Source organism: Tenacibaculum jejuense (genome assembly GCF_900198195.1).
Lineage (GTDB): Bacteria > Bacteroidota > Bacteroidia > Flavobacteriales > Flavobacteriaceae > Polaribacter > Polaribacter jejuensis.
In genome coordinates this window covers 3983015-4098357 of the sequence record NZ_LT899436.1, presented here as the reverse complement: position 1 = coordinate 4098357, position 115343 = coordinate 3983015, and the positions used below count along the sequence as shown (strand labels likewise).

Here is a 115343-nt window from a genome sequence, read left to right as displayed (position 1 = left end):
AATAAATACAATTGGTTTTGACTTTTATGAGAAAATTCCTGTTGAGGAACGAAAAAATTACACCATATCTTATGATTTTCATTTAAAGAACAACGAAGGGAAAGTTATTTTAATCAATCAAAAGTTAACTCCTTTGTTTTTAACTAATGATGGTAAGATTTGGAAAGCTCTCTGTATTATTTCGTTATCAGCAGAACAGAGTTCAGGGAATATTAAAGTTTATAAAAAAGGAGATAATAAAATATTTAAGTACGATTTAGAAGGTGACTTTTGGAAAACAACTGAGAAAATTAAACTGACTAGTAGGGAAAGTGAAATTCTGAGGTTTTCAATACGAGGTTATACAATTAATGAAATTGCAGAAGCTATTTTTGTGTCTCCTGATACTGTAAAATTTCACAGGAGAAAATTATTTGATAAGTTAGAAGTCGTAAATATATCTGAAGCAATCGCGTACGCAACAAATAACAGGCTTATTTAATTATTCATTATTGTTGATAAATAGAATTCAGGGAATTCTTTATACTCTTTTTTAGTGGCTATATTATATAATAAATGTGTGCAAATTGCAGCAACAAACCAAGACGCAATAGAAAGTTGAGGTGGAGGTAAAATTTCTTTTTCATTTACGTATTTGTCTAAAATTTCTTCTATCCAATCGTGAGGATTTCCCCAAAATTTTAAATAACTAGTAGCGTATTTTACAACATTTACTTCATTAAATTCTTCGTTGTTTCTCTTCAGTGTTTTTAAAGATAAACCTTTTGGGTTTATAACGGTTACTAAACCGCCCCAGCCTAAATTGTAAGGATGAAGTACTGGGATTTTATTTTCTTGGCAAATTTCATCAAAGAGTAATGGAATCTCTGAAGAGAAATCTAATGCGTTAATGGCTATTTCATGACCTTCTATACATCCTTTAATATTATCTTCAGTAATAAACTCATTGAAAACATTAATCTCTGCATTAGAATTTATTGAAAGTAATCTATTTTTAATAGCTTCTACTTTATCAATGTTGATATCATCTTCTGTATAATTCTGACGATTAAGATTAGATAATTCTACTTGATCTCCATCTATAATAGTAATTTTTTCAAACCCTAAACGTAAAGCACATTCGGCAATAGTACTGCCAATACCAGAACCTCCAAGGATTATTGAGCAATTTTTAATCATTTCTTGTTCCTGATCATTTAAATAGAGTCTATTCCTTATATATCTTTCATTCATTTTTTGGGATTTTATACAAAGATATTATCTGTTAGGAAGGAAAGAACTACACAAAAGTATAGTTATTTAAAAGAGTAGTGGGAAATTATAAGAATAAAAAAAGCTTCTCAATTGAGAAGCTTTTGCGGTCTGGACGGGACTCGAACCCGCGACCCCATGCGTGACAGGCATGTATTCTAACCAGCTGAACTACCAGACCGTTGCGCTATTGCGGGTGCAAACTTACTGTTTTTTTTTAAATAGATAAAGAATTATTGAAAAAAAATGGTGAAGTTAGGTTTTAAGTGTAAAATGTAAGAATAAAAAAAGCTTCTCGATTGAGAAGCTTTTCTGCGGTCTGGACGGGACTCGAACCCGCGACCCCATGCGTGACAGGCATGTATTCTAACCAGCTGAACTACCAGACCGTTGCAGTATTGCGGGTGCAAATATATAATCTTTTTCTATTTATGCAAAAAAATAATTTAAAAAAATTATACTTTTCTTCTACTCACTAAGTAACTTGTTAAGATTGAGTCATATCCTTCATGTATATTAACCGGAACATAATTAATCTTATACTGTAAACATTCATTTTTTAAATTATTAAAGAATGATTCAGTATTTTTTTTGTATGTATCCTTCACACTATCAGGATAAAGGTTTATTTCTTGATTGGTTTCGATATCTATAAACTTCTTAGGTCCATCTTCGAAATCAAAATCCAATTCTAACCTTTTATCATAAGTGTGAAACAGAACAACTTCGTGTTTGTTGTACTTTAAGTGTCGCAGTGCATTAAATAATTCCTCTTGATTCTTATTGGTTTGAAACATGTCTGTAAACACAAAAATTAAAGATCTACGGTGAATTTTTTCTGCAATTTCATGAAGATATTTATATGTTTCTGTAGATTTAGAACTAGCTTGAGATATTAATGTCTTTTCTAGTTCATTAATAATAAGTTTTCGATGACGTTCACTTCCTTTTTCAGGAGCATAAAACTCATATGTGTCAGAATAAATACTTAAACCAACAGCATCTCTTTGTTTTTTTAAGATTTCTATTAAAGATGCAGCAGCTACACAAGAAAATCCTATTTTATTAAGATCACCAAACTTTTGTTTTTGCTTAACAGGATAATGCATTGATGAAGAATTATCAATAATGATGTGACATCTCAAATTGGTTTCTTCTTCATATTTCTTGGTGTATAATTTTTCAGTCTTAGCAAAAAGTTTCCAATCAATATGTCTTGTGTTTTCTCCTTTATTATATAATTTATGCTCAGAAAACTCAACAGAAAACCCATGAAACGGACTTTTATGCATTCCAGTTATAAAACCTTCTACAACTTGTTTGGCAAGAAGTTCTAAATTTTTTATTTCTGAAGATTGAAGAGATGAAAGTTGTATATTCATAAGTTTTTAAAAATAAAAAAGGTTTGACATTCGTCAAACCTTTTTTATTTAATTTTTCTATAAAATTTATAGTGCAGCGTCAATCTTGTCAGTATATGCTTTTTTAGGAGCAGCACCAACTTGCTTAGCTACAACTTCACCGTTTTTAAAAACTAATACAGTAGGAATATTACGAACTCCATATTTAGCTGCAAATTCTTGGTTAGCATCAACATCTACTTTACCAACAATAGCTTTACCTTCATACTCGCTACTAATCTCATCAATAATAGGTCCAACCATTCTACATGGCCCACACCAAGTAGCCCAAAAATCAACTAAAACCGGTTTGTCTGATTTTAATACTACTTCTTCAAATGATGTATCTGTAATTTCTAATGCCATTCTTTTGTCTTTTATGTATTTAATGTCTACAAATGTAATAATTTATTTCACTTTTTTCAATAGTGTTTAAATTGGTTTTTCTTATGTGTCAATTGATTTTGTTAATAAGAAATTTAGTTAAAGTAAAGTCTGTATATCTTCGATGTATGTTTTTTTAGGAACAACTCCGACGCTTCTAACAAATAGTTTTCCATTTTTAAAGATTAAAACAGCAGGAATATTTTTAATGCCATATTTACTTGCCTGCTCTTTATTCTCGTCAATATTTATACAGCCAAAGACGGTTTTACTGTCATATTCAATACTAATTTCTTCAATAATTGATCGCGTTATTGTAGATGGTTTACTTTTGGTACTCCAAAAACAAACTACTGCAGTTTTTTTTGAGTCTAATACCTGTACTTCAAATGATGAGTCTGTTATTTCTAATATCATTTTAATATAGCTTTATTTATAGAGTGAAAATTATAAGCTTGTAAGTTTAGAAAACGTTTTCCTGATCGGAAAGATATAGTACATTTTAAGTTTCTTTTGTCTTAATTAGAGAAATGTTTGTTTTACTTTTTGTTGGTTATTGAGTTTTCTTGCTGAATTTATTAATTTTATAAAGATAAACGCTGATAAATTTTAATAATGATATAATATACATTAAATTTGACGCTGATTTTTTTGAGGAAATATTTGTTCTGATTGCGACCTCGTAAAAAAATGCTAAAACAGTAATGTTTGCTACATTTTACGACAACTTCCTCAGAAAAAGTTTATTAATCCAAAACGAAAAAAAAATAACATGTCATATTTTTTCACATCAGAAAGTGTATCTGAAGGACATCCAGATAAAGTTGCAGATCAAATTAGTGATGCTTTAATTGATAATTTTTTAGCCTTCGATCCAGAATCTAAAGTTGCTTGTGAGACTTTAGTTACTACAGGTCAGGTTGTTTTAGCAGGTGAGGTGAAGTCTAATATTTATTTAGATGTTCAAAAGATTGCTAGAAATGTAATTAACAAAATAGGTTACACTAAGAGTGAGTATATGTTCGATGGAAATTCTTGTGGAGTATTTTCTGCAATTCACGAACAGTCAGATGACATTAATAGAGGAGTAGATAGAGCTAAAAAAGAAGAGCAAGGAGCTGGTGATCAAGGTATGATGTTTGGTTACGCTACTAGTGAAACTGAAAACTATATGCCTTTGGCTTTAGATTTATCTCATTTAATCTTAAAAGAATTAGCTGAGTTAAGAAGAGAAGGTAAAGAAATTTCATATTTAAGACCAGATGCAAAAAGTCAGGTTACTATTGAATATTCTGATAACAATGTACCTCAAAGAATTGAAGCGATTGTGGTTTCTACACAGCATGATGATTTTGGTGACGATGCTACAATGTTAGGTAAGATTAGAGAAGATATTAAAAATATTTTAATTCCTAGAGTAATAGCGAAGTTACCAGAGAATATCCAAAAGTTATTTAATGAAGATATTAAATATCATATCAACCCTACAGGGAAGTTTGTTATTGGTGGACCTCATGGAGATACAGGCTTAACTGGTAGAAAAATTATAGTTGATACTTACGGAGGAAAAGGAGCTCACGGTGGAGGAGCTTTTTCAGGAAAAGATCCAAGTAAAGTAGATAGAAGTGCTGCATATGCAACACGTCATATTGCTAAAAACTTAGTTGCTGCTGGTGTAGCGGACGAGGTTTTAGTTCAAGTTTCTTATGCTATTGGAGTTGTTGAGCCAATGGGTATTTTTGTTGATACTTACGGAACTTCAAAAGTTGATTTAAATGATGGTGAAATCGCAAGTAAAGTTTCTGAGATTTTTGACATGAGACCTCATGCAATTGAATCTAGATTAAAACTTAGAGCTCCAATGTATAGTGAAACAGCTGCTTATGGACATATGGGAAGAGTAAATGAAGTAGTGTCTAAAACATTTATTCAGCCAAATGGAGAAGAAAAAACATTGGATGTAGAGCTATTTACATGGGAGAAATTAGACTATGTAGATCAAGTAAAATCAGCTTTTAGTTTATAAAAATTATTTGACATTACTATAATGTTAATAAGTCTAGAAAATAACTTTTTTCTAGACTTTTTTCGTTTATTTGCATCTTTAATTATAAAATTTGTTAACTATGAAAAAAATCAATTATTTCTTATCAGCACTAACCATCTCTTTATGTACTATTAGTTGTAGTAACTCAGTATCTGATGATTTTGATGATATGAATAATGATGCTGTAAAAAAGCGTTTGAAAAAGATAAGTACAAACCAGAATGGAGAAAGTTTAACGACTTCTTTCAGTTATGACGGTAATAGTAAATTGACAGGAGTATCTTCTGATTTTGATGGAGAAGCTACGTCAATTCAATATACAAATACGGGAGATTTATTGAACATTTCTGGACAAGGATTGAGTGAAACTTTAAATCTTGAAGAATTATTTCAATCGCCTTACAATGCTTATCAGTTAGGTCAGGTTGTAAGTTATGACGACAACAGAAACCCATCAAAAATTTCTTTTCAAGAGGAAGTATATAATTACAATTCAGGGCAATACGAAACTATAGAATTAACTGCCGACATTATTTATGATGAAGCTCCAAATATGTATTTTTCTACTTTAGAAGCTGCTGGTGTGATTGCAGTTTTAGATAAAGTGCAATTAGATTTTAGTATGAATCCTCAGGCATCAGAATTAGTTAAAGCTAGTGAGTTATTACCAATGAATAATCCGATTAAGTTTATTTATAAAGACGAAAATGGTAATGTATCAGCTACTATAGATATTAGTTATACTTACGATCAAGATAATTATCCAATTAATGCAATTGCAGTTCTAAATTCAGGTTCTTCTTCAGAAACTTCTGCAGTAAATTTTTCTTATAACTAATAATAATATTTAGTATTTAATAACTTCAAAAGAGTGAGATAATAATCTCGCTCTTTTTTTGATTAAAACTTAAATAGTAATCTTTAAAGATGTTACAATTGTAAGTCCGGAAACATCTAATATTTTGTTTATCAGGTTTTTGTGTTTTTATATTCTGTTACAAATTTTAAATTTTATTTAGAAGAAGTAGTGTAATTTTGTATTTGAATTAATCATAGGGGATTATTAAAACAGAACTATTATGGGGAAAATCTTACTTATTAAAGTTAGAATACTTTTAAGAAAAGCAATAAAAGTATTAATTGAATCAGCAAAAGCGGCAAGTTATGCAATTCATCACTAAGATATTTTGATGAAGAGAGAGAAAGAAAAAGGCTACATTTTTTAAATGTGGTCTTTTTTAATATTAAAAAACAAGGTTTTGATTTAAAAACCTTGTTTATGAATTTAGATTTACTTTGGTTGAAGTAATCTTTTCAGTTTATCTTTTTCAAGCAATTTTTTTGGTGTGATATAAATAAATTTTTTCCCCCATTTCATAGCGCTTTTAAAACATAGTGTGATTTTCCCACTTATTAATAAAAATAAATGTTAATCCAAAAGTATATTAATAATTGTTTTATTGAATGTTTTTTGAGGTGATAAAAAGTGTCAAAGAAATAAAGTGCTGGAAAACATGTTTTTAAATTCTAGATTAAAGCTCTTTTTGTATAGGTGCTTTTTCTTTTAAAAAGAAAAAAGCAGTGATTTCACTGCTTTTTATCTGTAGTTTTTACTAAATATGACTTATATAATTCAATTAAAATTACTTAATTTCTAAAATATATGGCATTCTAGCTTGTATACCTTTTAAGTTCTTTAATTCATTAATTTGATTAAATAAACGATAATTTTCATCTCCTAAAGCTTCTCTTAAAATTTCATTTTTATCGACTTTTCCAAAAGGAGAAAACTTCAACATTTCTTTAATATCAGTTTTATAATTAGGATAGTTTTTAATTTTATAATCACTTTTTAACTCAGCAAGTTGTGCAGCTGCATTTATTGCATGATCTAAACCTCCTAGTTCATCAACTAATCCTTTTGATATTGCTTCTTTACCAGACCAAACTCTACCTTGGGCAACAGCATCTACTTGTTCAAAAGTCATTTTTCTTCCTTCAGCTACCCTGTTAACAAATGTTTTATAGATTTGTTCTACACCTTCTTTAGTAACATCATAAAATTTCTTATTCATAGGTTCAAAAACACTGTATTGTGCGCTTTCGTTTGTAGAAACTTGTTCAGCATTAATCCCCATTCTTTTTGAAAGTTCATAAGCATTTGGAATAGCGCCAAACACACCAATAGAACCAGTAATTGTGGTAGGTTCTGCTACAATTAAATTAGCATTACAAGCAATATAATAACCTCCAGAAGCTGCTAAGTTACCCATAGATACTACTAACGGTTTTTCTTTTTTTGCTAATTCTAACTCTCTCCAGATTAAATCAGAAGCTAGAGCACTTCCTCCTGGAGAATTTACTCTAAGAACAATAGCTTTAACATTTTTATCTTTAACTGCTTTCTTTATTGCTTTGTTTATTAAGCCTTGTCCAATAATTTCTTCATTACCTTCTCCATACATTATTTGGCCTTGTGCATAAATTACAGCGATTTTATCTTTTGCTAAAGAAGTTTTTCTCCCTTTTCCTGATTTAATATAATCTTGTAGTGATATAGTCGAATACTTTCCGTTAGCTGCTTTTTTTAATTTTTCATCATATTCATCTTGATAAATAGAGTAATCAATTAATTTGTTGGCTTGAGCTAATTCAGCATTTCTACCTTTAGATTCATCAGCAATATTATTTACCTCTCTCTCTGTTATGTTTCTTGATTTGGCTATTTCAGAAGTAATTTCAGACCAAATAGACTTTAAAAAAGAAGTGGTTTGCTCACGGTTGGCATCACTCATTTTGTTTTCTAAATAAGGTTCAACAGCACTTTTATATTTACCATGTCTTATAACTTCCATTTTTACACCATATTTATCTTCAAAGTCTTTATAGTATAAAATCTCAGACGATAAGCCTGTAAAATCAATTTGTCCTACTGGATTTAAAAAAATACTATCAGCAACAGAACTCAAATAATAATTTTTTTGAGTATAAACATCGTTATAAGCATATATGAATTTCCCCGATTCTTTAAATTCTTCAAGTTTTTTTCGTAATGCTTGTGTTTGTGCAAAACCTGCATTTACAAGTGTAGAATTTAGACTTATTCCTTTAATATTGTCATCTAGTTGAGCATTATCTAAGGCATTAAAAATTTTATTTAAAGCTAATCTAGTTTCATCAAGCTCTAAAGCTTCTAAGATTGGATTTTTTTCATCTGGAGCATAATCTTTTATAGCTGAGCTTAAATCCAACTCTAAAATTGAATTTGGTTTTACAACAATAGGTTCTTGTTTTCCTGCTAAAGAAGCAATTCCAACAAATAATATAAAAATTAAAAATAGGCTGATAAAAAAACCTAAAATTGCGGCTAATAAGTTTCGTAAAAAATTCATTTTAAGTAATAATAATTGCGTACAAATATACGCTTTTTTAAGGGGTTAATTATCTCAGAGACATGCGGTACTTTCGTTGAGCAAACTGAAAATAATGAAATAGTTTATAATTTACATCATATCCATAATTGATATGAGGATCATAGTCTATGATTGTTTGATAAATATTTGGATTGAATCGAGTAGGGTTAGAAACTCTCGCATTCCATATCGGTACTAAAAAACGATTTCTATTTTCTAAATATGCTTGAGTATAATAACCAACAGGTTGCGCTACATTAATTAAATATTGATTAAAACCAATATCTAAAATTATAATTTCATACTCTAAGCTATCGTTTTTTATCACAACAGGCTCTTCTTTAGTGTCAGTTTTGCGAATAGACTTAGTTGTTGTGCAGTTCGAAACTACAAAAATAACCGTAAAGCTTAAAAAAATATAATAAAGTAACTTCTTCATATAGAATACATTTACTATAAGATACATAATTTAAGAGTATGCCTATAGATTTTGTATTGTTAATGTTTTGTTATTTAATTAAATTCTACTTGATTAAATAAATTATTAAGTGTGTTTTTCGACTTTTCTTTACCGTCTTGTAACCAATTTAAATATTCATCTTCATTAGGAGTATAACCTACAGGTGTATTTAAAATTTGTTTTCCATCGGAACTTAATAAAACATAGTAGGGTTGTGTGTTGGTCTTAAAGAAAACAGTTTGAAAGTGCGACCATTTATGTCCGTAATTAAAAAGTTGTCTAGTACCTCCGTTTACTCTATTCACTACAATTTGTTCTTCTTTTGGAAGCTCTTTTTTATCGTCAACATAAAGAGATATTAAAACATAATCGTTTCGCAATACATTATCTATTTTTTCTGTAGGCCATACATGTTCCTCCATTTTTCTACAGTTTACACAAGCATAACCTGTAAAGTCTAACATGATTGGTTTATTTGTTTTTTTAGCGTAAGCTAAACCTTCTTTTAAATCTTTGAAACAAGTTAAATTATTAGGACATTTGTTAGGGTATATATAACTATAACCCACAGGTGGAGCTAAACCACTTAAAAGAGATAAAGATGAAAAAGTTTTTGTCTCTTTGTTAACCATAAATCCTGAAGCTAAATAAACTGTAAAAGCAGCTACTAAAATTCCGAAAGTTATTCTAGAGAAACCAATTTTTTGTAAAGGAGAATCATGCGGAAATTTGATTAACCCAAATAAATATAAAGCTAAACCAGCAAAAATTAAGATCCATAAAATTAAGAAAGGTTCAATTTTTAAAATATTCCAGTGTGCTACTAAATCTGCATTAGATAAAAATTTAAATGCTAAGGCTAATTCTAAGAAACCTAAAACAACTTTAACGGTTGTCATCCAACCACCAGATTTAGGTAGTGATTTTAACATGTTTGGGAACATAGCAAAAAGAGTAAAAGGAAGTCCTAATGCAACTCCAAAACCTGCCATTCCTGAAGTTAATTGCCAAGCACCACCATCAGAAGATAAGGAACCTGCAAGTAAAGAACCTAAAATCGGTCCAGTACATGAAAATGAAACTATAGCTAAAGTTAAAGCCATAAAAAATACACCAATTATCCCTCCAGAATTTTCTCCTTCAGTAGTTTTATTAGTCCAGCTACTAGGTAATGTAAGTTCATAAAAACCAAAAAATGATCCAGCAAAGAAAACAAATACAATAAAGAAGATTACGTTTAGCCAAACATTAGTTGAAATTTCATTTAAAATATCAGGATTAATAGAATCTAACAAATGAAATGGTATGCTCAGTAATAAGTACACAGCCAAAATAAAGAATCCATATAAAAGTGCTTTAGAAATTCCAGAGCCTTTAGAACTATCTTTTTTAGTAAAGAAACTAACAGTAAGTGGAATCATAGGAAAAACACAAGGGGTTAACAATGCAAGTAAACCTCCTAAAAAACCTAAACCAAAAATACTCCACAAAGAAGCATTATCATTTTTTTTCTCAATTGAAGTATTGTTGTTTGTTGTACCTAAAGTATTTAAGTCTACAGAAGGTTCTCTAATATCGCTGCTAGATAATCCATATAACATTCCGTTAGCTTCGTCATCACTTAAATCAGCCACTTTAGCTACTTTTTTAACAGCTGAGGCTTTACTCTTTTCAGAAGTGAAAAACGTTAAGTCTTCAGATCGAGGAGGTAAACAACGAGTGTCATTACATACCATAAACTGAACATTAGCTTCAATTTTAGCATCTTCTTTAAGTAAACGTATTTTTTGTTTGAATGTAGCTTTGTTAGCAAAGTATTTGATTTGCATTTTAAATACTTTGTCATCCTCAGTAATCCCTTCTTCTTCAGAAGTTTTTCCTATAAGTTCGTAGCTGTCATTAGGAGTAAAAGAAAAAATAGTAGGTCTTGGTCCTCCTTTAGGAATATCTTGTGCATATAAATGCCATCCCCCATCAATTGTGGCAGTAGAAATTAAATAATATTCGTTGTCAGATATTTTTTCAGTTTTTGTTTTCCATTTTACTGGATCTAAGATTTGTGAAAAACCAACATAACTGATTAATATAGCGAATAGAAAAAAAGCTTTTTTCATTGTGTTTTAAATTTGTAGCTACGATTTGTAAAAATAACTTTTTTCAAATAATAGACTTGTCCCTGTTTTTGTTAAATTTAAAACAAATTTTAACAATGAAAAAACGTTGCTTTTGGGTTAGCAATGATCCACTATATATTGAATATCATGATAAAGAATGGGGAGTTCCTGTTTACGATGATGAAACATTATTCGAGTTTTTACTTTTAGAATCTTTTCAGGCAGGTTTAAGTTGGATTACCATTTTGAAAAAAAGAGAGAATTTTAGACAGGCTTTTGATGGTTTTGATTACAAGAAGATTGCTAATTACAATGAAGATAAATTCAATGAATTAGTCGTAAATGAAGGAATTATAAGGAATAAATTAAAAATTAAAGCAGCTATAACCAATGCTAAAGCTTTTATTGAAATTCAAAAAGAGTATGGTTCTTTTTCTAAATATATTTGGGACTTCTTTAATGGAAAACCAATAAAGAATAATTTTAAAACTAGAGAAGAAGTTCCAGCAACTACACCTTTATCTGATGAAATATCAAAAGCACTTAAAAAAAGAGGTTTTAAATTTGTAGGATCGACAATTATTTATGCTTTTATGCAAGCTACAGGTATGGTAAATGATCATACAACAGATTGTTTTAGGTATAATGAAGTTTAAGGTAATCATATGTTAAAAATTATGGCTAAAAAAACTAAAGATCCAGGATTTGGTTATAAATCAGCTAAAAATGTAAAAGGAACTATCAATAAAGATGGAAGTTCTAATATTATTCACATCAATCGTAAGTTTGGTGTCGATGATTTATATAGTTTTTTTATCAGCTTAACTTGGTTTCAGTTTTTTGTTATAGTTGTTCTTAGTTATACCGTATTAAATATTTTCTTCGGAATTATATATATACTCATCGGAATAGAACAAATAACACCATCTACAGGAGATACTTTTAGAGATTTTCTAAATGGTTTTTTCTTTAGTGCTCAAACCTTAACAACTGTTGGTTACGGAGGAATTGCGCCAAAAGGATTAACAGCGAATATTATTGCGGCCTTCGAAGCTTTAATTGGTTTGGTGAGTTTTGCTTTTGTAACTGGATTACTTTATGGTCGATTTTCTAGACCTAAAGCAGCCATTCGTTTTAGTAAGAATTTAATCGTTAGAGAATTTAATGGAGGAAGAGCTTTAATGTTTCGATTAATGAATAGCCGAAAAACAATAATGATTGAGCCGAAAGTAACGGTAACGCTATCCTTAAATCAGAAAGATGAAAACGGTCAGTATAAAAGGAGTTTTTTCGCTTTAGATTTAGAGCGTAATAAGATTATGTATTTACCTACAGTATGGACGGTCGTTCATATTATAGATGAAAAAAGTCCGTTATATGATTTATCTAACAAAGAAATTAAAAACTTAGATGCTGGTTTGTATATATTAATTCAATATCACGAAGAATCATTTGGGCAAACAGTATATCAAGCAACATCTTACAAATTTTCACAAGTAGAAACGGATGTAAAATATGCTCCGTCTTCTGGGTTTGACGAAGAAGGATACACGGTTCTAGATCACGACAAGCTTAGTGATGTAGAAAAACTTTAACCTCTCACTAAATACTTCGAAAGGAATAAAAGTCCTATCGTAACAATAATACCAAGAGCAACATAAAGAGCTGCGTTTTGGTAATATTTTTTATTGTTTTTAGCATCTTTTTTATAACTAAATATCATTAGAGCAGTAAAAGCAATAATAAAGAATGCGGCAAAAACTATTCTACCTGTAGTAAACATTTTAGAAGCTATAATTAGCATAAAATCGTGTGTTAAATATATTAGAGTGTGTACATTCTTTGTACATTTAACAAAAGTACTAAATAAATGAAAAAAGCAGTAATTTTTGGCGCAACTTCGGGTATTGGTAAAGCTTTAGTGAATTTATTTGTTGAAGATGGATATAAAGTTGCAATTACTGGACGAAGATTAGAAAAACTAAAAGAACTTAAAGCAACCTATCCAGAGAAAATCATAATTAAACAAAATGATATTCAGCAAGTAAGTGAAGTTGAAAAAGTATTTCATGAAATTGTAGAGGAGTTTGAAACTATTGATGTTGTTATCCAATCTTCTGGAACAGGACATGTGAATTCAGAATTATCTTGGGATAAAGAAGAAGAAACAATTTTAACCAATGTATTAGGTGTTACTAAACTATATGATTTAGCTTATAATTTATTTAGAATACAAGGTTTTGGACATTTAGTAGGAATTTCTTCTATCGCTTCTCTAAGAGGAAATCGAGCAGCTCCGGCTTATTTTGCATCTAAAGCATATCAAAAATCTTACTTAGAAAGTCTGTATATAAAAACAAAAACAATAAAAAGTAATCAAGTGTTTGTTACAGATATACGTCCTGGTTTTGTAGATACGGCAATGGCTTTAGGAGATGGGATATTTTGGATGGTTAGTTTAGAAAAAGCAACAAAGCAAATATTTAAAGCTATAAAAAGAAAGAAAAGAGTGGCTTATATTTCTAAACGTTGGTGTATTATTGCTTTCGCTTTAAAATTAATACCAAGTTGGTTACTTAAAAAAGTAATTTAAAAATGAAAAAAAAGAATTTAATTGTTTTTGATATCGATGATACTTTAACAAGTAGTGAAAAAAAGCATACAGATTCATTGCTTTTTGCTATGGATAATATGGGAATTAAAAATGTAGATACAGATTGGAGAAACTATGCGAATGCTACGGATAGTTATATAGTTAAAACTAATTTTGAAAGAGTTTTTCAAAAAGACTTTTCTTTAGAATTACTTAAAGATTTCGAAAAAGTTATGACAGATCATTTTGTTACTTATCCCGATTCAAAAGAGGTTTTAGGAGCAAAAAAGATTGTAGATTTTTTTGAGAAAGAAACCAACTACGGAGTTTGTTTTGCTACAGGCTCATTATTTCAGCCTGCATTATTAAAGTTAGAACAAGCTGGCATAATATTTTCTGAAGAAGTTTTAGAAACCTCAAATCAAATTTATACAAGAGAAGGAATTGTTTCTTCTGCAATAGATAAAGCAAAGAAATATTATAATGTAACAGATTTCGATCATATTATATCTTTTGGCGATGGTTTGTGGGATGTTACTACAGCAGAGAATTTAGGGTTACATTTTGTTGGAGTAAATAAAAGAAATGTTGAGGATTTTAAAAAACAAAAGGTATTATATCATATTGAAGATTGGACAAGCTTTGATTTGAATAAAGCAGAAGAAATATTTAAAATAAACTAAAAAACAAGAATCAAATTAGATGAAAGATAAAATTCAAGCAGTAAAGGAGTTTCATACAGCTTTTGGTTTAGGAATGAATGAAAGTCCTAAAGTCGATATAGGAGATGATAGAAAATTACTTCGTTTTAATTTAATGAAAGAAGAAAATGAAGAATATTTAGAAGCTGTTCAAAATAATGATTTAGTTGAAACAGCAGATGCCTTAGGAGATATGTTATATATTTTATGTGGGACAATAATAGAGCATGGAATGCAATATAAAATCGAGGAGGTTTTTAATGAAATTCAACGAAGCAATATGAGTAAATTAGGTGAAGATGGAAAACCTATTTACAGAGAAGACGGCAAAGTACTGAAAGGACCAAATTATTTTAAGCCAGATATTAAAGCTATTTTAGGCAAATAAACAATAGTATAGAGCTTACTGATCCATTTCTTCACTAAGGTCTGGTGCAGACATTTTATTTAATGTTTCTTTAAGCTCTTCAACACTACTTACCATTTTTTCAATGTAACCTTCTTCATCGATAATTAAGTGCGTAGGAAAATGATCAACTTCCATTTGATTTTCAATAAAATCTTTTTGATTAGGAATTACAGGATATCTAAATTCATTTTTAATTAAGAATTTTTTTAACTTATTAGAGTTGTCAAAAGCTAAGCTTAAAAATATTACATCTTCATAAGCTTCATACTCGTCATATAAACTATTAAGTTCTTTAAATTCTTTAATACTTGCTTCATCGTCTATATACCAACACTTCATGATCACAATCTTTTCCTGAGTATTTTCAGTAGTAAATTTTGTTCCGTTTAAATCGGTAAAATTAAACTCAGGCATTTTTGTTCCTTCCTTGTTATAGTAAGAAAAAAGAATAGTAGATATATCTTTAATTGATTTTCCAATTTCGTTTTGAGAATCATTCAAATTGTATAATTGATACATTTCTTCACCTGTTAAAAGCTTAATAGGCGCATAGCTTCCAGACGATAAGTTAGAAAGAAAATCTCCTTTGTCAATTTCTTCACCTTTAGTGTTTAAAGCAATGAAATTACTAGATAAATCTATGTTTTCATTATAATAGTTATTCCAGCTGTCTACAGATGCCAAATGTTTGTCAATACCTTGCGGTAACATCTCGTTGTCAATCTCATTACTTTCTTCAGAAGTATTTACTTCGCTTTCAGAAGTATTTTCAATTTCAGGGCTAACATCAGGAGTGCTATTAACAACAGCAACGTTAGTGTTTGTTTGAGAAACAAAAACATTATCTAGAACGTAATAAGTAATTCCAAAACCTGCTGCAATTGTAACTATTGTTATGATTAAATTTTTCATAATAAAATTCCTAATGCTTTATAACAAATATATGAAAAGCGGTGGAAATGTTAAAAAATTGTTACTTAATAATCAGTGATTAACTGATTTTTAATCTCCAGTTATGAGGATCGTCAGCAAGGTTGTATTGAATGTTAGTTAGCTTTTCTTTAAAAAGTGAAGCATAAGAATTTTCAATTTTAGGCAAATCGTAAGATGCTCCTTTATGGCTAAAACCAATAATCGGGTTTATTACCGTTGCAGTACCAGTTCCAAAAATTTCTAATAAAGTGTTGTTGTTAGCTGCTTCTTTAATTTCAGCTACAGAAACTCTTCGAACTTCAACTTCTATATTATTATCTTGAGCTAGCTGAATTACAGATTTACGTGTAATTCCGTCTAAAATACGGTCATTGTTAGGCGCGGTAACTAGTTTATCATTAATTCTAAAGAAAACATTCATAGTTCCTGCTTCTTCTAAATATTCATGAGTATTTGCGTCTGTCCAAATAATTTGCTGGAATCCTTTTTCGTGAGCTAATTTTGTTGGGTAAAACTGAGCCGCATAATTTCCAGCAGCTTTAGCAAAACCAACTCCACCATCAGCAGCTCTACTATATTCTTCAGCAATTAAAACACGAACTTCACCTGCATAATACGCTTGAGCAGGAGAAAGTATAATCATAAATTTATATTCATTAGCTGGAGAAGCAGAAATAGCTGGCTGTGTTGCAATTACAAAAGGACGAATATACATAGAGTTCCCTTTTCCTTTTTTAATCCAATCTTTTTCTAAGTTTAATAACTGAGCTAAGCCATCCATGAAATATTCTTTTGGGAATTCTGGAATAGCTAAACGGCTAGAAGACTTATTAATTCGTTTGAAATTTTCCTCTGGTCTAAATAAAAAGATATCATCATTTTCATCTTTGTAGGCTTTCATACCTTCAAAAACAGCTTGCCCATAATGAAATACTCTCGCAGATGGAGCAACAGAAATATTACCATAAGGTTTTATTTCTGGAGTTTGCCATTCTCCGTCTTTATATTCGCATTCAAACATATAGTCTGTAAAGACAGTACCAAAAGATAAATTATTAAAATCTACACTATCAATTTTAGAATTTTGTATTGGGGTAACTTTAATGTTTGAAGAAGAGCTCATAAAATAAATTTTTAGGTACGCTAAATTACAAAATAGAGCGCACTTAAATTCTAATTCAGGAAAGGAAAAAATACTCAAAATTGTATCTTTGCATTAAACTATGTTCAAATTATTGTAAATGAGAAACTTAATTATTGCTTTTTTTAGCGCGACTTTATTGTTAACATCTTGTAAAACAGAAAAAAAAGAAACTTCTAAAGAAGTTGAAAAAGAAGTAACTGTTGAAAAGAAGAAAAGTGAATATGCTTCATTTGGTGAAAAAATTTCATCAGAAGGAGCTTCAACTTCAGAAGAAGCTTTAAAAAAATATCAAGATTTAAAAGTAGGAGATACAGTAACTATCAAGTTTGCTTCTAAGATCAATGAAGTATGTTCTAAAAAAGGATGTTGGATGAAATTACCATTATCTCAGGAAGAAGAGATTATGGTACGTTTTAAAGATTATGGATTTTTTATGCCTTCAGATAGTCAAGGTAAAGATGTGATTGTTGAAGGAAAAGCATTTGTAAAAATTACACCAGTAGATGAATTACGTCACTATGCAGAAGATGCTGGAAAATCTAAAGAAGAGATTGAAAAAATTACAGAACCTAAGCAAGAAATGGCATTCTTAGCCCACGGTGTATTATTAAAGTAAACTTGAAGAGAGAAATTATTATTACTTCGGATGGTTCAACAACCATCCATTTACCTGATTGGAATGAACAATACCATTCAAAGCATGGTGCTATACAAGAAGCGTATCATGTGTTTGTAAAGAATGGATTAGAATTATTCAAGGCAAAGCCAATTTCTATTTTAGAAATTGGCTTTGGTACAGGTTTAAATTGCTTTATTACTTATTTAGAACACACAGCAAAGATCAATTATGTTGGAGTAGAAGCTTATCCTGTAGCTAAAGAAGAGGTGAGTAAATTGAATTATGTAAAAGAGCTGAAAGCAGAAGAAAAAACAGAAAAGTTTCAATTAATTCATGAGCTAGCTTGGGAAGTAAAAAATGAAATCGATTCAGATTTCTCACTAACCAAACGCGAACAGTTTTTTCAAGATATTGATGATGAAAATGCTTTTGATTTAGTTTATTTTGATGCTTTTGGAGCAAGAGTTCAGCCTGAATTATGGTCTGAAACTATCTTTGAAAAAATGTATAAAGCAACAAAAAAAGAAGGAGTTTTAGTAACTTATTCTGCAAAAGGAAGTGTAAGAAGAGCTATGGAATCTGTTGGTTTTACTGTAGAACGATTACCTGGTCCTCCAGGAAAAAGAGAAATGTTAAGAGCAATAAAGAAATAATTTTTGTGGCTAAGACAAAGTTCAACATAAAGATGATAGTTCTTTATGTAGCGATTTCATTTTTCTTTTTTAGTATCGGAGTATTTTTACTCAAAGACTTCAATGTAGATGATATTCTAGGAGTAGTGTTTTTATTTGCTACAGCTATCATGATTTTGATATTTGCGGTCAGAAAACACTTCAATTATATCTATGCAGATCATAACAGATTAATTTTAGTCAAACGCTCTAAAAAAGAAATGTATTGGGTAAAAGATATTCAAAAAATCCACTTAAATTCTATTGAAGGAAATGGAGTTATGAAAGTTGATTTTGTAACTAAAGAATCACTTTTTCTTGATGAAAATATTTATGTAGATCTTTGGAAAATTAAAAAGATTTTAGAGAAAAAAATAAGGACTAAAGATAGAAAAAGTAAGATTTTTAAAAATCCAAGTAATAGAAGAGTTTTAGGATCTATTGTCAATCATTTTAGTCTTGTAGTTGCTTTGATCGTATTCTATGGTCTTTTGTTGGTAATTAAATCAAATAGTTTTCAAGGGCAATTTATAGGTGTAATTTGTCTTGTTTGTTTCTGTTTTACAGGTGTATTCTTTTTTTACTTTTCAATTGAAAATAATTGTTTGATCGTTCAAAATCATATGTATTTCTGGTATAAGAAAAAATACAGTTTAACTAATATTCTAAATTTAAGCCTTGAACATTATCAAAGTGATGTTTATGCAGAAAAGTTAGTAATTACAACTAAAGAATATAAAACAATAAAGTATCTTGCAGCTTCCTACAGAAGAAAAGATTGGAGATTATTTTTTAAAGATTTAATAAGATAAAATGAAGTTTCAAAAACGATTTGGTAATAGAAAAAGAACAAATTCCAAAAGAGGGTTGTTTTTAGTAGTACTTTTAGCTTTAGCATTATACTTGTTTTTTAATGCAGATAAAATCTTATCTCGAATTCTATAATGAAACCATTCAAATTTAAAGAGTTTACAGTTCATCAAGATAAAGCAGCGATGAAAATTGGTACAGATGCTGTGTTATTAGGTGCGTGGAGCGATATTAATTTTTATCCAGATTCAATTTTAGATGTTGGTTCTGGTACAGGAGTAATCGCGCTGATGTTAGCACAAAGAACAGATGCAATGACTATAGATGCTATCGAGATTGATGAAGCTGCTTACGAACAATCTGTAGAAAATTTTGAACGCTCAGATTGGGGAGATCGTTTGTTTTGTTACCATGCATCTTTTCAGGAGTTTGCAGATGAAATGCAAGAAGATGAAGAAACTTATGATGTAATCATTTCTAATCCTCCTTTTTATAATGCTGAGTTTCTTTCTGAAGATGAATCAAGAAATAAGGCTAGGTTTACAAATACGGCATTATCTTTTGAAGAATTAATCAAAGGGGTTTCAGTATTATTAAGTGAAACAGGAGAATTTAATGTAATAATTCCATTTGAAGAAGAAAAGAGTTTTGTTGATTTGGCAAAAGAACACAAACTTTTGGTAAATAGAATTTGTAGGGTGAGAGGTAACGTTAATTCTGAATTGAAAAGAAGTTTATTAGCATTTTCGTTTGAAGATAAAGAATTAGTTGAAGAAGAACTTGTAATAGAAAAAGAAAGGCACCAGTATACTGATGCCTATATTGATCTAACTAAAGATTTTTATTTAAAAATGTAGTTCACATTTTTTTAAATAATTTGATCTAGTATCTTTTCTGTTGTAGAAAGTAACGATTCTATTTTTACACTTTCATAAGCATCTGGATGTGCGTTTGCAAAATTTCCACTATCATTATCAAAATAAGAACCAGATTTATTTTTAAATTCTTCTGAAGTAGCTAATTCGTAAAGAATAGATGCACCTTTATTTGCAGAAGACCAATGATTTCCATATGCTTCTTTTACCATTTTCGTATTTAATAAAGAACCTGGGTTTACTGCAATTGTAATAATTTCTTTATTCGCTTTCGCAAAAGCAAAACTCCACATTGTTAAAGCTAATTTACTTTGAGCGTATACTTGTTGAGCTGTTAAATCTACTTTTCCTTCTAATGCATTTAAATCTACAGACGACTGAGCTGCAGAACTTAAATTAATAACTCTAGGATAACTACTTTTTTTAAGAAGAGGAATTAATTGTTGTGTAAAAACATACGGAGCAAAATAATTTACTGCAAATCTAACGTCTAAACCAGTATCATTTTTTTGAACAGGACTTTTAAATACACCTGCATTATTAATTAAAACATCAATGTGGTCTATTTCTTTTAGTAATTTTTTACTAAGATCTATAACATCATTTAAAGCTGAAAAATCAGCAGTATAGCCAAAAATATTCTTATTGTTAGTTGTTTGTTTTAATTCTTCAACTGTATTTAAAACTTTAGTAGAATTTCTACCATGAATGTAAATAATATGTCCTTCATTAGCTAGTTTTTCAGCAGTAAGTTTACCAATACCATCTGTACTTCCAGTAATAAATATATTTTTTTTCATTGTACTTTAGTTAGATAATAGACCTTAACAAACTAAGATCTGTTGTGATTTTATAATTAAGCTAAAATCATCTTTTTCTTCAATAAGATAATGATGACTTACAGGTGTTATCTTATTTCCAGGTTACAATTTCATCAAAATCTCTTCTCGATTTTGGATGTGCTGGTTCTTGTTTTCTATATCCAAAAGCAACCATATACGATAAACCATATTTTTCGGTATCTACATCAAATTTTTCTTGTAAAAGTTTCTCTACTTTTTCTTGATGAAACCCTTCTATTGGACAACTATCTATTCCCACTAAAGCAGCTGAAGTCATCATATTTCCTAAAGCGATGTAGGTTTGTTTAGAAGCCCAATCAAATAACTTCTTATCGGTATCTAAATTGAAATCTCTTTCTTGAAATTCTCTGTAAAATTTAGAATACATTTCAACAACATCCTCAGGGAATTGTTTTACATCTTTCATCATTCTCATAATGTAATCACTATCCCATTTTGTCATAGGAGCTTTCATGCTAAGTCCTAATACAAAGTGACTAGCAGTATCAAGTTTTAATGGAGCTCCCCAAGCAACAGGTTTAAGCAGTTCTCTTAATTCTTGGTCTTGTACTACAATAAAATGCCAAGGTTCGAAACCAAAAGAACTTGGAGACAAGTTAGCTGTTTGAAGAATGAAATTGATTTCTTCTTCTGTTAGTTCTTTCTCAGGATCAAACTCTTTGGTTGCGTGTCTGTATTTAAAAGCGTTTATAATGTCTTCTTTAGATATGTTATTGATACTCATAATTATTTTTTACTATAAAAATTATAGTTACAAAAATATTTATAGTTTTGCATTCAAACAATAACGGTCAAAAAGTATAGTTTAATTTTTTATATATGTATTCAATAAAAGGAAAGAAATACCCATGTTGTACAAGTGTTACCATGGGAATAATAGGAGGGAAATGGAAAACTGTAATCTTATTTTATTTAATTGAAGGAAAGTTAAGATATAGTGAATTACGAAAGAAAATGGGAACAGTAACAGAAAGAACATTAAGCTTACAGTTACAGCAATTACAAGACGATGGTGTAATTAAGAGAGAAGTTTTTTCTACAAAACCACCATTAAAAGTTGAATATTCGCTAACGGAATTTGGAAAAACATTAATTCCAATTTTAGAGTCAATAGCGCAATGGGGAGATTTTGTCGTAGAAAATTATGCAGACAAAGAGCAAACTGCTTAAAACTAATTTTAAACAGTTTGACTTTAAATTTAATATATTTTCGATTGAATATTCTCTGGAATAGCTTCTTTGTGAACTAATACAGAAATAGTTTTTAGTAACAATGCTTTTTTCGACATGTACATGTAACCGCCTTGTTCGTTATTACCTTCTGAGTTTTTTAATATGTAGTATATTTTTCCTGAAGTATCAGTAGCTTTTCCAATTAAATGCATGTTATGATCATCAGTTGTCGATTTATCTTCAAAAGTTTGTTGTCTTAAATCCTGAGTAATTTTTAAGGATTCTTGTTCTTTGGTTAATTCAGCAACTCCTTTCTCAAAATTAAAATTAGGTTCAGAAGCATCACCATCCCATGCTAAAGAATAACCTTTTTTTAATGCATTTTCAATTACAGATTCAAAGTCTTGAATAGGTAAATTCAAATATTTATTATCTCCCCAGTTCGCAGGAATTTTTAACGTTGAATTTGTATAGTATTTTAGGTGGTTATAACTTGTAATTTCTACATAATCTTTAGGATTAATTCCTAAATAGAAATCAGCAAATGATTTAGGAGTAAATTCTTTCCCATTATATTTAAATTTTTCTGGAGCCTTTCCTAGGTAAGCATTTAAAACACCTTCTAATGATTGTTTCCAACTATTCGGTTTTATTCTTCCATAACCACTCGTTGCAACAGAACTTATCATGGTTTTTATTAAGTTATCCATTTCAACATGATCGTGTTGCCAATCTCCTTTAATGATTCCGTTATAAACGGATTCAGGAACAGCTCCATAAGTCTCATATCCTTTAAGTACACTAAAAGTTAAATCTCCAGCATCTAGCCAACTTTTACCTTTAGTTTCAATAAACTTTTTAGATTTCCCTAAATAGGCAGGATGCACATAAAACATTGGCGATAAAGAAATGGATGGCTTTCCCTTACGGATAGCTTCTGTCTCTAGAAAAGAAGTAGTTGCAAAACTCCAACAAGTTCCTGATGATTGTTGATCTTTAAGTGGACTGGATTTTACTTTATAAATGACTTTAAATTTCTTTCCCTGTTGTGAATATGATAAAAAATTCACGAATAAAATACCTGATAGTAATAGAAGTTTTTTCATTTGATTTTTAATCTTTTGGTAAAGACTATGTAGATTTAATTTTGTGACTCTTTTTTGAAAAGGGTAGGAGTTTTTATTGATAAAATGTTTAATACATATAAAATTAAACTTAACCTCAATGAGAAAAATGAATCGCAACATTATATACACTCTTTTTGTATCTGTTGCTTTGTTTTTAATGTCTTGTCAAGAGACAGGTGATACTAGTGTAGTAACTACACCAACAAATTTAAATGCAAATCTATCTGAATGTTTATGGGCGCCTTTTAGCCAAGGAGCAAATTTTACTTTATCTATTGATTTTTCAAATAATAACGTAATCGTTTACAACTCGAATAATGAAACTGTAGATGAAGGTAGTTGGGCTTTTACAGATGGAAAGTTTGTGTTGACAAATCTATCTGGTGTTTTAGCAAATTATAACGGTGCTTGGGAAATTATTGAAGATAGAAATGTGTTTTTTGAATTACAGAAAGAAGGAGTAAAGATAAATTTCGAGCAAGATTGTAATTTAAACTAAAGAAAAAAAGTTATTAGACTATCTAATTGAAATTAAATAATCTAATAACATTTAAAAGAGAAACTTTTTTAAACCAAGGAGAGTGTATATTACCCCCTTACACTTTCTGGATTGTATCCTAAATAGGGTACATCTTTTTCAACGAAAATTACGCCATAGTCTTCGAGTTCCTTTAAAATAGGCTCATACACTTCTTTGTTTATCGGTAACTGAACGCCTGTGGTTGTAATTTTCTTGTTTAATATTTGTAAAGTAGCAATAGCTACAGGAAGTCCAACAGTTTTTGCCATGGCAGTATAAGTTTGATCGTCTCCTTTTATAATCATACTACTTTCTATCTGATGTTTTCCTTTTTCATTTTCATAACCAAATTTATGATGCATGACAATCATATCTTTATCTTCAGATTGTAAAGTCCATGAATCCATTAATATTTTCTGAAGAATTTGAGCTGGACTGGCATTTACTAAACCTACTTTCTTGTTCGGATTAAAAAGATCTAATTCAACAAATTTATCCCACATCACATCATCTTGATCAATCTTTAAATACGATCGAAACTTTAATTCAACAGAATCTGAAGGTGAATAAGCTAAGAATAAGTTGGTGAAATCACGATAACTCATATGTTCAGAATTCTCTATAGTATATGTGTCATCTGTCATTCCTAATTGAACAAAACTATTCCAAGCTCTCGAAAAACCAACTTTTCTTATTGTTCCTCTGTACATGGTTGGAATATCATCCAAACCATAAATACTTCTATATTTTAGAGAATCTCTATTAGCATAAGCCTCAAACTTACCACTTCCGTTAATAGTTAAGAATTCTGTTCTTCTAAACAATTTGTGATAAGGAATGTATTTATAAGTGCCTTCTTGTATAAACATTGAAGCACCACCTTGTCCAGCTAAAACCACATTTCTAGGATTCCAAGTAAACTTGTAATTCCATAAGTTATCATCACTCTCTGGAGCTACTAAACCACCACAGAAAGATTCAAAAAGTAACATTTTAGCTCCACTTTCTCTGATTTTATGAATCACTTGCATTGCACTCATATGATCTATACCAGGATCCAAACCAATTTCATTCATAAAAATTAAACCATTAGCTTTGGCTTGTTCGTCTAAAGCTTTCATCTCTTTGGAGATATATGAAGCAGTTACCATATGTTTTTTAAACTCTAAACAGTTTTTAGCAACTTCTATATGTAAGTGGGCAGGAAGCATAGAAATAACAATATCTGAATTCTTTATAGCTGCTACACGTTGTTCTTTGTTAAAGACATCTAAAATGATCGCCTTTCCATTAGGATGATTATTAATCTTTTGCTGAGCATTTTCAATAGAAATATCTCCAATGGTTATTTGTAAATTCTCCGAATTAGATTTATCTAATAAGTATTTTATTAAAGAAGAGCTAGATCTTCCGGCTCCGATAATTAATATTTTTCTCATAAAATAATGCAGTACTTTTGTAAAAAAGACTAAGGTTTTAGTTGTTTAAAGTTTGAAATTTAACAAATATACTAAATATGTATAAAAATTTAACATTAACAGCATTTATAGGAGCACTTGCTGTCATATTGGGAGCCTTTGGCGCACATGCATTAAAGGAAACATTAAGTGCAGCAGAGTTAAATAGCTTTGAAACTGCAGTACGATATCAGTTATATCACGTGATTATTTTATTAATAATTAACTTAAATCAGGCTTTTTCCCTAAAGGAAAAAAGAATAATGTCGTATCTTTTTTGGATAGGAATCTTATTTTTTTCAGGTTCAATTTACGCAATGTACTTGGCTAAAGTTCCAGCTAAAAGTATTTGGTTTATAACTCCTTTAGGTGGATTATTATTGATTTTAGGATGGTTTTATTTGGGAGTAACTTTCTTCAGAAAATCGGCTAAAAAGTAAAAAATCAATAAAAAAATAAATACAGTAATCTGTTTAAACAAAAAGGTTTATTTTTGTCACATATTAAACACAACTTAAAATTATAGAGATGAATAATCTTGATACGAAAACGATTTCGTTAGAGCACCTTGGAATCAAGAGCGACACGGTTCGTTATCAATTAACTTCTGACGAGTTACATAATTTAACTATAGAGAAAGGACAAGGAAAAGAAACTGTGTTTGGAGCTATTGCTGTCAATACAGGAGAATTTACAGGTAGATCTCCGATGGACAGATTTATAGTAAAAGATGATATCACAAAAGATGAAATTTGGTGGGGAGATATCAATATTCCTTTTGAGTCAGGTAAATTCGACCAATTATACGACAAGGTAACTGCATATCTTTCAGATAAAGAAATCTTTGTAAGAGATAGTTATGCTTGTGCAGACGAAAACTATAAATTAAACATTAGAGTAGTAAACGAATATCCTTGGAGTAACATGTTTGCTTACAATATGTTTTTACGTCCGACAGAAGAAGAATTAAAAGATTTTTCTCCAGAGTGGACTGTAATTAATGCACCAGGTTTTATGGCTGACGCTGCTATTGATGGTACTCGTCAACATAACTTTGCAATCTTAAACTTTTCTAGAAAAGTAGCTTTAATTGGTGGAACTGGTTATACAGGAGAAATTAAGAAAGGAATTTTCTCTGCATTGAACTTTATTTTACCAGTATACAAGAACACATTACCAATGCACTGTTCTGCAAATGTTGGTAAGGATGGCGATACTGCAATTTTCTTTGGATTATCTGGAACAGGTAAAACGACTTTATCTACAGATCCAAACAGAAGTTTAATTGGAGATGATGAGCATGGATGGACTGCTGAAAACACAGTGTTTAATTTTGAAGGAGGTTGTTACGCTAAAGTAATTGATCTTTCTCAAGAAAAAGAACCAGAAATTTACGGAGCTATTAAGAAAGGAGCAATTCTTGAAAATATTATCATGAATGATAAAGGTGAAGTAGATTTTGCAGATACTTCTATTACACAAAATACACGTGTAAGTTATCCAATTCACCATATTGAAAATATTAGAGTACCATCTACAGGAAAGAATCCAAAGAATATCTTTTTCTTAACTGCAGATGCATTTGGAGTGTTACCTCCAATATCTAAATTAACTCCAGCTCAAGCTGCTTACCACTTTATTTCTGGTTATACAGCTAAAGTTGCAGGAACAGAAGCAGGTGTTACAGAACCTGTGCCAAGTTTCTCTGCATGCTTCGGAGCGCCTTTTATGCCATTACACCCAACACGTTACGCTGAAATGTTAAGTAAAAAAATGACTGAAGCAAACGTAAATGTTTGGTTAGTAAACACAGGATGGTCTGGAGGTCAATACGGAGTTGGTTCAAGAATCGCTTTAAAATATACTAGAGCTATGATTAGCGCTGTATTAAACGGTGATTTAGGAAACTATACTTACGAAGATTATCATATCCATTCAGTATTTGGAGTAGCTCAACCTAGAACTTGTCCTGGTGTACCAGATAAGATTTTAAGTCCGAGAGCAACTTGGAATAATGATAAATTATACTATGATACTGCATTTAAATTATCAAATGCGTTCAGAGAAAACTTTAAAAAGTTCGAAGAATATGCTAATGAAGAAATCAGACGTGGAGGACCTCAACGTTATGGTTACTAACATATTTAGTAGTTGTTAAATATAAAAGCGGTTGTAGTCATACAATCGCTTTTGTTTTTTACAATTTTATGTAGCAAAAAACTCATTTACTATTGTAATGATTAACGTATAATTATTACTTACTTTTATATTAAAATTCAATCAAATGGTTATTCAAGGGAATATTGTAGATATTTTAAATAAAAAGATTTTTAAAGGAGAAATTGTAGTTGAAGAAGGAAAGATAAAATCGATAACAGAAAGTAATCATAACGTAGAGAATTATATTTTACCTGGTTTTGTAGATGCACATATTCATATTGAAAGTTCAATGTTAGTGCCTTCAGAATTTGCAAAAATTGCAGTAACTCATGGAACAGTAGCAACAGTTTCTGATCCGCATGAAATTGCCAATGTTTTGGGTGTTGCAGGAGTTGATTTTATGATTGAAAACGGAAAAAAAGTTCCTTTGAAATTTAATTTCGGAGCACCATCTTGTGTGCCAGCGACTTCTTTTGAAAGTGCAGGAGCAGTTATAGATTCTGATGATATTAAAAAACTTTTAGAAAATCCTGACATTAAATATTTAGCTGAAATGATGAATTACCCAGGAGTAATTTATGAAGATGCTGAAGTCATGAAAAAAATAGAATGGGCGAAGCATTATAACAAACCTGTTGATGGTCATGCACCAGGATTAAGAGGTGAAGATTTAACGAAATACATCTCAGCAGGAATTTATACAGATCACGAATGTTTTACTTATGATGAAGCTTTAGAAAAACTGCAAAAAGGAATGAAAGTAATTGTTCGTGAAGGTAGTGCGGCTAAAAACTTTGAAGCTTTAATTGATCTTTTACCAGAGCATTATGAAAACATGATGTTTTGTTCAGATGATAAACACCCAGATGATTTATTATTAGGTCATATCAATCAATTGTGTGAAAGAGCAGTAGCGAAAGGAATTGATGTGTTTAAAGTTTTACAAGCTGCTTGTATAAATCCGGTATCGCATTATAATTTAGATGTAGGTTTATTAAAAGAAGGAGATGAAGCTGATTTTATTGTAGTTGAGGATTTAGAGAAATTTAAAGTGCTGCAAACTTATCTTGATGGAGAATTAATTGCTGCAAACGGAAAATCAAATATTACATCTGTTGAATTCGAAATCTTAAATAACTTCGACACTGATAAAAAACAAGTTGCAGATTTCGAACTTAATTCTGCTTCAGAAAAAATAAGAGTTATTGAAGCCTTAGATGGAGAATTGGTAACAAATGAAATTGAAGCGAATTCTTTAATCAAGAATGGAAATCTAGTTTCAGATGTAGAAAATGATGTTTTGAAAATGACGGTTGTAAATCGTTATCAAAACTCAGAACCAGCTATTGCATTTATCAAAAACTTCGGATTAAAAGAAGGTGCGATTGCAAGTTCAGTAGGACACGATTCTCACAATATTATTGCTGTAGGAGTGTCAGACGAAGCGATCTGCAAAGCTGTGAATTTAATCATTGAAAATAGAGGAGGAGTTTGTGCGGTTTCAAATACTGAAGAAAAAATAGTATCGCTTCCTGTGGCAGGAATTATGAGTGATTTATCTGCTGAAGAAATCGGGAAATCTTATGCTGAATTAGATCAAATGGCTAAAGATTTAGGAAGTAAACTAAGAGCGCCTTATATGACTTTGTCTTTTATGGCATTATTGGTAATTCCTGCTTTAAAATTATCAGACAAAGGTTTATTTGATGGAAATACATTTAAGTTTACTTCATTAGAAGTTAAATAAAAAGCACTATTACTTTTTTAAAACAGCACATCGACTTTACATGAATCAATGTGCTGTTTTGTTATAACAATTTAATTAAAATTAAGTAGATGAATTTATATTAAATTTAATATCCAAGTTTCCTAAATTCCATATAGAACCAACTAAATTACCTCCAGAACCGTCCAATAATTCATATAATTTATCATTAAATGTAAATTGAAAATTATAAGGACCTCCCCAGTTTATTCCTGAATATATTAAAGAATAATCTCCTGAAGGAACTTTTATAGTGTATGTACCTGATAAATCTTGTTCAAGTCCATTCAATTTTATAGGTTCTGGTATGTTATTACTTCCACTATCTTCAATTTTTATATTAACATTAACCTTATTAAAGTTGCCACTTTTAATGTTACAAATTTCTACGGTTTCATTTTCGTTACTGTTATTTACAGCTATGATAATTAATTGGTTGTCGCACTTACTTACATTAATAATGTTATCCATAATTTCTAATTATTTTAATTAGAGACTTTGATAAAAGGATCCCATTGAAAGAAACCTAAATTATTACCGTGTTCATCTAAAAGTTGGAAAGCAACATAATATTGCACATCTCCTTTTTTAGTAAGCATTCCTGCGTAGCAATAATTTTGAAATTCAACTCCAGATGGAGCTACTGTAGCACTACCAACGTATAAGTCAATATCTAAATCTAAAGAAATTGGACTGATAATGTCTCCTCCAGAACCTGCTGTCCAGTTCATTAAAACAACATTACTAGAAGTACCACCTCCTGGACAAGTGATCATCCAGCGTACTGTGTCACCAATATTGGCTTGAATTGTTAATTCAGATTTTGCTTGGTCATTAACAACATAATCATTTGCAGTTATCATATAAATATACGCATCAGAAGCCGAATATGAACCCAAAGATGTTGGGTTAGATTTTGTACCTGCTGTTAATTTTCCACTTGTTATTGCTTCTCTTAAAGAAACAGTATCAACTACTGTTAAAATATCTATAGTATTAGACATGTTTTTTGTTTTTATACTCCTACTCTTGGGCTTTTCGGAATCCGCCACGTTTTTTTAAGTGAGGTCTGCTTCACTATAAGTTTGGTTGTCTTTTTATTGGAGGTAACTTTAAATTAATGTATCAGAACTTGATAGAGTTTTACATCCAACTTTTGATTTGACTTGAGTTGAAATACATTTTGCTAGCGTTTGATTTCTGAAGTGAAATTACTTGTAATGAGTGTAGTAAAGCTTTAAAATGGAATGAAGAGGAGTTTTATTTCCACGAAAAAGGGAAACAATGGTATAAAAATAAAATCTAATTTAAAGAATAGGAGTTATTAGCTTGTAAATATGTAAATAAGCGTAACTGTTTTATTTTAGGGTACGGAATTTCTTAATAATTTGTTTATAACGTTCACTTAATGTAATATGATGTTTCCCTTGTAAAATGATCAAATTATCCGAAGGAATAATTTCAATAATTTTATTGCTATTTACAATGTAGTTTCTGTGTGTTCTATAAAAAAAGTTAGTATCTAAAAGGTTTAAAATTTTAGTCAAAGAAATAAGGATTACAAACTTTTCTTTTTCCGTAATAATATTACAATATTTCTCTTCTACTTCAATATAAATAATATCAGAGAGTAATACTTTTTTGAGCGATTTTCCTTTTTTTATAAATAGACTGTCGTTACTAATAATAGTATCTTCTTCATCTGAAAAAAATACATCCGATTGCTTATAAAATTTTTCAATAGCCATTTCAATAGCATACAATACTTCCAACTCATTAAAAGGCTTTAATAGAAAGCTATAAGGTTTAGTGAGTTTTGCACGCTCAAAGATTTGTCTGTCTTTTGAACTCGTTAAGAAAACAAAAGGTTTAGCAGATTCTGGTATAGTTGTAATTGTTTCTGCAAATGTTATACCTTCAGGAATACCATTTAAAAAAATATCTACAATTAAAATGTCTACTTCTACTTTATAAAACAAAGCCAAAGCTTCTCGGAAAGTTGAGGCAACACCACTAATTTTATAATTGTTATCTTCTAAAAGCTTTACAAGCTTATTACTTTCGTCAACGGTATCTTCTACAATTAATACATTTATACGATCCATTAGTCATAATTTTTAGGTAATGATACTATGATTTTTGTTCCTTTTTCAAGAGTGCTTTCTATATTGAATTTCCCATTATTTTTTTGAATCATTGATTTTACCAGACTTAACCCTAATCCTGTACCAATAATATTTTTATGAACTTTTTTATTTAGTATTGTAGTTTCTTGTAGTAGTTCTAATCTAGTATGTTCACTCATCCCTAAACCAGTGTCTTCTACAATTAAACACCAATAGTTATTAGATTCTTTAGTGTAAAGAGATATTGATCCTTTAGGTCTTGAAAATTTAATAGCATTATCTAATAAGTTTCGCAGAATTAGTTTTAACGATTCTTGATCAACTGTAACTGTAGCTTTTTTAGATGTTTTGTTTTCAAAATGAATTTTTTTTTCACGAAATAAGCCTTTGTAATTATATGCCACATGTTCTACAATAAAAAATAAACGATGAGATTCTATATGAAAGTATCCACCATCTGTTTGAAGTAAAGCCCAGTTTAACAAATTATCTAACAAGCCATAAGCACCATTTACAATGCCGCTGTTTTTTTGTAATAAATCTTCTAAAACATTAATGTTTTTAGATTGTAAATTTTCTAGTAACACCCTATTACTAGTTTTTAAAGCATTTACAGAAGAACGCAAGTCATGACTCACAATTGAAAATAATTTATCCTTTGTTATATTTAATTCATTTAAAGTTTCTTTTTGTGAAGAAATTACTTTATTCGTTTTTACTTTTTCTCTATAAAAATAGGCGCTTGTTAGTAAGAGAATGAAGAGAATACCAGAAGTAAAAAACAAATTGTTACGTTCAACAGTTTTTAATTTATTTTCGGTCTTAAGTAACTTATTTTTAGTGGTGAATAAATCTATTTCCTTTTGTTTACCTGCCAGAGCAAGTTCTTTCTCTTTTTTTGCTACTTCGTAAATTTTATTCTGACTATTTATAATATCATGGTATTTTTCATATTCTTTTCTGTAATAGAGAGCAGATGTGTAACGGCCATAATTTTCTTCAATTATAGCCATATTTTTTGATGCTTTTCTTTTCCTTTTTAAGAAATCAATTTTTTTGTATTTAGTATTTAAACCTCTACTGCTATCATAGCTTATTTGTTTAGATAATTTATAAGCTTTTTTTAAATAAAGAAATTTAAGTTTCTTGTTTTTAAGATATAAATGAGCTCTGTTAGTATAATTGTCAATTAGTTTTAAAGTATCCTTTGTGCTTTGATTTACTTTTTCAAAATAATATTCTGCCTTATCAAATTGTTCTATTATAGAATAACAAGATGAAAGATTTTTATACATTGATTCTTTCTTAAAGTATTTCAATTCATTATTACTTTTCAGTGATAATGGTAAGAAATGTGTGATCGCTTCTTCATATTTATATAATGAGATGTTTATATAACCTAAATAGAATTCTTTAATATTATGAAACTTAAAATTAGGAGAGATTTTTGCTAATTGATTTTTGGCTTCTGTAAAAGCATTTTTTTTGAATAAACTTACTCCTCTTATGTAATGAACCAAATTTTTAGAGTGATGAATTGGCTTAAACTTAGAAAGATATTTTTGAGTGTATATTAACGTAGAATCCCATTTTTTCTCAGAGAAGAAAACAATCGCTTTGTTAAGTTCTGATTCAGATTTTATATTATTAGAATATTTAAGTATGTCTAAGTAAATATCGTTTTTATTCTGAGAAAAGATGAGAGTACTAGGTATTAACGTAAATAGGCAGGCAATAAATAAAGTCTTCAATAACATTAATCCATAATATTTATTTCATCGGAGGTTCATCAAAACTAACTTCTGTTCCTTCTGAAGTTTCAGTTCCCTGACCTTCAATCATCGTGTCATCTAATGAAGATTTTGTGTCTGTTAAATAAACCGTTTTAGGTTTATTAGCACCAAATAAGTTATTATCAATGTTTATAGTCCATTCATAAAGACGATTTGGAACTGAAGAGTGAGTAAATTTAAAAGAAACATATATGGTGCCTTTTTCTTTGAAGTAATATATTTCAGGAGTACCAGAATAATCTTCATCTATAGCAACGATTATAGATAAACGATCAGGGTAATAAATTGCACTAACTGGTTTGGCAACCAATATTTGATTTCCATTCTTATCTATACCAAAAGTAAAGTCACTATTTGGATATGTATTAGTAGATTTTGTTATTTTAATAGGAGTAATAATATTAGCTTCCATATGAATAAGAGTTTAATTAAATGTGAAAGATTATTAGCAAAACAACACATTATTTAAATACGTTAAAAGTTAAAAAACCTTAAGCGTAGTCTTTTCAGGGTATAAACGTTACTCGATTAAGAATGAATTAAAAACTGTTCAAGTAGTTTTTTAATAAGTATAATTCCTTTGTGTATAATTGGTTAAGGTTGTTTATTTTAGCTTCTTTACAAATCAAATAAAATCAGAAATAACAATTAAAAAGTGAGTCAGCAGTCTTTAATCTCAATACAGGCATTCGTTTTTTATTGATTAGCTTTGTGCCTGTACTAAGTGCCATAAATTTGAAGACAGAAAAAATCATATTAGGTATAGATCCAGGAACTTCCATTATGGGATTTGGAATTATTAAGGTTGTAGGAAAGAAGATGGAATTTGTTCAAATGAATGAATTAATCTTGAAAAAATATACAGACCATTATTTAAAACTAAAGCTCATTTTTGAACGTACTATTGAACTTATCGACACATATAAACCAGATGAAATTGCGTTAGAAGCTCCATTCTTTGGTAAGAATGTACAATCGATGTTAAAGTTAGGACGTGCGCAAGGAGTTGCAATGGCCGCGGGTTTATCTCGTGAAATTCCTGTAACAGAATATGCGCCATTAAAAATAAAAATGGCAATTACAGGTAATGGAAAAGCAAGTAAAGAACAAGTGGCTTTAATGTTAAAGTCATTATTAAATCTAAAAACCTTACCCAAAAATTTAGATGCAACAGACGGACTAGCAGCTGCGGTTTGTCATTTTTATAATTCAGGAGCTAAAGTAGGAGGCAAGAATTATACAGGTTGGGCTGCTTTTGTAAAACAAAACGAAAAAAGAGTAAAGAAGTAGTTTTGTATAACGTTGAAAAGTTTTTAATTTTTATTTGTGTAGCTTTTAGAAAAAAATAGTTTTAGATAACTGATAACTGATAACTGATAACTGATGAGTGGAATTTACATTCATATTCCGTTTTGTAAGCAGGCGTGCTATTACTGTGATTTTCATTTTTCTACTTCTTTAAAAAGGAAGGAAGAAATGATAACTGCAATAATTACAGAGTTAATATTGCGTAAAAATGAGTTTGATAATGAAGCGATAAAAACGATTTACTTTGGAGGAGGAACACCAAGTGTACTCAGCCAAACAGAAATTGATCGTATTATCAAATCAGTTTACGATAATTATAAAGTTATTGAAGAACCTGAAATTACTTTGGAAGCGAATCCAGATGATTTAACTTCCGAAAGAATTGAAAACTTAGCAAGTTCTTCTGTAAATAGATTAAGTATAGGAATCCAATCTTTTTTTGAAAAGGATTTAAAACTAATGAATCGAGCACACAATGCAGAAGAAGCAAAAAGAAGTTTGTCTCAGGCTATTCAGAAGTTTGATAATATTTCAATTGATTTGATTTATGGTATTCCCAATACTACAAATGAAGAGTGGCGAGAGAATATTCATACAGCTTTATCTTACGGAGTTCCACATATTTCAAGTTATGCATTAACTGTTGAGCCTAAAACAGCTTTAGAAAGTTTTATTGAAAAAGGAATTATAGATAATGTTGATGATGAGTTAGCACAAGAACAGTTTTTAATTTTAGTTGATGAATTAAATAAAGCAGATTTTCAACATTATGAATTATCAAACTTTGGAAAGGAAGGTTTTTTCAGTCAGAATAATTCAGCGTACTGGCAAGGGAAAAAATATTTAGGAATTGGTCCGTCTGCTCATTCTTTCAACGGGAAACAACGAGGATGGAATATTGCTAACAATGCATTATATATCCAAAAAATAACTACTGGTGAATTACCAATTGAGGTTGAAAAACTTTCTGTAACAGATTGTTATAATGAATATGTTATGACAGGTTTACGAACGATTTGGGGAGTTTCTTTTCAGAAAGTAGAAAAAGATTTCGGAGGAAAATATTTGGCGTATTTAAAAATGCAAGCCGAAAAATTTATTCTTGAAGATTTATTGTATATTGAAAATGAAACACTAAAAACGACACGAAAAGGAAAGTTTTTAACCGACGGTATTGCTTCCGATTTGTTTAAATTAAATTTATCTTGATTGCAACAATTCAGTATAATTCAAAGAAATATCAAATAGATATATCGAAGCCAATAGATATTTCCATTCCTATTGATACTACTAAAGATAATGTAAATGCGTGGTATTTAGATGATCCTAAAATTTATGCTGAGCAATTTGGTGATGAAGTAATTAAAGTTTCAGAAGGAGCACCAGTTAATTTCAACACGATTCAATTCAATCCGCATTCACATATCACACATACAGAATGTGTTGGGCATATAACCGAAAAAGTACATTCTATTAATGAAAATTTGAAACGTTTTTTCTTTTTAGCTGAGGTTGTTACCGTAGCTCCAGAAACTCTAGGAGAAGACGAAGTAATTTCTAAAAAACAATTACAAGTTGTTTTAGGGAATAAAAAAAGAGAAGCAATAGTAATTAGAACTTTGCCTAATTTAGAAACAGAAAAAAAATCTAAAAGATATTCAAATACCAATCCTCCATATTTGTTAGAAGAAGCGGCTATTTACCTAAGAGAAAAGGGAATTGAACATTTATTAATTGATTTGCCATCTGTAGATAAAGAGAAAGATAACGGACTGTTATTAGCTCATAATGCCTTTTGGAATACCCAAGGTAAAATTCGATTGGATGCTACAATAACTGAGTTTATTTTTGTTTCAAATGCTGTTAAAGACGGTGTGTATTTTTTAAATCTAATGGTAGCACCATTCGAAAATGATGCTACGCCTAGTAAGCCTGTATTATATAAAATTTTAAACTAAACTTTATAAACGCCTATACGACAAGTTCGTTTTCTTATTCCTTATTTATTGGTAAACTCTAGAGATAGAATTAGAAATGAGAACCTGAATTAGCAAGCATTTAATACTATTATTTTTGATCTAACCAATTATTTTCTTTCAACGAGACAACCGATGTTTCAATAATTTCAGAAAGATTACTTCTGTATTTATTGAATAATCCAGCGATAAAAATATTTTTTTCAGGAATACTAATGTAAAAAGCTTTAAATCCTCCTTGTGAACCAGTGTGTGAAAACATATTAACTCCAAGTTCTTGAGGTATTGGTTTTCTAAAAACTCCTTCTTGACCAATAAACCAACTGTAACCAACATTAGGAGCTATAGAATCTTTCCATGTTTTAGGATGGTAAATTTCTCTAGATTTTTGAGTTAATTCTTTACCTAAAAATACATTGTTGAGTAAAGCTTCTTCATATTTAGCTAATTCTAAAACTGTACTCCAAATTCCACCATTTCCAGAAGCAGCAAAAGTAGGGATTTCACCATAGTCAGCTTCTTGGTATTTATTGTTTTCATCTTTATAATATGCGTGAGCAACTCCTTGCTCAGGATGTGGTCCATCTGTAATCGTACTTGTTTTCATTCCAGAAGGCTCAAAAATGTTTTCTTTAATAAAATCTTGCCATTTTTGTTTAGCAACTTGTTCAACAATTAAAGCCAATCCATTATAAGAAGGATTTGAATATTGAAACTTTTCTCCGGGTTGAAAGTTCAAAGAATCGGCACGTTTTATAGGTTCAAAATTAGCAGTGTCTTTAGCCGTTAGGAAAAATTCATAATTATTTCGTACATCTCTAAGATCTGGTAACCCCGATGTATGCGATAAAAGATGTTTGATTTTTACTTTTTGAGCAATCTCTTTGTTGTCAAAATCTTTAAAATATTTATAAATACTATCTTCTACAGAAAGTAGTCCACGTTCTTGTAAAATTAAAATAGCATTAGATACAAATGTTTTAGAAATTGATCCCGTATTAAAAACGGTATTTTCAGTAATTTTCTTTCCGGTTTTAAGATTCTCAACACCGTAATTTTTTAAGAAGACAATTTTACCATCTTTTTTTACCAGCAAAGATCCTCCAGGTTCATTTTCTTTAAAAGTATTAGAAAGAACACTGTCTAAGGTTTGAGTTAAATTTTCAGTGTATTGATTTTTCTTTTCTTTTTGATTACAAGAAACTGTAACAATAGCAATTAAGACGAACAAAAGTTTTTTCATAGAATAAGTTATGTAAGGTTGATTAATTTATGATTGCAATTTAAAAAATAATTGAGAATCATCTATCCTCTAATGTTTTCTTGAGTATTTCCCCAAACACAGCAATACCTGTAGGGATAATTTCATCAGGAAAATCGTAAGAAGGATTATGCAATGGAGCTGTTTGTAAACCAGAACCTAAACCAAACATTCCAGTTTTATAATGTCTAGAAAACCAACCAAAATCTTCACCAAATTTAAAGGGATAACTACGTTCTTCAATATTGAAATGTAAGTTTTCAGCAGCGTCTTTTATAATACTATTGCAATCTAAATCATTTTCACTGGCAGGAAAGTGCTCTAGCCAATTCATTTCATGTTTTAATTGATGTTGTTTACTGATTTGATTGATGATATTTAGAATTTGAGTTTTCAGTTGTTCCATTGTTTTTAGACTCCAAGTTCTAATTGTGTAATGGAGTTCAGCTTCGCCAGGAGAAATTCCGTAATTAGCTTCTCCTATTCTTATATGAACTGGAGTTAATACTTGAAAATTTTCAGCATTAGGATTACTAATATTCAATTTGTCTAATTCCTGAGTAAGTTCTGCTATTCCTAAAGTAGGATTAATTCCATTTTGAGGTTCTGCAGCATGAGAAGCCAAACCTGATAATTTTAAAACAAAGCTTTCTACTTCAGCAGAAAATCCATTTTTCATTGTGATTACAGTGTGTAAATCAACTCCAGGAATGTTATGAAGTGCAAAAATATAGTCGATATTTAATGCTTTAAATTTTACATCTTCTAACATTTCGTAAGCTCCTTTTCCTGTTTCTTCAGCAGATTGAAAAACCAGAACAACCCGACCTTTTTTAAAATTTTGTTCTTTCAACCAAAAAACTAATCCAGCAACCATTGCCATGTGCCCATCATGTCCGCATTTATGTGAAACACCTTCAAAATTAGATTTGTATTCAAAACCATTTTTTTCAATAATTGGTAACGCATCTAATTCACAACGAATAGCAACAGTATTTCCTTCGGTTCCAAAATTATACAGAACGGCAAAACTTGGACCTCCAATTTGAGATATAAGTTCACCAGGATAATTTTTATGAATAAAATCTTGAACTCTCTTCGCAGTTTTAAATTCTTGCCCTGAAACTTCAGGGAATTGATGAAGCTTTCTTCGAAGTTCAGTTAGTTTAGCATGCATACTTAATTGTAGTTTTTTAAAATATTTGGCGAATTTGATTTTAAAACTACTTAAATATTTTGTAGAAATTAAGAGGTAAGGTGTTTTTTATAATTTACTATGATTGAAATAAAGATATCAATATCTCCGCTAGTTATCACAAAGAGGTTTATTGTTTATATAGTTCAAATACGCCATAATGTAGAAGAACTCCAAATGTGCCTGAGTTAGTTTGAATAGTGTCATTACCCACAGTAATTAGTTTTTTGGGAGTAGTTTTACAGATAAATAAATTTCCTCCATCTAAACACTTTATTTTGTTTTTTTTGTGTAAGATTTCCCATTCAAACTGTTTGTATTCGTTTTTATCTTCTGTAACTATAAAAGGGCGTAAGATCTTTTTATCTTCTTTATTATGAATATTCTTCATAACCCAACGAAATGTGTTGGATTTACCTACCAAATCATCTTCTTTATTGTAAGGCAATTTTACTTTTTCAATAGTATAAAACTGTTTAGGATGAATACTGTCTGTCTTTTTTCCATAAGCTTCTAATTTATAAATACCACTCCAATAATCTTTTGCTATTTGAGCAGTAAGATTTTGGTTGAAGTATAGCGTAATTAGAATAAGTAATAATATCTTTTTCATGTAATAGTAATTGTAAAGGCTAGTTAAAGAAAAGTAACTAGCCTTTTTAGATTATTTAAGACACCATTTTAACTTTAGATGCAGTTAAGTTTGGATATTTTTCGCCTAACGTTTGAAAGAAACTTTTTGAAATCACATTAGCAATCATTGTATTTTTTGTGTAGCTACTATCACCCATTTCATAAGGTAACATAACTTTATCATGTGCTTGAATTATCAAATTGTCTTTTCTATCTTTAAAAGTAATAGCAAAAACATTAATCATGTTTTCTTCCTTGTTCAATTTCGCGCTTATAAAATCAGTAACACCACTAGCCAAATCCACTCCTTTTTTAGGTCCTTTGTATTCTATTTTAGCATTTGCCAGTTGTGTTTCTGTGAAAGTGATATGAGTTTCTAAATCGCCATCAACATTAGCTGCTAAAAAATGTAATTCGTTATCACTAAATACTAGGTGTGCTGCAGTCTCAACTCTTCTGTATTTTGCCTTTACACCAACAACAGCCCAAGCTACACTTTTAGCTGCGTCTACTGCTGCATTTTTAGCCTTGTCTTTAGTAGAAATTGCAATGCTAGCATCTGTAAAAGAATGAATTGGTTTGTCTTTTAACCAAACTTTTAAATAATCTAGTTGGTTTTCAGTTAAAATATCCATGTATTTTTGAAGGTTGTTTTTAACTTCATTTTCATCAAAATCAGCTGCAACAGCTTTTGTTTTTTGCATCATATACTTGTAATAGAAAAAAGATCCAACACAAAGCACTGCTACAATTATAAAAGATTGAAACATAGTAATAAAATTTTAGTTCTTATATAGTTCGATTTAAAGATAAGAAGTTGATTTTAAATCTAGTTTGCAAGTCAATAGTTTGTCTATATTGAGTTTTTATTTGTAGTATTTTAGAGTAAATTCGATTTTAATTCAGTGACTATTTATTTAAAAGTGTAATTTCGTATTTATGGAATTATTATTTTTTGGATTGGCTTTAGGAGCTATTGTTTCTTATTTTATTTTTCAAAAGTTTTCTCACGTGAAAAAGAGAAACTTAACAGAAAGTCAGTCTGTAATTTTATTAGATAAGATAAAAAAGGTTACGAAATTAATTACTGTTGAAGGCGATTTTGCAGAGATTTATCATCATGAAGATACACAGGGTAAATTTTTAGGATTAATTTCTAGTAAGAAAAAAGCAATTATCCTAATTAATGCAAAAACACATATTGGTTTCGATTTTAGAAAGATTAAAATGGAAGCTGACACAAAGAATAAAACAATTAAATTATCTGATTTTCCTCAACCAGAAGTGTTATCTGTAGAACCTAATATTCGTTTTTACGATATACAAGATGGTTTTTTAAATAAATTTAATTCAGAAGATTTAACAAAAGTTAATCAAGCAGCAAAAGAACACGTACTTCAAAAAATACCAAATAGTAATTTGATGCAAGCTGCAAATCATGAGGCTATAGAAGCTATTGCTTTGATGAAAAATTTGATTGAAGCCATTGGATGGAAGTTAGATTATTCGGCACTTGAACTACCAAGTGGAAACATGAAATTATTAGAATAATGCATATAGAACAACTTAGAGAATATTGTATTCGTAAGAAAGGAATTACAGAAAATTTTCCTTTCGATGATGTTACTTTAGTATTTAAAGTAATGGGAAAGATGTTTGCTTTGGTTGGTTTAAATCACTGGGAAAAAGGGGAAGAGAAAATAAATTTAAAATGTGATCCTGAAAAATCTGAAGAACTTAGAGGCGAATATGAAGGAATTAATCCAGGATTTCATATGAACAAAAAACATTGGAATACAATAACTATCAATCAAGATGTTCCAGATGAGTTAGTCTTTGAGTTAATAGATCATTCTTATGATTTGGTAGTGAAAGGATTAACAAAAAAGTTAAAAGAAGAATTAAAAAATCTTTAATGATTTTTTCGATATTGAGAAGGAGTCATTTTTTTTACTGCTAAAAATTTTCGATTAAAATTAGATAAACTGCTATATCCTGATTGATATGCAATTTCATTAATTGCAGTTTCTTTATTTTCTAAAAGTAATTTACAAGCATTTTCTACACGAAGCTCATTTAAAAAAGTAAAATAGGTTTTATTAGTTCGTTTTTTAAAGTAGTTGCAGAAAGCGTTTTTAGTCATGTTTGCTTTTTCAGCAATACTATTTAAATCAATTTCAGAATTAAAATTATTCATAGTGTAGTTCATAATAATTTGCATTCTTCTACCATGATTTTCAGTATATTTCTTAGGGTAAATAAACTTTGAAAGTGATTCAGTATTTATATTGTTAAACTCTTGTAATAGCTTAAGAAAAATAATAAAACGCTCTAAGTCAGAACTATTTTTCAAAGCATGAAAATGTTGAGATATAACTGTATTTGGAGTGCCAATTTTAAAACCATTTACAGTTTTTTTTAATACGTTTTCTAAAGATTTAAAATCATCTAAAGCAAAAAAATCTTGCCCAAAAGATTGTTCTGTAAAAAATAAAGATATCATAAAAGAATTCTCAGAAGTCTCTAAATCACTTTTGAAAAGATGAGGTAAATTACTTCCTATAATAAATAGATCGTTGGTGTAATATTGATGAATAGTGTCTCCAACAACTAAAGTTCCCTTTCCACTTACAATATAAGAGATTTGAATCTCTTCATGTTGATGAAATTTATCATAAAAGATTCCTTTGTCTTCTTGGTAAATTAACCCCAGATTTTTGGGTTTCGGAATCTTAAATGGTAATGCTTTCATGATAGTTTGCTATGTACAATTAAATATAAAATTAATGTATTTTAATCAGTATCATTTATAAATGATTAATATAGTATTAGTTTTGAGTAATTTTGATGTTTTTAAATGTATACGTCTCCAATAATTTTGTCATAAAAAATATAAATTATCATGGCAATAGAATGGAGAGGAGTTATGCCTGCCGTAACGACTAAATTCACATCAGATGATCAATTAGATCTTAAAACGTTCGAATTAAATATAAATGCTCAGCTAGATGCTGGAGTACATGGAATTGTTTTAGGTGGAACTTTAGGAGAAGCCAGTACTTTATCTAATGAAGAAAAAAGTGAACTTACACAAACAACAGTAAACATAGTAAACGACAATGTTCCTGTTTTAATTAATATAGCAGCGCAAACTACAAAATCTGCTATTGCAGCAGCAAAAAAAGCAGAACAAGACGGAGCCAAAGGATTAATGATGTTGCCACCAATGCGTTATAAAGCAGACGGAAAGGAAACTGTTGCATATTTTAAAGCAGTAGCCGATAATACTTCATTGCCAATTATGGTGTATAATAATCCAGTTGATTATGGTATAGAAGTTACTTTAAATATGTTTGAAGAATTGTTGTCTTGTGATAATATTGAAGCGGTTAAAGAATCTACTCGAGATATATCAAATGTTACTAGAATTAAAAATGCTTTTGGTGATCGATTAAAAATAATGACAGGTGTAGATACACTAGCTTTAGAAAGTTTGTTAATGGGAGCTGACGGTTGGATTGCTGGTTTGGTTTGTGCTTTTCCTAAGGAAACTGTAGCTATATATGAGTTACAAAAAGCAGGGAAAATACAAGAAGCTATCGAGATTTATAGATGGTTTTTACCATTGTTAGAATTAGATATAAATTCTAAATTAGTTCAGAATATTAAATTGGCAGAAGTTGCTACAGGAATAGGAACTGAAAATGTAAGAGCACCTCGATTACCGTTAATTGGAGAGGAGCGAAGTAAAGTACTTCAAATTATTGAAGAAGGACTTAAAAACAGGCCATCACTACCAAATTATAAAAGTTTATAAAACCATGATTACTGGAAAAAATCATATAGGAAATCAATTGTCTTCTTTAGGAACTGTTAGATTTAAAACCATAAATCCAGAATTAAATAAAGAAAACGAGTTTGAATATTTTCAGGCGACTGAGGAAGAGATAAATCAAGCTGTAGATAAAGCAGAAGAAGCTTTTCATAGTTATAAAAATTATTCTGGAAAACAAAAAGCTGAGTTTTTAAGAACAATTGCTGACGAGATAGAAAGCTTAGGAGGCGATTTAATAAACACATATTGTTCTGAGACAGGTTTACCTACAGGAAGAGCTATTGGTGAAAGAGGAAGAACAGTTTTTCAATTACGCTCTTTTGCAGATTTAGTAGAAGAAGGTTCTTGGGTAGAAGCTTCTATAGATACTGGAATTCCAGATAGAACTCCAGCACCGAAACCAGATTTAAGAAAAATGAGTATTCCACTTGGTCCTGTTGTGGTTTTCGGAGCAAGTAATTTTCCATTAGCGTATTCTACAGCCGGTGGAGATACAGCAGCAGCTTTAGCTTCCGGTTGCCCAGTAATTGTAAAATCACATCCAATGCATGCAGGAACAGGAGAGTTAATTGCAACTGCAATTGTGAAAGCTGCTGAAAAAACAGGAATGCCAAATGGAGTTTTTTCAAATATTAATGCGAAAGATTATTCAGCGGGACAACAATTAGTGAGTCATCCAAAAATAAAAGCAGTTGGATTTACTGGAAGTATTAAAGGAGGAAGAGCTTTACTAGATATTGCAGCTAAACGAGAAGAACCAATTCCTGTTTTTGCAGAAATGGGAAGTATAAATCCAGTGGTTTTATTACCAAAAGCATTAGAAAATAGAAGGAATGAAATAGCAAATACATATGCAGGATCTATAACATTAGGAACAGGACAATTTTGTACAAATCCTGGTTTGATTTTAGGAATTGCGGGAGAGGAATTGTCTGGTTTTATTGAAGAATTAGGATCAAAAATTAAAGAAATAAATCCTTCTTGTATGTTACATCCAAACATTCATGGAGCTTACGAGAAAGGAAAGCAACAAGCGATGAATCAAAACGATGTAACGATTGTGGCTAATTTAGATGAAGAGATTCAAACGAATTATGCTTCTCAACTAGTTGCAACCGTTTCCGGAAAAACGTTTCTAGAAAATTCAACGTTACATCACGAAGTTTTTGGTCCATTTTCAATTGTAGTTCAATGTGAAAATTTGGAACAGTTAGAGGAGATTATTTCAAGTTTAGAAGGACAGCTAACAGGAACTATCATTTCAGATGACAATGAAATTTCGAACTATTCTGAGTTAGTTGCGAAAATGCAAAACAGAGTAGGACGATTAATTTTTAATGGAGTTCCAACTGGAGTTGAAGTATGTCCTTCGATGGTACATGGCGGGCCGTATCCTGCTTCTACAGATAGTCGTTTTACCGCAGTTGGTGTGAATTCTATAAAACGTTGGGTTCGTCCATTTAGTTATCAAAATTGGCCAAATGAGTTATTACCAGACGAATTAAAAGATGAAAATCCATTAGGAATTTCACGAATAGTAAACGGACAAACAAACCAAGTTTAATCAAATGAGAAGCGTTTTTACATGTATTGATGGACATACATGCGGAAATCCTGTTCGTGTTGTAAAAGAAGGCGGTCCAACACTTATTGGTAACTCAATGAGTGAAAAACGACAACATTTTCTCCGTGAATACGATTGGATTCGTAAAGGATTAATGTTTGAACCTCGTGGGCACGATATGATGAGTGGTTCAATTTTATATCCGCCTCAAAATCCAGAAAATGACTTTGGAATTTTATTTATAGAAACCTCTGGTTGTTTACCAATGTGTGGTCATGGAACTATTGGAACAATTACAATAGCGATTGAAGAAGGTTTAATTCAGCCTAAAACAAAAGGAGTTATTAAAATGGAAGCTCCTGCTGGTTTAGTAGAAATCGCATACAAAGAAAATAACGGAAAAGTAGAGTGGGTAAAACTAAAAAACGTAAAAAGTTACCTAGCAGCAGAAGATTTAACAATTGATTGTCCAGAGTTGGGAGAGTTAACTTTTGATGTAGCTTATGGAGGAAATTTTTATGCAATTATTGATCCGCAAAAGAACTTTTCAGGAATACAAGATTTTACCGCATCTAAAATCATACAGTATTCTCAAATATTACGTGACCGTATCAATAAAAAATACCCGAATTATTTTGTGCATCCAAAAGATGATACTATCAGAGATGTATCTCATATGTTGTGGACTGGTGATCCTTTAGATAAAAGTTCTTCTGGTAGAAATGCTGTTTTTTATGGTGATAAAGCTATTGATAGAAGTCCTTGTGGCACAGGAACATCAGCAAGAATGGCACAATTATATGCTAAAGGAAAATTAAAGATTAGAGAAGATTTTATTCATGAGAGTTTTATAGGTAGCAAATTTGTCGGTAGAGTAGAGCAAGAAACTATAATAAATAATAAAAAAGCAATTATACCAAGTGTACAAGGATGGGCAAAAATATATGGTTACAATACGATCATAATTGATGATGAAGATGATCCTTATGCACACGGATTTCAAGTAATATAAGATGAAAAAAAGAGTGGTTATTATTGGAGGGGGAATAATTGGGCTTTGTACAGCCTATTATTTACAAAAAGAAGCTGCTGAGATTATCGTGATTGATAAATCAGATTTTACTTCAGGGGCTTCTTATGTAAATGCTGGGTTAATTACACCGAGTCATATTATTTCTTTAGCGAGTCCAGGAATAATTACCAAAGGAATTCAATGGATGTTTAATTCTTCTAGTCCATTTTATGTAAAACCAAGATTGAATTATGATTTTTTACAATGGTCTTGGTTATTCAAAAAATCAGCGACTTCGCAAAAAGTAGCCTCTTCAATACCCGTAATTAGAGATATTAACTTGCTTAGTATAAGGCTTTACGAGGAAATGAAATTGGATGAAAATTTTAATTTCTTTTATAAACATCAAGGCTTATTGATGTTGTATAAAACTGATAAAGCTGGTGAACAAGAATGGAATGTAGGGAAAAAAGCAATTGATTGTGGTTTAAAAGTAGAGCATCTTTCTCGAAAACTATTACAAGAAATAGAGCCAACGGTGAATAGCACAATTAAAGGTGCAATACACTATTTGTCTGACGCTCATATGACACCGCATCAATTTATGCAGCAAATGAAGCATTTTCTAATAGATAAAGGTGTAGTTTTTAAAGAGAATACTGAAGTAGAAGATTTTGAAATTCAATCAAATGTAGTTTCAGGTTTAAAAACTAAAAATGAATTTATAAAATTTGATGAGGTCGTTATCGCTAGTGGTTCTTGGTCTCAACAGATACTGAAAAAATTACAGATTAATGTTCCGGTTCAAGCAGGAAAAGGATATAGAATAGATGTAACAAAACCAACTAAGATTAATATTCCTTCTATATTATTAGAGGCAAAAGTAGCTGTTACTCCAATGGAAAATGCTACTCGTTTTGCTGGTACTATGGAGTTAGGAGGAATAAATCATACGATTAATCCTAAAAGAGTTAATGCTATTGCTAACGCAGCTGAAAGTTATTATAATGAGATTCAGATAAATGAAGATGATAAAACTTCAGCTAAATGCGGTTTAAGGCCATGTTCCCCCGATGGTCTTCCATATATAGGAAAACTCTCTAATTTTAGTAACGTTACAGTAGGGACAGGTCATGCAATGATGGGGTGGAGTTTAGGTCCGGCGACAGGAAAATTAATTTCAGAAGTTATCTATAATAAGAAAACTAGTATGAATATTAACCCTTTTCATGTCGAGCGATTTTCTTAGTATTTTTGTAATATGAACAAAAATGAATTAAGAAAAATCTATAAAGAGAAAAGAAAAGAATTATCTAAAGAAACAATAGATATTCTTGAAAGAGATATTTACAAACAACTATTTGAATACGATTTTTCTACAGTTCAAAACATTCACATATTTCTTCCAATAGAAAAACAGAAAGAAATTAACACGTATCCAATTATTGATTTCCTGAGGAGTAAAGGAAAAAATATAATCATCAGTAAAAGTAATTTTACTGATGCTACATTAACGCACTATCTTTTTGAAAAAGATACTGTTTTACACGTGAATGAACACGGAATTCCAGAACCAGAAAAAGCAAAAGAAATAAATGTAAAAACTATTGATTTAGTTTTTGTGCCGTTGTTAATTTCTGATGAAAAAAAATATAGAGTTGGTTATGGTAAAGGTTTTTATGATCGCTTTTTAAGTGCTTGTAAAGATGATGTGCAAACAATTGGATTAAACTTTTTTAAGCCAGTAGACTTAATTGTAGATTTAAATGAGTTTGATATTCCGCTACAAAAAGTAATCTATCCTAAGTTTTAAATTAAGAACAAAAAAAATGGATAACCATTTGTTATCCATTTTTTTAAGTAAGTTCAGGTTATGTCAATTCTTTAAGTCTAACTTTTAAAAATGCTAAAATAGCTCCCAAATAAATAATTAAAATGTGCTAGACTTAAACAATCCCTTATTATAGTTTCAAAAATAGGCTACAGTTATTCTTTTCTTTTTAGATTTTAGATGAACAGCACTAAAGTATCGATGAAATTAACATATGTTAATTTGATGAGTTTTCATACCAAAATGGTTAGAATAAGTACAAAAAAAAGATTTGGATAACTTTTATTATCCAAATCCTTATGTCAATCGGGGGAAAAGAGACATTATAATTCAGCCTGACGTTTATTTAATGCTAAAATTTTAGATAGCTCCCAAATTATTAAAATACTTATGGCTAAATACGTGTTTCTTGTTTATGAATTCAAATTTAGGAGAATAATTATTGTATTATATTTTTTTAGATGAACTGTATTAAAGTGTAGATAAAATTAACATATGTTAATTTTAATAGTAATGATCTAAAAATAAAAATTTGGATAATTTTCATTATCCAAATCTTTATGTTCATTGGGGTTGTATGATTTATATCTGATCGGTATAATGCTAAAAATCGCTCCCAAACTATTCAAATGCTCACGAACAAATATAAATCCCTTGTTTACAATTATAAATTTAGAAATATATTACGCTAACAATGTCTAAACTTAGACGAATGATAGTATAAGTATCGGTGAAATTAAAGTTTTTTTATATATACTTTGAATTAAAAAAGTAAATGGAATAAACGGGTTAGGATAGGTGTAAAAATAAAGATTTGGACAATTTTTCATTGTCCAAATCCATATGTCAATCGGGGGAATAGTGACATTATATTTTAGCCTGTCTATTTAATGTTAAAATGTTATAATCGCTCCCAAATTATTAAAATGCTTATGACTAAATATATGTCCCTTGCTTCTGATATTAAAGATAGATCAAATAACTCCTTTAGTACTAAAACCTTAGATGAGTTGTAGTATAAGTATCGACGAAATTAACATATGTAAAGACGAGTTAAAATTAACATATGTTAATAAAGTGTTAATGGAACAAAAAAATCACTCAAATTTGAGTGATTTTTATTGATATTATATTATCAAAACCTAATATTATCCGTTCATAGAAATTAAGAACTCTTCATTGTTTATTGAAGTTTTAATTCTTTGTTGAATAAATTCCATAGCTTCGATAGGATTCATGTCTGCTAAATACTTACGTAATACCCACATACGTTGAACAGTTTTTGGATCTAATAAAAGATCATCTCTACGCGTACTAGACTTAATTAAGTCGATAGCTGGATAAATTCTTCTGTTAGCAATATTACGTTCTAATTGAAGTTCCATGTTACCAGTTCCTTTAAATTCTTCGAAGATTACTTCATCCATTTTAGAACCAGTTTCAGTTAATGCAGTAGCAATAATGGTTAACGAACCACCATTTTCAATATTACGAGCAGCTCCAAAGAAACGTTTTGGTTTGTGTAATGCATTTGCATCAATACCACCCGATAAAATTTTACCAGAGGCAGGTGCAACAGTGTTATATGCACGAGCTAAACGAGTAATAGAATCTAATAAGATTACTACATCATGTCCACATTCAACTAAACGCTTTGCCTTTTCTAAAACAATATTAGCAACACGTACGTGCTTATCTGCTGGCTCATCAAAAGTAGAAGCAACAACTTCTCCACGAACACTACGCTTCATGTCTGTAACTTCTTCAGGACGCTCATCTATCAGTAAAACGATTTGGTAAACCTCAGGATGATTTGCTGCAATTGCATTTGCAACATCCTTTAATAACATGGTTTTACCAGTTTTTGGTTGTGCTACTAACATACCACGTTGTCCTTTACCAATCGGAGAGAATAAATCCATAATTCTCGTAGATAAAGAACTACCTTTTTCTGCTAAATTGAATTTTTCATTAGCAAAAAGCGGAGTTAAATGTTCGAAAGAAACACGATCTCTAACGATATTCGGATTTAAACCATTAATTTTAGATACACGAATTAAAGGGAAATACTTTTCTCCTTCTTTTGGTGGACGAACATTTCCTTTTACAGTATCTCCTGTTTTTAATCCAAATAATTTAATTTGAGATTGAGATACATAAATATCATCTGGAGATGATAGGTAATTATAATCAGAAGAACGTAAGAAACCATAACCATCTGGCATCATCTCTAATACACCTTCACTTTCAATAATTCCATCAAATTCAAAGTCTGGATCACGGTAGCGATTACCGCTTTTATGTTTAGAACCTTGATTTTTATTTTGATGTTTGTTATTATTCCTGTTTTGGTTGTTATTTCTATTTTGGTTGTTATTCTTTTGCTGATTATTATTATTTGATTTATGATTATTATCAGCAGATGAATTTTTTTGACCTCTGTTGTTATTGTTGTTATTACTCTGATTGTTAGAGTTTGAACTTGTAGAATGTTGAGGTTTTTTATGCTCAGGTTTTGCAGTAGCAGTATTGCTAGTAGTACCTGTATTTGATTTTAAAGTGCTAGCCGCTTGTTCAGCAGATTTAGAAATACGTCTTCTTTTTGGTCTTTCAGTTTTTTGCTCTGTAGCTGCTGGCTTAGTTTCTTCTTTTTTCTCAACGGTTGCAGCAGGTTTTTTTGCTGCTGGTTCTGGTTTTTCCTTTTTCTGCTCTTTAGAGGCTTCAGCCTGAGCATCTAAAATTCTGTAAATAAGATCAAGCTTTTTTAACTGGCTTGTTTTTTTTAAACCAATTTTCTTTGCAATTTCTTGTAATTCAACTAATTTTTTAGCTTTTAAATCCGAGATTTCGAACATTAGAATATTTTTAAATTATAGGTATCTTTTGAAAATAAGGGGATGATAATTTAGATCTTTGTTGTTTTGAATAGCTTACTTGCAACAAGTAAGTAGTGTGAGGTTTCCTTACCGGACAAATATATATAAATATTTTGATTTGCAAAGTTTCTTTTTAAAAAAAGAAACCGTAAATTTGCAATCCAATTTTAAAATATGATACAAAGAATACAATCCTTATACTTACTTGCAGTCGGAATTATTTCCGGAGGATTGACTTTCGTGTTCAATTTATGGAGTACAGCTAAACAAGCAATATTTTCTTTAGACTTGCTCGGTGCTGCTTCATTTTTACAAAAAAGTATTCCTGTATTATTTATTTTATCGGCTTTATTATCAATAGTAACTATCTTTTTATTTAAAAACAGACAATTACAATTTGTTTTAGGCCGCCTTAATATTTTGACAAACCTTTTTTTATTAGGGGTGTTGGTATATTTATCTCTAACTTTATCTGGAGAAGCTACGGTTTCTGAGAAAGGTATTGGGATGTTCATTCCTGTAATTTCAATTTTATTGTTAGTGTTAGCTAACAAAGCCATTAAGAAGGATGAAGATCTTGTAAAATCAGTAGATAGATTACGATAAACCTAACATCTTAATATATTTAGTGCGAATAACCGAGAATAATACTATTCTCGGTTTTTTTATGTTATAAGAATGACATAAAACTGTTCTTATATTAAAAGGGAATTAAATTCAAACCAAAAAACAATACATTTTTTAAAACAGTTGTGCATTTAGAAATATAAATAATCATAAATTGTTAGTTCGAGTGCTTTTGAGGTACGAAAAAGTGTATCGAGTACTCTTTCTAAGTTAAAATTCTTATTCTCGATACAATTTTTCTTCATTTGATTTCGAAAAATCACTCGAATTGACAGAATTTTACTCTAAATACAAAACAGGTATTTTTTAAGTTAAGCAACATATAAAAAAGTAGTCTATAATAATGTATCAAAAAGATCGCTTTAAAAGTCATGTTGTAGTTTTTAATTAGAAAGCATGTTTTATGTTAAAGTTAAAGACAAATCTGCTTTTTTTGTATTTCTTTTTTGGTAGGAAGTAAAATTTTAATCCCTACTTTTGAAAAGCTAATGTCAGATAAATAAAGGCCTCCGTGATATCATCTAAGGGAAAACCCTTAGACGCTTCAGGGTAAACCCTGAGAAGGTTTTCAGGGTGTTTGTGATTTGGCTACAACGCATTAACCTTATAAATTTGTACATGTAACAATGATAAACAAAATCAAAGTTCATATCGCAGATGACCACCAAATAATTATAGATGGAATTTCTGCTTTAATTAAAACGGAAGATCAAATTGAGTTAGAAGGCTACTCACTTACGGGAAAAGATGTTGTTGAATGGTCCCGAACAAAAAAAGCCGACGTTCTTGTACTTGATATTAATATGCCAAAATTAGATGGTATTGGAGTTTTGAAAGCATTTAAAAATAGAAATGTAGATCAAAAAACAATTATACTATCTGGTTTAAGCGACCCGAAAATTGTTCAAGAAATGATTAGCCTTGGTGCTAGAGGTTTCATTGAAAAAAGTTCGGCAAGCGACCACATAATTAAAGCTATTAAAGCTGTGCATCGTGGTGAAAAGTATTATAGTGATAATATTAAAGAAAGTTTACTTGATTTATATATCAACGATACCAAAACCGATGATGCCATTAAAAGTAGTGCTGTTATTGAACCTTTAACAGAACGAGAAATAGAAGTATTAAAGCTAATTACCCAAGAGTTGAGTACTTCTGAAATAGCAAAAAAATTAGACCTAACGGTCAAAACAATAGAAACTCATAGAAGAAACTTATACAAAAAGTTAAAAGTGAAAAATGTAGTAGGTTTGGCAATATATGCTGTTAAAAATAATATAGTTTAATCGACCTCCCTTCAATTTTTATATAGAGGTTCCCCGTCCTTATATATGTTCCCCCCCCCCTCAGAAGCTGTATTATCCGAAGTATTGTCAAGCCTACTACTTTTTCACTCTTTTTATAAATAACGTAGTCCCCCCGAAATACTACCTTTTTTATAATATTTAATATAATCCAACATTCAAAATTTTAGTACGATGATAAAAAGATACTTACCTTTTTTAATGATAGTTGCTGCAATATTTTCATCTTGTAGCTCAGAAGATAATAATGTGATAGATGCTGATATAGAAGGAGTTAATGAATCTCTTTTACAGTCATATAAATTAAGCAGAGATGCTTCAGGAAAATATACAATTGATTATAAATTAGCTAAAAATGCACAAGCAAACTTAGTTAAAGATGAATCAACAAATACAAATAACTTACATACATTTGAAACAAAACATGCTGTTTCAAACAGATCAGTTAGTAACTCTACTGACTTAGATTTAGATAATAATCAAATAAATATTGATGTTTATCAGAATGGTGAGCAAAGAAAATCGATTACAGTTGAAGATGAAAATATTGTTTTAGCTAAAGGAGAAGTTAATACAAATTTTTTACAAACATATAGTGTTGAAAGTTTTGGAGATGGTCAATTCGTGCTAGACTTTAAAGTAAGAGAAGGAATTAATGTTAATTTTGAATACAACGCAGATGAAAATATTTACGAAGTTCATTTGAAGGAAGGTTTGTCGAATGTTCGTAATTACACGAAGATATATAATAAATCAGATCACCTACCATTAAAAATAGATTTTGTAAATTACATCAAAACCGATCTTGAGGTAAAAACAGATAATTCATACGGAGAAAGAGCAGAATTAGCTTATGTTGCAAGAAGGATGCCTAGATATGGTACTGATTTATAAAGTATAATGAATATAATAAATGTTATAAAACATACAGTCCCCCTTGTTTTTATATTTTTATGTTTGAAAGTTAAAGCTGAGTCTGCCCACTCGGCTTTTGCTGTGTTTGAAAAAGAGAGTGATACAACCTTGGTCCAAAGATTTGAATTAGCAAAAATCTTATATGAGGAAGATAGATATACTAGAGCTTTAAAAATGGTGCTCCCATTAACAAATAGAAAAGAAGTTGAAATAGATATTTTAATTAAAGCTAATTTATTAGCTGGTCAAATATTGTCAAAAGATACTAGTAATACAAATGCTATAGCCTATCTTAAAAAATCTCTTAACCTTCTTGAAAATTATAAATTCTCAACAGAGCTTAAGGGAGAGGCAAGTGACTATTTAGTAGCTCAAAATTATGATGCCATTTCTAAATTTTATTTACATAAAGGAAAAAAAGATAGCTCAGAATATTATTTCGAAAAAATAATAAAATTACCTGGATTAGATGAAAGAATCATGGGGTTAAAGGCGAAAGCTTATACAAATCTCGGAAAAATGTATGCTTTTAACAAAGATTTCAAAAAAGCAGAGGAATACACTTTAGAGTCAATTAAAATAAATACACAATTTAATAACAATCTATCTCTAGCTTTAGCATACAATAATCTTGGGAATTTGTATTTAGAAAGAGGAAGTTATAAAGAAGGTAGAGAAATATATGGTAAAGCTCTTACATATTTAAAAAATGAAAAATCTTTGAGAGCTTTACAACACAAAGAATTACTTTTAGATAATATTGCATGGGCATTATACAATTTGAAAGATTATAGAGCCTATGAATACGTTACGGATTCGTATGCGATAAGAGATAGTTTAAACATTGAAGAAACTAGAAAAGCTTACAAGAAAATAGAATCTAAGTATAATGTTAAAGAATTTCAAAAGGAAGCTGATAAAAAACAACAAAAACAAGAACAAAAAACTTGGGCTGTAGGAACAGCAGGTGTAATTATTTCTATATTATTATTGTACTTAGCGAATTTATACAAATTACGTCAACGTAATTTAAGCTTAAAACTATCACAAAATGAGTTACGTCAACAACGTAAATTAGAGCGTTTAAACTCACAGGCTCAGGTGAAAATTTTAAATGCAACTCTAGATGGTAAAGAAACTGAGCGTAAACAAATCGCTGAAATTTTACACGATAATGTAAGTGCATTATTATCTTCTGCAAACATGCATTTGCAAGCTACGCAGAAACAATACGGAGACGATATTCCAGAAGAATTAGAGAAAACACAGCAAATAATAACAGAAGCTTCAGAAAAAATTCGTGATTTATCTCATAATTTAGTTTCTTCGATACTACTTAAATTTGGTTTAGAATATGCGACTAAAGATGTTGCCAAAAAGTTTTCAAACTCTGAAATAAAAATTAGTACGGCAATTTTAAATGTATATCGCTATTCGCAAGAGTTTGAAATAAAGGTGTTTAACATCATTCAAGAATTAATCAATAATATTTTAAAACATAGTAAAGCAAAAAACGCTTATATCATGTTAGAAGAAGAAGACGATATGATTAATCTTATTGTTAAAGACGACGGAGTTGGTTTTGAAATGCGTTCAGATAAAGATTCTGGTATTGGATTAAACCAAATTAGAGCTAGAATTAATATGATGAACGGTAATTTTATCATCGAATCGTCTAAAGGAAACGGAACTAAAGTAATTGCTAGTATTCCTGTAATACAAAAAAAGGAAATGGTATCGGCTTAATTTTTTGCCAGCTCAATAACTTCCATATTTTCAATACCACCAGCACGTAATTCAAAACGAATCATGGTACGTACTTTATGAAAACCATGTTTTCCGGCTGCACCAGGATTTATGTGTAGTAAATTAAAATGCTTATCAAATTGAACTTTCAAAATATGCGAATGACCACAAATAAAAAGTTTAGGTGTATGCTTTTGAAGTTCGCCATAAACGCGAGGTTTATACTTTCCAGGATATCCACCAATATGAGTCATCCAAACAGAAACACCTTCCAGTTCAAAAGTGTTATCTAAAGGGAATTCTGCACGAGCTTCAGCATCATCAATATTTCCATAAACTGCGCGTAAAGGCTTGAAAGATTTAATAGTGTCTGTTACTTTTAAATTACCAATATCGCCAGCATGCCAAACTTCATCAGCTTGCTTTACAAATTTTAAAATTTGATCATCAATATAACTATGAGTATCCGATAATAATAAGATTTTTTTCACATCACGAAATTACAAAGAATCTTCAGTTTTGAGTAGAACATAGTTATAATTTATAAATGTGTACTATCTACTTTTTTAAGAAGTGTTTTAAAGTTAATTTTAAGAAAATACTAAATAACACAACCAAATAAAATGCGTAGTTTAGCTCTTTAAAAAAGAATTTCTTTGCGATATTTTTTAGAACTAGCATACCACGGTAAAAATTATTACGGTTGGCAAGTACAACCCGATGTTATTTCGGTTCAAGAAAAACTTGCTAAAAGTATAAGTACAATACTAAGAAAAGAAATTAATATTGTTGGTGCAGGAAGAACAGACACAGGAGTTCATGCTTCGCAAATGTATGCGCATTTTGATTTTGATACTGTTTTAGATGAAAATTTCACCTATAAATTAAATGCAATTTTACCCAATGATATTGTAGTATATCACACGATTTTAGTGGCAAACGATGCCCATGCACGTTTTGATGCTACAAGTAGAAGCTACGAGTACAAAATATGGTTAGGTAGAAATCCGTTTTTATTAGACACTTCATGGCAATTAAACTATAAAAATATAGATATAGAAGCTATGAATACCGCTGCAAAATTACTTTACGAATATGAAGATTTTAAGTGTTTTTCGAAAGTAAAAACTGATGTTCGCACCTTTAATTGTGAGGTAACTAATGCAGAATGGATTTTACAAGGAAATGAATTAACTTTTTATATTTCTGCAGATCGTTTTTTAAGGAATATGGTTCGTGCTATAGTTGGAACCTTGTTAGATGTTGGTTTAGGAAAAATAACAGTAAACGATTTTAAAGAAATTATAGAAAGTAAAAACAGAAGCAAAGCAGGAGTATCTGTACCTGCGAAAGCATTATTTTTAACAGAAGTAACATACGATTATATTTAAATTGTGAGTAAGAGTAGTTCAGGAAAAGCATTTGATATTAAAATTTTTGCACGCTTAATGAGTTTTGCAAAACAATATCGTTTTCAGTTTTGGATAGCAACAATATCTACCATATCTCTAGCTATATTTGCTGCTGCGAGTCCGGTAATATTGTATAGAGCAATAGATGATTTTACGGTAAATAAAGATCTGGCAAGATTATTATTATTTACCATGATTATGTTAGGTGTATTATTAATTCAAGTAATACTACAATTTTCATTTATCTACTACGCAAATTGGGTAGGTCAACATATCATTAAAGATTTACGTACTATTATTTTTAAAAATATTTTACGTTTTAAAATGTCGTATTTCGACAATACATCTGTAGGAAGATTAGTAACAAGAGTAGTTTCAGATATAGAAACTATTGCAAACTTTTTCTCTCAAGGTGTTTTTATGATTGTAAGTGATGTACTAAAAATGTTGGTGGTTGTAATTGTAATGTTCGTAATAAATTGGCAATTAGCTTTAATAGCTTTAGCTGTATTGCCTATTTTAATCTATGCGACGAAACTATTTCAAATCGCCATCAAAAAAACTTTTCAAGATGTTCGTAATCAGGTAGCAAATTTAAATGGATTTGTGCAGGAGCGTGTAACAGGAATGAAAATTGTACAATTATTTAATCGAGAAAAAATAGAATACGAGAATTTTAAAGCAATAAACGAAAAACACAAAAAAGCGCATGTAAAAACTGTTTGGTATTATTCTATATTTTTTCCAATTGCTGAAATTTTATCTTCTATAGCTATCGGATTAATTGTTTGGTACGGAGGTTTGCAAGTAATAGCTAAAGATACAATTACAGTAGGGGCAATTATTAGCTTTGTACAAATGGCACAAATGTTATTTAGACCATTGCGTCAAATAGCAGATAAGTTTAATCAATTGCAAATGGGAATTGTATCTGGAGAACGTGTTTTTAATGTGATAGATACAGAAAGTTATATAGATAAATCTGGAACAATATTAGCAGATGATTTACAAGGAAATATAGCATTTAATAACGTACGTTTTAGTTATGTTGAAGGAGAAGAAGTTTTAAAAGGAATTTCTTTTGAAGCTCAAAAAGGAGAAACAATTGCCATTGTTGGATCTACAGGAGCTGGAAAATCTACGATTATTAATTTAATTAGTCGTTTTTATGAAATCGATAGTGGAGAAATTTTGGTAGATAATACTGCTGTTGAAACTTATGATTTAGAAAGCTTACGAAATCAAGTAGCTGTGGTATTACAAGATGTATTTTTATTCTCAGATTCAATTTTGAATAATATTACTTTGCGTAACGAAGCTATTACATTAGAAGATGTTCAAGAAGCAGCGAAACAAATAGGAATTCATAATTTTATTGAAAGTTTACCTAACGGATATCATTATAATGTTAAAGAGCGTGGCGCTATGTTATCTTCTGGACAACGTCAGTTAATCGCTTTCTTAAGAGCATATGTGAGTAATCCTAGTATTTTAATTTTAGATGAAGCTACTTCTTCTGTAGATACAGAGTCTGAACAAATGATTCAGTATGCTACAGATAAAATAACAAAAGATAGAACTTCTATTGTTATTGCTCATCGATTAGCCACAATTAAAAAAGCGGATAAAATTATTGTGATGGATAAAGGTAAGATTGTAGAGTTAGGCAATCACCAAGAACTTTTAGAGCAAGAAGGATACTACAGAAACTTGTATGAAAAACAATTTGGTGAAGAAGTCGTGTAATAATCTACATTAAATTTGCATAGTAAGATCAAAACATTACATTTGCTATTCAATCTTAAACTTAAAATCATAAAACGATGAAAAAAGTAATTTTATCTATCTTTTTAGTTGGAGCTTTAACAGCTACTTCTTGTAAAAAAGCAAAAGAAGCGTCAGAAGAAGTAAAACAAACTACTGAAACTACAGTTAAAAAAACTGAAGAAGCAGCAACTAAAGCAACTGAAGAAACAAAAGCAGCAGCTGAAGAAACTGCAAAGAAAGTAGAATCTGCTTTAGAAGGAGTTACTATTCCTGAATTTAAAGATCCTAAAGTAGCTGAGTATTTAAAAACATACACAGAGTATGCTAAAGAATACATCGATGCTAACGGAGATGTATCAAAAATCTCTAAGTTAGCTGCTAAAGGTCAAGAATTAGCGACTAAAGCACAAACATTCACAAGTTCATTAGATGCTGAAGATGCTAAAAAATTATCTAGTACTATTCAAAGTATTATGTCTAAAATGGCACCTAAGCAATAAATTACAAAACATAATTGTAAAGAGTATCAATTTTTTATTGATGCTCTTTTTTTTTGTCTAAAATGACCTTCATATGCTACATTCTTCATGTTTTGCTCTTACATGAAGTTTATTATCTATTACATCTTTAATTTATACGAGATTTAAAAGCTTAATAATGATATTTACAGTAAAGACTTCCCCAGTTGAATTTTAATAGTGTATTTCCTCTTAAATTTCATTCTTGAAGGTATCATAATTTTTTTAGTAATAACTTGAATTTCTTAAACTAAATAGTTGTTATTCTTAATGAAAAAGAAGAAGAATTAACATAAGCTTGAATTTACCTTAAATTGAATAGGCGTTTAAGTTGTTGCTTGTTTTTTTAAGTCTAGTATTCAGTACTTTATGTTTTGTTTTTAATATTTTTTTATCACCTATAATTATGTAGGTTGTACGATTAATTCATTTTATGAAAAAAAAGTTACAATGCACAATAAAACTATTGAATTTGTGTTTTTTTCTCGTTAACTTTAATGTGAATATCGATATTCTCAGACAACCAAATAACAAATTTCGAAGGTCATGAACTTTAGGAAAAGTTATTAAAATTAACCTTCTAGAATTAACACTACAAATTAAGAATCCCCGAATGAATTCTTCAAACGTTTGTAATTCTAGTTTATTTATTAAAAGTCTTAACTGGATAGTGTTTTAGCATTACCTAGAATGAGATACTAGTCAAAAAAAATAACCGATCTATAATGTAAAATAGATGAGGCTGGGTGACTATTGTTTGATCTCAACTACTGCTAATCTAAAATTAACAATTTTAGTCAAGACAATATAAAATCTTAACTGGATAATATTTTATGTTATCTGGAGTAGGATACTAGTCAAAAAAAATAACTGATCTATACACATAAATAGGTGAGCCTAGGTGACTATTGTATTGTCCTAACTTCAAGTAATTAAAATAATTATTCCAAGATTAAGTGTACTAAAATCTTAACTGATAGATGTTTAACATTTATTGGAAAGGGAAAGTATTGTAAATGATCAAACTAAATTATTGAATATGAAACTACGAATGTTTTATGTATTAATTATGTTGTGTTTTTTACCCTTTAGCTCAAAAGCACAATATAATTACGGAGAGGCTTTACAAAAGTCATTATTATTTTATGAGACACAACAGTCCGGTGTCTTACCAGATTGGAACAGAATCAGTTGGCGATCAAACGCAGGTGTCAACGATGGAAAAGATGTAGGGTTAGATTTAACTGGTGGATGGCATGATGCTGGAGATCACGTAAAATTTGGTTTTCCTATGGCGTTTTCAGTAACAGCATTAAATTGGGGGTTTTTAGAATATAAAGCTGGATATGATGCTGTAAATCAAACTGAAATTTTTAAAAGAAATATAAAGTGGGTAACAGATTATTTTATTAAATGTCACCCAAGTCCAAATGAATTTTACGCTCAGGTTGCTGATAGTAAATCTCAAGATCATAACTTTTGGATGGCTCCAGAAATGGTAGACGTTCATCCGCAATATGGTCAGCGTAAATCGTATAAATTATCACCTTCTGCTCCAGGTACGGAAGTTGCTTGTGAAACTGCAGCAGCTTTAGCCTCAGCGAGTATAATCTTTAAAGATAGTGATCCGGCTTACAGTGCAACCTTATTACAGCATGCAAAAGAATTATATGAGTTCGGAGATACTTACAGAGGTTTATACAATGAAGATGGTGGAATTCCTGCTACAGGAACATATTCTTCTGGAGGTTATCAAGATGAGTTAACTTGGGGAGCATTATGGTTATATAAAGCTACTGGAGATGTAACTTATTTACAAAAAGCTGAAGCAGAATACACATTACCAGATTTTCTTTGGAGTTTAGTATGGGATGATAAATCGTATGGAAATATGGTTTTATTATCAATGATTACAGGAAAAAGTAATTATAAAGCAGATGCAGAAAGACATTTAGATTTCTGGCAACAAGGAGGAGGAATTAATTATTCTCCAGGAGGACAAGCACATTTAACACAATGGGGTTCTTCTCGTCATGCTATGAATGCATCTTTAACTGCATTAATTTATAGCGACAATGTTGCTACTCCAAAAAAGAACCAGTATTATCAATTTGCAGTAAATCAGATCAATTATATTTTAGGTGATAATCCTAACAATAGAAGTCTAGTTACTGGTTTTGGAGTAAATCCTCCTACAAAACCGCATCATAGAGGTCAGCATGCAAGTTGGACAAGAAGTTCTGCTGTACCAGTAGAATCTAGACATACATTATGGGGAGCTTTAATGGGCGGACCAATGGCTGCGAATGATGTTTTTGTTGAAGATAGAGATGATTTTCAAGCTAATGAAGTAGCAACAGATTACAATGCTTGTTATCAAGGAGTATTAGCGAAAATGGTTATTGACTTCGGAGGAACAGAATTAGCAAATTTCCCACAGCCAGAAACTCCAGGTTTAGAGTTTATTAATGAAGTAAGAATTAATAACGATCAAAATAAATCTACTGAGGTTGCAATATGGTTAAATAACCGTTCTGCATGGCCAGCACGAGTTCCAAGCTCATTAAAAGCACGATATTTTATTGATATTTCTGAAGGAGTTGCTGAAGGATTAACTGCTAGTGATTATGTTGTAAATGGAAGAGGAGCAGGAATAATCAATCCTAGCTTACAAGCTTGGGATGCTGCAAATAACATTTATTATGCTGAAGTAGAAGTTAGTCAAGATCGTATGCCTTTTCCAGGAGGACAAGGAGAATATAGAAGTGAAATTCAAGTACGAGTTTCTTTACCGAATAGCGCAAGTGCTTCAGCTTGGGATCCTACAAATGACTTTTCGTATGCAGGATTAAATAATACACTTAAAATTGTACAAAATGTGCCTATTTATGTTGATGGAGAGTTAGCTGGAGGACAAGAGCCAAATGGTGGAGATACACCAACAGCTTCATTTACAGCAACACCAGAATCTGGAGTTGCGCCTCTAGAAGTACAATTCAATGCCTCAGCTTCTTCAGATCCTAATGGAGATGCATTAACGTACAGTTGGGATTTTGGAAATGGAACAACTTCAACATTAGTAAATCCTAAAGTTACATTTACAGGAATAGATAATTATGTGGTTACTTTAACTGTAAGTGATGGTACAAATACATCTTCGCCAGTAACTAAAACGATAGAGGTTTCAGATGGAAATATAGCTCCAGTTGCTGAATTTACTGCAACGCCAGAAACAGGAATAGCTCCAGTAACAGTAAGTTTTGATGCTTCTGCTTCTTCAGATGAAAATGGAGATACATTAAGTTACAGTTGGGACTTTGGAGATGGAACGTCTGGAACAGGAGTTACAGTTAGTCACGATTATACAACTGTTGGAGATTATACTGTAAAATTAACTGTAAGCGATGGAAGTAAAACAGGAACAAAATCTACAGTAATTAACGTAACTGATGGAAGTCCAGTAGCTGCTTTTACTTCTAGTGTAGATAGCGGAGTAGTTCCTTTTGATGTAACTTTTGATGCTTCATCATCTGTAAATCCTAAAGGAGGTGCATTAACTTACAACTGGAGTTTTGGTAATGGATTATCAGCTACAGGAGTTACTAGTGCAACAACTTATAGTACGCCAGATCAATATACAGTTACTTTAACAGTTACAAATGCTGATGGAGAATCAGATTCAGTAACTCAAACTATTGTAGCAACAGATGGAAATACTTCTTGTGGTTTTGGTACACCAACCGCAAATGCATTACCAACAATTCATAAACAATTCAATCATATTTTTGTTTTAGGAAACGGTGGACCAAATTTAGATAATGTATCTAATTTTACAATCAATTGGGATTTACCAAATAACGGATTGTATCAATTCTCGATGCTAACTAATAATGGAGTTCCTTCTTGGTGGAATGACTTTAAACCTAAAGTTACACAAAACTTTGGTCAAGCAAATCCAGAAGTAACAATTACTAATTCAGGATTCCAAAATTTAGATGGTTCGTATTGGGCAACTGTAGATAATGGAAATTTTGTTTTAGCTTCTAAAACAGGAGGATTTACAATTTATTTTAGCGAGACAGATCAAGTGCCAAATTGTAACTCTGCAACATTAACTACTACTACAACTACAGATGCGTTAGCAGTTAATGAATGTGCATTTAACACACCAGTAGCAAATGCTTTACCTTCAGTACAAAGACAGTATAATCATATTTTTGTTTTAGGAAACGGTGGGCCAAGTTTAGATAATGTATCTAATTTTACAATCAATTGGGATTTACCAAATAATGGATTGTATCAATTTTCGATGCTAACTAACAATGGAATACCTTCTTGGTGGAATGATTTAAAACCAAAAGTTTCTCAGAATTTTAATTCTGCACAACCAGAGGTTACAATCACAAACTCAGGTTTCTCAGGTCTAGATGGTTCGTATTGGGCTACTATGGATGCTGATAACTTCGTGTTAGTATCAAAAGCAGGAGATTTTACAATTTATTTCAGTACTACAGATACAGCGCCAAATTGTGGTGATGGATCAGGAAATACAGATCCAGTAGCAGATTTTACTGCAAGTCCTATTTCAGGTGAAGCACCTTTAACGGTAACTTTCGATGCTTCTGCTTCTTCAGATGCAGATGGAGATACATTAGGATATAGCTGGGATTTTAACGATAGTAATTCTGGTTCAGGAGTTACAATTCAAAACACATTTACAGCTAAAGGAAATTACAGTGTAGTATTAACTGTAAATGATGGAAATGGAGGAACTGCAACAAAAACAGTTGTAATAAGAGTTTCAGATCCTGTAGTTATTGTAGATCCGGGTCCAACTGGAAATGAATATTTAGATCGTTTCAATGAAATGAGAGCTAAATTTTACGCACCAGAAAATGGATATTTTAGTGCAGATGGATCTCCGCATCATTCTATTGAATCATTAATTGTTGAAGCTCCAGATCATGGACATGAGTCAACAAGTGAATTATATTCATACTGGTTATGGTTAGAAGTAATGAATGCTAGAATCAATGGAGACTGGGGTTCAATTGGAACAGTTTGGGATAGAATTGAAGAGTTTATCATTCCAACTCAGGCAGATCAACCTACAAATGCCGCTTATAATCCTTCGAGTCCTGCTGCATATGCTCCAGAGTTTGCATTACCTAGCGGTTATCCTGCTCCATTAGAATTTTCAGCTCCAGTAGGTGTTGATCCAGTATCAGCAGAATTAACTGCGGCTTATGGACCAGAAGTTTATCAAATGCACTGGTTATTAGATAATGATAATTTCTATGGATACGGAAATAGAGGAGATGGAGTAAGTACACCTTCTTACATTAATACATTCCAAAGAGGAGAACAAGAATCTGTTTATGAAACAATTCCACATCCATCTTGGGAAGGATTTGATTGGGGAGGACCTGACGGATATTTACCATTATTCACTATAGATCAAAACTATTCGAGACAGTGGAGATATACAAGTGCAACTGATGCAGATGCAAGAGCTGTTCAAGCTATGTATTGGGCGCAAGTTTATGCTAAAGAACAAAATGTTAGTTTAAATCTTTTAGACTTAGATAAAGCGACTAAAATGGGAGATTACCTAAGAATAGGAATGTTCGATAAGTATTTTAAACCTTTAGGAGTACAAAGTGATGTGTCTGGAGCCGGTACAGGTTACGATAGTGCACATTATTTAATGTCTTGGTATATTTCATGGGGTGGAGCTGTAGATACTTCTGCACCTTGGGCGTTTAGAATTAGTTCTAGTCACTGTCACTTCGGATATCAAAATCCAGTAGCAGCTTATGCAATGTCGCAAGTAAATGAAATGAAACCAGGAACTCCAACAGGAGCAAGAGACTGGGGAGTAAGTTTACAACGTCAGTTAGAATTCTATACTTGGTTACAATCTAAAGAAGGTGGAATTGCAGGTGGTGCAACGAATAGTTGGAATGGAGATTATAGCACATATCCAGCAGGAAAATCTACATTCTATGATATGGCTTACGATGATAATCCAGTATACGAAGATCCAGGAAGTGGAACTTGGTTTGGATGGCAAGCATGGTCTATGGAGCGTATTGCTGAGTATTACTATATCACTAATGATACTATGGCGAAAAACTTAATGGACAAATGGGCGAATTGGGTGAAAAATGTTGTAGTATTAATTGGAGAAGATGATTTTGATATTCCAGCTACTTTAGAGTGGACAGGTGAACCAGATACTTGGAACCCTGATAATCCTGGTTCTAACGACGGATTAAGTGTTACTGTAACAGATTATGGTAAAGATTTAGGTGTTGCTGCTTCTATGGCTAAAGCTCTAATCTACTATGCTGCTGCTACAGAAAAGTATGAAACTCTAGATACAGCTTCTCGCGATTTAGCTAAAGAAGTATTAGATAGAATGTGGAGAACATATAGAGATGATAAAGGAGTAGCAGCTCCAGAAAGTAGAGGTGATTTTACACGTATTTTTGAGCAAGAAGTTTATGTGCCAAACGGATTCACAGGAACAATGCCAAATGGAGATGTAATTGAACCAGGTGTAACTTTCTTAGATATCAGATCAAACTATAGAAATGATCCAGATTTTGCAAGATTAGAGGAAGCTTACAATAGCGGGCAAGAATATACGCAACGTTACCACAGAAGTTGGGCGCAAATCGAAGTTGCTTTAGCAAATGCAGAATACGGTTTCTTCTTTGGAGGAGCAACAACTGCTGCTAGAACAAAACCAACACAAATGTCTGTTGGAGTTGGCCCTAATCCAGCTTCAGACTTAATAAATGTTTCGGTTTTCAATACGAAAGATAATGTAGAACTAAGATTGATAGATTTATCAGGAAGAGTTATTACAAGTAAAACTTTAGAAAGCCAACAAAATAGAACAACAATTTCAGTGAACGGATTACCAACAGGAGTTTATATTTTAGAAACTAAAGATGTATCTGCAAACATCGTTTCTAGAAAAAAGATTATTGTGAAGTAATTAATGGTCATTAGAGGAGTGCAATTTTGCACTCCTCTTTTTCTTATAAAAAATCAACCAAAAAATACCCCCTAATTATGAAAAGCTTATTCTTAAAAGCTTTAGCATCTGCTATGGTGCTACTTTTAAGTTCATTATATAGTAACGCACAAACCAATAAAAATACTTCAGGTTTTGTGTATGCAGAAGGAGACAAATTCATGTTAAATGGGCAACCATTTTATATTTCAGGAGCGAATGTATATGATTTCTTTACTTATGGATCTTCTAGTGGAGATATAGAAACTCAATTTATGGATAAAGAGCGTATCGATGCTCATATGAGAAGATTATATGTAAACGGAATTCGAGTAATACGAATTTGGGGATTTAGTCATGAAGAATGGCATGGATTTGAACCAGAAAAAGGAGTGTATAGCGAAGCTCAATTTTCGTTATTCGATTACATTGTTAAGTCTGCAGAAGCTAACGGAATTAAACTCATTATTGCGCTAGAAAATTATTGGAATGACTATGGAGGAATTAAAGATCGATTGAAATGGGAAGGTATAGAAGTAGAAGGAGCTGGAACTCACGATCAAGGACAATTCTTTACCAATGCTTCAGCAATTCAAGGATATAAAGACTACGTAGAATATTTTATCACAAGAGTAAATCATTACGACGGAGTTGCTTACAAAGATGATCCAACGATTTTAGCTTGGGAGTTAATGAACGAACCAAGATATCAAGGTTTTGGAGATGATTTAACTTCAGATGTTTTAAGAGCTTGGGTAGATGATATGGGAGCTTTTATAAAAAATATAGATTCAAATCATTTACTAGGAACAGGTTTAGAAGCTCACGGATTAAAATATGGTTTTGGAGGAGACGAAGGAAATGATTTTATTAAAATTCATGAATCTCCATATATCGACTTTACTTCAGCGCATCCATACATTAGAGAAAGTTGGTCAAATTTCACTTTAGATGAAACCATGGCTTTAGTTTGTCAATGGGCAGATGAATCTCATGATATGATTAAAAAGCCGTTGTACATTGGAGAGTTTAATGTAGAACGAATAGAAAGAAGTGAATGGTGGGAAGAAATCTATGGATTTATAGAGAAAAAGAAAATAGGAGGAAGTGCATTTTGGTGGTTTCCAGATGATCGTACTCCAAGAGATAAATTTGCTGTTTTTGAAGGCGATGTCGAGTTAGATATTTACAAACGTCACGCACAAAAAATGGAAGAAATGTCTGGTGGAGAAGTGATTTATTTATCGCTAATGTCACCTAAATCAGGAGATGTTTATGTGTCTGGAAGTTCAGTGAAAATAGCAACAAATCTTATCAATGCATCTAACTCTGTAGCTAAAGTAGCTTTTTATGCAGATGGTGTTTTGTTAGGAGAAGATACAACTGCTCCTTTTGAATTTGAAGCGAATTTACCAGACGGAAATCATGTAATTACTTCTATCGCAACAGGTGTAAACGGTAACACAAAAACTTCATCAGGAAGAACAATTCAAGTAGGAGGAGAAGGTGTTGTAGAATTAGAATATAAAAATGCTTCAATTGCTACAGTAACAAACATTATTAAACCACATTTCAGAATTAAAAATAATGCATCAACTCCAGTAAATTATGAAGATTTAAGCATTCGTTATTGGTTTAATTCAGATGATGATCAAGACATAAATTTCTTTACAGATTATGCTAAAATTGGTTCAAGTAATGTAAATGGAAAGTTTGTAACTGTTTCTGGAGATTCTAAGTATTTAGAAATTACATTCGATGCTGCTGCTGGAAGTTTAGGAAGCGATGAAAACTCTGGAAGAATAGAAGGGAAATTTGCAAATCAAACTTGGTCAGATATGAATCAGGCTAATGATTACTCTTACAATGCCACCCAGAATGATTTTGCTGTTTGGAATAGAGTAACATTATATTTAAACGGAAAATTAATAAGCGGAATAGAGCCTTCAGGAGATATCAATCAAGCTCCAATTGCAGTAATTTCAGCAACACCTATATCTGGGAACGAACCGTTATCGGTTACTTTAGATGCTACAGGTTCTTCAGATCCAGAAGGAGATGTACTAACTTATGAATGGGATTTAGGAAATGGAGTCACAGCTACAGATGCAATTTTCACGTACGAGTTTACTCAAAGTGGAGCATATGAAGTTACGTTAAGAGTTAGTGACGGAACTTCAACAAGTGTAGCTAAAGAAACAATTACTGTTAATTCTACAGAAGTGGTAGCAAGTTTCACAGCAGATCAATTACAAGGAGTTGCTCCTTTAACTGTGAATTTTGACGCTTCGGCTTCATCAGATCCAACAGGAAATTCTCTTACATATACTTGGGATTTTGGAGATACTACAACAGCAACGGGAATTATAGTTGCTAAAACTTATGATACACCAGGTGATTATTTGGTAACATTAACAGTAGATAATGGTATTGTTTCGCCTGTGTCTATCAGTAAAACTATTAAAGTTACAGAAGAGGTTACAAATGCTTCATTAATGGTAGAATATACAGATGGAGGAAGAGCGAATGCTTCAGATAATATGGTAAATCCACATTTACGAATTGTCAATAATGGAGATCAGGCTGTAGATTTAAGTATGCTTACTGTTCGTTACTGGTTTACTTCTGAAGATAATAACAATTTAAATTTCTGGTGTGATTGGGCACAATTAGGAAGTTCATTTGTAAATGGAACTTTTGGAGTAGCAAATGGAATGGATTATTTAGAATTATCATTTGAAACTTCAGCGGGTAGTATTGCTTCTTCAGGAAATACAGGTCCAATTCAAGCAAGATTTTCTAAGACGAATTGGTCTCCTTTCAACGAACTTAATGATTATTCATATGATGCTACTGCAACAAGTTATAGTGCCAATGATAAAATAACACTTTATTCAAATGGAACTTTAGTTTGGGGAACAGAGCCAACTTCTGCAATTACAGCTCAATCGAATGAAGATATTATGTTATCTAAAGCAACATTATATCCAAATCCAGCTGTGGATCAAGTAACGATCAAAATGGATGAAAATTTAAATGATTTAACTATTAAAATTTTAAATCTAAGCGGATTACCAGTTGTAAATAGTTCATCGAAAAACCTTAGAGTAGATGGGCTTGCTGATGGTTTATACATTGTAGAAATTACTAACCCTAAAACACAAAGAATAGTTAGAAAAAGATTGATTATTAAGCGTTAATGCTGTTCAAATCACTTTTGTTCTATAACGGGCAAAAGTGATTTTTTTATTACCAATAAAATCATAAAAACTTTCAAAAATGGAAAAAATTATACAAAAACTAATAGTGCTGTTATGCCTGTGTTTAGGTGTAATAGTAACAGGACAAGAGCAGAATTGGTTATCTGTTTCAGGAAATAAATTATTTGATTCAAGAGGTCAAGAAGTGCGATTAACTGGAGTAAACTGGTTTGGTTTTGAAACACAAAACTATTTTCCTCACGGAATCTGGACACGCGATATGAAAAGTGTTTTACAACAAATAAAAGATTTAGGTTTTAATACCATTCGTGTGCCTTGGTGTAACGAAATGTTAGATCCAGGAGCTACAATCGATATTCCTTCATACGGTTCCGATGCATACACAGGCATATCCCCAATGAATGAAGAAGAAACGAACATAACAAGTCCAATAGAGTTGTTAGATGTGTTCGTGCAATGGTGTCAAGATAATGACATGAAAATCGTATTAGATAATCATTCTAGAGCAGCAGATGGGTTCTTAAATGAAGCATTTTGGTATACAACAGAGTATTCTGAAGAACGTTGGATCAATGACTGGATTTTTATGGCAGAACGTTACAAGAATTTTTCTGCTGTAGTAGGAATGGATTTAAATAACGAACCTCATGGGTCAAGTTGGGGAAATAGCAATCCTTTAACAGATTGGAATAAAGCTGCAGAACGATGTGGAAATGCAATTTTAAATGTAAATCCAAATGTATTAATAATCGTGGAAGGAGTTGGCGAATTCGAAGGAAACTCATATTGGTGGGGCGGACAATTAATGGGAGCAAGACAATATCCTATTCAATTAACAGATCAAACTAAATTAATGTATTCTGCTCATGAATATGGACCAGAAGTTTCACAACAAGATTGGTTTGAAACACCAGATTTCCCTCAAAATATGCCAGGTATTTGGGAAGAAAATTATGGGTATTTATATGATAATGAAACTTCTCCATTATTTATTGGAGAGTTTGGTATCAAAGAGCAAGATGCTTTTGGTGGAATAGCTTACACTTGGTTTACAGAGTTTGTAAATTTTATGGGGCCTCGTTACTCTTGGACTTTTTGGAGTATGAATCCAAATTCAGGTGATACGGGAGGAATTTTACAAGATGATTGGTCTTCTGTAAATCAATGGAAGTTAGATGTACTAACACCACATTTAGCACCATTTATTCCAAATATTATTAATGGAAATGGAGGCGGAAATACAGCTCCTGTAGCAAGTGTAACAGCTAATATAACAACAGGAGTTGCTCCAGTAACAATTCAGTTTGATGGATCAAACTCATCTGATATTGATGGAGATGCATTAACATATTCATGGGATTTTAATGATGGAAATTCAGCAATTGGAGTAACTACGAGTCATGAATTTACCCAAGCAGGAGAATATAATGTAGTTTTAACTGTAAGTGATGGAAATTTACAAGACACAGCAACAATAATTATTTCAGTTTCTAGTGATACACCTCCATCAGGATGTGAATTTAATACACCTTTAAATACCGCTTTATCCTCTGTAAACAAAACGTATAATCATGTATTTGTTCTTGGAAATGGACCAGATTTAAGTAACGTAAATGATATCACAATTAATTGGGATTTAACTAATAATGGTTTATGGCAATTTTCTATGAATACCAATAACGGTTCTCCTTCTTGGTGGTTAGATTTGTTACCTAAAATCACACAGAATTTTAATCAGACACAACCAGAAATTACAATTACAAATTCAGGTTTTACAGATTTAGACGGAACTTATTGGGTAGCTTTAGATGATGGGAACTTAGTGTTGGTTTCGAAGTTAAAAGGTTTTACAATTTATTGTAGTACTACAGATGTCAAACCGAATTGCGATGATGTGCCAGCTATAAATGTGCAAGTTGCACCTAATCCTGTTTCTAATGAATTTATAATTACTTCAACAGAAAATCTTAATGGAACAACGGTAAGAATATTAGGATATTCAGGAGGAGTACTGCTTGAAGAAAAAATAGAAACAGATACAAACAGTAAAGTATTTAACTCTAGTAAACTAAAACAAGGTGTTTATTTTCTTCAATTACAACATGGAAAATCAATTACAGTCAAAAAAGTAATTAAAGGGTTTTAAAATTAAGTTATGAAAACGATAAAAAACCAAATTATTTTTCTTGTAATTATATGTTGTTTTGTTTCAATTACAAAAATATTTTCACAAAATACCATTCGTGTTCAAGACGGAAAAATATTTACATCTTGTAATGAAGAAATTGTCATGAGAGGTGTAAACGAAATGTTTATATGGTCTCAAGACAGAACAGGTGAACGTATTTTACCAGAAATAGCTAAAACAAAATCTAATGCTGTTCGATTAGTATGGACTACAGAAGGTGCAGAAAATGAGTTCGATGCGCTTATTAATAATAGTATTAAAAATAAAATGATTCCAGTTGCAGAGTTGCACGATGCAACTGGAGATTTTAGTAAACTACAACAATTATTAGATTATTGGAAAAAGCCAGCGGTATTAGCTACAATTCAGAAGTATAAAAAGTGGTTAATTGTAAACATTGGAAATGAAGTTGGTAATGGTTCAGAATCAACAGCACAGTGGGTAAATTACTATAAAGATGCAATTACACAATTGCGTGACGCAGGTATAGATACTCCTTTAATGATAGATTGTGGAGGTTACGGAAATCGAGAAAGTTATTTTCTTGAAGGCGGAAACGAGTTATTAGAATTTGATCCGTTAAAGAATATCATTTTCGCTGTTCATACTTATTGGACGAATGGTGATGATCAAGCTAAAGTAGATCGTTTGAATGTGATGATTACTGAAGCAAAATCAAAAAAGTTACCATATATTATAGGTGAAGGTCCACAAAAAGTTGCTTCTCCAGTGGCATGCGGACAAAGTTTTCCATATGTGGAAATGATGAAGAGATTACAAGAGGAAAGTATCGGATGGTTAAGTTGGTCTTGGGGAGCAGTGGATAACAACGATTGCGGTTCTCCAAATAGTGAATTGGATATTACAACAGATGGAAAATACGGTAATTGGGCAACTCAGTTTGCTGAAGAAATGTGCGTAACAGATGTCAATTCAATTCAAAATACATCGATAATTCCACCATCAATGTTAGATCCAAGTGTTGCTTCTTGCGGAACTACATTTACGATCAATGCGTCAACTAATGTTGCAGGCGGAACAATTTCTCCTTCGGGAAATGTAATTGTTTATGAAGGAGACAATCAAATTTTTGATATTACCTCTAATATCGGATTTAAAATCGGAGATATTTTAGTTGATGGAACTTCAGTAGGAGCTGTTACAACGTATACTTTTTCAAATGTTTCTGCAAATCATACAATAAAAGTGATTTATGAAGATGTTCCACTTCCTCCGCAACTTCCGTATGTAGATGGGAAACCTCAAGTTATTCCAGGAAAAATAAAAGCTACTTCTTTTGATTTAGGAGGAGAAACTGTTGCGTATCACGATACAACTTCTGGTAATGATGGTGACGGAATAAGACAAGAAGAAGATGTAGATACAGAGTTTGGAGGAAATGAAGGAAATATTGGATACACGGCAGATGGTGAATGGGTAGAATACACCGTTAATGTACTTGAATCGGGAATATATACAATAGATGTTTTAGTGGCTTCAGCAGTTTCTAATGGAGCTTACCATATCGAATTCGATGGTAAAGATGTTACTGGATTACAAAATGTTTCTGCAACTGGTGGATGGACGAGTTATAGTTCTCAAAAAATCTCAAATATAATGTTAGATGCAGGAGAACAAGTTATGAGAATGTTTATAGACAAAGGTTCTTTTAATTTTTCTACAATAAAGTTAACTCGTGAATCAGATGCTGGTGGTGATACAAGACCAGCACCAGTCATTCCAAACCAACCATCGTTTGTAACAGATGTGTATCGTAATATGTTCGTTGAATCTGGAAGAAGCGAAGCAGCAGTTCAGCAAAAATTAGATCAATTATGGAATCGATATTTTGTAAATGGAGATGCAACTTCTGAAAGATTAATGTATGAGGTAGGTAACGATATGGCTTATATTTTAGATACAGGTAATGATGATATTCGTTCAGAAGGAATGTCTTATGGAATGATGATTTGTGTGCAATTAGATAAAAAAGAAGCTTTTGATAAGCTTTGGAAATTTGTGAAAACATACAGTCAGCATAAGCCAGGTGATGCCAGAGAAGGATTGTTCTCTTGGCAATTAAACACTACAGATTATGGAATGATAGATCCAAATTCTGCTCCAGACGGCGAAGAATATTTTGTTACTGCTTTATTTTTTGCAGATGCGAGATGGGGTAGTCAACAAGGAACGGGGAGTTTTAATTCAGAAACTGACGTATTTAATTACAAAGCACAAGCAAATTATATTTTAGATAATATGATTAATAAGGCAAGTGCAAATAGCGGTCAATGTCCAACCAATTTAATTGATTTAAATGAGAAGCAAATAGTGTTCACTCCTTGTGGAGATTCGGCACAATTTACAGATCCTTCTTATCATTTGGCGGCGTTTTATGATCTCTGGGCATTGTATGCAGATAATAATAACGAATTATGGGCAGATATGGCTACCAGAAGTAGAGATTACTTATTGCCAAGAGCTGCGCATCCAGTAACTGGATTAACTCCAGATTATTCTGGATTTGATGGGAGTCCTAAAGATGACTTGAATCGTGGACATTTTGGGTTTGATGCTTGGCGAGTAATTATGAACATGGGATTTGATTTTGCATGGTTTCAAAAAAGTAAAAACAATACCCAAACAATCATCAATAATCAAATTGATTTCTTTAAAGACAAACCAAATTATGAAGGTTCTTGGAGTTTAGACGGTTCAACACCAATTACTTTTGATCATAATCCAGGTTTAGTTGCATGTAATGCAGTAGGAAGTTTAGCCTTAGCAGACGCAAAAGTTTGGCCATTTGTAGATGAGTTGTATGAATTATCACCACCTTCTGGTAAGTATCGTTATTATGACGGATTATTATATATGATGAGTTATATGCATTTAGCAGGGACGTTTAAAATTTATAAACCTACTGCAAGTGAAAATAACGCACCTATAGCTATGTTTACAAGTAGTGTTGTATCAGGTACAGTACCATTACAGGTAAATTTTGATGCGTCTAGTTCTTCTGACCCAGATGGAGATGCAATAACATATACTTGGAGTTTTGATGACGGAACATCAGCAACTGGTGTAACAGCGTCGCATACATTTTTACAAGCTAGAGATTATAATGTAACTCTAACAGTGAGCGATGGGACTTTACAGACCTCGAAAACAAAAATTATTAGTGTAAGAGATGATAATACTCCTATAAATTGCACATTCAATACACCAATGAATACTGCATTACCGTCGATTAGCAAAACATACGACTACATTTTTGTTTTAGGAAACGGCCCTGATTTAAGTAATGTAACCAATTTCGGAATTAATTGGGGACTTGCAAATAACGGATTATGGCAACTTTCAATGAGCACAAATAATGGAAGTCCGTCATGGTGGGTGAATTTCCTACCAAAAGTCACGCAAAATTTTAATCAGTCTAAACCAGAAATTACAATCACAGGATCCGGTTTTACAGGTTTAGATGGTGAATATTGGGCGGCTTTAGATAACGGAAATTTTGTGTTAGTTTCTAAAACAGGTCAGTTTACAATTTACTTCAGTACTACTAATGTGAAACCAAGTTGTGAAATTACTATAGCTAGTAGATTTCAACAGAATGGTACTATCAAAGCAGAAGAGTTTGTTGTTTGGCCTAATCCTGTAGAAGATATTATTTCAATAGCTCCAATACATCAAAATGTGAAATCGAATAGAGAAATGTTCTTATTTAATTTAAATGGTCAAATCATTAAAAAGAAGAAGTTTAATGATAAACAAACCATGAAAGTTCGCACTTCAGATTTAGCTAAAGGAATATATGTTATGGAAATAAGGAATAACGATTTAGGTACTACAACTGTAAAAAAAATCATTAAAAAGTAGCATACAAAATTTTCAATTATTAGGGATTGAATTTTATGTAAAGGTGAACCGAGAACTATCTCGGTTGGCCTTACGTAAAAAGGTTTAAGTAGGGACAAAATACATTTGATTAGAAATAAACTAACAAATCAATCAATAAAAATCATGAAACTTAAACAAAAATTTAAACGTTGGATATATTCAAATATCCAGGAGAAAATAAAACGACCTATCTGGTATTTTACTATTGTCTTTATTTCTTTAGGTCTAGCTGTAAAGTCAATATTGCCGATGTACGATGGTACAAAAGGTCCGGAAATGACAAAACAAACTTGGCCTAAAGGAACTTTTCTTTCAAACTTTCCAGAAGGAGATAGAATTAACACATATCATCGTAATTACTTGATGATTAACGGACAAGCAGGAACAGGCGTTTGGGATGTGTCAAATCCAACTGCTCCAAAACGAGTTCAGTTTAGCGACGCTGCAAATAACGGTCATCGTTGGTGGAAATTAGAAGGAGATTTATTTTATCGAGAATATTCTGTTCCAGAACTGGAAGGAACAGGGTACAAATATCTCGATTTATCTAATATGCTGGATAGAAAACCGGTAACATCTTCAGATATTTTATATACCGTTCAAGATGGACAAGCGAATTACGATAATCTAGAAACGTTCCCACATACTATTGTCGGAAATCGAGTTTTCGATATGCGTTCTGGTCAACAAGTCGATAATATTCCGGTAAGTGTTGCAGTTCCAGATGTTGTCGTAAGAGTAGGAAACTATGTGTTTTATGCACCACAAACAGGAGCGATAAATGTATTCGATTTCGGAGATCCAAGTAATATTAAATTTTTAGGATCTTTTGGAGGAGATATTCCTCACGAACAATATAGTACAGGAATTCAACTGTGGAGAAATTACCTGATTTTTATGAGCGGAAATCAAGGCCCAGATGCTTTAGTTGGTTTTGATATCAGTGATCCAACAAATGTAACAAGAGGATTTAGTTTGCATTCCGATCAAATTACATTAGGAAGATATATGATTTTTCAAGACGAATTTGGTTTCTCTGGAAGATTTGACAGAGGTGTGAAATTTAATTTTGAAACTATGGAAATTGATCATGAATTTTTTCCTCCTTCTAGTGATGAAACGCTTCAATTTATCGATAATCAATGGATGCCAATCGGACATATTTTAGTGGCTAGTGGAGATGATAAAACTTCAATTTTTGCACATCAAGATGAGTTAGACACAAAAGGGCCTTCTGTTGGGCATCATTTTCCAGTTTCAGGAGCAATTAATCAGCCAGTAACAACTACAATTGGTTTTGTAATTAATGAAACTTTGAATGATTTAACATTAAATGATCAAACTATTCAAGTAAGTCCACTTGGAGGAAATCCAATTCAAGGAGATGTTACCACAACTTCATATCAAGTAATTAATTACGCGCCTAAAAATCCATTATTACCGAATACAACTTACGAAGTAAAGTTTGTTGAAGGTGGAATTAAAGATGCAGTTGGTAATGGAATGGAGGAATATAGTTTCTTTTTTACTACAGGTGGTGATTCTTCAAATCAATCTCCAGAAGTAACAGGTATTACAGCTAACAAAACTTCTCCTGTAATTGAGAATACTCAGGTTGAGTTTACAGCAAATGCGACAGATGCTGATGGTAATAAATTAAGTTATCGTTGGGACTTTGGTGATGGAACACCAAAAACAGAATGGACTACCAAAACGGTAAATCATACCTTCACTGAAGCAGGAAATTATAATGTGCAAGTTCAAATTTCAGATAACAACGGAGGTTTTGTAGTGGCTTCAAAAGCTATAGTTGTTTCAGAAAATCTACCAAATACTGCTCCAACACAATCCGGACCAATTATAGTAGATGAAATAAATAGAATGGTATGGTCTGTAAATCCAGATAATAATTCAGTTACATTAATCGATGCCGATAATTTTACTGTAATAAAAGAAATTTCGGTAGGAAAAGATCCTATTAGTGTAGCGTTAGATGGACAACAAAATGCTTGGATTACTTGTAGAGATTCAGATGAGGTTTATATTTTAAATACTCAAGGAATCGTTCAAGATCAAATTCAATTAAATCGAGGTGATCGACCTTACGGATTGGTATTTACTCCAGATCAAACACGTGCTTTTATTTCTGCTTTTGGTTCAGGAAAGATTATCGAAATTAATCCGTCAACAAAAGTAATTGCAAATACAATTTCAATAGGAAATACACCAAGAGCTTTAGCAATTACTGGAGATGGAAACAAAATGTTAGTCACACGTTTTATTTCACCAGATGAAGAAGGTCAAGTTTGGGAAGTAAACCTAAATACGTTAACTAAAAAAACAATTGATTTAGCATTAGATGATTTCACTGTAGATAACGGAAATGCAGCTCGAGGATTACCAAATTATATTTCAGGTGTTAGCATTCATCCCAATAATAAATCTGCTTGGTCGGTAGCAAAAAAAGATAATATTTTAAGAGGATTTGCGAGAGATGGAAAAACGTTAACTTTCGATAATGCTGTTCGTACAGCTATTTCTCCGATCAATTTAACAACAGGAAAAGAAGATTTAGGAAATAGATTAGATTTTGATAATCATGGTCAGCCTTCATCAGCTTTATATTCTCCAACAGGAAATTATTTGTTTGTTACCATGCAAGGAAACAATAGAATTATTGTAATTGATCCGAAAACGGGCATCGAAATTTTAAAAACAGATGTAGGAAAATCTCCACAAGGTTTAGCTTTTGATAAAAATACCAACCGACTTTTTGTAAAAAACTTTATGGATCGTTCGGTTACTGTTTTAAATGCCAATACTATGGTGACGAACGGAAATCCGGTGCTAGAAAATTTAGCGACTATTAATACTGTCGGAATGGAGTTTTTAAGTGCTGAAGTATTAAAAGGGAAACAAATTTTTTACGATGCATCTAATTTAAAAATGGGAACCGATGGTTATATCAGCTGTGCGAGTTGTCATGTTGATGGAACTCAAGATGGAAGAACTTGGGATTTCACTGATCGTGGAGAAGGGTTAAGAAATACGATTTCACTAGTTGGTCGTGCTGGAACTGCTCACGGAAGAGTACATTGGAGTGCGAATTTTGATGAAATTCAAGATTTTGAAAATGATATTCGTGCGCATTTTAAAGGTCAAGGTTTTATGATTACAGATGATTTTAACGATGGAACAACAGCCTTAACACTTGGAGATGCGAAAACAGGAAAATCAGCAGATTTAGATGCTTTAACAGCGTATATAGAATCGTTAGATACTTTTGAACCGAGTCCGTATAAAAATGCTAACGGATCGTTAACTACAGATGGAGTTGCAGGAAAAGCTATTTTCTCAGACTTAAAATGTGCTTCTTGTCATAGTGGAGAAACATTTACAGATAGTCCTTCAGGAAAATTACACGATGTGGGTACTTTAGGAATTCAAAGTGGACAACGTCTTCAAAAAACATTGTTAGGTTTAGATGTTCCTACATTAAAAGATGTTTGGGCAACAGCTCCATATTTACATGATGGTTCAGCAAAAACAATTAAAGAAGTTTTAACAACAAAGAATGTTGGAGATGCACACGGAGCAGTTTCTACTTTAAGTCAAAATCAAATTGATCAGTTAGTAGCATATATTAATCAAATTGATGGCGATGAGATTAATACAGATGATACTCAAGTTTTAGAAATGGCATCGCCTTCAGATGGATCGAAATTAAATACATCAGAAAAAGTAAAATTAGCAGTAAATACTAATATTGAAGGAGTAACTAAAGTTGAATATTATGTAGATAACGATTTGGTTGAAGAAGTTACTACAGCACCTTTCGAAAGTTCTTGGCAACCTATTTTATGGAAAACATACACAGTAGTTGCTAAAGTATTTTATAACAACGGAAAAACAGCTTCTATAACTCCAGAATCAAAAGTTACATTTAAGAATACAATCAACGTAATGTTTGTAGTAGGAGATAAGACAAATCTTTCCAATGAAGATCAGCGTATAAAATCGAGATTAGCACAACAATTTGGCTTTTCTATTACTTTGTTTTCAGATGAAGAAGCTACGAGTCCGCAATCTGCAAATCCGTATGATTTAGTTTTAATTTCTTCTACTGTAGATCCAAGAGAACTAGGAAATGATTTAGAAGGAGCTAGAGTGCCGTTATTAACCTGGAATCCTTTTATGTACAATCGTTTAAGAATGACTTCAGGATCGTTAAATACAGGTTTTGGAATTACAAATGAAGGCTTCGATCAAGTAACAATTTCAGCTCCAAATCATCCAATGGCAGCAAATGCTGGAATAACAACAGCTTTATATGATATTACACAAAGTTTACCTTTTGGAAGTCCATCAACAGAAGCTATTGTAATTGCTAAAGCAGGTACACAACCTATTTTATTTGGTTATGAGGCTAGTGCAACAATTCCATCGAGAAGAACAGCGTTTCCATTACGAGATCAATTCATGCATTTACTAACACCACAAGGTTTAAAAATGTTTGATGCAGCGATTTTATGGACACTTCATGGTGGTGATGCAGATACGCCAATCGGACCATTACCTGATGTATATTTTACTTCACCAACTAACGGACAATTAGTAAATGCTCCAATTAGTATTGAATTTGAAACTGAAGGTTGGGATTTACCGTCACAACAATTTCAGTTAAGATATAGAATAGATGGACAAGATAGAGGTTTAATAACTTCGGAAGGTGTGCATGAAGATTTAACAAATTTGTCTGAAGGTCCACATGAATTAACACTTCAAATGGAAAGAAGTGACAATTCGTTAACGGAACTTGGAGAAACGATAACGGTTATGGTAACCAAAGATTCAATTCCAAAAGATCCAACAGTATTAATTGAATCGCCAACAAATGGAAGTTTAGTCGGACCTAGTTTTTCTATTGAATTTTCTACAATCTTGTGGGATCTTTCACCTAATGGAAGACATGTGAAATATTCTTTAGATGGAATTGAACAGCAAGATGTGTATTCAGTTACTCCTATTCCTGTATCAAATTTAACAGAAGGCGCTCATACTATTAAGTTAGAATTGGTAGAAGCCAATGGTACACTTACTGGAGAATTTAAAGAAGTGACATTTACAGTAGATGAAAGACTAGCAAATTTACCAGATACTGATTTTAGTGTCGAGTATAGAGATAATAGTTCAGGAGCAAATTCATCAGAATTAAAACCGGTATTTCAAATTGTAAATGGTTCCAATAAGAATTTAGCATTGAAAGATTTTACAATTCGTTATTGGTTTACACCAGATCATAATGTTCCTATGGTATTCAATATAGATTATTCTCAACCAAAAGGAATTACAGGAAAATATGAAGCATTAGGTTCAGAAAATTATTTAGAATTAGGATTTACAACTACTTCTGGAAATATCAGTGCAAACTCAAAATCTGGACAGATCGTAACAAGATTGCATCATTCTGGATTTCAATCTCACAATCAGCTGAATGATTTTTCTTATGATGCAGCTAAGAATGCTTTAAGTCCACATGTTTTAGTCACGTTATATTACAAAGGACAGTTAGTTTGGGGATTAGAACCCGATGGTTCGATTGCTGAAAATAGAGCTCCGATTGCAGATTTTACCTCTAATGTAAGTTCAGGACAAAGTCCATTAAGTGTTCAGTTTGATGCATCAGGTTCTTACGATCCAGATGGAGATGTATTAACTTATACTTGGGATTTTGGTGATGGAAATACAGCAGTAGGAGAAATAGTTTCACATGAGTTTACACAACCTGATAACTATACAGTTGAACTTACGGTTAGTGATGGAGAAAAACAACACATAAAATCTACGGTAATTACAGTAACAGATCAACCGATAAATAATGCTCCGATAGCTAATTTTACTACAGATGTAATCTCAGGAAATGCACCTTTATTAGTTCAGTTTGATGCTTCTAGTTCAACAGACCCAGATGGAGATGTATTAACATATACATGGGATTTTGGTGACGGAAATACTGCAACAGGAGAAACAATCGCTTATGAATTTTTACAGCCAAATAGTTACAATGTAATATTAACAGTAAGTGATGGTGTTTTACAAGATTCTAAAAGTATTACAATCAACGTAATCGATGATTCAAATCCGAATCCTTCAGGTTGTAGTTTTGGTACGCCAATAACCACAAGTTTAGCATCTGTCAATAAAGCTTATGATCATGTATTTGTTTTAGGAAATGGACCTGACTTAAGTAATATCGAAAAGTTTACCATAAACTGGGATGCCAATGCAAATGGTTTGTGGCAATTTTCAATTAATACAACAAATGGTTCTCCATCTTGGTGGAATAACTTAATACCAAGTATTACGCATAATTTCAATCAAGCACAGCCAGAAATAATAATAACAGGATCTGGTTTTACAGGTTTAGATGGAGCATATTGGGTAACCTTAGATGCTGACAACTTTGTGCTAGTTTCAAAAACAAAAGGATATACCTTGTATTTCAGTACAACAAATACAACACCGAACTGCGCAAGCACTGTTGCATCTAGAATTCAAAATGAACAAAGTTTAGAAACTGAAGTATTTGCAATTGGACCAAATCCAGCTTCAAATTTTATTTCAGTTGCAATTCCGATATATCAAAATTTAAATGCTAAAAGGCAATTGCGCTTATTCAATATGAATGGGAAGATTGTAAAACAGAAAAATTTTAATAAACAACAGCATATTATTTTACCTGTTGAAGATTTAGCAAAAGGATTGTATGTATTAGAAATTACAAATAGTGAAGAAGGAAAAGTAACTACCAAAAAGATTGTTATAAAATAGAGAAATTTGGGATAGTGTTTAAAGCCAATGTCGAGTAATCGATATTGGCTTTTTTTATACAATAAGCTTAAGTCTATGTGATAATAATTTATAATCGCAACAATGTTGCGATAAAATATTTATATTGCAGTAGAGCTATGTAAATAGTTCAAAATCAAAAAATAATTTAAAACTTATAATTAATGATAACAAAAGAACAGGTATTAGAGGTGCAGAAAAAATGGGGAGATGGTGTAGTAAAAATAGGAAGTTTAAAAAATAATAGAGCAGAATGTGAGACATTTACAAGTAATTTTATAAACGAACGTTACTCGTATCAAAATGGTCCAGTAGTATTTAAACCAACTAAATGTGCTATTGAACAATTTAGGCCAACTAAAGCAGAAGCGGTTTCTTATTTTATTGCTGGAGATGATCGTAAATGTGATGAAGATAAAGGTTTTGCTTTACAACCTTGGACTAAAGTTAGATTTGAGAATTCAGGAATAATTTTAGAAGAAAAAAGAGCAATTGCTATGGGGAATTATTTCTTTACAGATCTTGATGGAAATGAAGCAAAAGTAGAGTATACTTTTGGTTATAAATTAGAAGAAGGAGAATTAAAAATTGATGTTCATCATTCTTCTTTTCCTTACAGTTTAGCTCCAGTTTCTTAATGCATAATTGTTTGTGTTTATTGTCCTACAGGTTTCCTAGAGTCAATAGTTAATAATGAAGAGTTAAAAAACTTAAGTTGTTATACATCTTTAGGAAATTCTGTTCGCTTTACCGAAAATAAAAATATAATACTTTAAAGCTGATACAAGTAAAAAAGAAATCAGAAGACTATAAATTTATATAAAAGGTTACTTTAGTTAGATAAATCTTGTTTCAGAATTTGAGCTAAATCTTCTTGGGTTTTATACAATACAAAACCTCCATCTTTTATGTAAGATATTTCACCTGTTTCCTCTGAAACAATAATACAAACAGCATCTGTTTTTTCTGTAATTCCAATGGCAGCTCTATGTCGTAAACCGAATCTTGATGGGATTTTAGTATTATCTGAAACAGGTAATATTACACGAGTCGCAATAATATAATTATCTCTAACAATAGTAGCACCATCATGTAGTGGACTATTTTTATAGAAAATACTTTGAAGAATAGCATCGTTAATTTGTGCATTCATTTTATCTCCAGTACTCACTAAAAAATCAAGTTTATTAGTTCTTTCTATTACAATTAATGCTCCGGTTTTGGTTGTAGATAGTGTAGCGCAAGAAGTTATAATCGTATCGGTATCGGTGTCTGTATTAATTTCAGATTGTAAAAATTTTAACTGGTTTAAAAAGCCTCTCTTATTAGTAAAATTATTTGTTCCAATCATTAATAGAAACTTTCTTATTTCTTGTTGAAATACAATAATTAAAGCAATAACCCCACCAGAAAGTAAATAACCAAGAATTCCACTTAACATCTCCATATGAAGTGCTTGTGTAGCTTTCCATATTAAAAAAATAACAGCAATACCAATAACAATATTAATTGCAACAGTTCCCTTTAATAGTTTATAAGTATAGTATAATAATACAGCAACTAGAATGATATCTAAAATATCTAAAAAAGAAAAGTCTAAAAAATCTAGCATGTAATTGTTAGTATTTGCGTAAATGTACTAATAATTTAAAAGATGTACATGATTACCTTAGGAAGTAAGATTATACTACTTTAATTCAAGTTAGTTATTTAGCTTTTGAGTATTAACAAAAATTTAAAGTGACGAAAAAAATATTCTACATAAGAATTTTGTAATTTAATGAAATCTTAATATGCTAATTGAGTATGTAGTTCTTATAACTTACTGTGTTAGTAATATTAAAGATTAACCATTTTAAATTTAAACCTTACTATTATGAAAAATCAAATTTTAAACTTAGGGAAAACACTTTCTAAGAACGATCAAAAAAGTATCAAAGGAGGATTTTTTGGGTGCCAACCACAATTACTTCAGTGCGATTCACATAGAGATTGCCCTCCGTGTAGTAGCGGATGCGGAATTACAATTGATAATAATGGAACACCATTATTCATATCTGGTGTTTGTGCATTTTAATAAAAAAATTAAAATCAGCTGTAATTTTACAGCTGATTTTTTATTGAAGTATAGTTTATAAATTTATTTACTAGCCATAGTAGTTTCTACATCTCCAATTAATAAAGGATATTTACTACGAATAATTTTAATTTTTTCAAATATCTTCTGATTTTTAGTACGTTTAAATTCTTCTTCCATAGCCGTAAAACTTGTACGGTAAAGTTTTAAAGCTAGTTTATTACGAAGTTGATTATACGCACGATTTACACTATTTAAAACATTGATATAAGTTTCATAAGTAGCGTTTCTGTCAGCGCTAATAGTGATTAAAGCTTTAGAAGGATGATCCGATAAATCTAGTCTTTTGTCACCATTACACCAATCGCATACTTGACCATTAATATCTTTACCGCCACCATTGTCAATAAATTTCATAGCCAAATCTGTAATTTCATTGATGTTAACTAGGTTATTTCCAATCAAAATTTCGTCATTAATATTAATGTTAACATCAAAGAGATTTTTTTCATGGAGTTCAATAGGAGGCGGATTATCATTTTTTTCGGCCATTTTTCTAAAAATACCTTTGTCTACATCCATAGTAGTGGTAACCAGAAAAAAAATAAGTAATAAAAAAGCGATGTCTGCCATTGATCCGGCATTAATTTCAGGATTAGCTCCTCTTTTCATAATTAGTAGTTTTTAAAATTAATAAATAGTTTAAAAGTTTGGCTACTAGGCAATTTTTGGTATGAGGAGACATTTGCAAAAACGATGCCGTTTTTATTTATGTTTTTAAAGTCTAAAAATTATAGAGAGTTCACTGTTTTTATTCCACTGTAATCATATAAACTTGGATCAATATATGTTTGTTTGTGAGTAGAATAGTCTAAAACAGTTACAATATCATGATCTTTGAAGAAAGGATCTTTTAAAAAAGTATGAATGTTCTGGTTTAGAAAATAAATATGTGCAACATAATGTTTAAATTGATAAAGATGATCTAACTTTTGTTGCTTAAGCATATAATTTCCAACAGAACAATATAAGGCAGCATATCCGATACAATTTGCTTTTTTATGATTAATTATATCATTGGGATTAGAAGAAACTTTATCAAATGTAAAACTTAAAGAGTTACTGGTAATCTTATTACAGTTAGTTATAATCTTATCAAGAGTATTTTTTTCTGTGTTGGCAATTGAATTTATTTGTGCAATTACTTTTTTATCAGTTAGTGTAATGTTCGCTCTGTTTTTTACTTTTTTGTAAGAGAATAAGCTTCTGTAAATTATGCCTTTAAAAAGATAAAGAAGTAGTATTAATAATAAATAATACCTTTTCTTCATAGATTATTTAACGAGTTCAACAATTTTAATAGCTTCTACAGCTTCTTTTACATCGTGAACACGAAGAATATTTGACCCATTTAATAAAGCAATAGTATTAGCGGCAGTAGTAGCATTTAAAGCTTCTTGTGGAGTAATATTTAAAAGTTTATACAACATGGACTTTCTTGAAACTCCAGTTAAAACAGGAACATCTAAATTTTTAAAAAGGTCGAGATCTTTTAAAAGTTGATAATTATGATCAATTGTTTTTCCAAACCCAAAACCAACATCAATAATTACATCGTTTAGTTTTAGTTTACGTAGTTCAAAAATCTTTTCAGCAAAAAAAGAAATTAAATCAGTTATGATATTATTGTAAGTAGGATTTTTTTGCATGTTCTGAGGTGTACCTTGCATATGCATCAAAATGTAAGGAACTTGTAATTTGGCTACTGTGCTATACATTTTATTATCCATATTTCCTCCAGAAATATCGTTGATAAGACTAGCTCCCGCTACAATTGTTTCTTCTGCAACTTTGCTTCTAAAAGTATCAACGGAGATAGTAATTTCAGGGAAGTTTTTTAGCAACAATTCAATTATAGGAACAATACGTTTTAACTCTTCTTCTTCTGAAATATGTTGAGCTCCAGGTCTAGAAGAATATGCTCCAACATCAATAAAAGTAGCTCCATCTGTAAGCATTTTATTTGTTTGGTTTAAAATACTTATATCACTTTTATATTTTCCTCCATCATAGAATGAATCTGGTGTAATATTTAAGATCCCCATTACTTTAGGAGAAGATAAATCGATAAGTGTGCCTTTGCAATTAATTGTCATTGATACCTTTTTACTGGTTACTGGTACAAATTTTTACGTAAAAATAACTGAAAACCTAATTGATTTGCTATTTTTACGTAGTTTTTTCTGAATATATAAAATGCATAATACCTCAGAGCAGTACGATTCGGTTGTAAATGAATGCCGAAACTTATTTGTAAATAAGATGAAAGATTATGGTAGCGCATGGAGAATTTTACGCTTACCATCGTTAACAGATCAAATTTTTATTAAAGCGCAACGTATTCGTCAGTTGCAAGAAAATGAAGTTAGAAAGGTAGATGAAGGTGAAAGATCTGAGTTTATTGGAATAATTAATTATTCTGTCATGGCTTTAGTTCAGCTAGATTTAGGCGTTGTAGAACAGCCAGATTTATCTACGGAAGAAGCAACAGTCTTGTATGATAAATACATTAAAATAACGAAGGAATTAATGGAGAAGAAAAACCATGATTATGGTGAAGCGTGGCGAGATATGCGAGTTTCTTCTTTAACAGATTTAATTTTACAAAAGTTATTACGAGTAAAACAAATAGAAGATAATAAAGGTAAAACATTAGTTTCTGAAGGAATTGATGCAAATTATCAGGATATGATAAATTATGCTGTATTTGCGATGATTCACTTCAATGAAGCGACATCATAAAATCCCTATAACCATGTTAAAAATATTGACACACATTTCAAGAGTTCTTGTTGGATTATTATTTATTTATTCTGGATTTGTAAAATTAGTAGACCCAGTAGGATCTAAGTACAAATTCGAAGAATATTTTAGTGCAGATGTATTAAACCTTGAGTTTTTAATACCTGTTGCTTTAGCTTTTTCAATATTATTAATCATTACAGAATTAGTTTTGGGTGTAATGCTTTTGGTAGGTTATAAATCAAAATTTACAGTTTGGAGCTTATTTGGTATTAATTTAATTTTCTTGTTTTTAACTTGGTATTCCTACGCATACAATAAAGTAACAGATTGTGGTTGTTTTGGAGATGCAATTAAATTAACACCTAAAGAAACATTTTATAAGAATATCGTATTTATGGTATTCATAGTCATCTTAATTATTGGAGTAAAACACATAAAGCCTTTAATTTCAAATAAAATAGCATCTTACGCAACATTAGGATCATTGGTTATTTCGTCATTTATCGCTTATTATGTGTTGCAACATTTACCAATTATAGATTTTAGAGCTTACGCTATTGGAACGAATATTGCCGAAGGAATGTCTTTTGGACCGAACGGAGAAGATCCTAAGATTCATGATTTTGAAATTAGTACTGTTGATGGTGATGTTTTAGAGGATATGTTAACGAAAGAAAAAGCAATGTTAATCTTGATGACTACCTTAGAAAAGGTAAACAAAGAAGGATTAAAATCTATTTCTGAAGTTGCAGCAAAAGCAAAGCAGAACGGATACGAAATTTATGTATTAACGTCTGATATTATGATGGCAGATGTTATTTATGAAGAGAATACAGAAAAATTAGATGCTTTCATTAAAGAATATAACTTACCATATACTTTTGGAAGTTGTGATGAGAAAGCAATCAAAACTGCAATTAGAGCCAATCCAGGTATCATTATTGTAGAAAAAGGAGTAATTACAAACAAGAAGAAATGGAGAGACGTGGATGAAATAAAATTTTAATTTTCAGCTAAATTCTTATATTTAAGAGCTGTTAATCAAAACTTTATACTATGAAAGTCTTAAAATACATCTTATTACTTTTACTAGCTTTAGTGTTAATCAGTTTATTGTATGTTACAGTACAACCTTCTGATTATAATATAAATCGATCTAAAGTCATTCATCAACCTATTAGTAAAATATTTAACACGGTAAACGATCTCAAAACTTGGGAAAAATGGGGCCCGTGGCACGATAAAGATTCTACAATAGTTGTTACTTACGGTGACAAAACCGTTGGAGTTGGAGCAAGTGACAGCTGGACAAGTAAAGATGGTCCAGGAAGTATGAAAACTATTGCCTTAGAAACAAACAAATCAATTACACAAGAAATCAAATTTGGCGATAATGACCCTGGTGAAATCCTATGGAATTTTGAAGAGGTAAAAGGATCAACCAAAGTAACTTGGACTATGAAAGATGATAAAGCTCCTTTCTTTTTCAAGATGATTTCTGCAATCAGTGGAGGTTGGGACAATATGTTAGGTCCGATGTTAGAAAATGGATTAAATAATTTAGATGAAGTAGTTACATTAATGCCAGATCCTTTTCGTTTAGGAGAAATAAGAACGATATCGCATGAAGATAAATCATTTATTGGTTTTCATTATAAAATGAAAATAGACGAAAATGCTATGCAAAAGGCGTTTATGGAAGCCTTGCCTAAAGCAGGAATCTATGCTGCTAAATCTGGGTTAAAAGAAGGAGATTATATTCCTGGTGGTTTGTATCATAAATGGGATGAAAAAACAGGAGAAGCAGATTTTCATATTGGCTTATTACTAAACAAAGATATTCCTGCAGCTGAAGGAATGGATAAAATCACAGTTTCTGGTGGAAAGTATGTCACTTTAACAAAATGTGGAGCGTATGGAATTGGTGATGTTGAAGCACATAAAAAATTAGGAGCATACATCAAGGAAAATAAGTTAACACCTAAATATCCGTTATATGAGCTGTATGTTAACGATCCTTCAAAAGTAAAAGAGCATGACATTCAAACGGATATTTATTATTTAGTAGAATAAACAACATAAAATTAATAGAAGAAGAACCTCGCAGAACTGTGAGGTTTTCTTATTTTCGTGAATCATGAAACAGTTATTCTTAGTATTTATTGGAGGAGGTTTTGGAAGTGTTTTACGATTTCTTTTAGGTAAAGCTTTAAATAATTCAGAAACTGGTATTCCTTTAGGTACTTTTTTAGCTAATATTTTAGGAAGCTTACTTATAGGCTTTATTTTAGGTTTAGCTGCAAAAAATGAAATAGTAACTCAAAATCACTCATTATTATTAGCCACTGGTTTTTGTGGTGGATTTACAACATTTTCAACCTTCGCTTATGAAAATCATGTGTTTTTAAAATCAGGAGACTTTATTTCTTTTGCATTGTATACAATAGCTAGTTTCGTGTTAGGCTTTTTAGCTGTGTTTTTAGGAATTTATTTAATAAAATATATCATATGAGTAATGTAGTACACTATAGTACAGAAGCAAATTATGCAATTTTAAAAATTGCAAATGGAAAAGTAAATGCGATTTCTCATGAAGTTATCGATGAGTTAAATACTTATTTAGATAAAGTAGAACAAGAAGAAAGAGTAGTCATTATTGCTGGGCAAGATGGTATTTTATCTGGTGGTTTTGATTTAAAAGTAATGACTAAATCTCCAGACGCTGCAAAAGAATTGGTAACTAAAGGTTCTAAACTTTCACTTCGTTTATTGTCTTTTCCTTATCCTGTTATTGTAGCTTGTGGAGGTCATGCCGTAGCGAAAGGAGCGTTCTTATTATTATCTGCTGATTATAGATTAGGAGTTGCGGGAGATTTCAAAATCGGGTTAAATGAAGTAATGATCGGAATGACGATGCACAACGCTGGTGTTGAAATAGCTAGAGGAAAATTAACTCCAGTATATTTCCAAAGAAGTGTAGCTAATGCAGAAATGTATAATCCTGAAGATGCTGTAACAGCTGGATTCTTAGATAAAATTGTACCTCAAGAGCATTTATTACCAACAGCAACTAAAGTGGCACAAATGTTCGGCAAGTTAAATAAAAAAGCACATAGAGATACAAAGCTAAAAGTTCGTAAAGAAACTTTAGAAAGATTAGAGAAAGCAATAGAAGAAGATATCGCTCAAGAATTATCTTTTGATGCTTAAAATAATAAAACCCCACTTTTTAAAAAGTGGGGTTTTTATTTGTTAGTTTATCCTCTACATCCTCGAATTACTCCGAATAAATAATCGTCAGCAGCTTCTCTGTATTCATCACCACATTCACTATCAAAAGGATTGGTACTACTTCCGTTAACGCGACCACATCTATCATGATCTAAACAATCTTTTGTCCAAGCACTAGCAACAGTAAAAAATGAACCACAACCAGAACCACAACGACCAATACAACGTTCACCATTTACTAAAATAGATTCACGAATATTTCCACGGTCGTCATCATATTCTGCAGTTACAAAAGTGTTTTTTCTAATACAAGTAATTCCTTCGTCTCTATTTTTTAATGTTTGATCTTCATTTATTTGAGAAGTAACACGTGTTTTTTTATGTGGGTATCCTGTTGGAGATTTTGCCCAATATTCTAATAAACGTAATAAAGTGTATTCAGCCATTGAAAACTGATCTGTAGTTTCTCCTTTAAATAAGTATTTAGAAATTTCTTTTCCTAAATCCAATAAAGTTTCTTTTTGATCTAAAGTCAATACAGCATCTTTTCCATCAAAATCTATAGATTGATCTTGATAGTTTACAGAAGCTTCCAATGTAAGATGATCGATTAATACAGTAGCTGTAAAAATAAACTCATTTTTTGCAACTACTTTATAGTTTACTAAATGCTCATTGATTGTTTTTTCACCAGAGAAAATTTGTTCTTCTTGCTGTTCTAGTCCAATTGCTTCAGCTTCTGGAGTATTATTTTCATCATTACAACTTATTATAAAAAGTGCTGATAAGATTGTAAAAGCTAAAAGTTTGAAATGTTTTTTCATGAGTATAAATTTTGAGGTTAATAGCATCAAAACTACTTTCATAATGTGATGAAAAAACATACTGATTATTAAATAAGTATTAAGATAAAAGGAGTTGTGTAGTTGGAGTTTTGAGATGTACTTTTTTGTGAATCAGTTAATTGTTAAAGGTGATTGTGGTAATTGTGCTTAACAATAATATGAAATATTGTTTATAGAAAAATAACGATTTATTTAATCTGTTATTTTAAGTTTTTCAAGTTGGTAGATTAATGATAAAGAAGGAGTAGTTAGCTCTTGTTCGCCATTATAAAACTTCCACTTTTTCGTGTCAATTTTAGAATATTTATAAGGATAAAAACAACCTCCATGACCTTTAATTGTATCTGTAAAAACATCAAAAGTTCCTTCAGCAACCAATTGTTTTTCTTTGTTTAAGAATTTCCAATCTCCTTTTTTATACCAGTATTTTACAGAATCAGGTGCAAGTCCACAAAAAAGATAAGTATCTTTTTTAAATCGTCCAATTCCATAAAAATCTCCATACTTTTTATATTCATTAGCTTCACTACCAAGAAAATTTAAAGAAAAAACTTCTTCGTAATGAATGTCTTTAATAAGTTTTATGTGTTTTTTTTCCTTAGTTAAATATTCAATTCCTAATTTTTCATTATTAAGACTAAGTTTAAAACTATCGCTTACAATCGTATATTTTGGTTGAAAATTAATGCTTTCAGTAGTTTTTAAACTATCTAATTCTGAAATATATTTTTCTAACTCTTTATAACTTTTAGAGTTTTTTAGTATGATTTTGTTCTCTTTTCTCCCCATTTGTTCAAGACCGAAAGAATGAATTTCTAAATTCTCTTTTGGAAGTTTTAGTTGTATATACTCATCTTTTTTACAAGATGTTAAGAAATACAGGCAAATAAGAAAAAGTGTAAGTTGATAGGTTTTCATACTTTACTTTTTATAGTCCATCACACCAGCTTCAATAGCAATAGCTAAAGAATTGTTTCTTGGTGTAATCGGGCAAGAGTACAGTTTGTTATACGCACAATAAGGATTATAAGCTTTATTGAAATCTATAGTAATGGTTCCGTCTTCTTTAATATCTGTAGTTAAAACATCAATAAAACGACCACCACCATAAGAACCTTTTCCGTTAGTTTCATCTAAAAAAGGAAGAAATAAGTGATTTTTATAATCAATTCTTGGATTTGGATCTTTGTAAATATCTAATTCAAAATCTTTTCCATCTATTGAAAATTGAATAATACCGTATTTTTTATATTTTACAGTTTCTGAAGTAGTTGTAGGAAAGTTAAATACTTTTCCGTTTGGAGTTTTAGTTAATTTTGCTGAAACTTTAAATTTTTCATTAATAGGAAAAAAAGCTAACCCTTTAAATTTTCGTAAACCACTTTTGGTTAACGGGGAAGTTGAAGCATCTTTAAATTTGGAGTTCATTTCACGCTGAAAATCAGACTCACCTAAAGGTTTTCTTTTTCCAGAGTTACACGACAAGAATAGAGATAAGAAAAGAAATAAGATAACTTTCTTCATAAGTAAATTCTAAAAATAAATAAGTAGTAATTAGTTCAATCGAAATTTACGTTCTTCTTCAGTTAAAAAACTCAAAGAACCACTACTATATGTAGAACCAAAAGTTTTTACACTAGAATACACTTGAGAAAGTGCATCTTCAATTTGATGTTCTGTCAATTCTTTTAATGGATGTATAAAAGCCGACCATAAAATTCCATCTGAAATTGCATAACGAATATCTAAAGTAGTGTGAAAGTTAGCTTCCATGCATAAAGATAATTGTGCATCAGTAAGATCATCGGCTTCTGTAATTGGAGCTATAATTCGCATTCTATTATGAAGTTTATCCGTTAAACACATAAAAGCAATCTCATTAATTTGAAAGCTCCAGTAACCTTCATTCCCTTCTATATTGTGTGCATGTTGCTTTAAAACATGTAAAAGCTTTTCATTATTCATAACGTAGTAAATTTGGTGTTTGCCTTACTTTATAGTAATGACTATAACGAAGTTAGTAGAAATAGATTTAAAAACAAAATATGTCTTTTACATACAACCTATTTATTTTTTATCTATGTTTGTGAAGTAATTAAAAGTAATCATGAAAAACATTTGTACTTATAAGCAATGGAGATCGGTAGTTCAACTATCGCTTTGTCGGGCTTGTTATGTATAAAAGTTATATCTATATAAAAACATATCAATTGCATTAAGTCCGGCTATTTAGCCGGACTTTTTATTTTTTATTACATCAACTTAACACAAACAATTATGAAAAAGTTATTTACGAATTACTTAGCAACTTTTAAAGGCCTCTCTAAAGAGGTTTGGTGGTTGTCTTTAATTACACTTATTAACAGAGCAGGAACAATGGTAATTCCATTTTTATCATTGTACTTAAAAGAAGGCCTCAATTTTACATTTTCAGATGTTGGGCTTATTATGGTTTTTTTCGGACTAGGTTCTGTGGCAGGATCAAGGTTAGGAGGATATTTAACAGATAAAATAGGGTATTATAAAGTAATGCAGGTGAGCTTGTTTTTAACAGGTGTTTTATTCGTGTTACTACAATATGTTACAACGTTATTTGGTTTTTGTGCATCAATATTTGTCTTAATGACAGTTGCAGATACATTTCGCCCGGCAATGTTTGTAGCATTAAGTTCGTATAGTAAGCCAGAAAATAAAACAAGATCAGTAACATTAATACGTTTAGCAATTAACTTAGGTTTCTCAGCAGGTCCAGCTGTTGGTGGTTTAATTATTTCAACATTAGGGTATCAAGGATTGTTTTGGGTAGATGGTGTTACATGTGTTTTAGCTACAATTTTATTGGTAAATGTTTTACATCCTAAAAAAGCAAGAATTCTAGATGAAATCAAAAATGAAAATCCAGCGTCTGTATATTCAGATAAACTATTTTGGATATTCTTTGTAGCCATGGCCTTGTTTGGAGTTGTATTTTTACAGTATTTCTCTACTATTCCATTGTATTACAGAGATGTTCATCACTTGTCAGAAATTGAAATAGGATTATTGTTAGGAGCAAATGGATTCATTATTTTCTTATTAGAAATGCCTTTAGTAACGTGGTTAGAAGATTTTAAGCAAAACAAAATAACATTAATGATAATAGGAGGAGTGTTAGTCACTCTAAGTTTTATTGTTTTAAATATGACAGGTTGGATTGGGATTTTAATCGTAGGAATGTTTTTTATGACGATTGGTGAAATGATAATGTTTCCTTTTTCTAATGCTTATGCTATGGAAAGAGCAAAAAGAGGAAGTCAAGGACAATATATGTCTTGGTATAGTATTTCATTCTCTTTGGCACATGTTTTCGGACATTTCTCAGGAATGCATTTAATAGATAAAATAGGTTTTGATAATACATGGTATATCATGTTTGGATTGTCATTACTTAGTGGATTATTTCTTTTAATGTTGCGTTATAAAACAAAGCAAGTAGAAAAAATATAGAGGATTGATAATTCTTATGAAATAAAATTATTTGGGGATTATACTTTTTACATAAAAAAGCAGTTATTGTATGTAATTAACCAAATCCCCAAATAATAATGAAAAAAATTACACTTCTTTGTTTATTGTCTTTTGTAGCTATTTTCTCACAAAATTCTAATATACTATTCGAAAATACTACGTATTCTTTTGGAAATATGCCAACTAATGTGCAAACATCAGATTTAAGAGATGCGTATATTCAATGGAAAAATGCTTTTGTAGATACCAATTGTACCAATGGTAGAGCAAGAGTAAAATTTGATGACCCTAATTTTACAGTTTCTGAAGGAATCGCTTACGGAATGTTATTGTCTGCTTATGCAAATGATAAAGAACTTTTTGATGGTTTATGGAAGTTTTATCAGAGTCATACCAATTCTAATGGAGTTATGAATTGGAAGATCAAAGGTTGTGATACAGTAGATGGTCAAAACGGAGCTACTGATGCAGAACTTGATGCTGCAATTGCACTTATTGTTGCAGGAAACCGATTCGGTAATTCTGGAGGTATTAATTACCATCAAGATGCAAAAGATTTAATTGCTATCATGAAGCAACATGAAATTGAAGCAAATACTTATGTTTTAAAACCAGGAGATGCCTGGGGTGGATCAAATAATACCAACCCATCTTATTTCGCTCCAGGATATTTTAGAGTATATGGAGAGTTTACTAATGATGTTCAATTTTGGGACAATGTAACAACCAAAACTTATGAGATTTTAAATGCTAATTTAACTGTTAATAATGCAGTAGAATGCTTGGTTTCAGATTGGTGTAAAGCAGATGGTTCGTATTCAGATATAGTTCCTTGGGCTTTTAACTCAGGAAAGTCTTTTTATTATGATGCGGCAAGAACACCTTGGAGAATTGCAACAGATTTTATTTGGTATGGTAAAACTGAAGCATCAAATTATCTAAAGAAATGTGAAAACTTTGTTGGTAGTGTTGGAGGATTAGATAATATTACTGCAGGTTATAACCAAGACGGTAGTAAAATCCATACATTTAAAGACCCTACTTATACTGGCTCTTTTGCATCTTCATTAATGAATTCAGGTCAAACTACTGTAGATAATGCTTATGCAACGACAAAGAACTTAACTTCTACAGCTTATTTTGCAACAACATTACGAGTAATTTATATGTTCACTTTATCTGGAAACTTTTTTAATCCCGTTTCAGGAGTATTAAGTAATGAAGAAATTGTGCAACAGCAAAAAGATGTTATAATTTACCCTAATCCAACAACTAACGAGTTACGCTTAGTAAACTTTGAGCTAGGAAAAAAAGTAAAGATATACAATACACTTGGTAAAGAAATTATGACTACGGATGTGAAAAATTCTAATATGGAGTTAGTAGATGTTTCTAATTTACCAACAGGAATTTATTTTATCAACAGTGGTAAGGTGAAGATTAAATTTATAAAAAAATAAAACGTAATGTTTGTGTTAATTTTTAGGTAAATATATGTGCTATTAAGAATATTTAGCGAGAAAGGATTAGATTCTTTCTCGCTATGTTTTTTATAATAAGTGTAGTATTTTTGAAAGTGAAATTTCAATACAGATATGAATATACAAGATGCACAAAAACAAGTAGATGATTGGATAAAAAATCATGGAGTTCGATATTTTAATGAATTAACAAATATGGCTCAGCTTACTGAAGAAGTAGGAGAAGTTGCCCGAATTATTGCTCGTAGATATGGAGAACAAAGTGAAAAAGAAAGTGATAAAGAAAAAGATTTAGGTGAAGAACTAGCAGATGTAGTTTTTGTGGTTTTATGTTTAGCGAATCAAACAGGAGTAAACTTACAAGAAGCTTTTGATAAGAAGTTAGATATAAAAACGAAGCGTGATCACGATCGTCATCATAATAATGAAAAACTTAAGTAATGGGAGTTGTAGATAAATTAAAGAATCCATTATTTTGGAAGAACGTACTGAAAGTAGCCATTCCTTTTTTCATCTTTGTAATTATTTTTTCATTACTCTTTTACAATGGGAAGTTAATTTTTTCAGGAGACTTTCAAACAGTATTTGAAAAAGAGTTTAAAAATGGAAAATGGATTAACTTTTTTGTGCCAAGATTAATCATAAGTTTTGGTTATGGTATGTATACATCCATGAAAAAAATGAAGTGATTTTTTAGAGATAAAAACTGTTTTTTTGATAAAAGTTATCTTTTTACATTCTTTAATTTTAAATTATATATTTATTTTAACTTAAAATTTTAAAATATTTATATCTAATAGGTTAAAAAAATGTAAAATAATATTTTATTACTCTATCATTTTACTGGATTATTAATTTACTAATAAAGTGAGGATTTAAGTGAGAATAATGCATTGTTTTTGTATTTTTGGTATCTTAATTTTTAAAAATTAAGAAAATAGTCTAAATATTACAATTAACCCAATTAAACCCTTCATACCATGAAAAGTAATTTAAAACTTTTAATTGGTGGTTTGTCAGTTACTTTAGTCACTGCTATTGGTTATAAGAAATATACTTCTTATAAATCAATAAATGAGATTGAAGAGAAAAGACAGACTCACACAAACTTCCTAAAAAATAGCCCGTTTAAAGAAAGACTACAATGGGATAAAAAAACAAGAAAATTAAACGGACTTCCTCCAAATAAATATTTTGAACAAATGTGGGAGTTAACAATCAATCCTGCCACAGGAAGATTGGAAGATGAAAATGTAGCAAAACTTCGACAAGAGTTAACAGCTCAACGATTAGCCCGTAGAGTTCCTGGAGATAATAATTCACCATGGGTAGAAAGAGGGCCAAATAATGTTGGAGGTAGAACAAGAGCGATATTATTTGATCCAAATGATGCTACAAACAGACGAGTTTACGCTGGTGGAGTTAGTGGAGGTTTATGGGTAAATAATGATATTACAAATGCTAATTCACAATGGCAAAGAGTTCAGAATGTACCAGGTAATTTATCTGTAACTTCAATTACAGTAGATCCAAGAAATTCAAATAATTGGTATTTAGGTACCGGAGAACAATATACTGCTGGAGATGTAGTAGGTAATGGAGTATACAGAAGTACTAACGGCGGTACTACTTGGACAGCGGTTAATATTCCTGCTGCTGGAGCTGCTACATTCGATTTTAATGCAGGAAATGTTTTCTTGTCAGGAATCAATTATGTAAATGATATAGTAGCTTGGGATAACGGAAGTTCAACAGAGTTATTTGTTGGTGTAGGAGCTAATGTTTATTCAGATGCAAGTTCTCCTACAAACTGGTTAGGATTACAATCTGCTGGTTTATATCGTTCTACAGATAATGGAAACACATGGAATAGAGTAGAAAATGCTGGAATGAGTTTTGAGTTTAGTGGAGCAAACTATTATTTTATTCCTAACGATTTAGAAATCGGTTCTGATAACAGATTATGGATGGGAACAATCACAACTCCTGGTTTAGGTCAAGGAGGAGGAAGAGTATTTAGTTCTACAAATGGTGCTACTTGGACAGAAGCTGCTGCTTCACCTTTGTTAGAATCTAATAGAGTAGAGTTAGAGCCATCTAGTACAAATCCAAATAGATTATATGCGTTAGCACAAGGAACAACAAGTGCAGCTCCTGTTCGTATTTTTGAAACAACTAACGCTTTTAATACCGTAAGAACATTAAGCTTACCGAACGATGCAGATAGAGGTATCCCAGCTAACGATTTTACAAGAGGACAAGCATTTTATGATTTAGTTATTGAAGCTGATCCTAATAATGATGATGTAGTTTATGTTGGTGGTATTGATTTATTCAGAAGTAATAATGGAGGTGGTACTTGGACACAGATTTCTCAATGGAGAAACTTAGGACTTAGAAATGCAAGTTTTGTTCATGCAGATCATCACGCAATTACATTTGCAGGAAACTCTTCTACAAGAATGTTATTTGGTAATGATGGAGGTGTATACTATTCGAATAATGGAGGAGGTACAATTGCTGCTAGAAATAGAGGATATAATGTAACTCAGTTCGTAAAAGCTGGAATTGGTCCTGACGGTCCTGGTGATCGAGGAGGTATTTTTACAGCAGGTGCTCAAGATAACGGAACACAGGCTTTTAGAAATGCAACTGCTGGTATTAATAGTTCTACTGAATTAAGTGATGGTGACGGGTTTTATACTTTTGTTGATAAAGATGGTCAGTTCATGATTTCTACATTTACGAATAATGTAATTTATCGTTTTAACTTGCCTTGGAATGGTAGAAGTAGAATTCAAGGTGGAGCTACAACTTTATCAAACAGTCAAAATACTGGTGATTTCGTAAATCCAATGGATTATGATAGTGATGCTAACCGTTTGTTGTCTAACAATTCTACAAGAGCTACAAGTACAACACCTGCTGCTTTTTCAATTTTAAGTATCAATGTAGCAGCAAATTCTAGAGGAACATTAACAAATGACTTGTTAAATGCATCTCCTACAGCATTTAGAGCTTCTCCTTTTACAAATAATAGATGGTTTGTTGGTTTAGCTAACGGTAGATTACTAAGACTTTCTGGAGTAAATAATAGTAATGCAACGTTTACTCAGATCAACACACCTTTTGTTGGTTCTATTTCTTCTGTAAGATTTGGAGCTACTGAGAATGACATCTTTGTAACAATGCACAACTACGGAGTTGTTAGTGTTTGGGCAACTACAGATGGTGGAGCAAATTGGGTAAGTAGAGAAGGAAACTTACCAAACATTCCTGTTAGAGATATCTTACAAAATCCATTAGATAGAAACGAAGCAATTTTAGCAACACAATTAGGAGTTTGGTCAACTTCAAACTTTAATGCTGCTGCTCCAAATTGGACACAAGCTTACAACGGAATGAGTGATGTTAGTGTAACTGCTTTCGATTATTGGAATGTTAACGGAAATAATACAGAAAATAGAATTATAGCTTCTACTTACGGTAGAGGAGTATTTACGGGAGAGTTCACAGCAAACACAGCTGCAGATACTCAAGCGCCAAGTAGGCCAAATAATGTTACAGCTTCTAATGTAACGTCTACTTCATTAACATTAAGTTGGAGTGCTTCGACAGATAATGTAGGAGTAACAGGATATGACGTGTATCAAGGATCAACTTTAATAGGAACTACAGCATCAACTTCTACAAATATTACAGGTTTAACTGCAAATACAGCTTACACATTTACAGTAAGAGCAAAAGATGCAGCTAATAATCAATCTAATGCAAGTACTGCTGTGAATGTAACTACACCTGGAGGAGCTAGTTCATCATGTGCTTCAACTGTTTCTTCTTTCCCATACAGTGAAAGTTTTGAAGCTAATGTAGGATGGACACAAGTTACTGGTGATGATGGAAATTGGTTAAGAGATAGTGGAGGAACTCCTTCAAATGGAACAGGTCCAAGTAATGGAGCAGATGGAAGTTTTTACTTATTTTTAGAGGCTTCAAATAATTCTAGTGCTGGACAAATAGGAAGTAATGCAACAGCAATTTTACAAAGTCCTTGTTTTGATCTTTCTGGAGAATCTTCTGCAAGTTTTTCTTTCAGTAATCATATGTTTGGAACAAGTGTAGGTTCTTTAACTTTACAAGCGTCTACAGATGGAACTTCTTGGGTGAATTTATGGACAGATTCTGGGAACCAAGGAAACCAATGGAATGATGTATCTGTAGATTTAGCTGCTTACTTAGGAGGAACGGTTAGTTTACGTTTTGTAGGAGTTACAGGAACAAGCTGGTCTAGTGATATTGCAATTGATAATCTTGCTTTAACTGCTGGAGGAAATTCAGGAACTCCAACAAGTCCTGCTTGTGAGGCTTTAGACTTTAACAACTTTACAGTATCTAGTTTCTCAAACCAAGATAATGCAGGTAACTTCTCAGTAAGTACAGATGGCTCTTCTATTACATTAACAAACAATACATGGAAATCTATTCCTTTAGATTATACAGTAACTGCTAATACAGTAATTGAGTTTGAATTTAGTAGTACTTCTGAAGGTGAAATTCACGGTATCGGTTTTGAAACTGATAATAATTTATCGGCTAATAATTATTTCAAACTTCATGGAACTCAAAATTACGGAGTTACTAATTTTGATAATTATGCTGGAGGAACTCGTACGTATGCAATTACTGTTGGAGCTTCTTACACAGGAACTATGAATAGATTAGTTTTTATTAACGATAATGATGGAGGTTCTGGAAATACATCTACGTTTACTAATGTAAGAATTTACGAAGGATCTTGTTCATCTGCTGCTGCTGTGGTTTCAGCTCAAGATTTTGACGTAAGAAACGATCTTTTAGGAGATGAAGATGAAGATTTATTAGCTTCAGTTAAAATAGGACCAAATCCTGTTGTGAAAGGAAATGTTTTAAGAATAATTTCTTCTAAAGAATTAACAAACACTTCTTACACAATCTTTAATACATTCGGACAAGCATTAAAAACTGGAAGATTAGAGAATTCAGAAATAGCTACGGATAATTTAGCTACAGGAGTTTATTTATTAAACTTAAGTAACGATTATTCGAAAATTACAAAACAAATTATAGTTAAGTAATTGTATAAATAATCCTTAAATAAAAAAGGCTGTTTAAATATTTTAAACAGCCTTTTTTTATAGGTTAAAAGTTCTTTTTAATCTAATTGAATGAAATCAATTTGACTAGTTTTAACTTTTTGATTCAGATCTTTCACTTTGTTGTTGAAAATATCGTATAATTTATTTAATTCAATGTCAATTTGCTTAGTGATTTCATTTTTAAATGCTACAGCTTGATCTGTAGGTTTGTAATCACCAATACGAGATAAAGAGTTTAAATGTCCTAATTTGTTGTTCAACTTAATTGGAAAGTTTAAAGGATCTTGATTACTCTTGCTCTTTGTTTGATATAAATTGTTTTCAACAACAGTCATATCTTTTACCAATTGATTCGCAAAATCTAATAAGTCTTTATGTTTCTTTTTATCTTTAATAGATTTCTTTAAAGTATTTACTTGAGCTCTAATTTTCTTTACATTCTTTAATGCTTTATGAATTTCAGTCATTTTAGAATTGATACTATTAATAAAATCAAATTGAGCTTTTAAGTCAGCTGGAGTTGATTCAGAGTTTGGCTTATTTTTAATCGTAAAGTTTTCAGATTTAGCTTTTCCATTTACCGTTAAATCAACTCTATATTCACCAGGTAAAGCCATTGGTCCACTTAAAGAAGCCCACCATAAAATCATGCCTTTCACTCGGTCTGCTCCAGTATACATCATATCCCAGTAAAATACATTATCACCTTGTTTTACTTTTAATTTTCCTTCTTTTTGTTTTTTGTCAGGATGGGTACTAAATACTCGAATCAAATTTTTGGAACTATCATAAAACTTAAGAGAAACAGTATCTTTTTTGGTGTAATTTTTAACGTAAAAGTTCACTGGAACACCTCCATGGTAGTTTGTTCCATTTCTTCTAGATTTAGCTCCGTTTCCTCCACCCATTCTATAACTTTCTTTTGGTTTGTAAACAAAGAAATCTTGGTTCGTAAGTTTGCTGTTTAATTGATGTAATGGAGTTAAATCATCAATAATCCATAAAGAACGTCCTTGAGTAGCTGCAATTAAGTTATTTTCCTTAATAGCTAAATCTGTAATAGGAACTAAAGGTAAATTCAATTGGAATTTTTGCCAGTTTTTACCATCATTAAAAGAAATATACATTCCTCTTTCTGTACCAGCATATAATAATCCTTTTCTTTTAGGGTCAGCACGTAAAGCTCTTGTGAAATCCTCATTGCCAATTCCAGAAGTTATTTTTTTCCAAGACTTTCCGTAGTCTTCCGTTTTATAAATATAAGGTTGATAATCTCCTGTTTTATATTTTGTTCCTACAACATAAGCACCACCTTTTGTGTAAGGATCAATTTCAATACAATTAATCATCATCCATTCTGGCATTTTTTTAGGAGTAATGTTTGTCCAATTTTTTCCACCATCTTTAGTAATATGAACTAAACCATCATCTGAACCAGTATAAATAACTCCATCTTCACCAGGAACTTCAGCAACTGCGAAAATAGTTCCATAGTATTCAACACCAGTGTTGTCTTTGGTAATTGGTCCTCCCGAAGGTCCTAAAGTTTTAGGATCATTTCTTGTTAAATCAGGACTAATAATATCCCAAGACTGCCCTTCATTCGTAGTTGCATGCAAATGATTTGAAGCAGCGTATAATTTCTTTTTATTATTAGGAGAAAATAATACAGGGAAATTCCATTGGAAACGATATTTGAAATCTTCAGCTCCATGTCCCATAGGATCATCTGGCCAAACATTAATTGCTCTAAATGCACCAGTTTTATGATCAACACGTGTTAGTAATCCACCATAACTTCCACCATAAGCGATATCATTATTTAAAGGATCTACAGCGATGTGAGCACTTTCTCCACCTGCAGTAGACTCCCAATCTTGTGAAGTAATATATCTTCCGTCTGTTCTATGCGCAATTCTAATAGTAGAATTATCTTGTTGAGCTACATAAATTCTATATGGAAAATGATTATCTGTAGTAACACGATAAAATTGAGAAGTAGGCTGGTTTAAATAAGTAGACCAGTTTTCACCAGCGTCAAAAGATATTTGTCCTCCTCCGTCATCAGCAATAATCATACGCTGATTATCTTCCGGCGCAATCCATAAATCATGATGATCTCCATGTGGTGCGTTGTATGTTTTGTAGGTTTTTCCACCATCAGTAGATTTATGATAGCGTACATTCATAACGTATACAATGTTTTCATCTTTAGTGTCTGCATAAATTCTTGTGTAATACCAAGCTCTTTGACGAAGTTTACGTTCGCTATTAATTAATCTCCAAGTTTTTCCACCATTTAAAGATTTGTACACGCCACCTTTTTCATTTTCTATAAGTGCGTAAACAATTTCAGAGTTTACAGGAGAAACAGCTAAACCAGAAATTCCCCAAATACCTTTTGGTAATCCAGAGTTTTTAGAAATATTTGTCCATGTTTCACCTTCATCAGTACTTTTCCAAATTCCAGAACCTTCACCGCCACTAGATAAACTATAAGGAGTTCTTCTTATATTCCAAGTAGAAGCATATAAAGTTCTAGGGTTATTTGGATCGATAATTAAATCTACAGCTCCAGCATCTGCATTGCTGTATAAAACTTTTTTCCAAGTTTTTCCACCATCAGTAGATTTGTAAACACCTCTTTCTGTGGTAGACTTGTATAAATCTCCTAAAACGGCAGCATAAACAATATCAGGGTTTTTAGGGTGAATACGCATTCTAGGAATATGTCTAGAATTTGGTAATCCCATATGTTTCCATGTTTTACCAGCATCTTCAGATTTCCAAACACCGTCACCAGAAGAAACATTACCACGAACAGTTTTTTCTCCCATTCCAACATAAATGATATTGTTGTCCCATTCGCTAACAGCTATTGAACCTACAGAACCACCAAAAAATCCATCAGAAATGTTTTGCCAAGTATTTCCAGCATCAATCGTCTTCCAGATACCACCACCAGTAGTTCCCATGTAGAATAAATTCGGTTTTTTAGGAACTCCAGTTACAGCACAACTTCGCCCTCCACGATGTGGACCAATGTTTCTCCAATCGATTGCGTTAAAATATTCTTCAGAAAATTGGCTATTGTTATTTTGAGCATTAACTTTGATACTCAAGAAAAGGAGCAGTATTACTCCTCCAAAAAGTAGTTTTTTCATTTGATTTAGTTGATTAAGAAGCTAAATATAAAATTTTGTTAATGGACTTATTGTTAAAGATTCCTAAAAATCAATTATTTAAAAATAGTATAGTTATATCAGGTTCTAAAAGTGAATCGAATAGATTGTTAATTCTTCAGCAGTTATTCCCAGAATTGGTCATAGAAAACCTTTCTAGTTCAGATGATTCTGTGCACATGCAAAACGCATTAAAAGGAGATTCAGAAGTTGCTGATATTGGACATGCTGGTACTACAATGCGATTTTTAACAGCACTTTTTGCTTCGCAAGAAGGAACTACAAGAGTTTTACAAGGATCTGAAAGAATGCATAACAGGCCAATTAAAATTTTGGTAGATGCATTAAGAGATCTTGGTGCAGATATCACCTATTTGGAAAAAGATGGATATCCACCATTAAAAATAGTAGGGAAGAAGTTAACTAAAGACAATGTTTCCATAGCAGGAAATGTGAGTAGTCAATATATATCAGCTTTATTGTTAATCGCTCCAAGTTTACCTAACGGATTAAAATTAGAGTTAACAGGTGAAATTACATCTATTCCTTATATCAAAATGACTTTAAGTTTGTTGAATCAGCTTGGAATTGAAACAGATTTTGAAGGAAATACAATAGAAGTTTTCAATAAAAAAAGTGTTTCCTCAAAAAATATTATTGTTGAGGCAGATTGGAGTTCAGCATCATATTATTATTCTTTAGTAGCTTTAAGTGAAGTAGGTACAGAAATTACATTGTCTTCATATAAGAAAGAAAGTTTACAAGGAGATAGTTGTTTGGCGTCTATTTATGAGCATTTTGGAGTAACTACTGAATTTAATAATCATACAATTACTTTAAAGAAAGAAAAATTAGCGAGTCAGGATAAATTAATATTAGATTTAGTAAAAGCGCCAGATATCGCACAAACTATCGCTGTGACTTGTTTTGCTTTGGAAGTTCCATGTGATTTAGAAGGATTACATACGTTGAAAATTAAAGAGACAGATCGTTTAGAAGCTTTAAAAGAAGAAATAACAAAGTTAGGAGGAGACATTCAAGTAACTAATGAAGAATTATTTCTAAAAAAATCTGATAAAATAAATCAGAATATAACTATAGAAACATATCACGATCATAGAATGGCTATGGCTTTTGCACCTTTAGCATTAAAAGTTCCAATAAAAATAGCAGATGCTAAAGTTGTAACAAAATCGTATCAGAACTTTTGGTCTGATTTTGAAAAGATTGGAATAGAACAAGAAGTCTTAAAATAAAAGATGAAACGCTTGACAAGCCCTATGTTGAAATCGTATATTTGCCGCCATATAATATAGAACTACAATGAAATTATCTCAATTTAATTTTGATTTACCTAGTGAATTATTAGCTGAATATCCTTCTGAACACAGAGATGAAGCTCGTTTAATGGTATTAAATCGTAAAGAACAAACTATAGAACATAAGTTGTTTAAAGATTTAATCAATTATTTCGATGAAGGTGATGTAATGATGTTGAATAATACGAAGGTTTTTCCTGCTCGTATGTTTGGTAACAAAGAAAAAACTGGTGCAAGAATTGAAGTTTTCTTATTAAGAGAATTAAACGCAGAGCACAGGTTATGGGATGTTTTAGTAGATCCAGCACGTAAAATTCGTATCGGAAACAAATTATTCTTTGGAGATGACGAGAGTTTAGTAGCTGAGGTAATTGATAACACTACATCTAGAGGAAGAACTTTACGTTTCTTATTTGATGGTTCTTACGATGAGTTTAGAAGAAAACTTATTGAATTAGGACAAACACCATTACCAAAGTATATTAAAAGAGATGTTGAGCCAGAAGATGAAGAACGTTACCAAACAATCTTTGCTAAGCACGAAGGAGCAGTAGCTGCACCAACTGCAGGTTTACACTTTTCTAAGCATTTAATGAAGCGTTTAGAAATTAAAGGAGTTGATTTTGCAGAAATGACTTTACACGTAGGTTTAGGTACTTTTAATCCAGTTGAGGTTGAAGATTTATCTAAACATAAAATGGATTCGGAGAAAATCATCATTCCTCAAGAAGCTTGTGATGTAGTTAACAACGCTATCGAAAAGAAAAGAAGAGTTTGTGCAGTAGGAACGACTGTAATGAGAACTGTAGAATCTTCAGTTTCTGCAAGCCAAAGGTTAAATGCATATGAAGGATGGACAAATAAATTCATTTTCCCTCCTTACGATTTTAGTATTGCAAACTGTATGGTTACAAATTTCCATACACCGAAGTCTACATTATTAATGATGATTTCAGCATTTGCTGGTCACGATTTCGTAATGGAAGCTTATCAAGAAGCAATTAAAGAAAAATATAAATTCTACTCGTACGGAGATGCGATGTTAATTATTTAATATTTTCAAAAAAAGATAGAGAAAACCGGATAACTTTACGTTATTCGGTTTTTTCATTTAAAGAAAGTTTATTAGTCAATTATGCTAAAAGAGTATTTAAGAAGTTTTCAAGTTTTATCTGAAGAAGAGATTCATAATTTTATGAATCAAGCCGAAACAAAAAGGATTAAGAAAGGAGAATTTCTAGCGGAAAGTGGTAAAGTAAATACCAAAATCGGATTTGTAAAAGAAGGAATTTTAAGATCGTTTTATTCGTCTTCAAGTGCTGAAGATATTACGTATTGTTTCAGATTTGCTGGTTCTTTTGCATCTGCTTATTCTTCTTATTTAACAGGAAAACCATCAGTAGAAAACCTACAAGCAATTACTGATGTAGAAATTATGGTTTGGAATAAAAGTCAATTAATCGAATTAGAAAAAGAAAGTACGAATTGGACTATGTTACTTAAAATTTTAACCGAATACGAATACATAGAGTTGGAACGAAGAATATTTATACTTCAGAAAGAAACAGCAGAACACAAATATTTAGATTTAATGCAGAATCAGCCTCAATTAATCAAAGAAATTCCATTAAATTATCTAGCTTCATATTTAGGAATTACACAACGACATTTAAGTAGAATTCGAAAAACGATTTATTAGACATTTGTCCTTTGTTAAAGTTTAGGTTCATTGTTATTTAGCTGAAAAATTTAACAATGAATGTTGTAATCATAAATGGGCATCCAAATAAAGAAAGTTTCAATAACGCTTTGGCTAATACGTATTATCAAGGAGTAAAATCTACACAGAATTCAGTAGAAATTATAAATGTAAGAGAGCTCGATTTTAATCCTAATTTACAGTTTGGATATCGAAAACGAACTGAACTTGAACCAGGTTTACAATTAGCAATTGAAAAAATAAAAGCAGCAGATCATTTAGTTTGGGTTTTGCCAGTGTGGTGGGGAGGAATGCCAGCGATGTTAAAAGGTTTTATAGACAGAACTTTTTTACCAGGAATAATGTTCGACATAGAAGAAGAAAAGTTTTTACCTAAAAAGTTATTAAAAGGAAAAACAGCTCGCTTAATTATAACATCAGATTCTCCAAGATGGTATTACTATCTCTATTTAAAAAGCCCAGTAATTAATCAACTTAAAAAAGGAATTCTAGCTTTTTGTGGGGTGAAACCAACAAAACTCACATACATTGCTCCAATTAAAAATTCAACTCAAGATTTTCGAAAAGAATGGTTAAATAAAGTGTTTAATCTTGGTAAAAACCTAAAGTAAAAAGATTATAATTTTGATGTTATTTTAGTACTAGTAGGTTTAGTTGTCGAATAAAAATAATCAATTAGATTTCCTTGCTCATCAACTAAATACTTTTGAAAGTTCCATCGAACTTTTGAGCTTTTTTCTCCGTTTAAACTTTTTGATGTAAGCCATTTGTACAAAGGATGTTGTTTGCTTCCTTTCACTTTTATTTTCTCTGTTAAAGGAAAAGTAACGCCAAAATTGATATCACAAAATTCTTGAATTTGAGTTTCATTTCCTGGTTCCTGACTTCCAAATTGATTGCAAGGCAAACCAATTACAGTAAGTTGATCTTTATAGGTTTCACTTAATTCTTGTAATTCTTTATACTGTTTTGTAAATCCACATTTAGAAGCAACATTTACAAATAATATTTTCTTTCCTTTAAAATCTGAAAGTGAAATAGGTTCATTTTTAATGTCATTAATTTGAATATCATAAATAGATTGTTTTTCTACTTCGGAAGCAGATGAAAATAATTTTGCTTTATTCAAGATTTTCATATTCAAAGATTAAAGTTAGAATTAATGTTTTTAGATATATAAATTTAATCATTTTACAGGTCATAAATATATTTCCAAAAGGAATTCTAATTATTTTGAAATATTCTAAGTATTACTATTCTAAAGATTTTGGCTTTAGAATCAATACTGTATTTTTGCAGTGATGAAATCACAGAAAAAAGACATTAGGGCGCTTACGAAAGAACAACTTAGAGATTTCTTTGTTGCAAATGGAGATAAAGCTTTTAGAGGAAATCAAGTATACGAATGGTTGTGGAATAAAGCTGCACATACTTTCGATGATATGACCAACCTTTCTAAAGCTACACGAGAAATGTTAGATACAAATTTCGTGATTAATCATATCGAAGTCGATACTATGCAGCGTAGTAACGATGGTACCATTAAAAACGCTATTAAACTTCACGATGGTTTAATTGTAGAATCGGTTTTAATTCCAACAGAAAAAAGAACCACAGCTTGTGTTTCTAGTCAGGTTGGTTGTAGTTTAGATTGTAAATTCTGTGCAACAGCTCGTTTAAAACGTATGCGTAATTTAAATGCAGATGAAATTTACGATCAGGTAGTAGCAATCGATCAGCAAAGTAGATTGTACCATAATCATAAATTAACAAATATTGTTTTTATGGGAATGGGAGAACCGCTGATGAATTACAATAACGTAATTAAAGCAATAGATAAAATTACATCTCCTGAAGGTTTAGGAATGTCTGCAAAACGTATTACTCTATCTACTTCTGGTGTGCCAAAAATGATTAAGAAAATGGCTGATGATGAAGTGAAATTTAATCTAGCAGTATCGTTACATTCAGCTATTGATGAAGTTCGTACGTCAATAATGCCATTCAACTCTACATTTCCATTAGAAGATTTAAGAGAAGCATTAGAATATTGGTACGAAAAAACGAATAGAAAAATAACATATGAGTATGTAGTTTGGCAAGGAATTAATGATAGAAAAGAAGATATTGATGCCTTAGTGAAATTCTGTAAATATGTGCCGGCAAAAGTAAATCTGATTGAATACAACCCAATTGACGATGGTGAATTTCAGCAAGCTTCTCAAAATGCATTAAACAATTATATTTCTAACTTAGAAATGCACGATATTGTAGTAAATGTTCGAAGATCTAGAGGTAAAGACATTGATGCTGCGTGCGGACAATTAGCTAATAAATCTTAATGAATCTTTCTAAAACCTTATTCGGGCAAACTGTTAAATCTATTGGTTGGCTAATTTTCATTATTTTTCTAGGATTATTTTTAGATAGTAAGTTTTTTGCTGAAAACTATTTTGAACACGGACAATGGTTGAATAATATATTAGTCATTTTCGTCTATATTTATTTTTTTGTTAAAGGAACATCTAGAGTTAGAGAACAATTAATTTACGCTTTAATTATAGGAATAATTGGGGAATATCTTTTTTCTTTAGTTTTAGGAATGTATGCTTATAGATTACACAATATTCCTCATTATGTACCTTTTGGTCATGCTGTAATCTTTTTAGGAATTTATTTCTTCTCAAGAAAACCGAAAGTAAAATCATACAGAAAACAAATAGAGATATTTATATCAATTTGTATCGTGATTTATGCTGTGTTATTTCTAATTTTTAGAAAAGATATTTTTGGTTTTATACTTACAATTTTAGTTTTTTATTCTTTACGTAAATATCCAAAAGAGCGTTTGTTTTATTTGAGTATGTACTTCATCGTAGCAGTAGTTGAAATTGTAGGAACATCTTTAGATTGCTGGGTTTGGCCAAGTATAGCATACGGTAAGTTTGAATTTTTACCAAGTGCAAATCCTCCTTCAGGAATTTGCTTTTTCTACTATGGATTAGATCGTGGCACACTTTCAATATATAAGAGAAAAAATAAAGGAGTTTGGAGTAGATTCAAAGCTATTCGAAGTTTAACTAAATAAATATTTGTACTTTTAATAGATTTTAAAAATCTATTATGAAAAGTAAAAGCGTATTTTTTCTGCTGTTATTCAGCGTGATAACCCTAAGTGCACAAACTAAAATTATTGATAGTTCTTATGTGAAGTACTTTCAATACGAAAGAGAAATTCCCTATTTACATTTAAATAAAACCAGTTTTGCTAAAGGAGAAGAAATTTGGTTTAAAGCCTATATTTTAAATACCAACACGCAAAAATTACATTCACGTACAACTAATCTGCATTGCTCAATTTACGATGAAAAAGGAGTGTTTAAAAAAACAGCATTAGTTTACATAAGAGAAGGTGTTGGAAATGGTAGTTTTAAAGTAGACTCAACTTTTACTACTAAAAATTACTACATCAAGGCTTCTACTAACTACATGAAGAATTTTGAAGAAGACCAATCTTTTATTCAAAAAATAAAAATAATAGATCAAGTTTCTAATAAAAAAATAACAGAAACCAAAAAAGATAATTTTGACTTACAAGTTCTACCAGAAGGCGGACATCTGTTAGCTAATACCTTAAATACAATTGGAGTAATTCTAAAAGATAAGAAAGGAATAGCTGTTGGATTTCAAAAAGGTCAAGTAGTAGAAGGTAATGGAAAAGTCATAAAAGAATTTGAGTTAAATAAATTTGGAATGAGTAAAGTTCAAGTCTTTGTTGAACCTAGCAAAAAGTATGCTATTCAAATATTGCCAAATTCAAATGAAAAAATAGAAACTTTTTTTCCTGAAAAAGAGTTGGAAGGCGTAGCACTAACTTTTGAAAATATTAGCAGTAATATGACAAAAATCACTGTTAAAACGAATAAAGAAACCATAACATCACTTTTAGGAAAAAAATATTATGTGCTAATACACAATACTAACTCATTTTTGAAAAGAGAAATTGAGTTTAAAAAAGATTTACTAACCTACACATTATTTTTAAATAAAAAGTTATTTAAACCAGGAACGAATATTTTAACTCTATTTTCAGATGAAGATAAACCCATAGCAGAACGAGTTTTCTTTAATTATCAAAAATCGTTGTTTGATACAGTAGATATTAACCTTGAAGAGAAAAATGATAGTCTATTTTTTTCTGTGGGCAAACAAAATAATAAGGCAGAATATAGGTTAAGTGCTTCTATTTTACCTGAAAAAACGAAATCATACAATCCATCTCATTCGATTTATTCTAAATTTTTAATAGCTCCATTTATTAAGGGAGATTTTAGTGGTGCGAGTTATTTTTTTCAAGGTATAAATAGAAAAAAATTATGGGAATTAGATTTGTTGTTCTTAACACAAGGATGGTCTAAATACAATTGGTATAATATATTTAAAAATCCTCCAATTGAACGTTTTCCTTTTGAAGCAGGAATAAAAGTTAAAGGAAGTTTGAATATTGCCAAAGCTCAAGATTCTACAGATGTATTTATCCGAAGTGATGTCAATAAATTATTTGTCAATGTAAAGGCAAAGGATAATAAATTTGAGTTTAAAAATCTGAAATTAAGAAACGGATCTCCAATTTTTATCTCATATGCAAACGAAAAAGGAGAGTTAACATCACCAAATTTGTATGTGAAGTCGTATCCTAATATCAATAAAGAGGATATTAAAATACCAGTAAAAAGTAGTTTAAAATTTAATAATACTGAGGAAAAAGAAGTCAAAGTATTTTTAACAGAAACTGAAGAAGTACTAAAGGAAGTAGAAGTAAGAGGGAAAATAAAATTCGATCATAAACCATTAATAGGAGGTAAATTAAAAGGGTATAAAGTAAGCGAAGATTATTCTGAACATTACGATTTATTAAGTTTTCTTAGATATGCAGGTTTAGAAGTACGTTCTAACATCAATAGTCTACAAATTAGAAGAAACAGAGAAAGAGCATTTAATTTTAGTCCAGTACAAACCGAGATACTTTTTTCAAAAACCAGAATCTTCCTAGACAATCAGGAAATTACTAGAGATACTCCTCGATTATTAAATTTAAGATTTTCTAGATTGGGAGAGTATGAAGAAATATACATTACAGATATTTTTGATTTGCAGATTTTCTTGTACACAAAAGATCAGGCTGAATTCATAGATAATTCAAATACTTTTTACAAGTATAAAATTCCTCTAGGTTTTCACGTTCAAAAAGAATATTACAAACCAAAATATACAGCTACAAACAGCGATACATTTAAAAAATATGGAGCAATTCATTGGGAACCTAATATCGCCTTAGATACAATTAAAAAAGAATATACTTTTGCTTTTCCTCATTTAAATCAAAAAGATATTCGTGTTTATATAGAAGGAATATCTAAAGAGGGTAAATTAATTTCGTTAGAAAAAGTAATTAATATTAATCAAAAGAATAATTAGTCTTTTACTAAAATAGCTTTTTGAAACACACCAATTGGATATCCAAAGACTTCAGGTATTTCTTTAGATATTCCGCCTGTAGTTGTTTTATTCTCAAGGCGAGTAAATAAAATTTCAAATTCAAGTTGTTTGGTGTCAAAAGCTAATCGTGTACTTAAAAAATTTCCTTGAACTTCAAAAAAACTGTGCAAAACATTTTTATGGAATGAAGCAGGAAGAATAATTCCATTATTTTCATCGATATCATAAATTCCTTTTTCTTGATCTACTATTTTTAAAAAATAGTTTCTTGGAGATTTATCATAAACAATAACGTAATTAAAAACAGAATCCTTTTCAGTTTTAGTAAGATGAAATTCCATTGGTATCTTCTGGGTTCCTCTTTTAGAAGTAATTTCAAGAGTTCCTTTGTATTTCCCTAAAAAAGAATGAGGAAAGTTTTCAACTTTTTCTTGAGCAAATACAATCAGAGAAGATAAGAATATTAAAAAGCAAGTAATTTTTTTCATCAGTTAAACTTTACAATCAAATATAAGCATCTTAATTTATTTCTTTATTTTTGACATGTATAAGGGAGCCTTAATGAAACCTGTAGAGCAAATAAAAATTCCGATTGCAAAAGAGATGGAACTATTTGAATCTAAATTCAAAGATTCAATGTTGTCTAAAGTTCCGTTGTTAAACAGAATTACATACTATATCGTAAGACGAAAAGGAAAGCAAATGCGACCAATGTTTGTTTTTTTAGTCGCTAAAATGACTTCCAATGGAGGATTTGATGAAAGAACTTACCGAGGAGCATCTATAGTCGAACTTATTCATACAGCCACACTAGTTCACGATGATGTTGTAGATGATAGTAACATAAGAAGAGGTTTTTTTTCAATTAATGCACTTTGGAAGAATAAAATAGCAGTACTTGTAGGTGATTTCTTACTCTCTAAAGGATTATTATTGTCAATAGATAATGAAGATTTTGACCTTTTAAAACTGATTTCTATTGCTGTAAGAGAAATGAGTGAAGGAGAGTTATTACAAATAGAAAAAGCTAGAAAGTTAGATATTACTGAAGATATTTATTTTGAAATTATTCGCCAAAAAACAGCAACTCTTATTGCTGCGTGTTGCGGTATTGGAGCAGCATCTGTAGGGTGTAGTAATGAAGTTGTTCAACAAATGCGAAAATTTGGAGAATATATTGGAATAGCTTTTCAAATAAAAGACGATTTGTTTGATTATACAGATGAGAAGATAGGGAAACCAACAGGTATTGACATCAAAGAGCAAAAAATGACATTACCTTTAATCTATACTTTGAACAACTGTAGCGATAAGGATAGAAAATGGTTAATTAACTCAGTAAAAAATCACAATACAAATAAAAAAAGGGTTAAAGAAGTTATTTCTTTTGTGAAAGAAAATGGTGGAATCGAATACACCGTAAAAAAAATGCATAATTATAAAAATAGAGCATTAAAAATTCTTGAAAATTATCCTGATTCTGAGTACAAACAATCACTATTAATGATGATCGACTATGTGGTTGAGAGAAAGATTTAACAGATCAGTATAACAGTTAGTCGATAAAACTAAACCATTCATCTTAATTTAGTTACTGAAATGTTAATGTTATAACATTTTTGCCAGAAGTTTTTTATTTTTGTAAAACAAGGTGAAAATATGGTTTACTAAAATATCGTCAATTTTATTAGCACTATTAGTGTTATTTTCTACATTGTCTTTTACTGTAGAAAAGCATTATTGTGGCGATTATTTGGTAAGTGTATCTTATTTTGGAAATGGAGAAGATTGTTCAGGTGAAGTAGGAGAAGAAGATTGTGATGATCCTGAAGTAATCAAGAAAAAGAATTGTTGTAAAGACGAAATAGAACAAGTTCAAGGTCAAGATGATCTTAAAAATACTGCAGAGAAGTTTGATATTCAAAAGCAACAATTTGTAGTTGCATTTCTTTCTTCTTATTATAATTTGTTTGTAGAGAGTTGCAAACAAACAAACACTAATGAGTTTTACTCACCACCAAATCTAGATCTAGATTTGCAGGTTTTACACGAAGTATACATCATATGATTTACACATCTTTTTTAGTGACTTAATGTCGATGATTAAAAAGAAGTTGTACACATAAATCATATATAAACCATGAATTTTAAGATGTTGGTTTGTGTGCTTATTTTAATAAGCTCGCAAACGTATGCACAACAAACATTTAAAGGTATGATTATGGATAAAAATAATCCAAAAGATAACCTTGGAGTGTTTGGAGCCAATGTACATTGGTTAAATACAAAAATAGGAACAACCACAAACGAAAAAGGTTGGTTCGAAATACCTTATAAAAAAGAATATAAAAAGTTAGTTGTAAGTTTTGTAGGATACAAAACAGATACGATAGAAGTTAATAGTTTAAAACCGATTCATCATTTTTTAACAGAACAAGCAATATTAGATGAAGTGTCTGTTTCTGTAAAAAAGCAGGCAACTTCAAAATCGTTTTTACAAACAGAAAATGTTTTTACTGTAAATAGCGAAGAGTTACTAAAAGCTGCTTGTTGTAATTTGGCGGAGAGTTTTGAAACAAATCCTTCTATTGATGTTAATTTTTCAGATGCATTAACAGGAACTCGACAAATTAGAATGTTAGGATTAAACAGTCCTTACTTATTAATTGCTCAAGAAAATATTCCTATGGTAAGAGGTGCTTCTCAAGTGTACGGATTAACGTTTACTCCAGGAACTTGGGTAGAAAGCATTCAAATAACCAAAGGAGC

General features: G+C 31.0%; 97 protein-coding genes and 2 tRNA genes (2 of these 99 running past the window's edge). 60 read left to right on the top strand and 39 right to left on the bottom strand.

Features of this window, described 5'->3' with window-relative positions; all coding sequences use genetic code 11:
• Window positions 1–481, top strand: the 3' portion of a protein-coding gene (locus AQ1685_RS17975; protein WP_095074424.1) for a response regulator transcription factor. 278 nt of this gene lie to the left of the window's left edge; 481 of the gene's 759 nt are visible here — the last part of the coding sequence; the start codon falls outside the window, past its left edge; the stop codon is at window positions 479–481.
• Here the strand turns inward: AQ1685_RS17975 and AQ1685_RS17970 are convergent.
• From AQ1685_RS17970 to AQ1685_RS17945, 6 genes are all read right to left on the bottom strand, one after another.
• Window positions 478–1233: a ThiF family adenylyltransferase gene (locus AQ1685_RS17970; protein WP_095074423.1), complete on the bottom strand. Its 756-nt coding sequence runs from the start codon at window positions 1231–1233 to the stop codon at window positions 478–480. The two genes, AQ1685_RS17975 and AQ1685_RS17970, sit on opposite strands and share 4 nt — an antisense overlap.
• 125 nt (window positions 1234–1358) lie before the next feature.
• Window positions 1359–1432: transfer RNA gene (locus tag AQ1685_RS17965), tRNA-Asp, on the bottom strand.
• A 134-nt stretch (window positions 1433–1566) separates the two neighbouring features.
• A tRNA-Asp gene (locus AQ1685_RS17960) sits at window positions 1567–1640 on the bottom strand.
• A 66-nt stretch (window positions 1641–1706) separates the two neighbouring features.
• Window positions 1707–2633 (bottom strand): DUF58 domain-containing protein, encoded by a 927-nt coding sequence (locus tag AQ1685_RS17955; protein WP_173862370.1) that lies wholly within the window; start codon window positions 2631–2633, stop codon window positions 1707–1709.
• A 66-nt stretch (window positions 2634–2699) separates the two neighbouring features.
• A complete protein-coding gene (gene trxA, locus AQ1685_RS17950) occupies window positions 2700–3017 on the bottom strand; it encodes a thioredoxin (RefSeq protein ID WP_095074421.1) in 318 nt (105 codons plus the stop codon).
• Window positions 3018–3134: 117 nt separating this feature from the next.
• Entirely contained in the window at window positions 3135–3452 is a 318-nt protein-coding gene (locus AQ1685_RS17945; RefSeq protein ID WP_095074420.1) for a thioredoxin family protein, read from the bottom strand.
• A gap of 355 nt (window positions 3453–3807) precedes the next feature.
• On the opposite strand from AQ1685_RS17945, the gene metK reads away from it, so the two are divergent.
• Both metK and AQ1685_RS17935 read left to right on the top strand, forming a co-directional pair.
• Window positions 3808–5061 (top strand): methionine adenosyltransferase, encoded by a 1254-nt coding sequence (metK, locus tag AQ1685_RS17940; protein WP_095074418.1) that lies wholly within the window; start codon window positions 3808–3810, stop codon window positions 5059–5061.
• A 100-nt stretch (window positions 5062–5161) separates the two neighbouring features.
• Window positions 5162–5920, top strand: coding sequence for a hypothetical protein (locus tag AQ1685_RS17935; RefSeq protein WP_095074416.1), 759 nt, complete (start codon window positions 5162–5164; stop codon window positions 5918–5920).
• An 805-nt stretch (window positions 5921–6725) separates the two neighbouring features.
• On the opposite strand, the gene sppA is transcribed toward AQ1685_RS17935, so the two are convergent.
• The 3 genes from sppA to AQ1685_RS17920 form a co-directional block, all read right to left on the bottom strand.
• A complete protein-coding gene (gene sppA / locus AQ1685_RS17930) occupies window positions 6726–8474 on the bottom strand; it encodes a signal peptide peptidase SppA (RefSeq protein ID WP_095074415.1) in 1749 nt (582 codons plus the stop codon).
• 49 nt (window positions 8475–8523) lie between these two features.
• Window positions 8524–8934: a DUF6146 family protein gene (locus AQ1685_RS17925; RefSeq protein ID WP_095074413.1), complete on the bottom strand. Its 411-nt coding sequence runs from the start codon at window positions 8932–8934 to the stop codon at window positions 8524–8526.
• A 74-nt stretch (window positions 8935–9008) separates the two neighbouring features.
• Entirely contained in the window at window positions 9009–11069 is a 2061-nt protein-coding gene (locus AQ1685_RS17920) for a protein-disulfide reductase DsbD family protein (protein WP_095074411.1), read from the bottom strand.
• A 95-nt stretch (window positions 11070–11164) separates the two neighbouring features.
• Between AQ1685_RS17920 and AQ1685_RS17915 the strand changes: the two genes are divergently transcribed.
• Complete coding sequence (locus AQ1685_RS17915) at window positions 11165–11725, top strand: DNA-3-methyladenine glycosylase I (RefSeq protein WP_095074409.1); 561 nt, start codon at window positions 11165–11167, stop codon at window positions 11723–11725.
• Window positions 11726–11746: 21 nt separating this feature from the next.
• Entirely contained in the window at window positions 11747–12664 is a 918-nt protein-coding gene (locus AQ1685_RS17910; RefSeq protein WP_157730275.1) for an ion channel, read from the top strand.
• Here AQ1685_RS17910 and AQ1685_RS17905 read toward each other — a convergent pair.
• Window positions 12661–12873, bottom strand: coding sequence for a hypothetical protein (locus tag AQ1685_RS17905; RefSeq protein ID WP_231970210.1), 213 nt, complete (start codon window positions 12871–12873; stop codon window positions 12661–12663). The genes AQ1685_RS17910 and AQ1685_RS17905 overlap by 4 nt on opposite strands.
• 66 nt (window positions 12874–12939) lie before the next feature.
• Here AQ1685_RS17905 and AQ1685_RS17900 point away from each other — a divergent pair, with 66 nt between their 5' ends.
• From AQ1685_RS17900 to AQ1685_RS17890, 3 genes are read left to right on the top strand one after another with little or no spacing between them, the layout of a single operon-like run.
• Complete coding sequence (locus AQ1685_RS17900; RefSeq protein WP_095074405.1) at window positions 12940–13662, top strand: SDR family NAD(P)-dependent oxidoreductase; 723 nt, start codon at window positions 12940–12942, stop codon at window positions 13660–13662.
• A gap of 2 nt (window positions 13663–13664) precedes the next feature.
• Window positions 13665–14345 carry an HAD family hydrolase gene (locus AQ1685_RS17895; RefSeq protein WP_095074403.1) on the top strand — a complete coding sequence of 227 codons (681 nt, stop codon included), beginning with the start codon at window positions 13665–13667 and terminating at the stop codon, window positions 14343–14345.
• Between the two features lie 19 nt (window positions 14346–14364).
• Window positions 14365–14751, top strand: coding sequence for a pyrophosphohydrolase domain-containing protein (locus AQ1685_RS17890; RefSeq protein ID WP_095074402.1), 387 nt, complete (start codon window positions 14365–14367; stop codon window positions 14749–14751).
• Between the two features lie 15 nt (window positions 14752–14766).
• Here AQ1685_RS17890 and AQ1685_RS17885 read toward each other — a convergent pair whose 3' ends face one another.
• A complete protein-coding gene (locus AQ1685_RS17885) occupies window positions 14767–15684 on the bottom strand; it encodes a TlpA family protein disulfide reductase (protein ID WP_095074400.1) in 918 nt (305 codons plus the stop codon).
• A 79-nt stretch (window positions 15685–15763) separates the two neighbouring features.
• Window positions 15764–16828, bottom strand: a complete 1065-nt coding sequence (locus AQ1685_RS17880) for a branched-chain amino acid aminotransferase (protein ID WP_095074398.1) — start codon at window positions 16826–16828, stop codon at window positions 15764–15766.
• 118 nt (window positions 16829–16946) lie between these two features.
• Between AQ1685_RS17880 and AQ1685_RS17875 the strand changes: the two genes are divergently transcribed.
• The 4 genes from AQ1685_RS17875 (at window position 16947) to AQ1685_RS17860 (ending at window position 19806) form a co-directional block, all read left to right on the top strand.
• Window positions 16947–17465 (top strand): DUF4920 domain-containing protein, encoded by a 519-nt coding sequence (locus tag AQ1685_RS17875; protein ID WP_095074396.1) that lies wholly within the window; start codon window positions 16947–16949, stop codon window positions 17463–17465.
• Between the two features lie 2 nt (window positions 17466–17467).
• A complete protein-coding gene (gene mnmD / locus AQ1685_RS17870; RefSeq protein WP_095074395.1) occupies window positions 17468–18121 on the top strand; it encodes a tRNA (5-methylaminomethyl-2-thiouridine)(34)-methyltransferase MnmD in 654 nt (217 codons plus the stop codon).
• A 32-nt stretch (window positions 18122–18153) separates the two neighbouring features.
• On the top strand, window positions 18154–18951 hold the full coding sequence (locus AQ1685_RS17865) for a hypothetical protein (protein ID WP_095074393.1): 798 nt from the start codon (window positions 18154–18156) through the stop codon (window positions 18949–18951).
• A gap of 132 nt (window positions 18952–19083) precedes the next feature.
• Entirely contained in the window at window positions 19084–19806 is a 723-nt protein-coding gene (locus tag AQ1685_RS17860; RefSeq protein ID WP_095074391.1) for a tRNA1(Val) (adenine(37)-N6)-methyltransferase, read from the top strand.
• Between the two features lie 11 nt (window positions 19807–19817).
• Here AQ1685_RS17860 and AQ1685_RS17855 read toward each other — a convergent pair whose 3' ends face one another.
• Together AQ1685_RS17855 and AQ1685_RS17850 are read right to left on the bottom strand one after the other, a co-directional pair.
• Window positions 19818–20624: an SDR family NAD(P)-dependent oxidoreductase gene (locus AQ1685_RS17855; protein WP_095074389.1), complete on the bottom strand. Its 807-nt coding sequence runs from the start codon at window positions 20622–20624 to the stop codon at window positions 19818–19820.
• A gap of 112 nt (window positions 20625–20736) precedes the next feature.
• The gene (locus tag AQ1685_RS17850; protein ID WP_095074387.1) at window positions 20737–21411 is read right to left on the bottom strand and encodes an NAD(P)H-dependent oxidoreductase; all 675 of its coding nucleotides are present in this window, start codon (window positions 21409–21411) and stop codon (window positions 20737–20739) included.
• Window positions 21412–21506: 95 nt separating this feature from the next.
• On the opposite strand from AQ1685_RS17850, the gene AQ1685_RS17845 reads away from it, so the two are divergent.
• Entirely contained in the window at window positions 21507–21857 is a 351-nt protein-coding gene (locus AQ1685_RS17845; protein ID WP_095074385.1) for a winged helix-turn-helix transcriptional regulator, read from the top strand.
• A 29-nt stretch (window positions 21858–21886) separates the two neighbouring features.
• Here AQ1685_RS17845 and AQ1685_RS17840 read toward each other — a convergent pair whose 3' ends face one another.
• Complete coding sequence (locus AQ1685_RS17840; protein WP_157730274.1) at window positions 21887–22966, bottom strand: C1 family peptidase; 1080 nt, start codon at window positions 22964–22966, stop codon at window positions 21887–21889.
• A 127-nt stretch (window positions 22967–23093) separates the two neighbouring features.
• On the opposite strand from AQ1685_RS17840, the gene AQ1685_RS17835 reads away from it, so the two are divergent.
• Complete coding sequence (locus AQ1685_RS17835; RefSeq protein WP_157730273.1) at window positions 23094–23486, top strand: hypothetical protein; 393 nt, start codon at window positions 23094–23096, stop codon at window positions 23484–23486.
• An 89-nt stretch (window positions 23487–23575) separates the two neighbouring features.
• Here the strand turns inward: AQ1685_RS17835 and AQ1685_RS17830 are convergent, their stop codons facing one another.
• The gene (locus AQ1685_RS17830; protein WP_095074379.1) at window positions 23576–24946 is read right to left on the bottom strand and encodes a saccharopine dehydrogenase family protein; all 1371 of its coding nucleotides are present in this window, start codon (window positions 24944–24946) and stop codon (window positions 23576–23578) included.
• Between the two features lie 77 nt (window positions 24947–25023).
• On the opposite strand from AQ1685_RS17830, the gene AQ1685_RS17825 reads away from it, so the two are divergent.
• The 3 genes from AQ1685_RS17825 to ade all read left to right on the top strand — a co-directional run bounded on the left by AQ1685_RS17825 (window position 25024) and on the right by ade (window position 28871).
• Window positions 25024–25404 carry a DUF423 domain-containing protein gene (locus tag AQ1685_RS17825; RefSeq protein WP_095074377.1) on the top strand — a complete coding sequence of 127 codons (381 nt, stop codon included), beginning with the start codon at window positions 25024–25026 and terminating at the stop codon, window positions 25402–25404.
• A gap of 88 nt (window positions 25405–25492) precedes the next feature.
• Window positions 25493–27103, top strand: coding sequence for a phosphoenolpyruvate carboxykinase (ATP) (gene pckA / locus AQ1685_RS17820; RefSeq protein WP_095074375.1), 1611 nt, complete (start codon window positions 25493–25495; stop codon window positions 27101–27103).
• 145 nt (window positions 27104–27248) lie between these two features.
• The gene (ade, locus tag AQ1685_RS17815; RefSeq protein ID WP_095074373.1) at window positions 27249–28871 is read left to right on the top strand and encodes an adenine deaminase; all 1623 of its coding nucleotides are present in this window, start codon (window positions 27249–27251) and stop codon (window positions 28869–28871) included.
• An 81-nt stretch (window positions 28872–28952) separates the two neighbouring features.
• Here ade and AQ1685_RS17810 read toward each other — a convergent pair whose 3' ends face one another.
• The 5 genes from AQ1685_RS17810 to AQ1685_RS17790 all read right to left on the bottom strand — a co-directional run bounded on the left by AQ1685_RS17810 (window position 28953) and on the right by AQ1685_RS17790 (window position 33220).
• Window positions 28953–29360 (bottom strand): hypothetical protein, encoded by a 408-nt coding sequence (locus tag AQ1685_RS17810; protein WP_095074371.1) that lies wholly within the window; start codon window positions 29358–29360, stop codon window positions 28953–28955.
• A gap of 14 nt (window positions 29361–29374) precedes the next feature.
• On the bottom strand, window positions 29375–29893 hold the full coding sequence (locus AQ1685_RS17805; protein WP_095074369.1) for an AidA/PixA family protein: 519 nt from the start codon (window positions 29891–29893) through the stop codon (window positions 29375–29377).
• A gap of 354 nt (window positions 29894–30247) precedes the next feature.
• On the bottom strand, window positions 30248–30994 hold the full coding sequence (locus AQ1685_RS17800; protein WP_095074368.1) for a LytR/AlgR family response regulator transcription factor: 747 nt from the start codon (window positions 30992–30994) through the stop codon (window positions 30248–30250).
• Window positions 30994–32772 (bottom strand): sensor histidine kinase, encoded by a 1779-nt coding sequence (locus AQ1685_RS17795; protein WP_095074366.1) that lies wholly within the window; start codon window positions 32770–32772, stop codon window positions 30994–30996. The genes AQ1685_RS17800 and AQ1685_RS17795 overlap by 1 nt, the downstream gene beginning before the upstream one ends.
• 13 nt (window positions 32773–32785) lie before the next feature.
• Entirely contained in the window at window positions 32786–33220 is a 435-nt protein-coding gene (locus tag AQ1685_RS17790) for a hypothetical protein (protein ID WP_095074365.1), read from the bottom strand.
• Window positions 33221–33543: 323 nt separating this feature from the next.
• On the opposite strand from AQ1685_RS17790, the gene ruvC reads away from it, so the two are divergent.
• From ruvC to AQ1685_RS17775, 3 genes are all read left to right on the top strand, one after another.
• A complete protein-coding gene (ruvC, locus tag AQ1685_RS17785; RefSeq protein WP_095074363.1) occupies window positions 33544–34098 on the top strand; it encodes a crossover junction endodeoxyribonuclease RuvC in 555 nt (184 codons plus the stop codon).
• Between the two features lie 93 nt (window positions 34099–34191).
• A complete protein-coding gene (gene hemW, locus AQ1685_RS17780; protein ID WP_095074361.1) occupies window positions 34192–35325 on the top strand; it encodes a radical SAM family heme chaperone HemW in 1134 nt (377 codons plus the stop codon).
• On the top strand, window positions 35322–36074 hold the full coding sequence (locus AQ1685_RS17775) for a cyclase family protein (protein WP_095074359.1): 753 nt from the start codon (window positions 35322–35324) through the stop codon (window positions 36072–36074). Before hemW ends, AQ1685_RS17775 begins: the two co-directional genes overlap by 4 nt.
• A 109-nt stretch (window positions 36075–36183) precedes the next feature.
• On the opposite strand, the gene AQ1685_RS17770 is transcribed toward AQ1685_RS17775, so the two are convergent.
• From AQ1685_RS17770 to AQ1685_RS17755, 4 genes are all read right to left on the bottom strand, one after another.
• Window positions 36184–37335, bottom strand: coding sequence for a serine hydrolase domain-containing protein (locus tag AQ1685_RS17770; protein WP_095074357.1), 1152 nt, complete (start codon window positions 37333–37335; stop codon window positions 36184–36186).
• 58 nt (window positions 37336–37393) lie between these two features.
• Window positions 37394–38530 carry an amidohydrolase gene (locus AQ1685_RS17765; RefSeq protein WP_095074355.1) on the bottom strand — a complete coding sequence of 379 codons (1137 nt, stop codon included), beginning with the start codon at window positions 38528–38530 and terminating at the stop codon, window positions 37394–37396.
• Window positions 38531–38678: 148 nt separating this feature from the next.
• Window positions 38679–39161, bottom strand: coding sequence for a hypothetical protein (locus tag AQ1685_RS17760; protein WP_095074353.1), 483 nt, complete (start codon window positions 39159–39161; stop codon window positions 38679–38681).
• Between the two features lie 55 nt (window positions 39162–39216).
• Complete coding sequence (locus AQ1685_RS17755; RefSeq protein ID WP_157730272.1) at window positions 39217–39951, bottom strand: hypothetical protein; 735 nt, start codon at window positions 39949–39951, stop codon at window positions 39217–39219.
• A gap of 169 nt (window positions 39952–40120) precedes the next feature.
• Between AQ1685_RS17755 and AQ1685_RS17750 the strand changes: the two genes are divergently transcribed.
• Window positions 40121–40732: a DUF4230 domain-containing protein gene (locus AQ1685_RS17750; RefSeq protein ID WP_095074350.1), complete on the top strand. Its 612-nt coding sequence runs from the start codon at window positions 40121–40123 to the stop codon at window positions 40730–40732.
• Window positions 40732–41097: an MmcQ/YjbR family DNA-binding protein gene (locus AQ1685_RS17745; RefSeq protein ID WP_095074349.1), complete on the top strand. Its 366-nt coding sequence runs from the start codon at window positions 40732–40734 to the stop codon at window positions 41095–41097. Before AQ1685_RS17750 ends, AQ1685_RS17745 begins: the two co-directional genes overlap by 1 nt.
• Here the strand turns inward: AQ1685_RS17745 and AQ1685_RS17740 are convergent.
• Complete coding sequence (locus AQ1685_RS17740) at window positions 41094–41933, bottom strand: AraC family transcriptional regulator (RefSeq protein ID WP_095074348.1); 840 nt, start codon at window positions 41931–41933, stop codon at window positions 41094–41096. The two genes, AQ1685_RS17745 and AQ1685_RS17740, sit on opposite strands and share 4 nt — an antisense overlap.
• A 150-nt stretch (window positions 41934–42083) precedes the next feature.
• On the opposite strand from AQ1685_RS17740, the gene AQ1685_RS17735 reads away from it, so the two are divergent.
• Genes AQ1685_RS17735 through AQ1685_RS17715 form a run of 5 tightly spaced genes read left to right on the top strand, consistent with a single transcriptional unit; the run spans window position 42084 to window position 47405 of the window.
• Entirely contained in the window at window positions 42084–42998 is a 915-nt protein-coding gene (locus AQ1685_RS17735) for a dihydrodipicolinate synthase family protein (protein ID WP_095074346.1), read from the top strand.
• Window positions 42999–43002: 4 nt separating this feature from the next.
• Window positions 43003–44580, top strand: coding sequence for an aldehyde dehydrogenase (NADP(+)) (locus tag AQ1685_RS17730; protein ID WP_095074344.1), 1578 nt, complete (start codon window positions 43003–43005; stop codon window positions 44578–44580).
• Between the two features lie 4 nt (window positions 44581–44584).
• Window positions 44585–45592 (top strand): 4-hydroxyproline epimerase, encoded by a 1008-nt coding sequence (locus AQ1685_RS17725; RefSeq protein WP_095074343.1) that lies wholly within the window; start codon window positions 44585–44587, stop codon window positions 45590–45592.
• Between the two features lies 1 nt (window position 45593).
• On the top strand, window positions 45594–46841 hold the full coding sequence (locus AQ1685_RS17720) for an NAD(P)/FAD-dependent oxidoreductase (protein WP_095074341.1): 1248 nt from the start codon (window positions 45594–45596) through the stop codon (window positions 46839–46841).
• Window positions 46842–46853: 12 nt separating this feature from the next.
• Window positions 46854–47405 (top strand): 5-formyltetrahydrofolate cyclo-ligase, encoded by a 552-nt coding sequence (locus tag AQ1685_RS17715; RefSeq protein ID WP_095074340.1) that lies wholly within the window; start codon window positions 46854–46856, stop codon window positions 47403–47405.
• Between the two features lie 1166 nt (window positions 47406–48571).
• Here the strand turns inward: AQ1685_RS17715 and rho are convergent.
• A complete protein-coding gene (rho, locus tag AQ1685_RS17710) occupies window positions 48572–50278 on the bottom strand; it encodes a transcription termination factor Rho (protein WP_095074339.1) in 1707 nt (568 codons plus the stop codon).
• A 195-nt stretch (window positions 50279–50473) separates the two neighbouring features.
• Here rho and AQ1685_RS17705 point away from each other — a divergent pair, with 195 nt between their 5' ends.
• From AQ1685_RS17705 to AQ1685_RS17690, 4 genes are all read left to right on the top strand, one after another.
• Window positions 50474–50905, top strand: coding sequence for a DUF4293 domain-containing protein (locus AQ1685_RS17705; protein ID WP_095074336.1), 432 nt, complete (start codon window positions 50474–50476; stop codon window positions 50903–50905).
• A gap of 647 nt (window positions 50906–51552) precedes the next feature.
• Window positions 51553–52212 (top strand): response regulator, encoded by a 660-nt coding sequence (locus tag AQ1685_RS17700; protein WP_095074335.1) that lies wholly within the window; start codon window positions 51553–51555, stop codon window positions 52210–52212.
• Between the two features lie 192 nt (window positions 52213–52404).
• Complete coding sequence (locus tag AQ1685_RS17695) at window positions 52405–53124, top strand: hypothetical protein (protein ID WP_095074333.1); 720 nt, start codon at window positions 52405–52407, stop codon at window positions 53122–53124.
• Window positions 53125–53187: 63 nt separating this feature from the next.
• Window positions 53188–54891, top strand: coding sequence for a tetratricopeptide repeat-containing sensor histidine kinase (locus AQ1685_RS17690; RefSeq protein WP_162288585.1), 1704 nt, complete (start codon window positions 53188–53190; stop codon window positions 54889–54891).
• On the opposite strand, the gene AQ1685_RS17685 is transcribed toward AQ1685_RS17690, so the two are convergent.
• Window positions 54888–55382, bottom strand: coding sequence for a metallophosphoesterase family protein (locus AQ1685_RS17685; RefSeq protein WP_095074330.1), 495 nt, complete (start codon window positions 55380–55382; stop codon window positions 54888–54890). The two genes, AQ1685_RS17690 and AQ1685_RS17685, sit on opposite strands and share 4 nt — an antisense overlap.
• 165 nt (window positions 55383–55547) lie before the next feature.
• Between AQ1685_RS17685 and truA the strand changes: the two genes are divergently transcribed.
• From truA to AQ1685_RS17640, 9 genes are all read left to right on the top strand, one after another.
• On the top strand, window positions 55548–56282 hold the full coding sequence (gene truA / locus AQ1685_RS17680) for a tRNA pseudouridine(38-40) synthase TruA (RefSeq protein ID WP_095074328.1): 735 nt from the start codon (window positions 55548–55550) through the stop codon (window positions 56280–56282).
• Window positions 56283–56339: 57 nt separating this feature from the next.
• Window positions 56340–58049 (top strand): ABC transporter ATP-binding protein, encoded by a 1710-nt coding sequence (locus AQ1685_RS17675; protein WP_095075110.1) that lies wholly within the window; start codon window positions 56340–56342, stop codon window positions 58047–58049.
• 77 nt (window positions 58050–58126) lie between these two features.
• The gene (locus tag AQ1685_RS17670) at window positions 58127–58570 is read left to right on the top strand and encodes a hypothetical protein (RefSeq protein ID WP_095074326.1); all 444 of its coding nucleotides are present in this window, start codon (window positions 58127–58129) and stop codon (window positions 58568–58570) included.
• 1057 nt (window positions 58571–59627) lie between these two features.
• Complete coding sequence (locus AQ1685_RS17665) at window positions 59628–65594, top strand: glycoside hydrolase family 48 protein (RefSeq protein ID WP_197697487.1); 5967 nt, start codon at window positions 59628–59630, stop codon at window positions 65592–65594.
• A gap of 77 nt (window positions 65595–65671) precedes the next feature.
• The gene (locus AQ1685_RS17660; RefSeq protein ID WP_095074324.1) at window positions 65672–68812 is read left to right on the top strand and encodes a cellulose binding domain-containing protein; all 3141 of its coding nucleotides are present in this window, start codon (window positions 65672–65674) and stop codon (window positions 68810–68812) included.
• Between the two features lie 79 nt (window positions 68813–68891).
• Entirely contained in the window at window positions 68892–70979 is a 2088-nt protein-coding gene (locus tag AQ1685_RS17655; RefSeq protein ID WP_095074323.1) for a cellulase family glycosylhydrolase, read from the top strand.
• A gap of 9 nt (window positions 70980–70988) precedes the next feature.
• On the top strand, window positions 70989–74903 hold the full coding sequence (locus tag AQ1685_RS17650; RefSeq protein WP_095074321.1) for a glycosyl hydrolase family 8: 3915 nt from the start codon (window positions 70989–70991) through the stop codon (window positions 74901–74903).
• Window positions 74904–75047: 144 nt separating this feature from the next.
• The gene (locus AQ1685_RS17645; RefSeq protein WP_095074319.1) at window positions 75048–81755 is read left to right on the top strand and encodes a PKD domain-containing protein; all 6708 of its coding nucleotides are present in this window, start codon (window positions 75048–75050) and stop codon (window positions 81753–81755) included.
• 182 nt (window positions 81756–81937) lie between these two features.
• Window positions 81938–82411, top strand: coding sequence for a hypothetical protein (locus AQ1685_RS17640; RefSeq protein WP_095074317.1), 474 nt, complete (start codon window positions 81938–81940; stop codon window positions 82409–82411).
• Window positions 82412–82605: 194 nt separating this feature from the next.
• Here AQ1685_RS17640 and cdaA read toward each other — a convergent pair whose 3' ends face one another.
• The 4 genes from cdaA to folP all read right to left on the bottom strand — a co-directional run bounded on the left by cdaA (window position 82606) and on the right by folP (window position 86006).
• Window positions 82606–83385 (bottom strand): diadenylate cyclase CdaA, encoded by a 780-nt coding sequence (gene cdaA / locus AQ1685_RS17635; protein WP_095074316.1) that lies wholly within the window; start codon window positions 83383–83385, stop codon window positions 82606–82608.
• A gap of 528 nt (window positions 83386–83913) precedes the next feature.
• Window positions 83914–84522: an ExbD/TolR family protein gene (locus tag AQ1685_RS17630; RefSeq protein WP_095074313.1), complete on the bottom strand. Its 609-nt coding sequence runs from the start codon at window positions 84520–84522 to the stop codon at window positions 83914–83916.
• Between the two features lie 119 nt (window positions 84523–84641).
• Window positions 84642–85181 (bottom strand): hypothetical protein, encoded by a 540-nt coding sequence (locus tag AQ1685_RS17625; RefSeq protein ID WP_095074311.1) that lies wholly within the window; start codon window positions 85179–85181, stop codon window positions 84642–84644.
• 3 nt (window positions 85182–85184) lie between these two features.
• Window positions 85185–86006 carry a dihydropteroate synthase gene (gene folP, locus AQ1685_RS17620; RefSeq protein ID WP_095074310.1) on the bottom strand — a complete coding sequence of 274 codons (822 nt, stop codon included), beginning with the start codon at window positions 86004–86006 and terminating at the stop codon, window positions 85185–85187.
• A gap of 100 nt (window positions 86007–86106) precedes the next feature.
• Here folP and AQ1685_RS17615 point away from each other — a divergent pair, with 100 nt between their 5' ends.
• The 5 genes from AQ1685_RS17615 (at window position 86107) to AQ1685_RS17595 (ending at window position 89865) form a co-directional block, all read left to right on the top strand.
• Window positions 86107–86652 carry a DUF1599 domain-containing protein gene (locus tag AQ1685_RS17615; RefSeq protein ID WP_095074309.1) on the top strand — a complete coding sequence of 182 codons (546 nt, stop codon included), beginning with the start codon at window positions 86107–86109 and terminating at the stop codon, window positions 86650–86652.
• 13 nt (window positions 86653–86665) lie between these two features.
• The gene (locus AQ1685_RS17610; protein WP_095075108.1) at window positions 86666–87661 is read left to right on the top strand and encodes a DoxX family protein; all 996 of its coding nucleotides are present in this window, start codon (window positions 86666–86668) and stop codon (window positions 87659–87661) included.
• A gap of 50 nt (window positions 87662–87711) precedes the next feature.
• Window positions 87712–88728, top strand: coding sequence for an SRPBCC family protein (locus tag AQ1685_RS17605; protein WP_095074308.1), 1017 nt, complete (start codon window positions 87712–87714; stop codon window positions 88726–88728).
• 64 nt (window positions 88729–88792) lie between these two features.
• Complete coding sequence (gene crcB / locus AQ1685_RS17600) at window positions 88793–89167, top strand: fluoride efflux transporter CrcB (protein WP_095074306.1); 375 nt, start codon at window positions 88793–88795, stop codon at window positions 89165–89167.
• Entirely contained in the window at window positions 89164–89865 is a 702-nt protein-coding gene (locus AQ1685_RS17595) for a crotonase/enoyl-CoA hydratase family protein (protein WP_095074305.1), read from the top strand. The genes crcB and AQ1685_RS17595 overlap by 4 nt, the downstream gene beginning before the upstream one ends.
• A gap of 47 nt (window positions 89866–89912) precedes the next feature.
• Here AQ1685_RS17595 and AQ1685_RS17590 read toward each other — a convergent pair whose 3' ends face one another.
• The 4 genes from AQ1685_RS17590 to AQ1685_RS17575 form a co-directional block, all read right to left on the bottom strand.
• Window positions 89913–90710, bottom strand: coding sequence for a hypothetical protein (locus AQ1685_RS17590; protein ID WP_095074304.1), 798 nt, complete (start codon window positions 90708–90710; stop codon window positions 89913–89915).
• A 213-nt stretch (window positions 90711–90923) separates the two neighbouring features.
• Window positions 90924–91649 (bottom strand): hypothetical protein, encoded by a 726-nt coding sequence (locus AQ1685_RS17585; RefSeq protein ID WP_095074302.1) that lies wholly within the window; start codon window positions 91647–91649, stop codon window positions 90924–90926.
• 3 nt (window positions 91650–91652) lie between these two features.
• Entirely contained in the window at window positions 91653–92255 is a 603-nt protein-coding gene (locus AQ1685_RS17580) for a DUF1684 domain-containing protein (RefSeq protein ID WP_095074300.1), read from the bottom strand.
• 30 nt (window positions 92256–92285) lie between these two features.
• Window positions 92286–92696 (bottom strand): hypothetical protein, encoded by a 411-nt coding sequence (locus tag AQ1685_RS17575; RefSeq protein WP_095074298.1) that lies wholly within the window; start codon window positions 92694–92696, stop codon window positions 92286–92288.
• Window positions 92697–93008: 312 nt separating this feature from the next.
• Between AQ1685_RS17575 and AQ1685_RS17570 the strand changes: the two genes are divergently transcribed.
• The 5 genes from AQ1685_RS17570 (at window position 93009) to AQ1685_RS17550 (ending at window position 100833) form a co-directional block, all read left to right on the top strand.
• Complete coding sequence (locus tag AQ1685_RS17570) at window positions 93009–94217, top strand: MFS transporter (protein ID WP_095074296.1); 1209 nt, start codon at window positions 93009–93011, stop codon at window positions 94215–94217.
• A gap of 98 nt (window positions 94218–94315) precedes the next feature.
• Window positions 94316–95698 carry a glycosyl hydrolase family 8 gene (locus AQ1685_RS17565; protein ID WP_095074294.1) on the top strand — a complete coding sequence of 461 codons (1383 nt, stop codon included), beginning with the start codon at window positions 94316–94318 and terminating at the stop codon, window positions 95696–95698.
• A gap of 135 nt (window positions 95699–95833) precedes the next feature.
• Entirely contained in the window at window positions 95834–96160 is a 327-nt protein-coding gene (locus AQ1685_RS17560) for a nucleotide pyrophosphohydrolase (protein ID WP_095074292.1), read from the top strand.
• A complete protein-coding gene (locus AQ1685_RS17555; RefSeq protein WP_095074290.1) occupies window positions 96160–96408 on the top strand; it encodes a hypothetical protein in 249 nt (82 codons plus the stop codon). Before AQ1685_RS17560 ends, AQ1685_RS17555 begins: the two co-directional genes overlap by 1 nt.
• 291 nt (window positions 96409–96699) lie before the next feature.
• Window positions 96700–100833, top strand: a complete 4134-nt coding sequence (locus AQ1685_RS17550) for a fibronectin type III domain-containing protein (protein WP_095074288.1) — start codon at window positions 96700–96702, stop codon at window positions 100831–100833.
• A gap of 77 nt (window positions 100834–100910) precedes the next feature.
• Here AQ1685_RS17550 and AQ1685_RS17545 read toward each other — a convergent pair whose 3' ends face one another.
• Window positions 100911–104018, bottom strand: a complete 3108-nt coding sequence (locus AQ1685_RS17545; protein WP_095074286.1) for a VPS10 domain-containing protein — start codon at window positions 104016–104018, stop codon at window positions 100911–100913.
• Between the two features lie 41 nt (window positions 104019–104059).
• On the opposite strand from AQ1685_RS17545, the gene AQ1685_RS17540 reads away from it, so the two are divergent.
• The 4 genes from AQ1685_RS17540 to AQ1685_RS17525 all read left to right on the top strand — a co-directional run bounded on the left by AQ1685_RS17540 (window position 104060) and on the right by AQ1685_RS17525 (window position 107686).
• Window positions 104060–105292, top strand: coding sequence for a 3-phosphoshikimate 1-carboxyvinyltransferase (locus AQ1685_RS17540; protein WP_095074285.1), 1233 nt, complete (start codon window positions 104060–104062; stop codon window positions 105290–105292).
• A gap of 67 nt (window positions 105293–105359) precedes the next feature.
• Complete coding sequence (queA, locus tag AQ1685_RS17535) at window positions 105360–106409, top strand: tRNA preQ1(34) S-adenosylmethionine ribosyltransferase-isomerase QueA (RefSeq protein WP_095074283.1); 1050 nt, start codon at window positions 105360–105362, stop codon at window positions 106407–106409.
• A gap of 81 nt (window positions 106410–106490) precedes the next feature.
• Window positions 106491–107054: a Crp/Fnr family transcriptional regulator gene (locus AQ1685_RS17530; RefSeq protein ID WP_095074282.1), complete on the top strand. Its 564-nt coding sequence runs from the start codon at window positions 106491–106493 to the stop codon at window positions 107052–107054.
• A 56-nt stretch (window positions 107055–107110) separates the two neighbouring features.
• On the top strand, window positions 107111–107686 hold the full coding sequence (locus tag AQ1685_RS17525; protein WP_095074280.1) for an NAD(P)H-dependent oxidoreductase: 576 nt from the start codon (window positions 107111–107113) through the stop codon (window positions 107684–107686).
• Window positions 107687–107691: 5 nt separating this feature from the next.
• Here the strand turns inward: AQ1685_RS17525 and AQ1685_RS17520 are convergent, their stop codons facing one another.
• The gene (locus AQ1685_RS17520; protein ID WP_095074278.1) at window positions 107692–108213 is read right to left on the bottom strand and encodes a glutathione peroxidase; all 522 of its coding nucleotides are present in this window, start codon (window positions 108211–108213) and stop codon (window positions 107692–107694) included.
• A 163-nt stretch (window positions 108214–108376) separates the two neighbouring features.
• Here AQ1685_RS17520 and rlmN point away from each other — a divergent pair, with 163 nt between their 5' ends.
• From rlmN to AQ1685_RS17505, 3 genes are read left to right on the top strand one after another with little or no spacing between them, the layout of a single operon-like run.
• Complete coding sequence (gene rlmN / locus AQ1685_RS17515; protein WP_095074277.1) at window positions 108377–109417, top strand: 23S rRNA (adenine(2503)-C(2))-methyltransferase RlmN; 1041 nt, start codon at window positions 108377–108379, stop codon at window positions 109415–109417.
• Entirely contained in the window at window positions 109417–110163 is a 747-nt protein-coding gene (locus AQ1685_RS17510) for a hypothetical protein (RefSeq protein WP_095074275.1), read from the top strand. Before rlmN ends, AQ1685_RS17510 begins: the two co-directional genes overlap by 1 nt.
• 35 nt (window positions 110164–110198) lie before the next feature.
• Entirely contained in the window at window positions 110199–112553 is a 2355-nt protein-coding gene (locus tag AQ1685_RS17505) for a hypothetical protein (RefSeq protein ID WP_095074274.1), read from the top strand.
• Here AQ1685_RS17505 and AQ1685_RS17500 read toward each other — a convergent pair.
• The gene (locus AQ1685_RS17500) at window positions 112550–113062 is read right to left on the bottom strand and encodes a hypothetical protein (protein ID WP_095074273.1); all 513 of its coding nucleotides are present in this window, start codon (window positions 113060–113062) and stop codon (window positions 112550–112552) included. The genes AQ1685_RS17505 and AQ1685_RS17500 overlap by 4 nt on opposite strands.
• A 73-nt stretch (window positions 113063–113135) precedes the next feature.
• Between AQ1685_RS17500 and AQ1685_RS17495 the strand changes: the two genes are divergently transcribed.
• The 3 genes from AQ1685_RS17495 to AQ1685_RS17485 form a co-directional block, all read left to right on the top strand.
• Window positions 113136–114113: a polyprenyl synthetase family protein gene (locus AQ1685_RS17495; RefSeq protein ID WP_095074271.1), complete on the top strand. Its 978-nt coding sequence runs from the start codon at window positions 113136–113138 to the stop codon at window positions 114111–114113.
• A 112-nt stretch (window positions 114114–114225) separates the two neighbouring features.
• Window positions 114226–114642: an HYC_CC_PP family protein gene (locus AQ1685_RS17490; RefSeq protein WP_095074270.1), complete on the top strand. Its 417-nt coding sequence runs from the start codon at window positions 114226–114228 to the stop codon at window positions 114640–114642.
• A 153-nt stretch (window positions 114643–114795) separates the two neighbouring features.
• A protein-coding gene (locus tag AQ1685_RS17485) for a TonB-dependent receptor (protein WP_095075107.1) crosses the window boundary here: on the top strand, window positions 114796–115343 show its 5' portion. 1615 nt of this gene lie beyond the right edge of the window; the window shows 548 of its 2163 coding nt (coding positions 1–548); the start codon lies at window positions 114796–114798; its stop codon lies off the right edge, out of view.

Excerpts from the sequence above, each read along its gene's own strand:
- AQ1685_RS17745 (WP_095074349.1), top strand. The coding sequence starts at position 40,732 with ATGCATATAGAACAACTTAGAGAATATTGTATTCGTAAGAAAGGAATT.
- AQ1685_RS17955 (WP_173862370.1), bottom strand. The coding sequence starts at position 2,633 with ATGAATATACAACTTTCATCTCTTCAATCTTCAGAAATAAAAAATTTA.
- AQ1685_RS17935 (WP_095074416.1), top strand. The coding sequence starts at position 5,162 with ATGAAAAAAATCAATTATTTCTTATCAGCACTAACCATCTCTTTATGT.
- AQ1685_RS17645 (WP_095074319.1), top strand. The coding sequence starts at position 75,048 with ATGAAACTTAAACAAAAATTTAAACGTTGGATATATTCAAATATCCAG.
- hemW (WP_095074361.1), top strand. The coding sequence starts at position 34,192 with ATGAGTGGAATTTACATTCATATTCCGTTTTGTAAGCAGGCGTGCTAT.
- AQ1685_RS17505 (WP_095074274.1), top strand. The coding sequence starts at position 110,199 with ATGAAAAGTAAAAGCGTATTTTTTCTGCTGTTATTCAGCGTGATAACC.
- AQ1685_RS17760 (WP_095074353.1), bottom strand. The coding sequence starts at position 39,161 with ATGAAAAAGATATTATTACTTATTCTAATTACGCTATACTTCAACCAA.
- AQ1685_RS17495 (WP_095074271.1), top strand. The coding sequence starts at position 113,136 with ATGAAACCTGTAGAGCAAATAAAAATTCCGATTGCAAAAGAGATGGAA.
- AQ1685_RS17565 (WP_095074294.1), top strand. The coding sequence starts at position 94,316 with ATGAAAAAAATTACACTTCTTTGTTTATTGTCTTTTGTAGCTATTTTC.
- AQ1685_RS17885 (WP_095074400.1), bottom strand. The coding sequence starts at position 15,684 with ATGAAAAATTTAATCATAACAATAGTTACAATTGCAGCAGGTTTTGGA.
- AQ1685_RS17725 (WP_095074343.1), top strand. The coding sequence starts at position 44,585 with ATGAGAAGCGTTTTTACATGTATTGATGGACATACATGCGGAAATCCT.
- AQ1685_RS17880 (WP_095074398.1), bottom strand. The coding sequence starts at position 16,828 with ATGAGCTCTTCTTCAAACATTAAAGTTACCCCAATACAAAATTCTAAA.
- AQ1685_RS17735 (WP_095074346.1), top strand. The coding sequence starts at position 42,084 with ATGGCAATAGAATGGAGAGGAGTTATGCCTGCCGTAACGACTAAATTC.
- AQ1685_RS17795 (WP_095074366.1), bottom strand. The coding sequence starts at position 32,772 with ATGTTATTGAAGACTTTATTTATTGCCTGCCTATTTACGTTAATACCT.
- AQ1685_RS17910 (WP_157730275.1), top strand. The coding sequence starts at position 11,747 with ATGGCTAAAAAAACTAAAGATCCAGGATTTGGTTATAAATCAGCTAAA.
- AQ1685_RS17750 (WP_095074350.1), top strand. The coding sequence starts at position 40,121 with ATGGAATTATTATTTTTTGGATTGGCTTTAGGAGCTATTGTTTCTTAT.
- AQ1685_RS17915 (WP_095074409.1), top strand. The coding sequence starts at position 11,165 with ATGAAAAAACGTTGCTTTTGGGTTAGCAATGATCCACTATATATTGAA.
- AQ1685_RS17890 (WP_095074402.1), top strand. The coding sequence starts at position 14,365 with ATGAAAGATAAAATTCAAGCAGTAAAGGAGTTTCATACAGCTTTTGGT.
- AQ1685_RS17660 (WP_095074324.1), top strand. The coding sequence starts at position 65,672 with ATGAAAAGCTTATTCTTAAAAGCTTTAGCATCTGCTATGGTGCTACTT.
- AQ1685_RS17595 (WP_095074305.1), top strand. The coding sequence starts at position 89,164 with ATGAGTAATGTAGTACACTATAGTACAGAAGCAAATTATGCAATTTTA.
- AQ1685_RS17670 (WP_095074326.1), top strand. The coding sequence starts at position 58,127 with ATGAAAAAAGTAATTTTATCTATCTTTTTAGTTGGAGCTTTAACAGCT.
- AQ1685_RS17540 (WP_095074285.1), top strand. The coding sequence starts at position 104,060 with ATGGACTTATTGTTAAAGATTCCTAAAAATCAATTATTTAAAAATAGT.
- AQ1685_RS17655 (WP_095074323.1), top strand. The coding sequence starts at position 68,892 with ATGGAAAAAATTATACAAAAACTAATAGTGCTGTTATGCCTGTGTTTA.
- AQ1685_RS17590 (WP_095074304.1), bottom strand. The coding sequence starts at position 90,710 with ATGAAAAAACATTTCAAACTTTTAGCTTTTACAATCTTATCAGCACTT.
- AQ1685_RS17715 (WP_095074340.1), top strand. The coding sequence starts at position 46,854 with ATGAACAAAAATGAATTAAGAAAAATCTATAAAGAGAAAAGAAAAGAA.
- AQ1685_RS17640 (WP_095074317.1), top strand. The coding sequence starts at position 81,938 with ATGATAACAAAAGAACAGGTATTAGAGGTGCAGAAAAAATGGGGAGAT.
- AQ1685_RS17520 (WP_095074278.1), bottom strand. The coding sequence starts at position 108,213 with ATGAAAATCTTGAATAAAGCAAAATTATTTTCATCTGCTTCCGAAGTA.
- AQ1685_RS17970 (WP_095074423.1), bottom strand. The coding sequence starts at position 1,233 with ATGAATGAAAGATATATAAGGAATAGACTCTATTTAAATGATCAGGAA.
- AQ1685_RS17615 (WP_095074309.1), top strand. The coding sequence starts at position 86,107 with ATGCATAATACCTCAGAGCAGTACGATTCGGTTGTAAATGAATGCCGA.
- AQ1685_RS17860 (WP_095074391.1), top strand. The coding sequence starts at position 19,084 with ATGAAACCATTCAAATTTAAAGAGTTTACAGTTCATCAAGATAAAGCA.
- AQ1685_RS17810 (WP_095074371.1), bottom strand. The coding sequence starts at position 29,360 with ATGGATAACATTATTAATGTAAGTAAGTGCGACAACCAATTAATTATC.
- AQ1685_RS17800 (WP_095074368.1), bottom strand. The coding sequence starts at position 30,994 with ATGGATCGTATAAATGTATTAATTGTAGAAGATACCGTTGACGAAAGT.
- AQ1685_RS17580 (WP_095074300.1), bottom strand. The coding sequence starts at position 92,255 with ATGAAGAAAGTTATCTTATTTCTTTTCTTATCTCTATTCTTGTCGTGT.
- AQ1685_RS17585 (WP_095074302.1), bottom strand. The coding sequence starts at position 91,649 with ATGAAAACCTATCAACTTACACTTTTTCTTATTTGCCTGTATTTCTTA.
- AQ1685_RS17905 (WP_231970210.1), bottom strand. The coding sequence starts at position 12,873 with ATGCTAATTATAGCTTCTAAAATGTTTACTACAGGTAGAATAGTTTTT.
- sppA (WP_095074415.1), bottom strand. The coding sequence starts at position 8,474 with ATGAATTTTTTACGAAACTTATTAGCCGCAATTTTAGGTTTTTTTATC.
- AQ1685_RS17840 (WP_157730274.1), bottom strand. The coding sequence starts at position 22,966 with ATGAAAAAACTTCTATTACTATCAGGTATTTTATTCGTGAATTTTTTA.
- AQ1685_RS17610 (WP_095075108.1), top strand. The coding sequence starts at position 86,666 with ATGTTAAAAATATTGACACACATTTCAAGAGTTCTTGTTGGATTATTA.
- AQ1685_RS17730 (WP_095074344.1), top strand. The coding sequence starts at position 43,003 with ATGATTACTGGAAAAAATCATATAGGAAATCAATTGTCTTCTTTAGGA.
- AQ1685_RS17575 (WP_095074298.1), bottom strand. The coding sequence starts at position 92,696 with ATGAATAATGAAAAGCTTTTACATGTTTTAAAGCAACATGCACACAAT.
- AQ1685_RS17770 (WP_095074357.1), bottom strand. The coding sequence starts at position 37,335 with ATGAAAAAACTTTTGTTCGTCTTAATTGCTATTGTTACAGTTTCTTGT.
- AQ1685_RS17825 (WP_095074377.1), top strand. The coding sequence starts at position 25,024 with ATGTATAAAAATTTAACATTAACAGCATTTATAGGAGCACTTGCTGTC.
- AQ1685_RS17695 (WP_095074333.1), top strand. The coding sequence starts at position 52,405 with ATGATAAAAAGATACTTACCTTTTTTAATGATAGTTGCTGCAATATTT.
- AQ1685_RS17665 (WP_197697487.1), top strand. The coding sequence starts at position 59,628 with ATGAAACTACGAATGTTTTATGTATTAATTATGTTGTGTTTTTTACCC.
- AQ1685_RS17790 (WP_095074365.1), bottom strand. The coding sequence starts at position 33,220 with ATGGAAGCTAATATTATTACTCCTATTAAAATAACAAAATCTACTAAT.
- AQ1685_RS17945 (WP_095074420.1), bottom strand. The coding sequence starts at position 3,452 with ATGATATTAGAAATAACAGACTCATCATTTGAAGTACAGGTATTAGAC.
- cdaA (WP_095074316.1), bottom strand. The coding sequence starts at position 83,385 with ATGCTAGATTTTTTAGACTTTTCTTTTTTAGATATTTTAGATATCATT.
- AQ1685_RS17625 (WP_095074311.1), bottom strand. The coding sequence starts at position 85,181 with ATGAAGAAAAGGTATTATTTATTATTAATACTACTTCTTTATCTTTTT.
- AQ1685_RS17700 (WP_095074335.1), top strand. The coding sequence starts at position 51,553 with ATGATAAACAAAATCAAAGTTCATATCGCAGATGACCACCAAATAATT.
- AQ1685_RS17765 (WP_095074355.1), bottom strand. The coding sequence starts at position 38,530 with ATGCATGCTAAACTAACTGAACTTCGAAGAAAGCTTCATCAATTCCCT.
- AQ1685_RS17845 (WP_095074385.1), top strand. The coding sequence starts at position 21,507 with ATGTATTCAATAAAAGGAAAGAAATACCCATGTTGTACAAGTGTTACC.
- AQ1685_RS17830 (WP_095074379.1), bottom strand. The coding sequence starts at position 24,946 with ATGAGAAAAATATTAATTATCGGAGCCGGAAGATCTAGCTCTTCTTTA.
- rho (WP_095074339.1), bottom strand. The coding sequence starts at position 50,278 with ATGTTCGAAATCTCGGATTTAAAAGCTAAAAAATTAGTTGAATTACAA.
- AQ1685_RS17545 (WP_095074286.1), bottom strand. The coding sequence starts at position 104,018 with ATGAAAAAACTACTTTTTGGAGGAGTAATACTGCTCCTTTTCTTGAGT.
- AQ1685_RS17605 (WP_095074308.1), top strand. The coding sequence starts at position 87,712 with ATGAAAGTCTTAAAATACATCTTATTACTTTTACTAGCTTTAGTGTTA.
- AQ1685_RS17835 (WP_157730273.1), top strand. The coding sequence starts at position 23,094 with ATGAATCGCAACATTATATACACTCTTTTTGTATCTGTTGCTTTGTTT.
- AQ1685_RS17865 (WP_095074393.1), top strand. The coding sequence starts at position 18,154 with ATGATAGTTCTTTATGTAGCGATTTCATTTTTCTTTTTTAGTATCGGA.
- AQ1685_RS17500 (WP_095074273.1), bottom strand. The coding sequence starts at position 113,062 with ATGAAAAAAATTACTTGCTTTTTAATATTCTTATCTTCTCTGATTGTA.
- AQ1685_RS17920 (WP_095074411.1), bottom strand. The coding sequence starts at position 11,069 with ATGAAAAAAGCTTTTTTTCTATTCGCTATATTAATCAGTTATGTTGGT.
- queA (WP_095074283.1), top strand. The coding sequence starts at position 105,360 with ATGAAATTATCTCAATTTAATTTTGATTTACCTAGTGAATTATTAGCT.
- ade (WP_095074373.1), top strand. The coding sequence starts at position 27,249 with ATGGTTATTCAAGGGAATATTGTAGATATTTTAAATAAAAAGATTTTT.
- AQ1685_RS17570 (WP_095074296.1), top strand. The coding sequence starts at position 93,009 with ATGAAAAAGTTATTTACGAATTACTTAGCAACTTTTAAAGGCCTCTCT.
- AQ1685_RS17805 (WP_095074369.1), bottom strand. The coding sequence starts at position 29,893 with ATGTCTAATACTATAGATATTTTAACAGTAGTTGATACTGTTTCTTTA.
- AQ1685_RS17510 (WP_095074275.1), top strand. The coding sequence starts at position 109,417 with ATGAATCTTTCTAAAACCTTATTCGGGCAAACTGTTAAATCTATTGGT.
- folP (WP_095074310.1), bottom strand. The coding sequence starts at position 86,006 with ATGACAATTAATTGCAAAGGCACACTTATCGATTTATCTTCTCCTAAA.
- metK (WP_095074418.1), top strand. The coding sequence starts at position 3,808 with ATGTCATATTTTTTCACATCAGAAAGTGTATCTGAAGGACATCCAGAT.
- AQ1685_RS17705 (WP_095074336.1), top strand. The coding sequence starts at position 50,474 with ATGATACAAAGAATACAATCCTTATACTTACTTGCAGTCGGAATTATT.
- AQ1685_RS17555 (WP_095074290.1), top strand. The coding sequence starts at position 96,160 with ATGGGAGTTGTAGATAAATTAAAGAATCCATTATTTTGGAAGAACGTA.
- AQ1685_RS17875 (WP_095074396.1), top strand. The coding sequence starts at position 16,947 with ATGAGAAACTTAATTATTGCTTTTTTTAGCGCGACTTTATTGTTAACA.
- rlmN (WP_095074277.1), top strand. The coding sequence starts at position 108,377 with ATGAAATCACAGAAAAAAGACATTAGGGCGCTTACGAAAGAACAACTT.
- AQ1685_RS17560 (WP_095074292.1), top strand. The coding sequence starts at position 95,834 with ATGAATATACAAGATGCACAAAAACAAGTAGATGATTGGATAAAAAAT.
- AQ1685_RS17675 (WP_095075110.1), top strand. The coding sequence starts at position 56,340 with ATGAGTTTTGCAAAACAATATCGTTTTCAGTTTTGGATAGCAACAATA.
- crcB (WP_095074306.1), top strand. The coding sequence starts at position 88,793 with ATGAAACAGTTATTCTTAGTATTTATTGGAGGAGGTTTTGGAAGTGTT.
- AQ1685_RS17650 (WP_095074321.1), top strand. The coding sequence starts at position 70,989 with ATGAAAACGATAAAAAACCAAATTATTTTTCTTGTAATTATATGTTGT.
- AQ1685_RS17900 (WP_095074405.1), top strand. The coding sequence starts at position 12,940 with ATGAAAAAAGCAGTAATTTTTGGCGCAACTTCGGGTATTGGTAAAGCT.
- AQ1685_RS17550 (WP_095074288.1), top strand. The coding sequence starts at position 96,700 with ATGAAAAGTAATTTAAAACTTTTAATTGGTGGTTTGTCAGTTACTTTA.
- AQ1685_RS17740 (WP_095074348.1), bottom strand. The coding sequence starts at position 41,933 with ATGAAAGCATTACCATTTAAGATTCCGAAACCCAAAAATCTGGGGTTA.
- trxA (WP_095074421.1), bottom strand. The coding sequence starts at position 3,017 with ATGGCATTAGAAATTACAGATACATCATTTGAAGAAGTAGTATTAAAA.
- AQ1685_RS17530 (WP_095074282.1), top strand. The coding sequence starts at position 106,491 with ATGCTAAAAGAGTATTTAAGAAGTTTTCAAGTTTTATCTGAAGAAGAG.
- AQ1685_RS17720 (WP_095074341.1), top strand. The coding sequence starts at position 45,594 with ATGAAAAAAAGAGTGGTTATTATTGGAGGGGGAATAATTGGGCTTTGT.
- AQ1685_RS17925 (WP_095074413.1), bottom strand. The coding sequence starts at position 8,934 with ATGAAGAAGTTACTTTATTATATTTTTTTAAGCTTTACGGTTATTTTT.
- AQ1685_RS17525 (WP_095074280.1), top strand. The coding sequence starts at position 107,111 with ATGAATGTTGTAATCATAAATGGGCATCCAAATAAAGAAAGTTTCAAT.
- AQ1685_RS17630 (WP_095074313.1), bottom strand. The coding sequence starts at position 84,522 with ATGAAAAGAGGAGCTAATCCTGAAATTAATGCCGGATCAATGGCAGAC.
- AQ1685_RS17855 (WP_095074389.1), bottom strand. The coding sequence starts at position 20,624 with ATGAAAAAAAATATATTTATTACTGGAAGTACAGATGGTATTGGTAAA.
- pckA (WP_095074375.1), top strand. The coding sequence starts at position 25,493 with ATGAATAATCTTGATACGAAAACGATTTCGTTAGAGCACCTTGGAATC.
- AQ1685_RS17850 (WP_095074387.1), bottom strand. The coding sequence starts at position 21,411 with ATGAGTATCAATAACATATCTAAAGAAGACATTATAAACGCTTTTAAA.
- AQ1685_RS17755 (WP_157730272.1), bottom strand. The coding sequence starts at position 39,951 with ATGTTTCAATCTTTTATAATTGTAGCAGTGCTTTGTGTTGGATCTTTT.
- AQ1685_RS17895 (WP_095074403.1), top strand. The coding sequence starts at position 13,665 with ATGAAAAAAAAGAATTTAATTGTTTTTGATATCGATGATACTTTAACA.